Origin of the sequence: Treponema sp. C6A8 (genome assembly GCF_000619925.1) — a bacterium.
Classification (GTDB): domain Bacteria; phylum Spirochaetota; class Spirochaetia; order Treponematales; family Treponemataceae; genus Treponema_D.
The window spans coordinates 1-115,343 of sequence record NZ_JHVB01000008.1 but is presented as its reverse complement, the minus strand read 5'-3'; the positions used below and the strand labels follow the sequence as shown (position 1 = coordinate 115,343).

Sequence of the window (115,343 nt, the reverse complement as noted above, 5' to 3'; positions counted from 1 at the left end):
TTTTCAAGAAATATTCGCGGTTTTCCTGATCAACAAGCTCGATTGCAGCACCTGACAAATCAATTGAAGCACTGATTGCGTCAAGATTTTCAACAGGAGTGTGTTTTACAGCCTGAGCTGGTTCAACCTGACCTGCAAGAAGTTCGTAAACTGTAGGTTTGTCTTTAGAAACTCCTACACCGCTCGACATGTTACCCTGAGAGTCAAAGTCAACAAGAAGAACTTTTTTTCCGGCAAGAGCAATATAAGCCCCGATGTTTATGGCAGAAGTTGTTTTTCCAACTCCACCTTTCTGATTTACAAAAACAATAGTCTTAGCCATAGAATTATTATATCATTTTTAATAAACTTGTGAAATGCTAATATCAGCCACTTTATCAAAACCGTCAAAAAATATAGAAGAAACTTTAGGAAAGCCTTACAACAAGGTAAAAATTACTGCCCAGTCGGGGGCAGAAGGAACAACCTATTTCTGCGAATTCTTTACGGAAAAACAGGTTTTTCATAAACATTTTAGTGAGACAGAAGCTGAAGAATTTATAGCTGAGCACGCGGGAAAAACTTTTAAATCCTGTGTAAAGAGAACTGAATCTCAGGAAATTACGATTCTTGCAAACAAAAAAGGAAAGATTACAACCCTTACAAAAAATACTGCAATAAAAATGACGCCTGCTAAGAGTGCGGAAAATTCCGGCAGCGCAAAAAAGAAAAATTATCTTTTGCCTGAAGGCAGGCCTGTTCCCTTCCTTGAACTTTTGGGAATTATGAATGCCCAGGGAAAGGTCATTGCTGCTAAATACGACAAGTTCCGCCAGATAAACCGCTTTCTGGAATTCGTTGATGATGTTTTAGACGAAGTGATGGCTCAGAAAAAGGACGGTTCGCCAGTTCGCATTGCAGATTTTGGCTGCGGAAAATCATACCTCACTTTTGCAGTGCATTACCTTTTGACTCAGGTTCGCCATATTCCCTGCGATATTGAAGGTCTGGACTTAAAAAAGGATGTAATTGATTACTGTAATCAGATTACAAAAAAGCTTGGACTTGAAAATCTGATTTTCCATACAGGAAATATTTCTGATTATTCGGGTAAAAACGCCCCGGACATTGTAATTACTCTCCACGCCTGCGATACTGCAACAGATTTTGCCCTTGGGTACGCCTGCCAGCGTGGCGCCAAAGCAATTTTAAGCGTGCCCTGCTGTCAGCATCAGATAAATACCCAGTTGCAGAATCTTTCTGCGGACAAAAAGACTGCCCTTAAAGAAAGTGATTTTGCGCCTTTGCTGAAATACGGCCTTGTTCGTGAACGTTTTTCTGCCTTGTTGACTGATGCACTCCGCGGCGAGTGGCTGGAGGTACAAGGATACTGTGTTCAGCTTATGGAATTTATTGATATTGAGCACACGCCAAAGAATATTTTGATTAGGGCGGTGAAGAAAGGAGCTGCCCGCGAACAAAGCGCCCCTAAGATTGTAGAATCGCTTGGTATCGCGCCGGAGATTTTTAGGTTCTAGGTGTTAGGTACTAGAGTTTTTTCCGCACCTATAACCTATAACCTATAACCTAACACCTGTCTATGATACCACGGAATGTGTTGCCACTGAGTTCGGTGATTTTTACGTCAACAAACTTACCGATAAGGCTCTTTTCAGCCTTAAATGCCACCTTTTCGTGCTGTTCGGTCTGGCCAAGAAGTTCTGTCTTGTCGTCGCGGCTGATGCTTTCTACGAGGACCTTCATTACACTGCCAACTCGTTTGATCATCTGCTCGTGGGTGTGTTCAAGTTGCAAATCGATTACCCTTTGCAGGCGGTCTTTGCGAACCTGTTCCGGAAGCTGTTCCATTTTTGCAGCTGGAGTTCCTTCGCGGGGATTGTAGTAGTACATCATGGCGCTTTCGTATTTTACCTGACGCATTAAGTCCAGAGTATCTTCTACGTCCTGCTCGGTTTCGCCCGGGAAGCCCATCATAATGTCTGTGGTGAGGGAAACATCCGGGATGCGGGCCTTAATTCTGCTTACCAGGTCCAGATACTGCTCGCGGGTGTAGCGGCGGTTCATTGCCTTAAGAACGGCAGTAGAGCCGTGCTGAACAGGCAGGTGAATGTGGCGGCAGATAACGTCTTCCTTTGCGATAACGTCGATTACATCGTCGGTAAAATCCTTTGGATGTGATGACATAAAGCGAACCCACTGAATGCCCGATTTTGTTTCGCGCAGGTGGTCTGCAATAAGCTGAAGGAGCCCGGCGAAGTTGGTGTCATTATCCTGATATGAATTTACATTCTGACCGATAAGCGTAATTTCCTTTACGCCATAGCCGTTCAAAATGTCCAGCTCGCGCAAAATCTCGCAGACCGGACGGCTGATTTCCCGACCGCGAACGTAAGGGACGATGCAGTAAGTACAGAAATTGTTGCAGCCGTGCATAATCGGTACAAAAGTGCTGAAGGCGCCGGGCTCTGCGGAAACGCTTGCAAATTTGTAAAGCTCGCTGTCGTCAACTTCAAAAGGCTTGCGGCCTTCTTCCACAGCTGTAATAATTTCTGAAAAATGATGCTTTGCGTAAGTTCCAACGACGTAATCAATAAAAGGGTAATCTTTCTGGAAGGTTTTCAAAAGGCGCTCTGCCATGCAGCCCATTACGACGATTGTAAGAGGTTTTGCGCCGTCCCTAACGTATTCTACGGCTTCGTCCAGCATTTTTGTTTTTGCGCCAAGCTTTTTGGCACGAACAGCCTTAAGTCCGTTGAACCAGCCAAGGCGGCCCATAATGCGGTTTTCGGCGGTTTCGCGTACTGAACAGGTGTTGATGATTGCCATGTCTGCAACCTGCGCTGATTTTGCCACTGTCCAGCCACGGGCGATTAAAAGCTGTTCTACGGCTGCCGATTCTGCAATGTTCATTTCGCAGCCGTATGTTTCAAAAAAATATGTCTTCATGTAAGGGGCATTTTACATCATATTCTGATTATTTGATAGCACATATAAAAATTTATGTAATTTTGAAAATTTTAGTTTACCGCTTAACTAAACCGTGATAGAATACTATAAGCTAAAAAAGCATTGTTTTTGAGTAAAATAAAAATTGACACGTGTTGATTAACATTGTATGATATTTTTAGAACTAAAAAAAAATGCTAATTTTGGGCAAATGCCCGACTTGTTCTAAAATAGGAGGATTTTTATGAACAAAAAGATTTGGGGAGCAGCTGCTTGCCTTGCAGTTGCTGGATTGGCTTTCACATCTTGTGGCGCAAAGAAAGCTTCTGGTAAAAAAGTAGAACTTACTGTTTGGGAATCTACAAACGGTCCTGACGAGTTCATCAGACAGGCTGGAGAAGCTTTCAATAAGAAGAACCCTAACGTTACAGTAAAATTTGTAAACGTTGAACTTGGTGATGCAGTTACTCAGATTGCACTTGACGGACCTGCTGGAGTAGGACCTGATTTGTTTGCAGCTCCACACGACAGACTTGGTACTTTGGTAACTGGTGGTCACGTACTTCCAACAAAAAATCCAGATGCAGTTAAAAAGCAGGTTTTGGGTGCTTGTTCTACAGCCCTTACATACGGCGGAAAAATGTACGGTTACCCTGTTTCTGCTGAAACATATGCTCTCTTCTATAACAAGGACCTTGTTGCAGAAAAAGATGTTCCTACAACTTGGGAAGGAATTGCAGCTTTTGCAAAAGACTTCAATGCTAAGAATCCTGGAAAACAGGGCTTTGTAATGGATGTAGGAAACGCTTACTACTCAATCGTATTTACAACAGCTGAAGGAAACCGCCTCTTTGGACCTACAGGTACAGATACAACTTCTACAAACATCAACTCTGATGCTTCTGTAAAGGGTATGACTTTCTTCCAGTCTCTCAGAAAATCAATCAACATTCCTGCTGCTGACTTGAATACTTCTACTTGTGACTCTAACTTTGCTGCCGGAAATGCTGCTATGCATATTACAGGTCTCTGGAACATCAGACCATTTGAAGATGCTGGTGTAAACTTTGGTGTTAAGGCTCTTCCATCACTTCCTGGTGAAACAAAACCTTGTTCATCATTCTCTGGAACACGCGCTATGTTCGTTTCTGCTTATACAGAACATCCTGAAGAAGCAGAAGCTTTTGCTGAATTCCTTCTTACTCCAGAAATGCAGAAACTCCGCTTTGAACTTACAGGAACAGTTCCTTCTGTAAGCGTTGAAGTTTCAAGTCCTTACCTCAGCGGATTTATGGAGCAGTTGAACTACGCATTCCCAATGCCATCTATTCCTGAAATGGGATTGTACTGGGAAGCTATGAATGCCGCTTCTGTAAACATCTGGGAAGGCGCTGACATTAAAGCTGAACTTGATGCTTGTAACAAAACAATCTTGGGCAAATAATTTAGCCTGAAAATATGTGATTTCCGGGGCTGGTTTTTCCGGCTCCGGATTTTTTAGGATTTTACACAAATCCTGCTTTTAATTCTTTTTGGGGGACGCTGATGTCAAAAGAATTACCGAAAGATGGCAGTTCCGGACTTAAAATCAAAGTAACTGCATCCTTGTTTATGGGACTTTCCCATCTTATTTTTCTGCATGATTTTGTAAAAGGCATTTTTTTTGCTTTATGTGAGTTAGCTTTTATTGCATATCTGCCTAATACAATCAAAAAACTTATTAACCTTGTAACTTTAGGTACACCGCAGCATGATTTACCTATTAAACTTCGCGACAATTCTGTCTTCATGCTGATTGACGGTATTTTGATGCTGGCTATTGTTGCTATTTTTGTCATTGTTTACATTCTTTCCGTAAAAAGCGCATCAAAAGATTACAAAGAATATTGCCGAAAAGGCTATTTTGGTAATCAAAAAGAACACTTGAATACAACATTTGGAAAGTCATTCCCGATTTTTGGTCTGGCTCCAAGTTTCATTATAGTTGTAGTTTTTGTAATTGTTCCGCTCCTTTTCTCTGTCTGCGTTGCATTTACAAACTATTCCGCTCCTAATAATATTCCGCCTTCAAATACTGTGGACTGGGTTGGTTTCCAGAATTTCCACGACCTTATGGGTGGTAACGCAACCTGGTCAAAGGGTTTTGCCCGTGTTGCAGCATGGACTTTCATCTGGGCTGTGCTTTCAACCTTTACCTGCTACTTTGGCGGTTTGATTGTTGCCGTTCAGCTTAGAGAAATTAATGTAAAGATTGCTCCATATTTCCGTTTTATTTTTATTCTTCCTTATGCTGTTCCTGGCGTAGTAAGTCTTCTTGTATGGAAGAATCTTTTGAACGGAACTTTTGGTACTATTAACCGAACCCTTCAGGCTATCGGCCTTCTGGCTCCTGATAAGACAATTCCCTGGCTTGGAACTGCTACAATGGCTCAGTTTACCTGTGTACTTGTAAACCTCTGGGCTGGTTTTGGTTACTTTATGCTTCTTTCTATGGGAACCATGACTGCCATTTCTGAAGATATGTATGAAGCTGCCCGCATTGACGGCGCAAACAAGACTCAGCTTTTCAGAAAGATTACTTTGCCTCTGGTTTTGTATCAGACAATGCCTCTTATCATTATGAGTTTTGCCCACAACATCAACAACTTTGGCGCCATCTTCTTCCTTACTGGCGGTGCTCCAACAGTTTCTGATTCAACAACAACTCTTGCCGGTGGTACTGATATTTTGGTTTCATGGATTTATAAGTTGACTATAACCTTGATGAAGTACAATTATGCTTCGGTAATTGCAGTAATGATCTTTATTGTTCTTGCTCCATTTGCAATTTTCAACTTCAGAAATACAAAAGCCTATAAGGAAGGAGAAGTCTAATGAAAGAAGTTGGTAATCAGTTAACAGATAAAATTAACAAAGGTGTAATTTATTTTATTTTTGCGATTATTTCATTCCTTGTTATTTATCCGCTTGTTTATGTTGTCAGCGGTTCATTTGCACCTGGAAATAATATTGCCCAGATGAGTATCGTTCCTTTTGCAAATGGCTTTACCCTCAAGCATTTTAAGCATCTGCTCTTTAAGACAGATTACATTCACTGGTTCTTTAATACTTTGTTTATTGCTTTCTGGACTGCGGTTCTGACTGTAATTACTGCCTCTTTAAGTGCTTATGTTTTCAGCCGCTTTAAGTTTGCTTTCAAAAAATCAATGATGATGGCCCTTCTGATTCTTCAGATTTTCCCTTCTTTCGTTGGTATGATTGCAATTTACGTAATTCTTTTGCGAATTGGTGGAATGGATACTTTGTGGGGACTTGTTCTGGTTTATACTGCCGGAAATATTCCTTACAATACCTGGCTTGTAAAGAACTATATGGATACTGTTTCAAAGAACCTGGATGAAGCTGCCAGAATTGACGGCGCTTCAAACTTCAGAACTTTTGTACAGATTATCCTTCCTATTACACGCCCTATTATTACCTTCCTTGCTCTTACAAGTTTTATCGGCCCCTGGATGGACTTTATCTTCCCTAAGATGGTTCTCCGTTCGCCGGAAAAACAGACTCTTGCTCTTGGACTCTTCAGCTTTGTAACAGATAAGAAGAACGAGTTCACAACTTTTGCTTCCGGTTCGCTGATTGTCGTAATTCCGTTTGTAATCTTCTTCCTTTTTACTCAGAAAACAATGATTACAAGCTTTGGCGGCGCAGCAGTAAAAGAATAAAAATGTCATTTCCGGGCCTGGCCCGGAAATCTTAACACAGGATTAATTTATGAACGCATTCTCATTTGATGAAAGGTCGCTTTTCCGTAATGGAAAACGCTGGTTCCCGGTTATGGGAGAAATTCACTATTCGCGCTATCCGCACGAGTACTGGCGCGAGTCTCTGAACAAGATGAAAGCCGGCGGAGTTGATATTGTTTCGGCTTATACAATCTGGATTCATCACGAAGAAATTGAAGGTCAGTATGATTTTACCGGCGACCGCAATTTGAAGGGCTTTTTACAGGCCTGCCGCGACTGTGACGTAAAGCTGTTGCTTAGAATTGGTCCCTGGAGCCATGCAGAGGCCCGCAACGGCGGCTTCCCAGACTGGCTTTTGAAAAAAGATTTTCCTTTGCGTGAAAACGACGAGCGTTATTTTGAAATTGTCCGCAAATGGTATGAAAGACTTTACCAGGAAAGCAAGGATTTTCTCTGCAAGCCTGAAAAGGACGACAATATAATTATTGGCGTGCAGATTGAAAATGAGTACGGGCACTGCGGCGGTCTCAGCGACGAAAGCGGTGACGAACATATGAAACGCCTTCAGCTGATTGCAAAAGAAGTCGGCTTTAACGTGCCTTTGTATACTGCAACCGGCTGGGGTGGGGCAAGAACAGGTGGTATGCTTCCTGTAATGGGCGGCTACTGCGATGCGCCATGGGATCAGCGGGTTACAAAAATTGAGCCTAGCGGAAACTTTGTATTTACTTACGAGCGTAATGATCACAATATCGGAAGTGACCACGGCTTAGGCTATGGAATTACTTTTGATGCTTCTAAGTTCCCTTATCTTACTGCAGAACTTGGCGGCGGACTTCAGGTAACTGCCCACAGACGTACAATTGCCCGTTCAGAAGATGTAGGTGCAATGACTCTTTCTAAAATGGGAAGCGGCTGTAATCTTCTGGGATATTATATGTACCACGGCGGTACAAACCCTGACGGAAAGCTTACAACCCTGCAGGAAAGCAAGGCTACCGGCTATCTCAATGACTTACCGGAAAAGAACTATGACTTCCGCGCTCCTATCCGTGAATATGGTCAGATGAGCGACACTTTGCGTGAAATAAAACTTTATGCAAGTTTTGTTCACGATTTTGGCGAAGAATTCTGTGCTCTTGCTGCTGATATTCCTTCTGATAATCCTATTCAGCCGGATAACACAAAAGATTTGCGCTATTCCTTCCGTACAGACGGTAAAAAGGGCTATCTTTTTGTAAATAATTATGTCCGCCTTTATGATATGACTGAACACAAGGCTTGCAAGATTAAGGCTCCAGACGGAAGTGAATTCCCTGCATTTGATGTTGCAAATAAGGATTACTTCTTCCTTCCATTTAATATGGAATTTGGCGGAGTGAAGGTTCGAACTGCAATGGTAAGTCCTCTTTGCAAGCTTGCAGACGGCCTAACAGTTTTCTATGTCCGCAAAAATCAGAAGGCTGGCAAGAATTTCTTCCAGTTTGAAAATGCCGCAGACAGCTCTAAGGCAAAATATCTTGTTTTGAGCCGAGAAGATGCCTTGAACTCATGGAAACTTGCAGACGGCAGCCTGCTTATTACTGAAGGCGGAGTTTTCACTGATGAAAAGGGAAAAGTTCATGTAGTCAGCGAGGGCAAAGTAAAAGTTTACGCTTACCCTGAACTTAAGAAGATTCCTGAAGGCTTTAAGAAAACTGGCATCGTCAACAAGAACCTTGCAGAAGATTTGCCTGCTGTAGAATTTGCCTGCTACGAACGCGAGGCAGAAAAGTTCAGTGCAAATATTATCGTAAAGGAAAAGGAAAGTTCTTCTGACAAAACTCTTTACAGCATTGATGCTTTGGCTGCTGTAAATCAGCTTAAGAAAAATGGCTCCGGCGACTGCTTTGTAAAACTTAACTATCTTGGTGACAAAGCCCGTCTTTACGGTCTTGTTGACGGCAAGAAAATGCTGCTTGATGATCACTTCTTTATGGATGCTAAACTCAGCTGGGATATCGGTCTCAAGCGTTATGCAAAACGCAACATTGATTTTGCAAATCTTGAGCTTGAAATCTATCCTATGCAGGATTTGAAAAAGGTTTACCTTGAAGAAAGCCCGGATCTTTCCGGTGGAGACTGTAAACTTTTGTCTTATTCTCTTTCATGGGAAGAAGATTCAGTTTTAATTTGTTAAATCGCGGAGTCTGCCTTATAATTTTCTTATGAAGTTTACAAAACGCACTCTTCCTAAGAATCTGCCCTTGCTTTTAAAAACAAGGGTGGCAGAATGTCCTGATGTTTACCTTCAGGCAGCTAAAGATAAAGACGGAGCATATCAGTATTATACCTATGCTCAGTTTTATGATTTTGTAATTGCCTTTGCCCATGCCCTGCGTTCAATCGGAGTAAAACGCGGCGATAACATTGCCCTTATGTCCGATAACCGCCGCGAATGGTTTATAACCGATTACGCGATTCTGTGTCTGGGCGCTGCTGATGTTCCCCGTGGCTGTGATTCCATGGGAACTGAAATGCGTTTTATCACTTCCTTTGCCGACTGTGCTTATGGCGTTTTTGAAAATGAAAAACAGCTGGGAAAAATCCTTGAAAAAATAGAAGAAGTGCCTCTCTTAAAAACTGTAATTTTGTTTGACCCTATGAGTCAGGAAGGAGAGGCTCGTGCCGCTCAGGCAGGTCTTAAGGTATTTTACTTTGAAGACTTGATGAAAAAAGGTCTTGAGATTGTTGCAGAAAATCCGGATGCAAAAAAAGCTGAAATTGAAGCTGAAATGGAAGCAACTTCCCCTGATGATGTGGCTACGATGATTTTTACTTCTGGAACAACCGGAACTCCAAAGGGCGTTATGCTGACTCACAATAACTATATCAGTCAGCTTTCTGTAATCCATGATTTTATTACCTGTAAGCAGGGTGACTGGTGGATGACAATTCTTCCTGTATGGCATGTTTTTGAACGCCTTATTCAGTATGTTGCAGTTCATATGAAGTGCGGTCTTGCCTATTCAAAGCCGGCTGCCCCTGTTCTTCTTCCTGATATGGCAGTTATCCGCCCTCAGTGGATTTGCGGCGTTCCCCGCCTTTGGGAGGCCCTTGCATCCGGTGTTATCCGCACAATGAAAAAGACCGGCGGCGTTACCTACAAGCTCTTTAAGTTTTTTATTGCAGTCGGTTCGCTTTACGCAAAAATGCGCGACTACGTTTTTGGAAATATTCCTCAGTTTAAAAAGCGCTGCCGCTTCTTTGACGGCTTAATCGGCTTTATTCCATGGCTTGTATTATGGCCTTTCCATAAGCTTGGGGACATTCTGGTTTTCAGAAAAATCCGGGCAAAAATGGGCGGAAGAATTAATATTGCAATTTCGGGTGGCGGCGCCCTTCAAAAAGATATTGATGATTTTTACAGAGCAATCGGTTTGAATCTTCTGGAAGGCTACGGTATGAGTGAGACTGCCCCTGTAGTTTCCTTCCGTGATTACCGCCATCCTCGCCCTGGTGTTGTCGGTGTTATTTTCCCTACAATGGAGGTCCGCATTGTTGCAGAAGAAGGCGGCAATATTGTAAGCATGGAGCATCTGGGACCAGGAAGACAGGGCTTGATAGTGCTGCGTTCGCCTCAGGTTATGAAGGGTTATTACAAGCGCCCTGACCTTACAGAAAAGGTGCTCGATCAGGCTGGCTGGCTTAATACCGGCGACCTTGGAATGATGACTCTTGATAATGAAATTAAAATTACAGGCCGCGCAAAAGATACAATCGTTCTTTTGGACGGAGAAAACGTTGAGCCTGGAATTATCGAAGCTGCAATTCTTGAAAGCAGTTATATAGAAAGCGTTATGGTTACCGGTCAGGATAAAAAATATCTTGGCGCCCTGATTGTTCCTGTAAGGGATGCTCTTATTGCCTTTGCGACAGAGAACAATCTTGCCTATACCAGCTATGAAAATCTTCTTACTCTGCCTGAAATTATTGAGCTTATTCAGGGCGTTATCAATGAAAAGATTACAGCTGCTAACGGTTTCCGTTTGTGCGAAAAAATCTACAAATTCAAGCTGCTTCCAAAATCATTTGAAGCGGGCGTAGAACTGAGTGCCAAGCTGGAAATGATGCGCTTCAGGATTGCTGAAATCTACAAGGCTGAAATTGCCGCCCTGTTTGAATAAAATTTGCCCGCTGCGAATTTGAGCATTATAATAGAATAAACTGCATCAAAGGAGGTTCTTTATGACTATTAAATCTTTTTCACTTGGAGCAGCAGAAGAAGTTACCGGCTCTAAACATATACTTCAGCTTGATGACCGTTACATTATGATTGACTGCGGAGCTTTTCAGGGTAAACGTAAGGAATCTGATGAAAAGAACCGTAATTTTGATTTTGATGTAGATGATCTTGATGCCGTTATTTTAACTCACGGACATTTTGACCACTGTGGTCTTCTTCCGGTTCTTGCAAAAAGAGGTTATGAGGGAAATATTTATGCAACCCCTGCCACCCGCGATATTGCAAATCTTGTATTGATGGATTCTGCCCGTATTCAGGCCCGCGATGCTGAGTTCCTTGCAAAGCAGGCAGCTAAAAAAGGCGAAAAATTCAAATGGAAGCCTCTTTATAGTGAAGAGGATTGTGTTGCAGTTGCCAACCAGATTGTTGGTATTTCCTACAATCGAAAAATGCCGGTTGCCCCTGGTGTTCAGCTGGAATTCTTTGATGCAGGACACATTCTTGGTTCTGCCTTTGCAAGTGTCACCGTAAATCCTGACCGTAAAAATCCGGAAAAGGAAACCCGTATTCTTTACACAGGTGATATAGGACGCAAGTGCAAGCCGATTATCAGAAATCCTGCCCTTGACATGCCAGCTCCTGATTATATTTTTATGGAAACTACCTACGGAAATAAGCTTCATCAGGATCATGATATTGCCATGAAGGAGCTTATCCGCGTGGTACGCGAATCCTGCCAGCGTAAGGGAAAGATCATAATTCCTTCTTTTGCAATTGAGCGTGCTCAGGAGCTTGTTTACTATTTGCACCGCCTTATTGAACAGAAAAAGATTCCTCATGTGCCTATTTATGTGGATTCTCCTATGGCAGTTAATGCAACAAGCGTTTTCCGCGTTCACCCTGAATGTTATGATGAAAGCGTAAACGAAGCCTTCCTCAAGCATCATAAAAATCCTTTTGGATTTGGAGATTTGACTTATACTACCAGCATTGAAGAGTCAAAGGCCCTGAATAAAAAAGAAGGCCCTATGATTATCATAACTGCCGACGGAATGTGCGAAGCAGGACGTGTCCTTTACCACCTTGCCAACGATATTTCAAATCCGCGAAATACAGTAATGATTGTCGGCTACATGGCAGAAAATACTCTCGGCCGCAAAATCCGTGACGGCGCAGAAGAAGTTATGATTCTTGGTGATAAGTATCAGGTAAAAGCTAAGGTTGAACTTATGAATGCCTTCTCAGCCCATGCCGACTACGGTGAAATGACTGAGTGGCTGAAAGGTATAGATACCAGCCGTCTCAAAAAGATTTTCCTGGTACACGGAGAAAAAGATGCACAGGAGTTTTTCCAGAATCACCTGCACGAAAACGGCTTCCCGAACGTGGAAATAGTAAAGGCGGAAGAGAGATATACACTGTAAAAACGGGGCGTTGCGGGGTGTCCCCGCAGAGAGGGGAGACCGCAACGAAGTGCGGCCGCAGGGAGAGACTTCTCCCTCCTTTAATCGCTTGATATATAGTGTTAAAAGTATTAATATGTACATGAATGACGCTAGGGAAAGTTTTTCCGCGTATTTTGTATTTTCACGGGAAAGTATAAAATTGGGCGCCAGTTTGTAAATATATCTTCCGGTAAAGTTACCGGTGAAAAGAGGTTTATATGACTTTAAGACCAGAATGGGAAGGATTCAAGGGACGTCTTTGGACAGAAGAAGTAAACGTTCGTGACTTTATTCAGAATAACTACACACCTTATGATGGTGATGAAAAATTCCTGGCAGGCCCTACAAAGGCTACAGAAAAACTTTTTGATGAACTTCAGAAACTTCAGAAAGAAGAACACAACAAGGTTTCTATCGGTAAAGATGGAAAGAAGAGAACTGGTGTTCTTGACCTTGAAACAAAAGTTGTAACAGGTCTTACAGCTTACGGTGCTGCATATATTTGTCCGGAAGGAAAAGAACTTGAAAAGGTAGTAGGTCTTCAGACTGATAAACCTTTGAAGAGAGCTTTCATGCCTTACGGTGGAATTAACATGGCTGTACAGTCTTGTGAGATGTACGGTTATGAAGTAGATCCAGAACTTAAGAAGATCTTCACAGAATATCACAAAACACATAACCAGGGTGTATTTGATATCTACACTCCAGAGCACCGCGCAGTTCGCTCTGCTCACATTTTGACAGGTTTGCCTGATACATACGGTCGTGGACGTATCGTTGGTGACTACCGCCGTGTAGCTCTTTACGGTATTGACCAGCTTATCAAATACAAGCAGGAAGACTTTGCTAACATCGGTGATGGCACAATGAGCGAAGACGTTTGCCGTCTCCGTGAAGAAGTAACAGACCAGATTAATGCTCTTAAAGGCATGAAAGAAATGGCTGCTGCTTACGGTTATGATATTTCTAAACCTGCTTCTAACGCACGCGAAGCTGTACAGTGGCTTTACTTTGGTTACCTTGCAGCAATCAAGACTCAGAACGGTGCTGCTATGTCTGTTGGTCGTGTATCAACATTCCTCGACATCTACATCAGCCGCGATATGGCTGCCGGAAAACTTACAGAAGAAGAAGCACAGGAACTCATTGACCACCTGGTAATGAAGCTCCGCATGGTACGCTTTGCTCGTATCGAATCTTACAACCAGCTCTTCTCTGGTGACCCAATCTGGGCTACTCTTGAAGTTGGTGGACTTGGACAGGATGGACGCTCACAGGTTACAAAGAACGACTTCCGCTTCCTCCACACACTGGAAAACATGGGACCTTCTCCAGAGCCTAACCTGACAATCCTTTACTCTAAGAGACTGCCAGAATCATTCCGCAAATACTGTGCTAAGATTTCTATTGATACATCTTCAGTTCAGTACGAAAACGATGATGTTATGCGCCCAATCTGGGGTGATGACTACTCAATCTGCTGCTGTGTATCAGCAACACAGACTGGTAAGGAAATGCAGTTCTTCGGTGCCCGCGCTAACCTTGCAAAAGCTTTGCTTTACGCTTTCAACGGTGGTAAAGATGAAGGTCTTAAGAAGGGTATGCAGATTGGTCCAGAATATGCTCCAATCACAGCAGACGTTATTGATGCTTCTAACTACAAAGAAGTTGAAAAGAAATACCTTGCAATGCTCGAATGGCTTGCTGACGTTTATGTAAACGTATTGAACGCAATCCACTACATGCACGACAAATACTACTACGAAGCAGCTGAACTTGCTTTGGAAGATACAGATATCAAACGTACATTCGCTACTGGTATCGCAGGCTTCTCTCACGTAGTTGACTCACTTTCTGCTATGAAATATGCAAAAGTTAAGGTTAACCGTGAACAGGTAGAAGTTAAAGACAAGGCTGGAAACGTAATTGATCACGTAACACTTGTAAAAGACTTCACAGTTGAAGGTGACTTCCCACGCTATGGTCAGGATGATGACCGCGCTGACGAAATCGCTGTATGGCTTTTGAAGACATTTGTTGGAATGATTAAACGTCACCCAACATACCGCAACTCTGAGCCTACAACATCTATCCTTACAATTACTTCTAACGTTGTATACGGTAAGGCTACAGGTGCTCTTCCTAACGGACGCCCAGCTGGTGCTCCATTCTCACCAGGTGCTAACCCATCTTACGGTGCAGAAACAAAGGGTCTTATCAAGTCTTTGAACTCTGTTGCAAAGCTTCCATACCACTACGCTTTGGACGGTATTTCAAATACACAGACTATCAACCCATCTGCTTTGGGACACGATAAGGCTGAACAGGTTGAAAACCTTGTAAACGTTCTTGACGGTTACTTTGATATGGGACCAGATTCTGGTCACACAGGTGCTCACCACTTGAACGTAAACGTATTCGGTGTTGAAAAACTTAAGGACTGCCAGGCACACCCAGAAAAACCTGAGTATGCTAACTTCACAGTTCGTGTATCTGGATACGCTGTACGCTTCATCAACCTTACAAAAGAGCAGCAGGACGACGTTATCGCTCGTACTTGCCATGCATCACTTTAGTGATGCATGGGTAAGCTAAGTTTGCGTAAGCAAACTTAGCGACTCACGCTAAGCCTCTAGTAAGTGATAATCCGGCGGTTTCCGCCGGAAACAAAAAAAGGCTGATTTACAAAAGTAAATCAGCCTTTTTTATTGCTTTAATAGCTTTTTATTTCAACAAGCTTTCAACTTTAGCAGCGGCGTCCGAAAGTTCCGGACTAACCAGGCTTTCAATATCGCCTGCATCTACTGCCTGCGAAACTTTTTCTTCCATTGGAAGGCGGGCAAGAACAGGAAGATTGAATTCCTGAGCGATCTTATCAATATTTGATTTTCCAAATACTGTAATTTCTTTTCCGCAGTCAGGGCATTTTACATAGCTCATGTTTTCTACAAGTCCCAGAATAGGGACCTTCATCATGTTTGCCATGTTTACAGCTTTTTCTACGATTACGCGAACCAGCTGCTGTGGAGAAGAAACTACGATAATGCCGTCTACAGGAAGAGACTGGAAAACTGTAAGAGGAACATCGCCAGTTCCCGGCGGCATATCTACGAACATAAAATCTACGTCCTTCCAGATAACGTCTGTCCAGAACTGCTTTACGGCGCCTGCAATTACAGGACCGCGCCAGATAACAGGATCAGTTTCATTTGCAAGAAGGAAGTTCATGCTCATAAGCTGAATTCCAGAGTCTGTAACAACCGGGTGGAGTGCGTCTTCACCTTCTACGGCTTCTGCGCGCTTGTCACCAAGACCAAAGCTTTCAGGAATAGAAGGACCTGTGATATCAGCATCAAGAATTGCTGTCTTAAATCCGTCTTTATTTACGCGGCTTGCAAGAAGGCTTGTTACCAGAGATTTTCCAACTCCGCCTTTACCGCTTACAATACCAATTACTTTTTTGACGCTGCTTCCCTTATGAAGATTTACGTGAAAGTCACGTTTTTCGCATTTTTCACTGCAGGAATTGCAGTCGTGGCTACATTCGCTCATTATAAAAACCTCGAATATAAAAATCTTCTATTAATATAATAAGAAATGCAGATAAATGGAAGAAAAAAAATGAGAAAGCATTTTATTGCATTTTTATACGTTAATTTTGTATAATCATACAAATTATATTAATAAAAGGTGTGATTATGACTCCTCAATTTATTGCAAAAAATCTTGCATTTATCATTTACCTGGGTTTGATGATTTACATCGGTTTGCGCTATGCAAACAGAAACTCAAGTTCTTCTGACTTCTTTTTGGGCGGAAGAAAGGTTGGACCTTGGGTAACAGCTTTGAGTGCAGAGGCATCTGACTCTTCTGCATGGCTTTTGATGGGTTTGCCAGGACTCTGCTATCTTGGTGGTGTTAAAGAAACATTCTGGACTGCGCTTGGTCTGATTGTCGGTACTTATCTGAACTGGCTTTTTGTTGCAAAACCTTTGCGCAAGTGTTCTATTTCATTTGGTGATTCAATTACAATTCCGGAATTCCTTTCTAACCGTTTTAAGGATAGAACTCACATTCTTTCTATTGTATCAGTTTTCTTCATTGTTCTTTTCTTTACTATTTATACAGCTTCTGGTTTTGTTGCATGCGCAAAACTCTTTAATTCTGTATTTGGTATTCCTTATCACGCAGGTCTTGCAATCGGTCTTGTAGTAATTCTTTGTTACACAATTACAGGTGGTTATACAGCCGTTTGTACAACTGACTTTATTCAGGGAACTTTGATTTTTGTTGCTTTTGTTGTTTCTTCAGTTATTGCTGTAATTGCTTTGGGTGGCCCGGCTTCTGCTTATCAGGCTGTTCAGAACTTTGACGCTGCAGCTCTTGCAGGAACTTTTGGCGATAAATTACGCACTGCGTTTGCAGCAAATGCTTCTTTCTCTTTGAAATCAATTATTTCTGCTCTTGCATGGGGCCTGGGATACTTTGGTATGCCACATATCATCGTTCGTTTTATGGGAATCCGTTCAAATGCAGAAGTAAAAAAAGCCCGCCGCATTGGTACTGTATGGATGATTATTTCTTATGTGGGAACTTTCCTTATCGGTACTTTGGGAACTGCATATCTTTTGAACCACGGAACAATCCTTGGCGCTGAATCCTGGGCTACAATTGAAGGTGTTTCAACTTTTGGTGATGCAGAAACTGTATTCAGTATGACAATGCAGAATATGTATCCTGCATTCATTGCCGGAATCTTCCTCTGCGCAATTCTTGCAGCTTCTATGTCTACTGCTGACTCTCAGCTTCTTGCAGCTTCAAGTGCCGTTAGCCAGGATATTTACAAGGGTCTTGTAAAGAAGGATGCTGATGAAAAAGACGTTTTGAATATCAGCCGCTTTACTGTATTCATTATTGCTTTGATAGCTCTTTTCCTTTCAATGAATCCTAATTCTTCTATTTTTGGTCTTGTATCTTTTGCCTGGTCAGGATTTGGTGGAACCTTTGGACCTCTGGTTCTGCTGGCTCTCTACTGGAAGGGAACTACAGCCCGCGGTGCAATCTGCGGTCTTATTCTTGGCGGTGTAACTGACGTATTCTGGCATTATATGAGAGGCGGAATCTTTGATTTGTATGAAATCGTTCCTGCTTTTGTTGTATGTCTGGTAGCAACAGTTGTAGTAAGTCTTTTTGATACTAAAAAAGATCCTGAAATGCTTGCAGACTTTGCTAAATACAAGGCTATGGAAGACTAGGTCTTAATACAAATATATGCAGTTTCGTGCGGTAAAATTGACTTCCGGTCGTGGAGCATGAGCCAAAACCGCGCGATATCGCGCTACACGCTGATTGTTGCAAAGAAACCATATACTTGACCGCTCTCGCGGTCACAACAATCAGAGTGTTTTTGCCCCACGCTCCACTCCCTCGCGTCAATTTTACTTACAAATCTGTTTTAAGTTTTTATTGAACCCTTACATCTTCCATAGTATAATGTACTTGTGAATAGTAACGAAGTTGAGAAAGAAAATACTGATGAAGTAATTGATCAGACAGTAAAAGAGCTCTGCCACATTCTTAAACAGGCAGAGGACGAGCAGTTTATTTATGAATTTTTTAAATGCCTTTTTACTCCGCCGGAGCTGAAGGATTTTGCTAACCGCTGGCTTTTGGTAAAGGAACTGGATAAGGGAACTACCCAGCGCGAAATTGCAAAGAAATTCGGAATGTCTTTGTGTAAAATTACGCGCGGGTCTAAAGAACTTGCCAAAGAGGGCAGTGCCTTCCGAAAAATCTTAGATTTTCAGCAGGCACATAAATAAGATTAATTATTTTCCTTCGGGAGAAAGCTTACCGCTGAAGTAAGCCATACAGGCTCCCAAAATTACGCAGAGTACGCATGCTACAGCCTGTCCTGCATTTTCAATTCCACCAAAGCCGGGGAAAAGGTTTACAGCTGATCCCAAAAGAAGTCCAAAGATTACACCGTAAGTGTGGTTTGGAGCCTTTTTCAAAAGCCATGCTACAAGTTTAGCGCCACAGATAAGTCCGAGTAAAACTCCGATTCCGTTTGGCAACAGCAGGAAGAGGGCGTGGAAGAATTCGCTTGGAACAAAGAGGGCCGGGATGCTCTTCATAACGATTGTGTAAACTCCCAAAATCAGCATCAAAAGAGAACCTGAAATGCCAGGAATTACCATTGCAATTGCCCCGATATATCCTGCAATAAAGATTCTCATTGCAAGCTTGAAGGTAAGTTCCGGGAGGGCAGAAGACATGTCAGGAGTAACTCCGTCTACAGTTCCTTCCAGATAAGAGAAGTACAAAAGCGCTGCAAGGCCGGCGGCGGCACAGATGATAATTCCGATTGTTTTTCCAAGTGAAAGCTTGTTTTCTTCGCTCTGTTTGAAGGTGCTTGAAAAAATCATTGGAAGGCTTCCGATAATCAATCCTGTAAAGAAGAAGTTTGTCTGAACAGGGAAGTTTTCGTATAAAACAGTAATCAGTTTACTGAAAAGAAGAACTCCCAGAGCCATTCCGCTCAAAAGCGGGCCAACAAAACGCTTATTTGCCCAAAGTTTTTTTACGTTGTAAGTAATTGCGTTGATAAAACGGTCGTAAATATTGAAAACTACGGCTAAAGTTCCGCCAGAAACACCTGGAATTACGTTTGCCATACCAATACAGATACCGGTTAAGAAAAGAATAATCATGTCCATTGCTTTATAATATAGAAGAAAGTGTCTTTTGACAATTAAAAACTAAACTCCTCTTCTGAAAATCCGATAAAGAAGATATAGAAGGGGAAAAATCTATGACTAAAAAGATTTTATTTGCAGTATCAATTTTGTGTTTTGGCTTTGCGGCTTGTACAACAAGTCAGGTGGCCCCAAAGCAGGAAAAGGATTCAATTTTTAATCTTCTCAAACAAAATAAATACGATGAAGTAAAATCACGCTTTCAGTTTGCTGATGATATTAATGGAGTAGATGAGGAAGGAAATACAGTTCTTCATCTTGCTGCTGCTGCCAACGAAGCAGATTTGACTTTGTATCTTTTGATAAAGGGCGCTGATCCTGAACTTAAAAATTACAATGGTGATACACCGCTCAGCCTTGCAATTAAAAGCGGCAGTGTAGAAAGCGCTGAAATAATTGTAAATCAGAATCAGGATTGTATTTTTGCCCGTGACGGTAACTCTGAAACAGCACTCAATCTTGGTCTTAAAACCAGTCCTTCATATTACGGAATTATGATTAATGAAAAGACTGGCGCTGCAAAAGACGGTGAAGATAATACTATTGTTCATCATTTTGTACTTGCTAAAAACGTTAAGGCAATTGAGGTGGCAACTGCCCTTAATCTTCCTATTGACCAGAAAAATGCCAACGGAAAAACTCCTCTTGAACTTGCTTATATGAATCTTACAGATGATGATTCTGTAACCTGTGCCGCTGACCTTATTTTGGGCGGAGCTGAAACAAACAATGAGGAATACGCTTATTTTGAAAGTGCTGTTTCTGACCGCAACTTGAACGAACGTTTTGATGACGGACAGACTCCTCTTCATATTGCGGCTATTCAAAATCATATTGCAATTGAAAAATACCTTCTTGTAAATGACGCTGACAATACTGCTCAGGACAGTTCCGGTTCTACTGCCCTTCATGAAGCTGTTCGCTATGGAAATATTGAAATTATCAAGGCCCTTCTGGATTCGGGCGCAAATGTAAATTCAAAAGACAACCTGGGAAAAACTCCTATTATGATGATTACTCCAAAGGAGAAAACTCAGGAAATCTATAATCTTTTAATCAGCTATCGCGCAGATTTGAATGAAAAGGATATGTATGGCGATACAGTTCTGCACAATGCAATTATGGTTAATTCTGATGTAGAAACTGACGCCATCCTTACTAATAACGGCGCTGACGTAAATGTCCGCAATAAGGAAGGTGTAACTCCTCTTCATATTGCAGTTCAGAAAGATCAGGTTGGAACAGCACGCCTTCTTACTGAAAACGGAGCAAATATCCACACAATGGATGCAAAAGGAAAAACTCCGCTGGTACTTGCTCTTGCAGGTTCTCAGGAAATGCTTGAAGCTGTTGTGTCTGAAAAAAATGCAATGACTCAGGATTCTGACGGAAATACACCGCTTCATATTGCCTTGATTAATGACGCGCCTCTTTCAAAAGTTCAGTATATCATCAGTCTTACAGATAATGTAAATCTTCGTAACCGCGACGGTAATTCAGCCCTCTTCCTTGCTGTAATTAAAAACCGCCAGAAGGTAGGAGAACTTCTTCTTGCAAAGAATGCTGATATTTTCTCTACAAATACAAACAATAACTCTCCGCTCAGACTTGCCTTGCGCTATCCTGCAATTCAAACCTGGCTGATTACTTCTAAAACAATTAAGGCAACTGACGGAAGCGGAAACACTGTCCTTCACTATGCTGCAGAATGGCAGTTTACAGATGCAATCAAATCTTTGACTGGAAAGGGCGCTGATATTTCTGCTAAAAACAGTAACGGAGAACCTTGTCTCTTTAATGCTGCCAGAACAAATAATCCTGCTGTAGTTCAGACTGTCTTTGACTGCGGCGGCGATATTTTTGACCGCGACAATCTTGGAAGCACAGCTGTTCACGTTGCAGTCCGCTGGGATGCGCCGGATTCAATTGATAAGCTTGTCCTTCTTGGCGCTAACGTAAATGCCCAGAACTCTTCTGGAAAAACTCCACTTTCTGAAGCAGTTGTTTCTGGAAAATATGCAATTGCCCGCAAGCTTCTTGAAGCCGGAGCAAATGCGAACGTAGGTGATTCAAACGGTGTAACTCCGCTTATTGATGCAATCAGAATTAACAATAAGGATATGGTAAAGCTTCTTCTTATTCACAATGCAAATCCTAACCTTCAGCAGGTTAATGGACAGAATGCATTCCATGAAGCAGCAATCCTTGGAGATAAGGAAATTATCACTTTAATCCGTAATGTAGGCGGAAATCCTCTTGCCCGCGATAAAAAGGATAATACTCCATTCTCTATCGTGATGAATACAAATCCGGCTTTAATCCGTGATGTGCTTGGAAACAGCTACACAATTACAGACAGTGACGGAAATTCTCCTATTCACATTGTTGTAAAGTCTAAAAAATCTGTAGCCCTTCTGCAGACTTTGATTGATTACGGTTATCCAATTGATACAAAGGATTCTGACGGTTATACAGCTTTGAACTATGCAATCGAGCATAAATATTACAATACTGCAACTCTTCTTCTTCAGAACGGCGCAGATCCTTTCCTTATGATTGATAAGAAGGGAAGAAACGGTGTGACAATTGCCCTTGAAACAAAAGATACAAAACTCTTGAATACCATCGCAAAATATGCAGGAACCTTGTGTGATATTCAGGGCAATACAATCCTTCACTATGCGGCAAAAACAAGTGATGAAGAAACTGTTAAGCTTTTGATTTCATACGGACTTGATAAAAAGATTACAAATATTTCCGGCGATACAGCTTATGATCTGGCTGTAAGATGGAAGCGTCCTGAGGTTGCGGCTGTTCTTGAAATTGAGTAAAGTGTATGTATGAACATCCTTACTCATAAAAAAAATTATTCATCATCTGTTTTATTTGCATCGGTTTTAGTTCTTGCATTTGCTTTTGCTTCCTGTAAGGGAAAATCTTCGGAAGCAGTAGTAAATGAAGCGGCATCTTCGGCAAAATCTGAGGAAGAGATTAAGATTGACGAAGAAAAAGCCGCGGCGGAAGCTGAAGCTGCCAAAGCAAAAGAAATGGGGCTTCTTGGCGAAAAACTCAAGCCTAACAAAGTCGGAGATATTGTATTTCTGGATGGTTCTGCAATTGCTTGGCGCAAGGATCTTGAACTTGATGTATTACAGAGACTGAATGTCGTTGCTGTTATTTTTTATGTTGGAAATGAATGTTCTGATGACGAAAGTCAGCGTATTTTAGGCGTAGGGCTTAAGCACAGTAAAGAAGAGATTGTTACTGAGCTCGTATCAGACGCAAATACTGCAATGCTTGACAGTGTAATGGGAAGGGATGGCAGCAATCAGCTTGAAAAAATCTCAAATTATATGATAAATCATATCGGCATGGATGATACAGCTTCCAGGGAATACTACGCTCCATTTTATTTTGCAAAAGAATATCCAAAACTGCTTGGCGGAAGATTTGATGGAACAATCTATGAACAGGGCTGGTATCTTCCGTCTGTTACAGAACTTAAAAAGCTGAATGAATGGTATGATGATTACACAAACGAAACATATAAAGCTTATTTATTATGTAACGGCGACTCTTTTGTAGGTAGTGAAAAATCGGTTTTCTGGTCATCAAGCTACTGGTTCAGAGGTCATGGAGATACTCCAATGGCGTCATATCAATATGCGCGTGATTTTTCTGATCAGATGACTTTGAGTACGGAAAGTCGTGCCTATGTCTGTGCAATCCGTGATTTTACAAACGATAAAAACTCTGCTCTTCAAAAAAGGGTTGAAGAAGCTCCTTTCTTTCCTGAATATGATGAAACATTTTATATAGGTGAGCATAACGACTGGACATGGAATGATCCTTATCAGACCTGGTACAATGCTGCTTTGCCTGATTACTTACACCTGAACCCTTATCCTGATGAAAATAATGAACAGGAAGCCCTTGCAATTATTGACTGCCAGGTTTTGCATAAGTCGGATTCTGATGAAGTAAAATCTGAAATGGTAGAAATTCCTGCCGGAAAAAAGCTTCTTCTTAAGGAAATTGGCGGATATGGAATTTCACAATGTATTTTATATCCTGTTTATAAGGCCGAGTATAATGATGAAGAGTCCGGCGAAAGCATTTCCTGTCTTGTCCGCGGAATTGATATTACTGATATGGATGATGTAGTTTCTGTCAGCGACGGTAATGGCGGAACTTTGACTCTTTTTTATCAGAGGGCACTCAATACCCGCTATAAAGACGGAGATTATGGTCCTTCTATGGATTCAATTAATGAATATCTTAATAACTGGGCGACCTATGAAGAAGCCGGTTTACATGGCGGCTATCATATGAACTATGCCGGTATTATTGATTCTAAAAATAATTTTTATAAGCTGGATATAGAAACTGACGGTGTCTTAAAGATTGAATATCCTTTGAATATGGATAATCCTGTTCCATTTATTATTGAAACTCGTTTTAACGGCGGAATGGGTGGCGGTTTTTCTTCAACAAAAATCTCCAGTCTTGAAGTGTCTGGCGATAAAGCAAAGCTTAATTTCTGGTGTGATTTTGAGGTTCTGGATACGGACGGTGGCCCGACCGGTACTAAATATTGGTTTTTTACAAAAGACAGCCTTTGGGCCTATGTTTTACAGTCCGATGAAAATAAGGTTATTTGTAATGAAAGTGATGTTTATACTCAGGACCCGGATAATCCTTATGTCTATTCAAAGCATTCTGTCGTTGAGGGTGAACCTGGCGGAAACGATGTTATAAAGAAGTTTGGTCAGTATTTGAATCCTGTTTGCCCTTTAAAAATGCGGGAAAAACCTGACACATCTTCTGAAAAGCTTTATACTCTGGCTCCAGGAACTCTTGTAAAAGTTCTTGAAGAAGGAAAATCAGTCTGGATTGACGGTCATTACTGTAACTGGGTACGCGTTCAGATGGTAAATGACGGTGCCTTTCTCGAAGGCTACAGATCAGAGAATAAAACAACAGGCTGGGTATTCGGCGGCTACCTGGAATAGGTTAACTACTTAGCAACTTGACACTTCTTGCAAATTTGTCTATTCTTCTCATAATGACAAAAAGATAAAAAATGTCATTTTACCTTGTACATTATGGGGGATATATATGAAGAAATATGCATTTTTGTTTCCAGGTCAGGGCGCTCAGGTTCCTGGTATGATTAAGGATCTTTGCGATGCTTACCCTGAGGCTCGTAAAGTTGTAGATGAAGTTACAAAAATTACAGGCGTAGATATGCCAAAACTCCTCTGGGAATCTGATCAGGCTGAACTCAGCCGCAGCGATAACTCTCAGCTTGCAATTACAACAGCTTCCCTTGCTGTTATGGAAGTTCTTAAATCAAAAGGAATTGAAGCATCTGCCGCTATGGGTTTCAGCCTTGGCGAATTCCCGGCTTTGTATGCCGCAGGCGTACTCAGCTTTGAAGACGTAATTAAAGTTGTCCGCCAGCGCGGTCTTATCATGCAGGCTACTTGTGAAAATATTGCAAAGGCAAACGAAGGCCACGCACCTGGAATGACAGCCGTTATCGGACTTTCTCAGGAACAGGTTGCTGAAATTGCTAAAAAAATCCCAGATGCATATGCAGCAAACCTCAACTCTTCAGTTCAGACTGTAGTAAGCGGTACATTTGATGCCCTTACAGCTGTTGAAGCTGCTGCAAAAGAAGCTGGTGCACGCCGTGCCCTCCGCCTTCAGGTTGCAGGACCTTTCCACAGCCCTCTTATGCAGGAAGCTGCTGATAATTTTGAAAAGGCAATTGCAGACGTTACATTCAACTCTCCATCTAAAAAACTTTTCAGCAATGTTACAGGTAAAGAAGCTACAGACGGTGCAGAAATCAAAAAGAATGCTGTTCTTCACCTTACAAACCCTGTTCGCTGGACAGACGAAGAAAAAGTTCTTTTTGACATGATGGAAGCAGACAAAGATAACGAATGGACTTTGATTGAACCTGGGGTTGGTAAAGTTCTTGCCGGCCTCTGGGCAAAAACAGACTACGCAGAAAAATACAGCTGCGCACCGGTAAACTCAGTAGAAACATTGGACGCATTGAACGCTTAATTAGAAGGAAGAAAATATGTCTTTATTAAACGGAAAAAAAGCACTGGTTACCGGCTCTAGCCGCGGAATCGGACGCAAGATTGTAGAAGTTTTCCTTGAAAACGGTGCAGAAGTTTGGGGCCTTTGCTCTAAGCCAAGTGCTGCTAAAGAAGAACTTGAAGCACTTGCTCAGTCTAAGGGAACTAAGTTCCACGAAATCTGTGCAAATGTAGGGGACGCTACTCAGCTTACAGAAGTTGTAACAGCCGCTGTGACAGAAGCCGGCAGCTTTGACGTACTTGTAAACAACGCCGGAATTACCCGTGACGGACTTTCTTTCCGCATGAAGATGGAAGACTGGACAAACGTTTTGAACGTAAACCTTACAGGTGCCTTTGTAATCACACAGATTGTTTCTAACGCAATGCTCAAGGCAAAACGCGGCGGTTCAATCATCAATATGAGCTCTATTGTAGGCGTTCACGGTCAGGGCGGTCAGGTAAACTACGCTGCTTCTAAAGGCGGACTTATTGCTTACAGTAAGTCTCTTGCAAAAGAAGTCGGCAGCCGCGGAATCCGTGTAAACTGCATTGCACCGGGCTTTATTGAAACAGACATGACTGCCGTTCTAAAAGAAGATTTGAAAAAATCAATGATAGACGCTGTTCCTCTCAAACGTGCCGGCCAGACAGAAGACATCGCAAATGCGGCCCTCTTCCTGGCAAGCGATATGAGTACATATATTACAGGACAAGTCCTCGGTGTTGACGGCGGGCTTGGAGCATAAATAATAGATAAGGATACTAATATGGAAAAAAGACGTGTTGTAATTACAGGAATGGGAGCGATTACTCCGCTCGGAAACTCAGTAGACGAAACTTGGGCTGGAATTAAAGCCGGAAAAAGCGGAATCGGCCCGATCACACTTTTTGATGCATCGGTAAACAAGGTTCACTATGCGGCAGAAGTAAAAAACTTTGACCCTGCTCAGTATATGGATTCAAAGGATGCCCGCAAAATGGCCCGCTTTACACAGCTTGGCGTTGCTGCTGCTAAAATGGCCCTTGAAGATTCTGGTCTTATGGGAAATGAAGCTGTTCTTGACGAAACAGGAATTATTCTTGGTGTTGGAATCGGCGGTCTTGAAGAAACAGAAGCTGACGTTCTTGGTATGTCAAGAATGGGCGGCGTAAAGACAAATCCTATGGCTATTCCAAAGCTTATTCCAAACGAAGTTGGTGGAAACATTGCTATTCAGTTTGGCTGCCATGGTCCTGTTGAATCAATTGCAACTGCATGTTCTTCTGGAACTGACGCTCTTGGTGCCGCTTTTGATATGGTTCGCTCTGGCCGCCTTGACTGCTGTTTGAGCGGTGGTGCAGAAAGCACAATCTGTCAGTTCGGTGTTGTAGGCTTTGAAGTTTTGCACGCTCTTTCTACTGGTTTTGATGATGATCCTACAAAAGCAAGCCGTCCTTTTGATAAAGACCGCAACGGATTTGTAATGGGTGAAGGTTCAGCTATTCTGGTTCTTGAAGAGTATGAGCACGCTAAGGCCCGCGGTGCTAAGATTTATGCAGAAATCGCCGGTTACGGTGCAAGCTGCGACGGTTACCACCTTACAGCTCCAAATCCTGATGGAATCTGCGGTTCAAAATGTATGACCCGCGCCCTCAAGGATGCCGGAATGGATCCAAGCGAGATTCAGTACTACAACGCTCACGGAACTTCTACAATGAAGAACGATTCAAGCGAAACAAATATGATTAAGATTGCCTTTGGCGAAGAAAATGCCCGCAAGCTTAAGATTTCTTCTACAAAATCTATGCACGGTCACTGTCTTGGTGCAACTGGTGCCATCGAAGCTATGGTTTGCGTTAAGGCAATCCAGGACAGCTTTGTTCCTTGTACAAAGAACCTTGACAACGTTGACGTAGAAGGCGGCTGCGACCTCGATTACGTTCCAAACAAGGGAATTGAAATGAACATCGACGCTGCTATGTCTGCCACATTTGGTTTTGGCGGCCACAACGGTGCTATTATCGTTCGTAAGGTAAAATAATCGTTAACTGCGATAACTTATCTCACAGAGCGCACAGAGTTCACAGAGAATATATTTATAGAAAGAACTCTGTGTTCTCCGTGGTCTCTGTGAGATTTTTTTTTAAGCCTTATTGCAAAGCCCTTTCCTTTCTTAATATTTCGGGAGTTTTTCCAAATGTCTTCTTAAATTCCCTGATAAAAACCTTGTAATTTGTGATTCCGCATTCTTCCAGAATTACAGAAATCTTCTGGTTCGTATTCTGCAGCATCTGATAAAAGGCAGATATCCTCAGCGACATTAAATATTCGTTGAAGGTCATGTCGGTATATTTTTTGAAAAGGCGGCACATGTGCTCCGGCGAAACATTGAGAATTTGGGAAACTTCCTTCAGCGAGATTTTCTTTCGGAATTCCTTTTCAACATAGGCCATCACCGGTGAAATCCTGTTTATGCCGTAATATGAAATCGAAGCCGTCTTATTGCTTTCGATTTGATAGGAAGTCAGCAGTTGATAGAAAAAATCATAGAAAAGCGAAATGAATTTAACCCGGTTTTCCTGTTTTCTGTCATCAACATATTTAAGCATTTTTTCAAGCCAGGCAGAAAGTTCCTGGGCTTCAGAAGAAGAAAGCTTTTCCTTGAAGACGGCATTGTTGATTTCTTCGTAGACGCCGTCAAAAGCGCTTAAGGGAACCTGCAGAAGAATGTATTTTGCATGGCCGCAGAGTTTTGATGAATGAATCATTTCGGAATTTACGATTATCATATCTCCTTCAGACAGAAGATATTTTCTCTCTTCGATTTTGAAATCAATCTTTCCTTCAAGGATATAAAGCAGCTCAATGTGATTATGCCAGTGGAAAGGTGAATAAAAATTTACGTCATCTACGACTTCAAAGCGGATTGAAAACTGCAGGGCAAAATGGCGCTTGTGAAGGATATTCTCATGCTTGTATTCATTCATATCAATAATATACTCTGCTTTTTCTAAATTAGCCACTTTTATTAGCTGAAATATCAAAATCGACATAAACAAAGGCATATTCATCCGTTGAAGAATAGATAGTTCGTGGTAAATTTTAAATATAAAAAAATCACTGGAGGAAAAATTATGAAATTGGTTGGATTTGTAAAAGCCGCACTTATGGTGGTGGGAATTATGGGTACTTTAATCTCCTGTTCGGGAAAAGGTCAGACTATCAGGCTTGAAAGCGGGGTAGAACTTGGCGCTGTTTCAGTTCCTGACAATAATTTCTGCATTGCAAAAACTGAAGTTACCCAGGAATTTTACCAGGCTGTTACCGGGGAAAATCCTTCGCAGGCAAAGGGCGCAAAGCTTCCTGTTGAATCTGTCAGCTGGTACGACAGCCTTGTTTTCTGCAATAAACTGAGCGCGCTTTTGGGAAAGACTCCCTGCTACAAGGTTAATGGCTGCACAAATCCGGCAGACTGGGGCTATCTTCCTCATCAGGGAACGATAATTGAAGCAGAAATTGAATTTGACGCCAATGCAGACGGATTTAGAATTCCTACAATGGAAGAGTGGGACATTGCAATCAAGGGTGGAGAAAATTATACCTATTCTGGAAGTGAAGATCTTGATTCAGTTGCCTGGACAGACTGCAACAGCGGCGGCAAAGTTCACGAAGTTGCCCAGTTAAAGCCAAACGGATACGGAATTTATGATATGTCGGGCAATGTTTTTGAATGGGTATGGAGCGTTCGCCCGGATACAAGCCGATACCTTCGCGGAGGAAGCTTCTTTGATGCGGCCCGCGCAGGAAAGTGTACCAACAAGGAATTGAATTTTGCTTCAAGACAGATGAAGAGCGCCGGTTTTAGAATCACCTGGAACAAGCCTGCTGAAAAAGTATAGTTATATTTTGCCTGAGAGGTTATTTTTCCTATTGTTTTTCAAATTTATCTGCTATTATTGTGGCGAGAATTTATGCAGACAAAGCAGATAAATTTGAATAAACGAGGCTTATGATGAATATCAAAATCCGTATGGCAAGTGAAAAGGATGCTCAGGCAGTTCACGATATTTACGGGGCTTATGTTCCCCTTGATTATGTAACCTTTACGGTTGAAAATCCTGATGTTGAAGCCTATAGGCAGAAAATCATTCATACTCTTGAAAAATATCCCTTTTTGATTGCTGAAGACTCTGACGGAAAAATCCTTGGCTATACCTGCGGTTCTCCTCTGCGGCCTCACGACGCTTACCAGTGGAACGTTGAATGGACAATTATGGTTGCGCCGGATGCCCCAAAACGTGCCGGAATCGCTACTGCCCTTTATAATGAATTTTCCCGAATTCTTGCTGAGCAGGGCTATCGCTATATTTATGGTGTCCTGGTTGATTCAAATGAAGCAAGCATTGCCCTTCATAAAAGGCTTGGATTTAAGGAAGTGGGGCACTTTGAAAATGCCGGTTTCAAACTGGGAGCATGGCGTGGCATTTTCTGGTATGTAAAAGAGATTGGTAATATGGAAGAAGAGCCTCATAAGCCTTTTCCGCTTTCAGAAATAAAATCTGCAGTCAAATAAAGTGGAGTTTAAAATGAATATTTATGTTGATTTTGATGACTGCCTTTGTGAAACTGCCAGATATTTTTCTAAACTTGCTGACGAACTTTTTGGTCTGAATATTCCCTATGAGCAGATAAAGTATTTTAATTTGCAAAAATCATTTTCTTTGACCGACGAGCAGTACGATGAAATGATGATGAAAGGTCACACTCCTCAAGTTCTTTTGTCTTATGATGAAACTCCGGGCGCAATTGAAACGATTAACAGCTGGCTTGATAAGGGGCACGATGTAAAAATCATAACGGGCCGGCCTTTCAGCGCCTTTGATGCGTCCCGCCAGTGGCTTAATCAGCATGGACTTGAACGAGTTGAATTATTCTGCCTCAATAAATACGGTCGGGATACTTTTTTGAAGGGAAGTACCTTTACTCTTGAACTTGAAGATTATTATAAAATGCATTTTGATTACGCCGTGGAAGATTCTCCCAGCGCCTTCAAGTTCTTTAATCATCTGCCGGAATTAAAGGTGCTGGTTTTTGACCGTCCCTGGAATCAGGATTGCGAATTTCCAAATCAGAATTACAAAAGATGCCTGGACTGGAAGAAAATCAGGGAGATTGCAGGTTAAAGCTTAAGGCAGTCCCAGACTAAATCCAAAGATGCCACTTCAAAATAAGCAGGCTTTTCCTGATGGCGGATAATTCTGCCGCCTTCCAGCTTTCGGTTCAGGTAGATAACGTTTAAGCCCAGCTTCAAAGCCGGCTCAATGTCGTGAACGGGGCTGTCCCCGATATACCAGGAAGATTCCTTTTGTGCGCTGGCTTTGTTCAAGGCAATCTCAAAAATCCGCAGCTCAGGCTTGCTTACTCCGACTTCGCCTGAAATGATAATCGGGTCAAAATACTGTGTCAGGTTTTCCTTGTCGAGCTTCCAGCGCTGGTTGGAAGTATCTCCGTTGGAAATAAGCCCGATTGGAATTTTATTTTCCTTTAGTTTTTCAAGAAGGTCTAGGGCATCGGGGAAGAGGCAGACTCCTTTTTCGTAGTTTGACCAGTAAAGATGGAAGCGTTCTTCAATTTCCGCGTCAGTAAGAAGCCTGCCGTTCAGCTCGAATATCACTTTTACCCTGAGGCGGCGCTGTTCGTCAAAAGTGTGAAGCCCTGCTGAATATTCGTCAAAAATCTTTTGGGCAACCTCTTTCCATGTGGAACGGAATTCCTGATAGTCCATTTTGATTTCGTTTTTGTAAGTTTCGAAGACGGTTTTAATTCCCAAGTCCTCGCCAATTTCAAAATTCATCAAAGTTCTGTCCAAATCAAAGAAAACCGTCATTTTCTGCTCCTGCCTTATAGTAGCACAAAAAGTGGAAAATGTTGCGCGAATATTTCATGTTGTTTTTAAACAGTCTTTAGGATAAGATAAAACAAATTGAAATACGCTGGCAGTGACCAGCGTTTAAAACAGGAGAAAAACTATGTCTTTAACAAATGATATCAAATCTTTGCTTCCACACCGCGAACCTTTCCTTTTCGTTGATGAAATTGTAAGCGCTGATGAAAAAGGTTGTGTTTGCGAACATACATTTACAGAAAACGAATTCTTTTTTAAGGGCCACTTCCCCGAATATCCTGTAGTTCCAGGTGTAATCTTGTGTGAAACTATGGCTCAGGCTGGTGGAGCAGCTCTCCGCTATCTGAACATTGTTCCTGCAGACGGACTTTTCTTCTTTGCTACTTTGGATAAAGTAAAGTTCCGCAATCAGGTTCGTCCTGGAGATAAGGCAAGAATGGAAATTACCTTCCTCCGCAACAGTCCAAAAATGATTAAACAGGCCGGTAAACTCTACGTAGGGGAAAATCTCTGCGCCGAAGCCGAATGGATGTGCTTAGTCGGATCTGCGCAATAGCGCAGTCCGACGGACGTTAATATTTTCCTTGTAACACCAGACGCGCTTGCGCGGCTGATGTGTCTTGTTGGAAGTAAATAATATTTTCAAAGACAACTTGAGCTTTTGCATCATGCTTTGCGCCCGTGAATCAGTTGTTGCATTTTGTAGACATTGAATATAGAATAAAAATATAAAAAAATCTTAGGGGGATTTTAAATGTCTTTAAAGAAAACTTTTTCCAGCGATGGAAAAACTTGTACGGTTGTTTTTACTGTAAATCCTACTGCTGCAGCAGGTTCAGAAAAAGTATACCTTGTTGGCGAATTCAACAGCTGGAACCCAACTGCAAAACCAATGAAGAAGAGTCCTGACGGATCTTTCTCTGTAAAACTTCAGCTCGATACAAATAAAGAGTATCAGTTCCGTTATTGTCTTGACGGCAGTACATGGATTAATGACTGGAAAGCAGATAAATACGTTCGCTCAGAAATGGCAAATGATGATAACTCTGTAGTTGATACTACAGTTCCAAAAGCTCCAAAAGCTGCTAAAAAGCCTACTTCAAAAGCTGTAACACCTAAAAAAACAGCAAAGAAGGCTTCTAAATAGAAACTATAAAACCGGTCACACTTCTGACCGGGTCTTTTTTTTTAATAAAAATTTTCACTTTTTTCTAAAATTCAACGCTTCTTCTATTGACCTTTTTCTTCAACTTCTATATATTATAAACACTTATTCCCCGATTGTGTAATGGTAGCACTTCAGATTCTGGTTCTGACTGTGGGGGTTCGAATCCTCCTTGGGGAACTAAGGCTGGCTTGTGAAAGTCAGCCTTTTTTTTTCAAATCGAAATTTGGCCGCTTCGAATATCGGTTTAGTTCGCCGCCCTCTCAAGGCGGAGAGACGGGTTCGACTCCCGTAGTGGCTATAAAAAAATTATGCCTTCAGAAAATAATCGAACAGCTTTTGACAGACTTGTAACAGGTCTCAGCGCTCAAGATAGAAATGAAATGCTCCGCCGTATCAATGGTGAAGGGCTGGCAAGTGTTCAGCTTGTCGAAACTGAAGACGAAACAACTGAAAAAAACATGACCCTGCATCTGAAATTTCAGACGCTCCCGCTCATCCATAAAATCCTGATAAAAATTAAAGCAATCTTTACTGGAAAGACTTCAGAACGTGTTTATAACGACTCTGTCCTTATGACAATGGCAAAAAATGTTAATAGGGAACATCCTGGCCTTATAAACAGCCGTCTTTATTATCTTGACAATATTTTTTATGAACGACTTAAGGATCTTAAGCTGGCCGCAGACTTTTTCAAGCCTTTTTTTGCGCCAATTGATAATGATCCCGGTGAATTTTACGTTTTTTTAAGTTCATTCGTTGCTCCAGAAATTTCTGATAAAATTAACAGTGAAGCCGATCCTTTTACTCTTCCTTATGATATTGAACCGTCACCTATGGAAAAAGACCGGCTCTTAAAGAATCTGGATAATATTTTTTCAAATCTCGACGCTACTTCAAAGGCAAATCTTTATTCTGCCGTTCAGGCTCTTTCCTGGCTCAAGCAGTTTTCTGTTCTTCCTTTTCTTCATTTTACTGCTCAGTTTACAAATATTGTAGGTTTTTCTTACAGCTGTCCATATCGAAATGCGGCTGTTGATTATGATATTTTTGCTGCAATATTTTCAAACATTTATCCTGTTACAAGTGAGATTCTTGAAGCGCTTTTTATGTATATGCATAAAAATGAATTTTCAGCTAATCCTCATAGTCAGGAATTGGAGCGTTCTGTAAAGGAATTTATGGCCGGCGCCAACTCAAAACTTGCTGCAATTCAGATGTTTATCAGCAGTGTTCCTGTCCTTAAGATTGGAAAAATCATTAATCAGGATTATGACTGGCAGCCCGGTAATATCGCAGGCGCTGAAGCCTGGTTCCCTAAATTCCGCGCACAGTGGCGTGAAATTATCGAAATCCGCTGGAAAGACTGGATTAAGGAACGTAAAAAGAGTTTAATCGCGGCAACATTGCATGATGATTTCCAGCTTATAAAATTCCCGGAATTGAAATATCAGCCTTGGACAGCCTTGTGGTCAAAAGTTCAGTTTAACTGTGAACTTACAGGCGGTTTTATGTCCTGGTTTAATCATGAAATGTACCACAATATGCTTGGTTATCTGAATGATATTGTACTGGAAGGAATTTTTAACGGTACTCAGAGCAGAACAGAATATACTTCAGGATTTAATCTCTTCCAGCAGGCTAATCAGAAGATGGCTGATCTTTTGGCTTCTCTTTCCCCTAATGGTGATTACGGACTCAAATTTACTGAATGGGCAAGATTCCCGGTTAGCAGCGTTCAGATGCAGAATCAGATTAAGACTGCAATCGGTAAAATTGAAACTGAAATCCGTTCTGTTGTAAAAGATTTTACGGCTGGAACGGCAATTCTTGTGAAATTCCTTTCAAAACTTTTTTCTCCGGATTCAAAGCGGGCTCTTGAAGTTTTGCAGAACTACACCCAGATTAAGGGCCGCGGTAACCGCGAATGGCGTGATAAGCTTGAAAAAGTTTATGTTGACCTTACAAAATGCGTTTACTATATTTCCGAAGTTGAGCCTATTGAGCTTGGTCTTTAGATAAGTGTATGACAAGATTTCCTCTTGAAATTACAGAAAAAAACTACGTCACCTTTCCTTTTTTTAAGAATGATAAACTTCTTTCTGATTCTCCCTTGTGCGGAATGAGCATCAAAGCTGCCGGCAGTATGCGGTTCAGATGGAATGAAACTAATGAAAATCGCGATAAATTTCTGAAAGCTCTTTGTGAGCAGAATGGACTTAAGGCTCTGCCCGTAGAATTAATTCATTCCAAAATTGTTTATGATATAAAGGAAGGAAATGAAGCAGACGGCAGGCAGGGAGACGGAATGATTACCTGCCTTAAGGAATATCTTCCTGTGGTTACTGTAGCTGACTGCATGCCTGTATATCTTTACGAGTCTGAAAGCGGTCTTTTTGGAGTCGTTCATTCGGGCTGGAAGGGAACCGGAATTATTGGTGAAGCAATTAACCTTGCAGAAAAAAATTATGGCGTCCGGGCAGAAAATTTTTCGGTCGTGCTTGGGCCTCATATCAGAAAGTGCTGCTATATCGTAAATCAGGAACGCGCTGATTATTTTGCAGAAAATTTTTCTCCTGATTGTGTAGAAAAGCTGGAAGAGGGCGGAAGCTGTTCTGCAGGCGGCCGTGGTCTTGCTGTCAACTGGAATAGCGGAAGCGGAAAACTTTATCGTCTGTCTCTTGAAAAGGCTAATCTTGCTGTATTGAAGAAAGCCGGCGTCCCTGATGAAAATATCGCAGTTTGCAGTGACTGTACCTGCTGTAACGAAAAACTCGGCTCAAACCGCCGTGAAACTGCTGAATTTTCAGCCAGATTTCCGAATGCTTCTTCGGACCAGCTTTCAAAATCCTTTACCGTTCAGGCTGCTTTCTGCGGCTGGATAAAATAACTTGACATTTTCATAAAGCGCCAATAAATTTTGTTATATGAATATAACATTTTGGGGACTTTTAATTCCATTTTTAGGAACGACTTTTGGTTCTGCCTGTGTTTTCTTTATGAAACGCGGTATGAATGATACAGTTCAGCGCCTGCTTCTGGGATTTGCCGCCGGTGTTATGATTGCTGCCGGGGTATGGTCGCTTTTGATTCCTGCAATGGATATGAGTCAGGAGCTTGAAAAACTTGCCTTTTTACCGGCCCTTATCGGATTCATTCTTGGAATTGCCTTTTTATTCCTTCTTGATAAAATTACGCCTCACTTACATGCGATGGCAGAAAATCCTGAAGGTCCGAAATCAACTGTAAATAAAATCAGCCGTACCATGATGCTTGTATTTGCCGTTACTCTTCATAATATTCCGGAAGGAATGGCTGTCGGCGTTGTATTTGCAAGCTTCTTAAATGGGGGCGCCCTTTCCGGAGCTGACGCGCTTGCCCTTGCAATCGGTATTGCAATCCAGAACTTTCCTGAAGGCGCGATTATCTCTATGCCTCTTCGTTCTGAAGGAAACGGTAAATTAAAATCCTTTTTATATGGAAGCCTTTCCGGGGCTGTGGAACCGATTGCTGCAATAATCACAATCTTGCTTACATCTCTTGTTCTTCCTTTCCTGCCTTATCTTCTATCTTTTGCGGCGGGCGCCATGGTTTACGTTGTAATAGAAGAATTGATTCCGGAAGCTACCCGTGAAGAAAAAACTGATGTCTGTACAATTGGATTTGCTTTTGGTTTTGCCCTGATGATGGTGCTTGATGTGGCGCTGGGCTGATTTTATTATTGATAAATCCTCTATTTAATGATATTTTTAATTGCATATTTTTATTTTTTATAGGAGCTAATATGACATACACTGCAGAAGTGGAGCATATGTGTCCTTTGGCAAAAGGCGCATATCATGGTCCTGCACCAATCCCAGAAGAGGGCGAGTGGGTACAGGTAAAGAAAATTGAAGATATTTCCGGATTCACACACGGTATCGGTTGGTGTGCACCACAGCAGGGTGCCTGCAAACTTTCTTTGAACGTAAAGAACGGAATTATCGAAGAAGCTTTGGTTGAGACTATCGGTTGTTCAGGTATGACTCACTCAGCTGCTATGGCTTCTGAAATCCTTATCGGAAAAACTGTTCTTGAAGCTTTGAATACTGACTTGGTTTGCGATGCTATCAACACAGCTATGCGCGAACTCTTTATGCAGATTGTTTACGGTCGTTCACAGTCAGCTTACTCAAAAGACGGTCTTAAAGTTGGTGCTTCTTTGGAAGACCTCGGAAAGAACCTCCGCTCTCAGGTTGGTACTATGTTTGCTACCCGCAAAACTGGTCCTCGCTACCTCGAAATGACAGAAGGTTACGTTGAAACTTGTGCTATCGATAAAGACAACCAGATTATCGGTTACAACTGTATCAACTTTGGTAAACTTATGGACGCTCTCAAGGCTGGAAAACCAGCTGAAGAAGCTATCGCTGGTGCACGCACACACTATGGTCGTGTAACAGCTGATCAGGGTATGGTAAAACTTATCGACCCACGCAAAGAGTAGTATTTAGGAGGAATAGTTATTATGGCATTGTTTGAAGATTTTGAAGGCCGCATTCCTCAGGTGAATAAGGCTCTTAAAGAATATGGTTTTAAAGAAGGTGAGGCTGGTTTGAACGAAGCCCGCGATCTTTGTAAAGCTCGTGGTTTCGATCCATACGAAATCTGTCAGTCTACACAGCAGATTTGTTTCGAGGATGCTAAATGGGCATATGTTCTCGGATCTGCAATCGCAATCAAAGAAGCTGAAAAAACTGGTGACAAAACTGGTTCTACAGCTGCTGCTAACATCGGTAAAGGACTCCAGGCATTCTGTCTTCCAGGTTCTGTAGCTGATGACCGTAAAGTTGGTCTTGGACACGGAAACCTCGGTGCTCGTCTTTTGAGCGAGGAGACACAGTGTTTCGCATTCCTCGCAGGTCACGAATCTTTCGCTGCTGCTGAAGGTGCTATTAAAATCGCTGCTAACGCAAACAAAGTTCGCAAGAACAAGCTCCGCGTTATCTTGAACGGTCTTGGAAAAGACGCTGCTCAGATCATTTCCCGCATCAACGGCTTTACATACGTTCAGACAAAATTCGACTACTTCAACGGTGAAGGTACAGACAAGGCTCTTACTGTTGTAAAAGAAGTTCCTTATGGTTCAAACCCTGACCGCCTTATCGTAAAGTGCTACGGTGCTGACGATGTTCGCGAAGGTGTTGCAATCATGTGGCACGAGGATGTTGATGTTTCTATTACTGGAAACTCTACAAACCCAACTCGCTTCCAGCACCCAGTTGCTGGTACTTACAAGAAAGAGCGCTTGCTCGCTGGTAAGAAATACTTCTCTGTAGCTTCTGGTGGTGGTACAGGTCGTACACTTCACCCAGATAACATGGCTGCAGGTCCAGCTTCTTACGGATTTACTGATACTCTTGGTCGTATGCACTCAGACGCTCAGTTCGCAGGATCTTCATCAGTTCCAGCTCACGTTGAGATGATGGGATTCATGGGAATGGGTAACAATCCTATGGTAGGTTGTACAGTAGCATGTGCAGTTGCCGTAGCAGGTTCTTTCTAATATAAATTCCTAATTTGAAAAATGCACTGTCACTTGGCAGTGCATTTTTTTTTGCACATGCTACTGCAAGCAGTTGCCGCCGCTCGCTAGTCTCGCGGCGAGCCGTTCTTTCGATGAACCTAAAAAATTGCGCTGTCGCACAATTTTTTTTAACGGTTCTTCGATTTTCGGCATGCGCTGTAGCCGTAGCTGGCTTTTTAGTTTTTTTTTGCACAAGCTACGGTTAACGGCGGCCGTCGAGGGCTTCGGAGAGTTCGCTTTTGTTTTTGTAGAAGTTGGATTTGGCCTGGTACATTTCGGTATCGGCGGCTTTCTGGAGTTCGGAAATTGACGAACCAGGGTATTTTTCGCGGTTTGCAATTCCGTATGAAATTGAAATTGATTTAATTGTTTCGCCATTCCAGTTTGCGGCATAGTGGGTAAAGCGTTTCATTCGGCGGTCAAGAATATTCTGGTCTTCTTTTATGATGATAAAGAATTCATCACCACCAAGGCGGCAGATAAGTTCTGCATCAGGGAAGGCTTCTGTCATACATATTGCAGTCCCCCTTAAAAGTTCATCACCTGCATCATGACCGAATGTGTCGTTTATAACTTTCAGGCCGTTTACGTCAATCATTATAAAGTTAGTATCGTTATCAAAGCCCATTGCTTCAAGTTTTGCAATCTTTCTGTAAAGAAGGCGGCGGTTACCAAGGCTTGTAAGCTGGTCTCTGTATGAATTTCTTTCAGATTCAAGAAGCTTTGAATGCTCTGTTAAAGATGTTGAAAGCTTCAAAAGGCTTGTAAGAATGTGCATTCCAAAAAGAATGAAAAATCCTATTGTAATGAGGAACATATAGTTCATGTCTCTTCCAAAGAGGAAAAGAATCATGCTTAAAACTGCAAAAATACCAAAAATTGCGCTTCCAATGCAAAGAACCTTTTGTTCCCTGGTGATTTTCTTTACATAGGCAAAATCAAATGCAACATAAATTGTCATGACAATGCCAAGAAAATCAGTTACATGGGTCAAGAAGAGCATTTGAGTAAAATCGCGGGTTCCGGTTACGAACATGGCAACCTGGAAAATCATATTTCCTTCGGCGATAATCTGTAATGCCCTGAGCATGAATCTGTGCTTTTTATTAATGGCGCAAAGGAAGGCCGCAAAGAAAATCGGCATGGATGTGAAAGCAAGGTAATTGATAATTCCAACAAATGCCATATTTCCTAAAAGCACGCCAAGAACATCAAAATTTGTAATAATCCAGACTACGATTGAAACTGATATTAAAAAGGTTTCTACAGAAATATCCAGATCTTCAATTGTTCTTTTGCTCTGGTAGAGATAACTGAAAATAAAAGCATTAAGGGAAAAAAGGGCGCATACAAAAAGCAGGGCGGCAAGAATACAGGTAGGAAGGCAGCGCTTAAGGTTTTCGTTGATGTAGGTTGCAAGTGTACTTACCTTTACCTTGGAAATGTTTGCGCCGTAGGGATTATCCTGCAAAGATATGGAAAGTTTGATTACTTCCCCGCTGCATACGTTGCTCAAAGGAATAAAACAGGTGTTTCTGCCGGCATAAGTTTTAATTCCCAAAAAACTTGGCAGTTCAGAAACATAAAAAATGTTTCCCCTAAGTCTGGCTGTTAAAGTTTTGTACTTTCCGTGAATTTCAATGACGTTTGAATCGCGGACATTCGGCAGTTTTGTATAAACAGAAAAAGTATCTTCTGATTTATTGTTATTGAAGGGCAGCTTAACAGGCTGTGTTAATTCTTCATCAAAGAAAAGCTGAAGCGTTTTTGCCGGTGTTACATATTTGATTTTTTTTGTATCCGAATCCTTAAAGGAAAATGCGAAAACAATATAAAAACACATCACTCCCAGAGTGATAAAATAGGTAAGTTTATCAAACTTGCTTTTAAAAAATTCTTTTTTCATTTTGTGTTCCCCTCTGCCCACCAAAACACAAAGGTATCTATTTATTATATCACAACTTATGAGATATTCAAATTTAAAACTTAACTTTTCAATTTTTTGTATTACATTTATAATGATAATGTTAGCATTATTATAGAATATGGCTCGTTTTGACCGGCGAGTCTCCACAGGAGCAATTATGGAAGGATATATTCACCAGCTTGAGAGTTTTGGCTGCGCAGACGGACCTGGAAGCCGTTTTATCATCTTTTTTTCAGGCTGCGCTTACCGCTGCAAATACTGCCACAATCCCGACACCTGGAAAATGACTGACGGCAAAAAATACACCACAGACCAGCTGATTACTGAGGCCTTGAGCTGCCGGGCTTACTGGGGAAAGAAGGGCGGAATCACTGTCAGCGGTGGAGAGCCTTTGCTTCAGATTGATTTTTTGACTGAACTTTTTGAAAAGGCAAAAGAAAAGGGAATTAATACCTGTATTGATACTGCAGGTGGTCCTTTTACAAAAGAAGGTGAATGGTTTAAGAAGTTTGAAAAGCTGATGGCTGTTACAGATATCCTTCTTGTTGATATTAAGCACATTGATGAAAAAGAACACGTAGAACTAACAGGCCAGACCCGAGAAAACGTTCGCGAAATGTTTGAGTATCTTGATAAAATCAATAAGCCTATCTGGATCCGTCACGTCCTTGTGCCTGGCATTACAGATAATGATGAATATTTGACAAAGACCCGTGATTTTATCCGCACTTTGCACAATGTTCAGCGTGTAGAAATACTTCCGTATCACGGACTTGGCGCTGCAAAATACAAGGAAATGGGAATTGATTATGTTCTTAAAGATACCGAAAGTCCTACAAAAGAACGCGTAGAAAATGCCCGCGCCATCCTTGAGTGCGAAAAATACGACGGGTGGAAAAAGTAGACGCAAATCTGTATAATAGAGGTCTATTTTTATTGGAGTTCTTAAAATGATTGATAAGTGGGAAATCGTAATCGGTTGTGAGATTCATACTCAGCTTTTGACTAAAACTAAGGCTTTTTGTGCCTGCGAAAATAGATACGGCGGAATGCCAGATACACGCGTTTGCCCGGTTTGTCTTGGACTTCCTGGCGCTATGCCTCGTATTTCTAAAGGTTATGTAGAACTTGGCGCTGTTGCAGGACAGGCTTTGAACTGCCAGATTGCACGCTTTACCAAATTTGACCGCAAGCACTATTTTTATCCTGACCTTGCAAAAGGCTATCAGATTACTCAGTACGATATTCCTCTTTGTACAAACGGTTATGTTGACTTGCCTTTCAGAAGCTTCCCAAAAGATGAGCAGCCGGGCGGAGCAAAATGCCGCGACAAGAACTTTATCGGTGAAAACTGCATTGTTGAAACAGAAGGAAATAAATATCGCCGCGTACGCGTAGAGCGCATCCACCTTGAAGAGGACGTAGGTAAGTCTTTGCACTTGCAGGGCGCTCACTCATACATCGACTATAACCGCTGTGGTACTCCGCTTATCGAAATTGTAACAAAGCCAGATATGACTTCTCCGGAAGAAGCCGCTTTGTTCATGCAGACAGTTCAGGAAATCCTCCGCTATGTAAAAGTTACAAACGGTAACCTTGAAGAAGGTAACATGCGCTGCGACGCAAACATCAACCTGAACGTATGGGAAGACGGAAAACTCTACCACACACCAATTTCAGAAATCAAGAACCTGAACTCTTTCAAGGCTATCCGCGAGGCATGTACATACGAAGCTCAGCGCCAGCTTAAGGAATTCCAGGAAGACCGCCAGGAATTCAACCCGGGCTTTAAAGTAACAATGGGCTGGGACGAAGAAAAAGGTCAGACTGTAGTTCAGCGAACTAAAAACAGCTTTGTTGACTACCGCTTTGTTGTTGAACCAGATATCAAGCCTTTTAGCGTAAGCGAAGAATTGATTTCTACAGCACTTGCAAAAGTAGGTGAACTTCCTGAAGCTAAACGCCAGCGCTACAAGAAAGAATACGGCATGACAGACTTTGACGTAGAAACAATGACTTCTACAAAAGACCTTGCAATGTGGTTTGAAGAGGCTGCAACAAAGTCTAAGAGCCCTAAAAAGGTTGCAAACCTTATTCTTGCAGAGCTTCTTGCTGTAGTAAATGAAAATAAACAGACTATCAACGATGTAAAAATTACACCGGCTCACATTGCTCAGCTTGCTGATGCTCTGGAAGACGGAAAAATTACTTCAAAACAGGGTAAGGAAGTATTTGCCGAAATGCTTTCTTCAAACAAAATGCCTTTGGACATCATCAAAGAAAAGGGCATGGAAGTTGTAAGCGACGCCGGCGAAATTGAAAAGATTGTTCAGGACGTAATTGCCGCAAATCCTAAGGCTGTAGAAGACTATAAGGGCGGTAAAACTAACGTTGTAGGCTGGCTCATGGGACAGGTAATGAAAATGTCACATGGTAAGGCTAACCCTAAACAGGCAACAGAGCTTCTTAACAAACACCTGGCAGCTCTCTAGTCTTATTTGTGAACCTTAATAAATTCTACAAAATCTTCTGCGGTGAGGGGCTTGGAATAGAAATAGCCCTGCGCCTCATCGCAGTTAATTGAACGCAAGAAATCCCGCTGAACTTCAGTTTCAACACCTTCAAAAATAGTTGATTTATTCAAAACCTTACTCATTTCAATCAGAATTTCAATAAAGTCTGCTGACTGTTTATCCAGTTCTCCGTTTTCTTTTGTAGAAGCGGTAAGGAAAGAGCGGTCAAACTTAAGGACATCAATCGGAATTTTAGTAAGCATGTTCAAAGAACTTTCGCCGCTTCCAAAATCGTCCATTGCGACCGTAAAGCCTTCCTTGTGAAGTTTATCGGTGATTTCCTTAAGGGTTTTGTCATCCATTACAGAGCGTTCAATGATTTCGACCTGAATAAGATTAGAAGGAATTGAATAACGCTTGAATACATCAAGAAAATCGTGCATAAACTTTTCAGGCTTGCTGTGGTTTCGGCTCATGTTTACGGAAATCGGAACTATAGGCTTATTATTGTGAATCTGATTTTCCAGGAACTTAAATACCTGTTCATAAACATAAAAGTCCAGTTTAGTGATAAAACCGTTGCGTTCAAAAAGCGGAATAAAGGTGTCTGGCATCAGTTTGCCAAGTTTTGGACTCTGCCAGCGGACCAGGGCTTCGGCGCCAACAATCTTATCATCTGAAAGAGAAATTTTTGGCTGGTACATTACATAGAATTCACCGTTTTTAAGGGCATCTTCCATATGGCTTTCTATGAATTTTTCTTCCCGGATTCTGTTCAGAAGCTTTGAGTTGTAAATGGCATATTGGGTAAGAAGATTTTCCTGAATTGTGGTTTTTGCAAAGGAAGCCTGTCCTATCAATTGCTGGATTGTATCTGCTCTGTCACTGTTTTCCGGCATTAAGAAAGAAATTCCGTATTTTGACATAAAGGGAATTTCATAATCTTTTGTCTTTAAGTTCAGTTCTGTTAATTCATGCTTAAAAATTGCCATTGCATTTCTGACAGAAGGAATTTTAAGCAAAATGTAAAAATGATCTGCAAAACCGCGGCCTATAATAGCATTGTATTTCATTGCAAGCTTGTTCAGGCGGCGGGAAAAGTAAAAAATCATGGCATCTGAGGCATCTTCGCCGTAATTCTGATAGGTATAACGGAACTGCCTGATATCACATTCCAGGAACATGAATTTATTGTTTGGATTATGCTTAAGAAGTTTTGCAGCTTCAATTTCAAAGTGTTTTCTGGTCCAAAGCGTAGTTAAAGAATCATAAATTGTTTCAATATGCTGGTGGCGGTGTAAAAGACTGATTACATAAAACTCAAGGAAGGTTAGAACAAGCATAGTCGCAAGACCAACCAGAATTATGATTACACGGTAGCGGTTCTCCTTCTGTTTAAAGGCATAAAAGAAGGTGTCTGGAACCGAAAGTCCCAGAGTCCAGTTTGTTGGAGGAATTCTCTGTAAAAAGATTGTTACCGGACTTCCCCTTGTGCTTATGGTCTTATAGTGTCCCTGTCCGATTTTTGTAATTTCCCGCGAAGAAAGCAGGTTACTGTCATGGATTTCCGGGCTATAGGTTTTTAAAATCATGTCCGGGTCTGGATGGCATATAAATTTTCCGTGTTCACCCAGAATGAAAATCCATTCATCCTTATTCAGGAGGAAATTTTCAACAGTATTATTCAAAGTTGTAAGTTTAATTGAGGCTGAATAAAAACCGCGCAGGCTGCCGTCTTCTCTTTTTACTGTCGACGCAAGGATGATTACAGGCTCATCATTCATATGCGAGCGGATAGGAGAGCTTACAAAATAATCAAGTTTTTCATCAACTATTTTATGAAAGTATTCGCGGTCTGTAACATCAGAAAGGGTCATATTCTGCCTGAAGCCTATGCCTTCCGGGTTTACAAAAGAAACATTCATAAAATCAGGATGATTCAGAACTTTTGACTTGTTCAGATTTCTTTGAACTTCACTATCTGTATGATTAAGTGCATAGCCTGTCTTTATAAAGGTATCAAGAACAGAAAAATAACTTTCGATTTTAAGGGTTACGGACTGGGCATAGCCGGAAGACATATCTTCGCAGTAATCATCAAATTCAGCCCGCGATTGATTTACAAGCTTTGTAGTTATGTGTGAACTTGCAAGAACTACGATTAAAGTAAAAATCAGTGAAACAATAAGTGAAAAAATCAGATTTACTTTATTTGGATTATACTGTTTGTTGTCTTTAATTAATCTCATTATAATTCCATCTACATTTTCATATTCCTTCCACCTTATAATAATTATAACACGTATTTAGAAAAGTGCATTTAATTTATAAGAATTTTTTAATCTTTAAGTTATGAAATATATTGAAGATTTTTTTCTATTTTGACATAATTTTTCCCATAATAAATCTAAAAAGAGGGTAGTATGAGTTCTAATTTTCCGCTTACACAGTCACAGCTTGATAATCTGATTCAGGATTTTCCGACACCGTTTTATCTTTATGATGAGCAGGCAATCCGCGACAACATGAAACGCTTTACAAAAGCATTCAGCATTTTCCCTAAATTCCGCGAACACTTTGCCGTAAAAGCATGTCCAAATCCTTATATCCTGAAAATTCTTGCTGATGAAGGCTGCGGTGCAGACTGTTCTTCATTGCCGGAACTTATGCTTTCTCATCTTGCAGGCATTACAAATGAAAAAGTAATTTTTACTTCAAACGAAACTCCTGCTTCTGAATATAAATTCGCCTACGAGCACGGAAACATCATCAATCTTGATGATATTACTCATATTGATTTTTTGAAAAAAGCTCTCGGCGGCGAGTTTCCTGAGACAATCTGCTTCCGTTATAACCCGGGAAGCGAAAAACAGGGCTGTAACTCAATCATCGGAAAGCCGGAAGAAGCAAAATACGGTCTTACCCGCGCTCAGATTATCGAAGCTTATGCAAAATGCCGCGACCTTGGTGTAAAGCATTTCGGCCTTCATACAATGGTTGCTTCAAACGAACTTAATCCAAACTTCTTTGTTGATACTGCAAAGCTTGTTTTTGAACTTGCCGCAGAAATCAAGGAAAAGACTGGTGTTCAAATTGAATTTGTTGATTTGGGCGGAGGTCTTGGTATTCCTTACAAACCTGATCAGAAGGCTGTTGATTATGACGAAGTTGCAAAGGGAATCCGCTCAGAATATGACCGCGTTGTAGTTCCTGCAGGCCTTGATCCTCTTGCAATTTACTGGGAGTGCGGCCGTCCTATCACAGGACCTTACGGCTGGCTTGTTACAACTGCCATTCACCAGAAGCATATTTACCGCGAATACATTGCAGTGGATTCATGTATGGCAGATTTGATGCGCCCAGGTATGTACGGTTCATACCACGAAGTTACAGTTAGCGGCAAGGAAAATGCCCCAAAAACAGAAGTATATGATGTAGTTGGTTCTCTCTGCGAAAACTGCGATAAGTTTGCAGTTCAGAGAAGCCTTCCAAAAATTGATATTGGCGACCACGTGATTATTCACGACGCTGGTGCACACGGCCGCGCAATGGGTTTCAACTACAACGGAAAGCTCCGCTGCGGTGAAATCCTTATGCGTCCTAACGGTTCCTTCAAGGAAATCCGTCGCCGCGAAACAGTAGATGATTTGTTTGCTACCCTCGACCTTGGCGGTGTAAAAGACTTTAAATAAAAGCTGACTAAAATAAAAAAGGGCTGCGGTTTCTGAAGATTACTTCAAATCCCGCAGCCCTTTTTTTATGTAATAAAATTATACCTTAAACTGGTCTACCTGTTCTCCAATCTGACTGATTGATCCTCCAATCTGTTCAGATACCTCTTTCAGGGTAACTCCAGTTTCATTAATCTTCTTTGCACCAATGCTCATTTCTTCCATGCTGGAAGTCATATGCATTGCTGCATCCTGCAGGGACTGAACTTCTGCAAGAATCATCTTATTTCCTTCTTCCATTTCGGCAGAAGCATTCTTTACTTCAAGAGTGCTGTCCTGCATGTTATGAAGGGCCTCTGTAATCTGTTTAGAACCTTCATTCTGCTCTTCCATGGCAGATTTAATCTGCATTACAAGGGCATCTGTATCTTCAAGTTTCTTTGAAACAGCTTCAAAGGCAATGCTGGCTTCCGAACTTGCAGCTACAACTTCACCAATAGATTCCTTGATGTTTGTAAGCTGATTTCCGATTGTCTTAGACTGGGCCGTAGATGTTTCAGAAAGTTTACGGATTTCATCAGCAACTACGGCAAAACCCTTTCCTGCTTCACCAGCGTGTGCAGCCTCAATTGCAGCGTTCATAGCCAGAAGGTTTGTCTGACTTGCAATGTTTGCGATTGCCACGTTAGCTTCCTGCAGCATCTGAGACTGAGTTTCAATCTGCTCAATTCTTTCGTTTACGGCTCTCTGTTTGTCAATTCCGACCTGAGAGTTTGAACGCAAATCTGAGAATGAGTAAGCCATCTTATCCATAGAAGTATTAACAGAAGAAATATTTCCAATCATCTCTTCTACGGCAGCGGAAGCCTGTGTTACGCCGCTTGACTGATTTTGTACCATGCGGCCAAGACTTTCGATATTCGAAGCAATCTCGGTAACAGCACCTGCTGTCTGGTTAACGCTCTGGTTCTGTCCTTCAATCTGGCGCTTCATACTGTCGATGTTAGCAATAATTTGTGTAATAGAACTTGCAGTATCCTGAGTAGAAGAATTGAGGTTTTCTCCTGCAACCATAAGCTCGTCTTTTGAGTTCTTTACATCACCGATAATTGCCTGAAGTTTTTCACTGAACTTATTGAAGCCCTGAACAACTTCACCGATTTCATCATTAGCGGTAGCGTTCAATCGTTTTGTAAGGTCGGCATCTCCAGAAGCAATTCCGGAAATGGCACTACTTACATCCTTAAGAGGCTTAATAGAAAGTTTTACAACGAACATTCCGACTATAACTGCAAAAATAAGTGAGCCGACCGAAATGAGAATCATTGTGAAAAGAAGCTCTGAAATTCCGTTGTAGAAATCCTTGTAAGGAGCTACACAAACAGCACTCCATTCGCAGCCATCAATCGGCTGGTAAGAAACGGCATATTTTTTCTTTTCTATTTCATCATAATAAACTTCTGCAGCAGTTTCTCCGTTCATAATACGGTCAAGAATTGGCTTGAAGCCTTCGCATGCAACATCACTTGCAACTGTGTTTTCTTCTACAAGTTTCTGATTTTCATGGGCAACGTAGCGGCCGCTTCTTCTGCTGATAACAAATGGATGAGAAGCTTTTCCAACTGTAAGTGTTGTCATAGTCTGGCAGAGGTCTGAGGCATTTACAATTACTGCAAGAATACCAATCTGTTTGCCGCTTTCGTTATAAAATGGAGCTCCATAATAGGTACAAAGATGTCCGTTTGTCTTAGACCAGTCAGGATCCATAAGGGAGTTCTTGCCTTTCATTGCTTCAGCAATATATTCACGATTGGACATATCATGGTATACGCCTGTTGTTGAGTATCCGACACCTTTTTCGTCGTAACATCCCATACCCATATACTTGCTTTTTCCTTTAGTTACGCTGTTTGCAAGTCTCCATTTTTCCTGTAAATCAACAGATGGATCTCTGAAAATAGAAAGGTTTGCAACGGTTTCTATAGTCTTAAATTCACGTTCATTAATGGTTTGAATCTTTGCCGCTACGGTGTGAGCAAGATTCAAGTTTCCTGTTTCAACGGCAGCAGTCAGTTCCTGCTGTGACTTTCTGTAGCTGAATCCGGCAATCAGGGCTGCCGTAATAAAAATTAAGCTGAACATTGCGAAAGTGATTTTAGTTTTTATACCCATGTAAAACTCCTTGTGTATTGTTTAAAATTATAACATGGGTTTATAAAATTTAGCAAAAAAAATTAAAATGCCCCGGCTTTCTCGACCGGGGCATATGCATTTTGAAGAAAAACTTCCTTCTTTTCTAATATTTGCCTGTACTATCTGTCCAGATTTTTGTTGATGAAGTCCAGTTTCAAATCCTTGAGCTGCTCTGTAATAGAAACCTTATAGATATGAGGGTTCAGAATGCGTTTGTAAGAAGCGTCCAGAGTTTCAAGCTGGCTCTGCATTGTTGTACGGCTTATCTGAAGCTGTTCGCTGTCTGGCAGACGAGGTGAAAGACGTTTTCCGTTTTCAATTCTCTTTTTCAAGAGAGGCTCAACCTTAGAAGCCTTGAATGTGAACTGGCGGTAATCAACCATAGGGTGATAGAAGCGGTATTCTTTTCCTGCTTCAAGACTTTCGTCTTCCAGAGCCAGAATATCAGCCGCAGCCATACCGTTTTCATCATAAAGACGGAAAATATTCTTAACGCCAGGGTTGGTAGTCTTTGCAGGGTTATCGCTGAACTTCATTGCAGGAGTCATGCTGTCAGTTTCCTTGTCATGGCGGGCACTGAGCTTGTAAACGCCTGTAAATGAGGATTCGTTTCCGCCTGTAACCATGTGAGTACCAACACCCCAGCTGTTGATTGGAGCGCCGCGGGCAACGAGAGTTGAAATAATCTCTTCTGTAAGTTCGTTAGAAACGCTGATTTTTGCCTGAGGATAGCCTGCGCGGTCAAGTTCCTTGCGAACTTCGCGTGTAAGGTAATCAATATCACCGGAATCAAGACGAACACCAAAGTTATAGCCCTTTTCTACAAGTTCACCACCGGCGATGATAGCGTTTTTAATACCGCTCTTAAGAGTATCGTAAGTATCAATCAAAAATACTGAGTTCTGAGGGTAAATCTTTGCATATTCGCGGAAAGCTTCAAGTTCAGAAGAGTGGCTCATAATCCATGAGTGAGCCATAGTTCCCATTACAGGAATACCGTAAAGTTTGCCTGCAAGAGTGTTGGAAGTTCCTGCAGCGCCACCAATGTAAGAGGCACGTGTAGCGCTCATAGCTCCGTCCGGACCCTGTGCGCGGCGAAGACCAAATTCCATAATAGGCGCCTTTTTAGAAGCAAGCCAGATGCGGGCAGTTTTAGTTGCTATAAGGCTCTGGAAGTTTACGTGGTTCAAAACAAGACCTTCAATAATCTGAGCCTCAATAAGGTTAGCGTGAATACGTACAAGCGGTTCCTGAGGGAAGATTACAGTTCCTTCATCCATTGTATAAAGGTCGCCTGTAAAGCTGAAGTCCTTAAGATAATCAAGGAAGCCTTCTTCAAAAATCTTCTGGCTTCTGAGGTATTCAATATCAGCCTCGCTGAAGCGGAAAGAAGTAAGGGCATCCATCAAAGTTTCATTTCCTGCAAGAACAGAAAAACCACCGTTGAAAGGGTTCTTTCTAAAGAACATGTCAAATACAACCTTCTGGTTCATATTTGCCTTCCAGTAGCCCTGTGCCATAGTAAGTTCATAGAAGTCAGTAAAAAGAGCGCTGTTGATTGTGCTGTTCTCAATCGGTTCGTTCATAAAAAATCTCCAAAAATCTTTATTTATAAAAATGATAAAGGGATTTTTTTCGAGTCAGCGTCCAGCATCTGTCCGCAGTCTGCAGGTCCCATTTCTTCTATATTAGCAAATTTTTGCATTTTAGGGAATGAGGGGAATTTTGCGCCAGTATAAAACTCCCAGTCGCATTTCGGTGCTTGCTTCGCGCGGTTTCACTTCGTTCAACTGCCTTCGGCACACCTCAATTCTCGGGCGTGGTGTCGTCTTAATGTGGACGTTTGTTGTACTTAAATGTCAGTTCTGCCACCAGGTATCTTCCAACAAAGCGGCTGAGAAAGGCTGTTATGCGCCATTTTGCAAAAGCAAGGGCTGTGTGGCGGCGGGCCAGGGCGCGTTTAATGCAGTGGGCCACCGTTTTTTCGCAGGAACGGCCGCCTTTTACTTCCTTGCGCACTCCGTTTGAGGCAACATTCGCAAATTCTGTACTGACGCTGCCCGGGCATAGGGCTGTCACGCTTATCCCGCGAGGTTTGAGCTCTGCCGCAAGTGCAAGACTGAAGTTGAGGACATAAGCTTTTGTTGCGGCGTAAACTGCAAAGTTTCCAAGAGGCATAAAGGCCGCAAGGCTTGCCGTATTTATGATAAGACCCTCTTTTTTCATGTAGGGCAGGGCGTAACCGCAGATTCCTGTAAGTGATGTACAGTTTAAGTCTATCATCTGCATTTCGCGTTCAACAGGTGTTTCTTCAAAAGGACCGTATGTGCCGAATCCTGCATTGTTTACAAGGATTTTTAATTCTGCATCGGAAGGAAAATTTTCTTTTAGATACGTGCTGAATGCCTGTGCACCCTGTGAACCTGTCAAATCGAGTGCTACGGGAATAATACTTATTTTATTATCATTTTCTATTTCCGCCTTCAGTTCTTCAAGTCTGTCACTTCTGCGGGCTACAATCCAAAGTTCGTCACAAAGATTTTTTTGTGCAAGCTGGCGGGCAAACTCTGCTCCCATTCCTGAACTTGCGCCTGTTATAATTCCGATTTTCTTCATATCCACGATTATATTATTTTTACAAAAAATGCGGTATAATCATAATATGAAAAAAATTATTTTTACCGCTTTAGCCGCGCTTTTTTTTATTTCCTGCACATCAAAAACAGAAAAACTTCAGAGTAAAAAAGAAAAACTCAATCATCAGAATGCCAGCACTTTTTATCAGAATTACGTTTATTCCAAGGTAAAGACAAATCAGACAGAACTTGAAAACTATATAAAAAATCTTCCCCTGGAAAAGAAAATTGCCCAGCTTTTTATCGAAAATCTTGAAGGGAATGTCACTTTCCGCAGTTATGAAACTTTCGGCGATATGACCGGAAACGGAGATAAAACTCCTATGGTTGCCGGCGGCTATCTATTCTTCTCTTATAATTTAAGTGATACCGTTGAAGAAACTCAGAATTACATAGCTTCAATCCGTTCTTACACGAATACCCACGGTCAGATTCAGCCTTTCCTTGCAATCGATCAGGAAGGCGGCTGGGTAAACCGTCTTAAAAAACTTACGGGTAAGCTGCCTTCTCAGGAAAACGTAGGTCAGATGGCAAATATCAGCGATGTTTATGAGCTTTATTCTCTTCAGGCAAAAAAAATGGCTGACATTGGTTTTGACATGAACCTGGCCCCTGTAATTGAAGTCTGCACTGACGATAACCGCGAATTTCTTGACGGCCGCAGCTTTGGAGATGCCCAGAAAGTAAGGGATTACGGAATTGCCTGTGTAAACGCCTATGAAAATAACGGAATTGCAACTGTAATCAAGCACTTTCCGGGCAATACAAATACCGACCCTCATACAGGCTTGCCGGAAATTAAACTCCCTCTTGAAGAACTTAATGAACTTTTGCTGCCATTTAAAAATATCTGTGACCATGCCCCTGCAGGAGTTCTTATGAGTCATGCCAGAACTTCTGCCCTTGATGGAAAAACTCCTGCCTGTCTTTCAAAAGTCTGGGTGAGCGAAATTCTCCGCAATGAATACGGCTATCAGGGTATTATTTTTTCTGATGATATTTTTATGGGCGCCCTTGCCGATAACGGTTTTCCGCCGGAAAAAGCTGCAGTTCTTGCTATAGAAGCTGGGGTTGACTGCATCATGACTTCTGAAAAGCGTTTTGCAAAACAGGCAAGGCTTCTGTATAAAAAAGCTTCGGAAGATTCTGCTTTTGCTTCCCGAATTGATGAAGCTGTAAAACGTATTCTGGAATATAAAATAAAAGCCGGACTTTTTAAGCTGGAGCAGTAAATGGGAAAAAAATCATCTGAAAAAGCAAAAAAACTTTCCGGGGCTGAAGGCTTTAATCAATATTATGGGGAACTTTACGGCCAGCGTTGGGAAGCTTTGAAAACCTCTTTTGAAAAGGAAAATCAGCCTGTCGAATATAAAGTTACGGGGGCTGAAAAATCATATTTTTTGGACAGCGCCAGCGTTCTTGCAGCTTTATGTCTTCCTCTTAAAGGAGCAGAAAATATCCTTGATTTATGCGCAGCTCCCGGCGGTAAAACTTTAGTTCTTGCCAGCCGCATGGATGAAGATGCCAAACTTTCTTCAAATGAACGTTCTCCTGAGCGCAAGCACCGTCTTTCTGTCGTTGTAGAAACTTGTCTGCCCCTGCAAATCAGTGAACGGGTTCAGACTTCCTGCTCTGACGGTTCTACCTGGTGTACCCGTCAGACTGAATGTTTTGACCGCATCCTTCTGGATGCGCCCTGTTCTTCAGAACGCCACGTTTACAACGACCCAAAATATCTTAAAGACTGGTCTCTTTCCCGCATAAAAACCGTCACAACCGAACAGTGGGCTTTGCTGTCCTCTGCCTATCGTCTTTTAGAGCCAGATGGAATATTGCTTTATTCAACCTGCGCCCTCTGCCCTGATGAAAATGATGAGATGATTGAACGTCTTTTCAAAAAGTTTAATAAAGACGGAACTGTCTTTGAACTTCTATCTCCATCACCAGAGTTGTCAGAAATTGAAGGCTTTACAAAAATCACTCTTCCTCAATATGAAAAAACGAAGTATGGCTATCAGATTTTGCCGGATGTTTCTGGCGGCGCCGGACCTATTTATTTTTCGATAATAAAAAAACTTAAATCGCTTTAAAAGTTTAATTATAACCTATATAATTGCTGTATTAAAAAAAGATAAATGTATTATAAGAGGATTTGAAGTGGCCGCTTACAATAAAGAGACAAAGAATCGCCTGGAACAGATTGTAGAAATCGCAAGAAGTCTTTCTGAAATTCAGGATATTGATATTCTTCTTGAACGTATTCTCACAGAGACCCGTCATATTGTAAATGCGGATGCAGGTTCTATTTACGTTGTTGAAGGCAACAATCTGAAAATTAAATACGGCCAGAATGATACTCAGCTCAAACTCCTTGAGCCTGGTGAAAAGCTTCCTTATACATATTTTTCTTTCCCTATTGATGAAACATCAATTTCGGGCTATGTTGCAAAAACTCAGCGTCCTTTGAATATTGAAGATGCCTATAATATCCCGGAAGATACACCGTATCAGTTTAATAAAGAATCAGACATCACAACTGATTATCATACAAGTTCAATTTATACCTTCCCTCTTAAGATAAAGGGTGGAGCCCTGCTGGGCGTAATTCAGATTATCAATGCAATGGATGATGAAGGAAATATTGTTCCTTTTTCAAAAGAGGCTGAACTTTTAATTTCTCACTTTGCTTCAAGTGCGGTTCAGGCTTTGCAGCGCGCATATGTTACAAGCAGCATGGTAAAGCGAATGCTTAAAATGGCAGAGTTCCGCGATCCAAAAGAAACTTATCCTCATGTTGAGCGTGTTTCTTCATTCTCTCTGGAAATTTACGACCGCTATGCTTTTAATCACGGCATTCCTTATGATGAACAGGAAAAATACCGCGATCTTTTGAAAATCGGCGCCAAATTCCATGATGTAGGTAAAGTTGGAATTTCTGATGTTATTCTGAAAAAGGCTTTCCCTCGCTTTACAGAGGAAGAACGCAATATTATGAAAGGTCATACCTGTATCGGAGCTCAGCTTTTTGATCCTTCTGAAAGTGATCTTGATATTATCTGCCGTGATATTGCCCTGCATCACCATGACCGCTGGGATGGAGGAGAATCAGGATATCCTGGAAAGATAGATTTGTGCTCTTTCTCAATTAAGGACGGAAGATTACCTGAAGGTGAAGTTCTTAAAGGAAATGATATTCCTCTGGCAGCGCGTATCGTTGCCGTTGCCGATGTTTTTGATGCTTTGAGTCATAAACGCTGTTACAAAGAGTCCTGGTCTATAGAAGAATCATTTAATGAAATTTACAACAGTGCGGGTTCACACTTTGATCCTGAAGTAGTTGATGCTTTTTCTCAGATTAAAGACCGTATATGTTCTATTCTTAATGCTATCCCTGATACAGAATAGATTATCGGATCTGGCCCGATAATGACAGGAGTTTTTGCAATATGCGGTCAAAGCAGTTGGCAAATTTTTCAAAATCTTTTTTGCTGTAACCGTCTTTAGTCCGCTTTACAACGCCTGCTTCGAAAAGGGCAAAGTCAAAATCCCGGTCAGAAAGTAAATCCTTGATATTATCTTTTGTAAAGGAAGTCCCTCGGTCGTTGATGGCTGCAATTCCCTTTTCAACAAGTCTGTCTGCAAAGATTATATCCCGCGTAATTACAAGGTCACTTTCCCCTGCGTGTTCAAAAATGTAATTATCTGCAGCGTCCTTTTCCGCCTGGCAGATTATCATTTCAAAAGGTTTTTCATCGCAGGGAATGTTTTTATTTGCAACGAAAAAAACTTTAATTCCGTTTTTTGCGGCAATTTTTACTGTGTGATTTCTTACAAGAGTAGGGCAGGAATCTGCATCAATCCATATTTGAATCAAATTAAAGTACCTTGTTGATTTTTTCTATCATATCCAGAGTGTGACGTTCAATGTCATTGCTCTGAAGAATTACGTCCGGGTCAAGTTTTTCTGTTTCCAGGGCGATTTTGTTCTGTTTTTCTTTATAAACTTCGTCGCAGAGCATAATGCCTGCAAGGATTGCTGTCTGGAGAGGTGTTTTTAATGCAGTGATTTTCTGAGCGTCTTCGGCAACGCGGTTATAATATGTAAGAAGCTTCTGTAAATATTCGTCGTCGCCGTTTGCCTGAATTGTAAATGAGGTTCCTAATGTATTTATGTGAAGTTTACCCATTAGAAAATATCGAATCCCAAGTTATCTGGATTTTCTTCTTCAATTTCCTCTTCAGCTGCTTCTGAAACAGGAGCTGGAGCTTCGTTCATTGTAAAAAAGTTGTCCTGAACTGGCTGTGCTGGCTGATAAGGCTTTTCCTGACTTACAGGTGCCTGAGGAATTGTGTTTACCGGCTGAACCGGTTCTGTCTGCTGAAATACTGGCTGTGACTGAAGAGGAGCCTGAGGCTGCGAAGTCTGCTGAACTGATGTTGAAGCTGGTTTTTGAACAGGCTGCTGAACCTGTGCTGTTGGCTGAACTTTTGCCTGAATGGTAGAAGGAGCCTGGCCGTTTGCTACTTTCAGAACTGAGTTTTCAATCTGATTCAAACGGTCAAGTGCTTTTAAGATTCCACTTTCGATCTGGCTCTGATCTGTCTCAAAAGAAGAAAGCTGCTCCGACTTGCTTGAAAGCGCATTTGTGAGCTCTGAACATTTACTGCGCAGAGCATCGTTTTCAGCCTGTAACTGTTGTATTTTAGCAACAGCACTTTCTACCTTTTGTTCAAGAAGCATTACCTGATCAAGTGAAATCATATGGTTTCCTTAAAACGTCGTTTTTAACTTAAGCTTTAAGAGCTTTTTTAGCAGCTTCTACAACTGCTTTGAAAGCTGCTGGATCTTCAATAGCCATATTAGAAAGAGCCTTGCGGTTCAATTTAATACCTGCTTTGTTACATCCATCAATAAAACGTGAGTATGAAAGACCTTCTTCACGAACTGCTGCGTTGATACGTGCAATCCACAAAGCGCGGAATTCATGTTTCTTATCACGGCGGTCTACATAAGCGTGGTTCAATGCTTTTGTTACAGCATCTTTAGCAGCTTTGTAGTTTGATTTTCTGTCGCCGATGAAACCTTTAGCGAGTTTCAAAATCTTTACACGGCGATTCTTTCTTTTTGTTCCGTCTATTGCTCTTGACATGTTCTACCTCTATTAAGCGTATGGAAGCATCTGCTTTCTGATTTTCTTTGCATCTGCTTCAGCAACATAACCTGCTGCTCTAAGATTTCTCTTTCTCTTCTGAGATCTCTTTGTCAAGATATGACGAAGATTCTGCTTCTTGTGCTTTACTTTGCCAGTGCCTGTTAAAGAATAACGTTTTGCAGCTGACTTCTTTGTCTTCATTTTAGGCATTTTGTAACCCCTTATTTTGCGGCTTTTGCTGAAATTGTCATTGACATGTTTCTGCCGTCCATTGCAGCAGGCTTTTCAATGTTATACGCCGAGGTAAGTCGCTTTAGCACCTCATTCATTACTTCAAAGCCGAGTTCGGTATGCGCAAGTTCACGTCCGCGGAAACGGATTGTAACTTTTACCTTATCGCCCTCGTCAAGGAATTCCTGAATATGTTTGGCCTTAGTATCAAGATCTCCTGAGCCAATTTTTGGCTGCATTCGGATTTCCTTCAACTTTAATACCTTCTGATTTTTCTTGGAATCTCGGAGCTTTTTTTCCTGTTCAAATCGGTATTTGCCATAATCAAGTATTTTACATACCGGTGGATTAGCATTTGGTGAAACTTCAACAAGGTCAAGGTCTTTGTCCCTAGCCATATTGAGAGCCTGGTTAGTCGGAACGATTCCGAGCTGGTTGCCCTCATCATCGATAAGTCGAACCTCACGAACACGAATCATTTCATTGATTCTCTGTCCTTTGTTGCTGTTGTTTGCATTTACGTATGCCAATTATCCTCCTAGGTGTTAATGCAAAAGAATGGTAATGGAAGCCCTCTTTTACAAAGTAAAACACTTTCTACATATAACGTATTCTAATAATATATAGGAAATTGGCCTTGTGTGTCTAGATTCAAAAGGCGGTTTTTAGTACATTTGATGCATGGCAGAATTTGTTTCAAGCTTCGCGACAGGTTTTGAAGATGTGGTCGCCGCTGATTTTCCGCACGCTGTAAAGGGTGCTAAAATAATAAAGGTTTACGACGGTTTTGTACATTACCGTTTTGACGGAAATTCCCGTGATTTAGAAAAAGTTATTTATTTTAACAACACTTTTTTTGTAATAAAGACTTTTAAAAATGCAAATTTTAAGCTGATGGTAAATGCCGTCGCCCAGCAAAAACATTATTATCTGATAAATAAGGGCACCTTCCGCGTTCGCTTTATTCAGGAAAATCAGTTTGCAAAGGTTGATAAGACTGTTGCCCGCAAGGCAGAAGAAACGGTTCTTGCAAATTCCAAGCTTTCTCTTGACCGCCTCAGTCCTTCTACCGAAGTCTGGTATTCTATTCGCCGAGACGGTTTTTCTTTTTGCGGAGAACTGATTGCTAAACGTGAATTTACAGAAAAAAATCTCAATAAGGGTGAACTGCGTCCTGAAGTTGCCTATTTGATGGGTGTTTTTGCAGAACTCAAGCCGGATATGGTTCTTGCTGACGTCTTCGCAGGTTACGGCTCAATTCCTGTGCAGCTTATCAAGAAGTTTAAGCCTTCTAAGCTTTACGTCAGCGACATCAGTCCGGAACAGGTGGAACTTATAGGTGCCAAAAAGCAGATGGCAGATGAAAGGGTGGACCTGCGCGTGGCAGATGCCTTTGATTTAAATCATATTTCCGATGCCGAAGTTGACTGCGTAATTACTGATCCGCCATGGGGCTTTTACGAAGATATCGGTGATATAAAAATCTTCTATAATAAGACCTTTGATTCTCTTTTGCGCATTGTAAAGCCGGAAGGTAAGATTGTGATTTTGTCTGCCAGAAAAGAAGAATTAGAAGCAAGTCTTGCAGAAAAAGGGCTTAAAATAGAAAAAAGCCTTCATACTCTTATTAACGGTAAGAAGGCTTCGCTTTATCTGATAAAAAGAATTTAGCCACAGATGGGATACAGATTTTCGCAGATTTTTTTATCTGCCTTCATCTGTGTATATCTGCGGCTATTTATTATTGAATGTACATGTACATAGGGCCGTCGCTAAGCTGGTTGATTTCCTTCATTGCCTTTACAGGAATTCCAAGCTGAGCGGCAGTCTGATTCATGAACAAATCTGAAATCTGGCCGGTAAGGTAATCACGGATATTCTGTTTCTTTTCTTTCTTGTAAGTTTCAATTTTAATGCCAGGTTTTTCCAGCACCTTTTCTGTGAAAGTTGAAAGGCAGTTTTCCCATGAATCAACGTGGTCAATCAGTTTGTTTTCCAGAGCCTGGCGGGCTGTGTAAATGCGGCCGTCAGCAAGTGTTCGGACTTCGGCAAGCGGCATCTGGCGGCTGGTAGAAACAATTGAAGTAAACTGGTCGTAGCATTCATCACAGATTGACTGCATGATATCAAGCTGCTCCTGAGTGTAGGCTTCTGTCATGTGACCCATAGCCTTGTTTTTTCCAGAATGAATTATTGTCGTGCGGATTCCCTTTTCTTTTAAGAGGCTTGAAATATCAACAAACTGGGCAGAAATTACGCCGATTGAACCTGTAAGGGTGTTGCGGTTTGCCCAGATTTCGTTAGCAGCGCAGGCAATGTAATATCCGCCCGAAGCTGCCATACTTCCCATATAGGCATAAACTTTTTTGCCCGAAGTTTTGTAATCCTGCAGGGCAAGGTAAACTTCATCAGCCTGATAAACTGCTCCGCCCGGAGTTTCAAGGAAGAGAACGATACCCTGATTTTTGCTGTCATTTTTCAGCTTCTTTATAGTAGAAAGCAGCCATTTCTGATTGTAATTCTGATTTTCTTCCTGAATTACGCCTTCAATATAAAGAGCGGCAACATATTCGCCTTTATAAGTTTTAGATTCCTCTTTATCAAAGTTTTTATCCAGTACAATCTGATTATCCTTGTCAGAAGAAGAAATTTTAATTGAAGTTTCTTTTCCGCCTTTCAAACTGAGGATGGTTACTGCGATAATCACCGCAATAAGAAGAGAAAAAACTATAATTCCTGATTTAGTATCTTTATTCATTGTAATTAATCTCCGCTTTCTGTAAATCTTCCGGTCTTAATTTACCGGTTTCCAAAGCTTCTTTCATCATTGCGTGGTAGGCATTTATAAAACTCAGCTTCATGTATGGCTTAAGGAAGATAAATCCAAGCCCTGCCGGAATTGAAGCAAGAATTGCCCAGCCCAAAAAGCTCAGGATCATGATAAACAAATCCATTTTATGGCCGTTTGTAATGATATTTGAAATTCTCAGGGCTTTTGGAACTGAGACAGACTTGTATTCTGCTGTGATAAACATTGTCTGCGAGTAAGCAAAAAGTTTTATAATTCCCGGAATTACAAAAAGAAGAGACCAGAGGAAAATCCAGATGGAAGTCCAGAGGGCGGCAAAGATTGCACGAAGCCACTTGTTCAGGCCTTCAAAAAAATCTGAAAGATGAACTGGTTCCGGCGAACGGCTCATTTTTAAGTAAACACAGATTCCTGCCATTTCAAAAATAGCGCTTACTGCAATCTGAATGTAAGAAAGCAGAGTTGAAGTATTGCTTCCACTGGCTGCATTTATTGCGATTGAAAATGAATTTGGTTCTGAAAAATCAATATCCCATAATTCAGGAAGAGCACGGAAAGTTTCAACTGCTTCTGGAATTGCAAAAATAATCATGACAAGCCCTGTGATTATCGTAATGATTACAGGGATGCTCCATCGGCCGCTTAACTGTTGTCGCGCAAAGTATTTGTATTTTTTTCTGTCAAACATGCGGATACCTCTTTTATAAAGTATAAAGCATAATTTTTATTCCCACAACTTCGACCGTGGAAGTCTACAGGCTTTTCAGCATGTCGCGGTAGTAGCGGGGCTCAATCATTTCCTTTGAAATACCGCAGTCTGCAAAAATTTCTTCTATAAATTTTTTACATTTTTTGACAGTTTCTTCGTCATTCTGATTTTTGATGATTTCGATTTCCAGAAAATCTCCGAGAGGAGGAACTTCGCAGAGTTCTACGTGAGCTTTTTCTCCATTTTTGCAAAGGCTCCACTGTTCAACTGATTTTGATTTGTGAAGGTCGATTTTTCCGCCCAGGTCAGAAAATAAAATTTCCAGAGGCGCGGCATTTTCAAATGTGATTTCGTTTTCTTCGTTTACTTCGATTTCCGTGCCGTCTTCATTTTTTTTAATTTCCTTCCTTTTATAAGTCATGTAGCAGGTAGAAGATTTTTCCCCATTCAGGGTGAGTGTTTCCTTTCTGATGCGGGCAGAAATAAAATCACGGCCGTCAGGAGCAACTTTTCCCTGAAGCAGTTCAAAATGATAGTAATCGTCCTCTTTTTCTGTGTGGCCAAGGTATGCTGCTGCTTTATTGAGCTTTTCTATTACTTCTTCGCGATTTTTTACGTGAGCCTTTAATTCAATTTCATAATTCATAAAAAAAATATACACTAGAAGCATGAAATTGATAAGCGGTCCAATGGCGACTATTTCTCATCCGGCATTTAGAATTTTAATAGAAAAGTTTGGCGGCTGTGATGAATACTTTACTGAGATGATTAACGCAGGCACCCTTCTTACCGGCGGCCAGTTTGAAAAATACTATATTGATCCCGCACCCGTACCGGAAAAAGTTGTCTGGCAGCTTACGGGGCACGATGCAGAACATATGGAAAAGGCTGCTCAGGTTTTATGCAAGCTTCCTGGACTTGGTCTTGATATTAATATGGGCTGTTCTGCCCCTGATATTTACCGCTACGGGGCAGGAATCGCCTGGATGCTCAAGCCTCTTTCTGAAACTGAAGAAATGGTAAAAAGGGTTGGCAGGGTAGTGGAAGAATGGAATAAGAGTGCCGGCCTTGAAATGAAAAAACGCTTTTCTGTAAAGCTTCGCCTTGGCGATGACAATTTTACTGATGACGGATTTTTTTCTTTCTGTGATATGCTCCTTGCAAACGGAGTTGAACTTTTGACTCTTCATCCTCGTACAAAAAAGGAAAAGCTTACCCGACCAGCCCGATATTTTTACTGTCAGAAGCTTTGCGAGCGTTATCCTGATATGCCGGTTTATTTGAACGGCAACGTAAAGGATGAAAACAGTCTGAAAAATGCACTTGCAACGGCACCCGGCGTAAAAGGAGTGATGATTTCCCGCGCCTGCGTTCAGAAGCCCTGGATTTTCCGCCAGCTGAAAAATGAAAGAGGGCCGTTTTCTGTTAATATGAAGCAGCTGGCTTTTGACTACATTTCTGACATAGAAAAGTACCAGCCGCCTGAGTTCTGGAAGACAAGACTTCAGCGCTTTTTTACCTACTTCTGCGATAATTTTAAGTTTGCCCACTACGCCCAGACCCAGTTTTTGAACGCAAAAGACAATGATGACCTGCGGACCCGCATAGAAGAGTTCTTTTCTAAGTGCCCCGAAGAGGAAGAAAAAACTTTTTGTAAAATATAACAAGCTGTGGTATTATATAATATGGCTATGAGTGAAGACAACGTTGCATCACCTTCGCGGGAAAACCCTAAGTTTGGCCGCAAGATATTTTTTCTAAATCCGCCTCTCTCTTTTGATAAAGGTATAATTGAGCCTCTTAGAGATGAGGAGTACGAAATTTACGTACTCCCGGATATTCCTTCGACCAAGCCTATCATGCTGGAAAATAAGGATGCAATGCTCTTTATTAACATAGACCACACAATGACCTTCAAGCAGTGGTTTAATTACATCCTTTCCTATAAAGATGACCCTGTTTTGCGTACGATTTTTATCGGAGTTGTTTCTGAACGTGCAACAACAAGCGATCAGCAGCTTTTTCTGGAACATCTAACCCTTCAGTGCGGTTTTCATATTATAAGTACGTCTACCTCTATTCTGCTTAATAATTTTGAAAAGATTCTGGAACTGAATGGTGCCAAGGGTAACCGAAAGTATATCCGTCTTGACTGTAAGGATATTAAGGTTATTTCTGCCTGCTTTGTTAATGACAACAAGCTTTATGAAATTCAGATTAACAACATAAGTTCTGTAGGTTTTGCCTGTACTTTCAGTGAAAATTCTGCCCATCTTTTTAAGGAAAATGCTGTTTTTAATAATATTTCCTTTACCTTCGGGCGAACGACTATTGTATGTCCTTCTGTTGTCTTCCGTATTATGGATAACACAGCTGTATTTCTCTTTACAAATTCCATGCCTTTAAGATACAAGGAGGCAATCAGAACTTTTATTCATACGGTTTTGATTAAGAAATTTGACCTTCACGCTAAAAATACGATGATGAAGGATATGACAAACTATCCTAATGTTATTGATATGTCTGCCATTATTATGGCTAAGGAAGCTGAAAAGAAAAAAGAGATTTTTGACGGTGATACGGACTTCGGAAATCTTGAAAACGTTGACGAGCCTTAACTATTTTCCTTTTTTATGGTATGTTTTCTCCATTAAATTAATTCACGCGGCGCAAACCGGCGTCGCAAAAGGAATAAAAAATGGCAGACACAAAAGACACACATGCATGTACGTTGGACAAAATCATCAGTCTTTGTAAGAGACGTGGTTTTGTATATCAGGCTTCAGAAATTTACGGCGGTCAGGCCGGCGCATGGGATTACGGTCCTCTTGGCGTAGAATTCAAAAGAAACATTCAGAACGAATGGTGGCATTACATGACTCAGCTTCATGATGATGTTGTTGGACTTGATTCAGCAATTTTCCAGCACCACACAACATGGAAGGCTTCTGGTCACGTAGATCACTTTTCTGACCCTATGATTGACTGTCTGGAGTGTCAGGCACGCCACCGTGCAGATAAACTTATCGAAGACTTTGTTGCAGCTAATCCTGACAAAGATCCTGGAAAACCTGTTGATACAATGACTCATGAAGAAATGAAAGAGTACATTGACGCAAACATCAACTGTCCTACCTGCGGAAGCAAGGAACGCAAATACACTGCAGTCCGCGAATTCAACCTTATGTTCAAAACATATCAGGGACCAATTGCTGATGAATCTCACCTTATTTACCTTCGTCCTGAAACATGTCAGGGTATTTTTACAGACTTCAAGAACATCGTTCAGTCAAACCGCATGAAAGTACCATTTGGTGTTGCTCAGGTTGGTAAATCTTTCCGTAACGAAATCATTTTCAAGAACTTCATTTTCCGTACCTGCGAATTCGAGCAGATGGAAATGGAATATTTCTGTAAACCTGGAACTGAAGACGAAACCTTTGAGCGCTGGAGAAAAGACCGCTGGGCATTCTACCTCAAGTACGGTATCCCTGAAAAACAGCTTAAGTGGCACCACCACGACAAGCTTGCTCACTATGCTAAAGACGCTTACGATATTACATACAATTTCCCGATCGGATTTGAAGAGATTGAAGGTATTCACAGCCGTACTGACTTTGACCTTAGCCAGCACATGGAATACTCAAAGAAGGATATGTCTTATATCGACCAGGAAGATGGAAACAAACGCTATGTTCCATACGTAATTGAAACTTCTGCTGGTCTTAACCGCAACTTCCTCATGTTCCTCTGCGAAGCTTACGAAGAGCAGAACGTTGGTACAGACGGAAAAGATGACTACAGAACTGTACTTCATCTTGACCCACGCCTTGCACCAATCACTGTTGCAGTATTGCCATTGATGAAGAAAGACGGTCTTGCAGAAAAGGCAAAGGAAATCCAGCACCTGCTTAAGGAAGACTTTGTAACTGACTACGATACTTCTGGAACTGTAGGTAAACGCTACCGCCGCCAGGACGAAGTTGGTACTCCATTCTGTGTAACTGTAGACTACGATACAATTCAGGAAACAAAAGAAGACGGTTCAAAGAACGAGCTCTTCAACACTGTTACAGTCCGCTTCCGCGACAGCATGGAACAGGAACGCGTTTCTCTGGATGATTTGGTATTCTTCATTCAGAAGGCTATAAAGAATTATAAGCCGGTAGAAAGGTAAGAGGTTATAGGTGTCAGGTTATAGGGATGGGGGAGGTCTCCCCCTCGCTCCAGTTGCTGCTGGCGCAGCATCTTACGCTACCCCCTCTGCGGGGCACATCCCCGCAACGCCCCTGGAACCTAGAACCTGGAACCTGTCACCTAAAGAAATATGGATTATATAAGACTTGGTAAAACAAACGCTTTAATTTCACGCGTGGCTTTTGGCGCAATGCGTCTTTTGGACAGCGAGGGCGAAAACAATGCCGCAAACATTGTCCGCAAGGCCTACGATGAAGGAATAAACTTTTTTGATACATCGCGAAAGACTCCGGAATGCGAAAAACTTTTAGGAGACGCGCTTTACGACATCAGAAAAAATGTATTTCTTTCTACAACTACAGCTTCTACCAGCTCAGAAGAAATTAAGGCTGACCTTGAAACAAGTCTGATGACCCTTCACTGTGATACCGTCGATTTGTATCAGTTTGAAACAGAGGATTTTCTTCCTTTGCCGGACGGCGACGACGGTATCTATAACTTTTTTATTCAGGCAAAGGAAAGCGGTAAAATCAATCATATCGGAATTGTTACCACAAACTTTGACCTTGCTAAGCAGGCTGTTGAATCTGGCTTTTACGACACAATTCAGTTCCCTTTCAGCATGGTAAGTCCTGACGAATCCGTAGAAATCGTAAAACTCTGCGAAGAAAACGATGTGGGATTTATTGCTATGCAGCCTCTTGGTGGCGGCATCGTTCAGAACATTCCACTGGCATTTGGATTTTTGCACCAGTACGAAAGCGTAATTCCTATCTGGGGTGTTCAGACTCAGGAAGAACTGGAACAGATTTTATACTTTTATGAGCATCCGCCGGTAATCGATGAAAAATTCAAGGCAGATGTAGAATTGATTAGAAATTTCTTTAACTGATTTTCACTTATTATTCAAATTCGCTTATATCAACTTCTTCAGTGCCGTCTCCCGACTTTTTAGCGCCGCCCTGTGAAGAAGTTTCGCCAGCGCTTACAGGCACTTTTTGAAACCCTCCAATGCTGCGGGCTTTTTGAACTGCAGGCTTTGTCTCCGCATCTTCAAGTTCCGGCACAGCATTGTTTTCTGCAATCTTTTTTGCCTGGTCCATTGCGTTTTCTTTTGTTTCAACAACCTTAAGGATGTCTTCTTTTTCCTGCTTGGAAAGAATGCGAAGAATTGAAAGGCCTGGAGAAGTCTGAACCGTTTTTGGAGTGCCGTCAGCCTCTTTTTCCGTAATCATCTGAACAATAGGCCACTTTGGATTTATCTGATTTGAATCAATAACTACACCAATCTTGCGGTTTGAAAGATAAACATAAGTTCCAATCGGATAAAGTGAAACAGAGTAGAGCAGGGCTTTTAAAACAACATCATCGTAAGCCTTTTCGCGGTTCTGAATCATTTCCAGAAGGGCGTCAAAAGTTGTTCTTTCATCCTTGTAGGTGCGGGGTGAAGAAATTGCCTCGTATGAGCAGGCAACCGAAATAATTTTTGCAATCGGCTCAATTTTTTCGCCAGGAAGGCGGCGGGGATAACCTAATCCGTTTTCTTTTTCGTGATGTTCAAGAACTCCCAGCTGAACCGGAATAGGGAAGTTCAAATCCTTGATGATAGTGTAGCCGAATACTGTGTGGCGTGAAATCTGAGCCCTCTGGCCTGCTGTCAGTTTTTTTGAGGTGTTGTAAAGCTGAGGAGGAAGACGCAGCATTCCTATTTCGTGCAGAATGCAGGTTACGCCAAGGTCTACCATTTTGGAAAGCGGCATTTTAAGCTGTTGGGCAATAGCAATTGCAATTACTGTTGTTCGTATTGCATGAATTACGATAAAGTTTCTGTCCGATTCTTTTGGATTTGATGCAATGCGGAGAATATAGCGTCTGTTTTCCTTGATGAAAATACAAAGCTGCTGAACTGCGTCCGATAAATCTGCCTGATCGATTACCTTGTGGGTAGAATAATGTGTAAAAACGCGTTCGATGTAGTTCATGTATTCTTCATAAACATCGTGGACTGCATTAAGGCGGGCTTTTTCGCTGTTATCAAAAACAGACTGTTTTGAGTTTTCAATTACTTTTTTTATGTTTACGCTGATTTTTTCGTCTTTTTTCTGAACGATTGCAGATGGCTCAAGTTCAGGCCCATTTTCTTCTAATTCGCCGCCAATACTTAAATTGCCGTCGCAAAGAATATTTTCAACATTCCAGAGTTTAAGCGCTTTTATAAGGCTTTCTGTGACGTCAGCTCCTTTTGGCAGCAATAAAAAAGAACTATCCAGCAGAAGGTCGCCGGTATAAGAGGAATTAGGTTTTAATGATTCTGTAGAAAGCGTTTCCATGCTTTTTTATTTATCAGTATATTATCGGCAATTATACCATAAAAGTTTAAAAGGAATAAAAAAAAGGCTGAAAAACCTCACACGTTTTTCAGCCCCTATAAGTAAACAAAAAAGGATTTTTTTAATCAGGTGTCTGGATGTCTTACCCACCCGAAGTTCATCCCCATTAATTTTATTATCGGGGATTAGGCTTTTGACTTTAGCAATTTTTTCAAAAAAAATATAAAATTTTGAAATATTTTCAGCTTCAGCTTTAGGAAACGGAGTTGACTAATAACGTGTTTTTAGAGATTATTAACTACAATATGGACGAAAAACAGATTAGCCGTGCTTACTTAGAAACACTTTCGTTTTCTGATCTTAGTGTTTTAGCAGATAGATTTGGAGTTGATGTTCCTGTTGATTTGGACAGGCGCTTTTTAATAGCCGAACTTCTGGAAATCAATGAAGAATTGAATCAGAGTCAGGAAGATATGGTTGTAGCCCAGAATTCTGATGATGATGCTCAGGAGTTCAAGCTTCCCCACAATTATAACGAAACTCAGGTTTCCTGCGTGCTCGCAAATCCTGCATGGCTTTTTGTTTTCTGGAATATCGGTGATTCTGATTTTCATGCCCTTAAAAAGCTTGGAAATTACACCTTAAAGCTTAGAATCTGCACTCTGGAATCTTCTAAAGATGCTCTTCCTGTTGAAGCTTTTGAAATTCAGACTGTAAATGAAAGTCAGGAGCAGTTTGTTCTTCTTCCTACCGGAAAAAAATACATCAAAGTTGAATTAGTATATACGACAGCTACTTCTGGAAAGGTGCTTGCCTTTTCACCTGTCATTTCGATTCCTCAGGGAGCCCCAATCCTTACAGATTTACAGCTGGGCCGTGATGACGACAACTTCCCTGAAATCATTAAGCTTTCGGGCATGAGCAAAATATTAAAAAATCAATATAAAAATTACAGACATTCTTTTTCATAATGCTGCAATAAGTGGATACTAAAATGAATAAAAATATAGCCTTTATCATCAAAGCAAATCAGGATTTTGTAAGACATACAGAAAGTGATGTAAAGAAGAATAAACCGATTTTGAACAGTTTGTTTGAATCAATTTCCAATGTTTATCTTCCGCTTCTGGATATGCTGGACAATTTTGAAAAAGAAGGCCTTTTTGTAAAAATAGGGCTGGTTCTTCCTCCTGTTTTGTGCAGCCTGCTTTCTGATGATGCAATTCAGACCCTTTATTCCTTGTGGCTTGATGAAAGAAACGAGGTTGGAAAGAATGAACTTTCCCGCAATGAAAAAGATGCTAACCTTGTAAAGACAATCGAAAGTCAGATTGAACGCAATATCTATCTTAAAAAACTTTTTGAAGAAACATATAAAAAAGATTTGATTAAGGCTTTTGCTGATGGCGCTAAAAAAGGCTATATCGAACTTTTGGGAACCTGCGGAACTGATATTTTCTTCCCTCATTATACAGACATGAAGGAAATTATTTCGGCTCAGGTAGAAAGCGGACTTCATTCATACCGCCAGATTTTCGGCTTTATTCCGGAAGGTTTCTGGCTTCCAGATTTTGGTTATACTCCGGGCGCTGAAAAACTTATTAAAGCTTACGGATATTCTTACACAATCGTTGATGCCCGCTCCCTTCTTCTTGCTCAGAAAATGCCTTCAAAGGGAATTTTCTATCCTGTTCGTACAGAAAACTCTCTTGCACTTTTTGCAAACGACCCTGACTGCTATGATGACGTATTCGGCGAGGAAACTGGTTTTGTAAATGCTCCTGTTTACCGCAACGAAAAACGTGACATCGGTTTTGAACTTGAACTTGATGATTTGCAGCCTCTTATGGATAAAAATACAGCCCGCTTTGCAACAGGCTTTAAATACTGGAACAAGGATTTTTCTAAGGACGGAAACGAAGGCGCTTACTCACAGGATGAGGCTTTTGCTCAGGCAGAAAAAGATGCTGCTTCCTTTGTAGAAAAAAGACTTGAGCTTTTGACAAAGGCTTCTGAAGCTGCCGGCGATTCTGATTTTGTAAATCTTGTATGCACTTTTAATTCTGATGATTTGAAAGCATGGAACGAAAGCTACAAGTGGCTTGAGCTTGTTTTGAGAAAGGTTTTGCAGTCTGATCTGACTCTTGTTTTCTGTAAAAATCTTCTTGAAAAACAGTATGAGCTTGAAAAGATTTCACCTTATTTTTCTGCTGGAAACGGAACAGGCTACGGTGAAAACCTGCTTTCTAACCGCAACAGCTGGATGATGCGCTATGTCCGCAAAGCCTGCGAAAGAATTGTAGACCTTTCTGACCGCTTCCCTAACGACACAGGTCTTAAGACCCGTCTTTTGAACCTTGGTGCAAAGGAACTGATGCTGGCACAGAGCCTTAATCTTGCAAAGATGATTGAAAACGAAGATTACGCTGATTACGCAATCACCCGTTTTAAGGACTCAATTGAAGCCTTTACGATTGTTTTTGATTCTCTTGGTTCGAATACTGTCAGCACAGAATGGCTTACAACTATTGAAATGAAAGATTCTTTCTTCCCTTGGATGAACTACAGAATCTTCAGTAAAAAGAAATAAAGTTACAGGAAAATTAACTTCCGGTCGCAAAGCATGGTGCAAAACCGCGCGATATCGCGCTACACGCTGCTTGCGGCAAAGAAACTATTAGATTGGCCGCTTTTGCGGCCTCCACAAGCAGAGTGTTTTTGCCCCACGCTTTACTCCCTCACGTCAATTTTCTTGAAAAATATTTTTCTATTACTCAAATTTCAAGCTCTCTTTAATCTTTCTAAACATTTCAATTTCACTCTGGGCGCTTTCTATGCCCAGAATTGCGGGGTCGTATCGTTTGTTGATTTTTAAGACTTCATTCCAGACATCAATGGCTTCCTGCCATTTTCCCTGAGAGTAGAGTGCAAGACCTTCCCGGTATAGGGCATCTATCTGATCCTGAACCTTGCTTCTTCCGTTATCGCCGAAGAGGATTTTTGCCCCGATGCTCACGCGGTTGAATGGGTTAAAGGAAGATGTGAAATCAAGCGTATAATTAAAATTCAGGCGCAGTTTAAGAACTTCAAATTCAAAACCTGTGCTGAAGGCCGGGTTAGCACCCTTAAGCTGAAAGCCCATCAGGAATGAAAGGAATTTTGTAAACTGAAGTTCCAGTCCAAGACTTTGATTAAGCTTATAAAGAGTTCCTGTCTGAATGTTTACAGGAAGTTTTACATCAAGGCTTAGGGTAAGAGGCTTTATGAATTTCAAAGAAAGTCCCGTTGCGATGATTGTTGGAAGGGCATCGTCAAGAATAAGGCCTTTATTTCCGCCAAAGCCAGTAAATGCCGCTCCCAGATTCATCACTGAAAGTCCCACTCTTACGTTTGCATCGCGGGAAGAATAAAATTTCAGGAAGTTGAACTGCATCATAAGGCCCAGGTCTGCCATCAGGGCAAGGGCGCTTTGTTCCAGGCCGGAACCTTGAATCAGGCTGTTGGTGTCGTTGTCGGTGTAGTCAGGCATTCCGCGCCAGCCGCCTTTTACTGTCACGCCAAGGGCAAGTCCCTTAAAGTTATAGCCGGCTAAAAAGTTGTAGGAGGCGTTAATTCCGCCCACGGTCTCTGTGTAATAACTTCCCGCAACTCGGTCGCCGAAAAGATTGTACTCGGTGAAGGGCACGTAAAAGCAGCTTAAGAATGAACCCAAAGAAAAGTTTGTTTTTCGCGTGGTAAAGGCAATTGTTTCCATTTTTGAATCAGCAATCCACTGGTTATGGTAAAGGGCTAGCTGAGTCTGATTTTGAATTGAACCTGCGGCAGGGTTGAATTGAAGGTAGCTGACGTCATCACAGAAGCCTGTGAAGGCGGAACCGAGGCTTTCTGTGCGGCCGCCAAAAGGAATCAGAAGGGAACGGAAACTTGTAGTACCTTCATTTTTGTCTACCTGGGAATAAAAAACGTCAGAAAGGGCAGAGGTAACGGAAGAGTAATCCAGCGCATAAATCGAAAGCCGGAGCGTTAAGAGAAATCCTGTAATTAAAAAGCGTCGTGCCATCTTCATGGTTTTTCTGACTGTATGGTATTCTAACTTTTTAAAGATTTTCCCTTTTTTCTCGGGCTTTTTGCTACAATATATAAGTATAAATTCCGAAAATTATACATATAATATATACTATAAATGCCAAAAAAACTAGCGTTTCTGACATTAATATTTTTACTCTTTTTTCAGCCTTTTTCGCTTTTTTGCGGGCCAAAATCAGGGGCTAAAAAATATGATTTAACGCTTTCAAAAATAGATTCCCTCATCAAGCGTACCGAATATGATGAGGCACTGAAACTTTTAAACGACTACATTGCCGCTAATCCTGACAATTTTGATAATGCCCAGCTCAGAATAAAAACCATCATAAAGGCCAGAAAGGAATACTCAAAACTGGCAGACCGCCTTATTGATATGATTTTGAATCAGCCTGAAAACAACAAGGAAATCTACGAAATTATTGCCCAGCTTGAAAAATACGAGCGTCATCCTTCTGACGCAAACCTGCAGTTTATTGCCGACGTAAAAAAATCTGCCCAGTTCAACTATTTCCGCGCGGTTTTTACAGACATTCAGACTTCGGCCGCAAGCCTTACCATGACAGCTTCCTATGTGCCGGCCGTAGAAAAAATCAGGGAAGGCTTCTGGGTTTACAAGGACGATTTTTATGAGCAGTGGGAATCAAGGACAGAATTTACGAAAAAGGCAGATTCAATTCTTGCAGACCTTGAAAGAAATCTGACGGTCTTTGAAAGCCGCGAATATATCCAGAAAATTACAGACAGTGTTCAGAAATTTATTCAGTACGTAAATGCTGATGCCTATAAAGAGGCGCTTTCAACTTTCAGTGAAGTTCAGAAACATTTTGGCGAGATAAATCTTCTGCATCAGAAAATCAAAATGAACTGTAACGAGTTTGAAGAGCTTTTTGCTCAGGTTAAGGCTGTTGATAATGATGCCACCGATGCCTCCTACCTCCCTTTTATGATCCGCTATATCAAGGGGCTTGATTCAATTTCTCTCAGCGGAATAAACGGGGTTTTTAACGGCCTTTGGGATAATCTTTGCAAGAATATGAATAATGCGGTTTTTGTCCGCCTCAATTCAAAATACGATGCCTACTGCGCCGCCCTCAATCTTCAGACTCAGGAAAAAAGGCAGAATTATTCTGAACTTAATCTTTTTGAACTTTCCGATCAGGTACTTAATTATTCCATTCTTGAAAACCGCATAGTTGCCCTTTATGACATGAAATCAGGCTATGAAGCAGAAAATAATCCGCTCTGGAATTTCAGGATTTTAAACAGCTATCTTGCAAATCTTATTAATGAAACTCAGAATTTAAAAACTTCGCAAAATCAGATAAATCACATTCAGTCTGAGCAGGAAAAATTAATTGGAAGACTGTCTGATGAAAACCAGAATAAGGCCGAAGTCATAAATCAGCTTTTTGGAATCACAAAGCAGATTAGCAGCCTTATGGGCGTTCAGCAGGAAAGGACTCTGGAAAATGCCGCCTGGGCAAAAGATTATAATCAGCAGGGCTTTGAAAACTGGAAAAGTCTTTCGGATTATTATTCTTCTCTTCTGGCAGAAGTTTTTGCCCACGTTCAGAAAATTGATTTGCTTTCCTGGACTCAGATTTCGCGTTTTTACCGTTCTCTTTCAGACTTTTATGTGGCTGATGCGCGGGAACTTAATTCTTCCGGCTCTTATTTTGCAGCCGGCATAGCAGACAAGCTTACGGCAAAGCTTTCTTCAGATTTTAAGAAAAATGCAGCTCAGGCACAGAAATTTGTAAATCAACTTCAGATGGCAGAAAATACTTCAGAAATCTCTGATTTAGATCTTCTTTATAATTATCCTGATGTTGCAAAGTCTGTTTTTGAGCATTGTAATTCTCAGATAGACAAATACATTCAGAATATTGCCGACAGTGACAAGCTTCTTTCAGATTTTTATGATAACAACGCCCAGTGGACTTCTGATGAAGAGATTTCTGGAATTGAGACAGACAATAAACGTTATTTTTCTACAAATATCAGCATGCTTTTAGACTTAAAGAATAAAAATGCTGAGCAGATTGCCCTTTGTGACTCAAAAATCCTTGCAGCACGACTTTCCCGCAACGAGGGTGATATTCGTTTTGATGAGGCGGAGGCTGCCTATAAAAAGCAGAACTTTGCTCTTGCCAGAAAGAAACTTCAGGATTCACTTACAAAATATGATGAGTCGCTTTCAAATCAGGATGACCAGGATTTCCGTCTGGCCTGCGATAAAAAGCTTTCTGAACTGGCCGCAAAAATTACCCGCGCTGAAAATGAAGTAGTTGTAGTTGAAGTTCGTAACCTTAAAACTCTTGCAAAGGATGCTTATTTTAACGGCCGCTTTGATGATGCAGAAAAATATCTGACTCAGGCAAGAAACCGCTGGGCAGATACAAACTCAACTGAAGATGAAGAAATTACAAACCTTATGACCTTTGTAAATACTGCAGTTTCAATGAACACCGGCCGCGAGATTTTACCAAGCTACCCGCAGTATCCTGAAATGTCGCAGCTTCTGGACATTGCTCATGAATACTACAATTCTGGAAGTGAAAAATATACTTCGGGAAATAAAAAAGAGGGTGAGGCAGATTTGAATAAAGCCCTGCAGAGTGTTCAGAAGGTTCAGTATGTATATCCTTTGAATCAGGAATCTTCGATTTTGACTCTTAAAATCAATAAACTTAAGGATCCTGATAAATTCCGCGAAGAATTCAGCCAGAAAATTGAAGCCGCAAAATTCATGTGCATGGGAAACGAAACCCGCCGCGAAGGCTATGCAAATCTTCTGGACTATTATCAGCTGGAACCTGATTATCCGGGCCTTAAAAATCTTATTTACCAGACAGAAATTGATATCGGAATCAGAAAAAAGCCTGTGGACAATTCAGACCAGAAAAAGGCAAAGAATTTTTATAATGAAGCCCGCCAGATTTTTTCCGGGGCTGGAAGTGACCGTATCAAGCTGAATAATGCCCTTGCAAAAATCAATCAGAGCCTTTCCCTCAACTCAGATGATAAGGATGCGATGAAGCTTAAAGACCAGATTACAACCCGCATTGGAGGAAGCGCTTCAACAGTTCTTTCTACAGAAGATGAGCGTCTTTATCAGCTTGCAATTCAGAGACTTCAGAATAATAATATTTCAGGGGCTAATGCCATTGTTTCAAGACTTTTGCAAAAGCCGGAAAACGCATATTCTCAAAAAATAAAGGAACTTAAGGTAAAAATAGACGCAAGATCATGATTTCTTTGGCCCGTGTAAAAAAACATCTGATTAGCTTCTCAACTGCGCTTATTCTGCTTTTTGCGGGCGGAAATCCTGTCTTTGCAAAGGATTTTTACTGGGAAAATCCTTTTTCATTTACGACTGGCGATGCCCGCTTCCCAAGCACCTTAAGCACTGAAGAGGGCGGCCTTGTTTTCTGGCAGAATGTTGATACTGCAAAAAAGGAAATCTATATTTCCTGCCGGAATTATTCTTCTCCGGGGGAGTTTTTTAACAGCGAAAATTTTGCAGGGCCTTTCTCCTATTCCGGCGATGAAGTCCCTTATATTTACACGACGGCTTCCCTTAAATCCGGGCTCACTGCTGTTGCAGTTTTAAGTGAAAAAAATCAGATTTCGGTTTACACGACTTCAGATTATGGTCGAAGCTGGAAATCCTGCAATATAAAAACTTCCGGCCTTATGGTTGCGCCCCGCATTTTTACAGGCGGCGGCGAAAAGAAAGACCGCTTTAAAATGTTTATTTCGGCTGGCGAGGAAAACTCCTTCATGCTTTACGAAAGCGTGTCTTCAGACGGACTTTCCTGGTCGAATTTCGAGCAGTTTAAGCCCGCTTCAAAGCTGAGAAACCCATTCCTTCCATATCTTTCAAGTCTTGACGGCAGCGACGCTGTAGTTTTCCAGGCCCAGTATGTGAATCCTGTAACAAGCCGAATTTCTTATCAGCTTTATCTTACCGTGCAGAATTCAGACAACAGGTCATGGAGTGAGGCGGTTTTAATTTCAGACAGGCAGTCTCTTTCCTTGCGTGATACCGGAGATTTTTACGATTATCAGAATCAGAGGCCTGTAATTTATAATTTTGACGGCAAGGCCAATCTCTGCTGGGAGCGAACTTCAAGAAATAATACTAGCATCTGGTTTGCAATCCTTAATAAAAATGGAATTGAGCCTTTAACAAGTGAGTCTGTAACAACTTCCGGAAACGCTTCCCGCGCCGTTCTTTTTGAATATGATGATAAACTCTGTCTTTCCTGGTTTGATAACCGGCGGGGTAGGGAAGGCGCTTACATGGCTTTGCGTCAGGGCAGCTATTGGGAAGAAGCGGCTCTTTGCGAAAATGAAAATTCAAATCAGTTTGTTTCTCCTCTTATTCTTTCTGATAATAACAGTGACTCTGGAAAGGTTCTGACTTTTGTCTGGCAGCAGACTTCTAAATCAAAAAGAAATTCGATAGCCTTTCTTGCTCCGGACCGCAGTGTTGCAACTCCTGTAATTGTTCCCGGCAACTTCCAGAAAAATAAAAAATCTGGCAAAACAATTCCGGAATTTCAGGTTCAGCTTCCAAAGGATTCTTCGAATATTGCAGGCTATTCTTATATCTGGACCCGAAATTCTGAAGAGCTGCCTGCAAAAACTGTCGCTCACTTCCCTAAGGAAACAAAAATACGTACAAAGGCGCTTGAAGGTGACGGTTCCTACTATCTTATTCTTATTGCCCAGGATTATGCCGGTAACTGGTCTGCTCCTGCCGTAATGGAATATAAGCTTGATACTACGCCGCCTCTTCCTCCTCAGCTGCCTGAGTCTCAGGCCTGCGATAAATTCGGCTTTTTGACTTCGAATTCCTTCCGCCTTGAATGGGGGCCTTCTCCAAGTGACGATGTAGTTTCCTATATTTACCGCCTGGACTATGCGGGAGAGATTTCGGAAAAACTTTATCAGTCGCCGGGACATAAATTCACCCTTTCACAAGAGAGGGCTGAAAAAGAACTTGCAGCACTTCGTCAGAAATATCAGAACCAGCTTTCAAAAAAACGCCGTATGACAGGTAACGGGGCCTATACAGTTTCAGGCCTGAAATCCCGCCTCTTCCAGAATCTTTCAAATGGCGTTTATGTCATGTCTGTTTCTTCGGTGGATGAAGTTGGAAACGTAAGCGAGCCTTCGCAGACCTTTGTTTTCCTCAATAAGTACAAGCCTTCTACTGTGATTAAGCAGGCAGAACTTAAAAAAGATGAATATGGCGAAGACCAGCTTTCGATTTATGGAAGCGGCTTTACCTACGATGGAACTGTCACCCGTCTTATCATTGACCGTGATGGAAAGGCCCCTTATGACCTGGAACTTTCAGTAAAAAACAATCAGTTCAAAGTTCTTAATGACAGCCTTATCAGTAAAATTGTTATTGGCAGCGTCGGCTCAGAACTTGATGAAGGCCAGTATAAAATCGGTCTTTATCATACAGACCGCGGATTATATTTTTCCGGCGCCCTGTTGAATATACAGCAGAGCGGAACCTTGAAAATTGAAGGCGAATATCAAAAGCCTGTCCGCTTCAGAAACTTTAAAGACGTAAAACATGCTGTCGGTATTGCCTTTATTCTTGCCTCTCTTTTGATAATTTTTATCTGCCTTGTCTTTGCATCTTTCTTAACAAGGTACACGCTTTCAATTTATGAAGAAGTTTCAAATAAGAAAATAGTAAAAAATCTTTTTGTTGGGGGAAAAGTTCGCATGTCAAAACGATTTTCATTATTCAGACCTTCACTCAGGAAAAAACTTGTCGTCTTTACTTTCAGCCTGATTATCATTGTTGTAATGGGCGTTTCTGTATTGAGCGGACGCAACAATATAAGCCTGCATGAACTTACTTTGGCAGAAGGCCTTGAAAACCGCACCAGCGTTCTGCTTGAAAGCCTTTGTACCGGTGTTAAAAACTTCTTCCCAGCCAACAATATTCTTGAACTGACTTCACTTCCACGCCAGAAAGACGCCATGAGCGAAGTTGAATACGTAACGATTGTCGGTCAGCCTATGAATTCGACTTCAAGTGAAAATCTTCGTTATGTCTGGGCTTCAAACGATCCGAACATCCTTACAAAAATTGATACCGTTGAACTGTCTTACGGCCGCTCTCAGATAACAGATGAAGCTGTCCTGCAGATTCTTAATGATTTAGCCCCAATTGATATGTGGGTCAGCCAGAATGAGCAGGAACTGTCAGATAAAATAGAAGGACTTTCTCATCAGGCTGATATTCTTTATGCCCGCGGTTCTGATGATGATTTTGCCCAGGCTGAATATACTTCGGAAGGTGTTGTAACACTGCGTAATAAAATCGATTCAGATTTGCTGGCGATTGCGCAGAATTCAACAGGTTCTTATCCTCATTTTGATTCATCAAATCTTGATTACGAAAATACAGATTATATTTTCTATCGTCCGGTTTTATACCGCCGCGGTACTACCAACAATTATGTTCACGCGGTTGTTCTGGTAAAGCTTTCAACTCAGACTCTTGTCGATTCTATAATTTCTGAGACAAAAGGGATTGTCGTTTTTGGCGTCATCATCACAGTTATTGCCCTCTTAATCGGAATGTTCGGTGCCTCTCTCTTTGCAATGATTATTGTTCACCCGGTAAGACAGCTTGAAAGACACGTTCAGTTAATCGGCCGCACAAAAAATAAGCTCAATCTTAAGGGAAAGGATATTCACATCCGCTCGAAGGATGAAATCGGCCGCCTGGGTGATGCGGTAAATTACATGACCCATGAACTTGTTGCTGTTGCAGAGGAGGAGGCGCTTACAATGGACGGTAAGGCTGTCCAGAATGCCTTCCTCCCCCTTACCAGCGACGACTTTAATAATAAAAAGACAACGGCGCAGTATAAAGATGACCAGGTTGAATGCTTCGGTTACTACGAGGGTGAATCCGGGGTTTCGGGCGACTACTTTGATTACCGCCGCCTTGATAAGGAATGGTTTGTTGCAATCAAGTGCGATGCTTCCGGTCACGGAATCCCGGCGGCCATTATCATGACAGTCGTTGCTACAATCTTCCGCCGCTATTTTGACCACTGGACTTTTAAGCACGACGGTTCAAATATCAACCGTGTTGTTGACCAGATTAATGATTTTATCGAAAAGCTTGGACTCAAGGGAAAGTTTGCAACCCTCATCATCTGTCTTATCAATCTTAAGACTGGAGAGCTTTACACCTGTAATGCCGGCGACCGAATTTTCCATATTTTCGAAGCCGCTTCAAGAAAAATTAAAACCGTTACCCTGGCTTCAGCCCCGACAGCAGGCGTTTTCTCAAATGACCTGCTTCAGATGAGGGGTGGTTTTGCCGTAGAAAAGCATCATCTGAATAAGGGTGATGTTCTCTACCTCTACACTGACGGTATTGAAGAATCTACCCGTCGTGTCCGCGAAGCAGACTTCACTGTAAAACGAGCCGAGATAAACGGAAAAATCGATGACGTTAAAGAAGAGTTTGGAACTGAACGGATTACTTCTATTATTGAATCAGTTTTAAATCGAAAGGATTATGAATTAACCAAGCTTGAAAATCCTCGGGCAGATGAAAAACTTCACTTTAATTTTACAAAGTCTCAGGGAACAATCGAAGATTCAATTATTGCCCTGGCTTCCTGTGAAAAGGTTTTCAGATTGTATAAAACTCCTGTAGTTCCTCAGACAGAATATGTCCGCGTTGACAAAAAAATTGACGCTTTCTTAAAGAAATATTTTTCCCGCTATGATTTTTATGCCGCCGCCAGCGAAGCAGGGGCCGGTGAGCCTAACTATGTCGACTACAACCAGGTACTGGAAGATGAACAGTCTGACGATTTGACGCTTTTAGCAATAAAAAGACTTTGAAAAATCTGAAAAGGGTATTATATTAATTTATATACTTATAGAGAGGTGTACTTATGGATACTGAAGATATTGTAAACAAAGTAAAGCTGGCGCTTTCAAAGGGAGCTGCCGGCGCAATGTCAGCTTTTGAAAAGGCAGGCGACAAAGTTCAGAAATTCTCTGATGCAAGTGTTGTTAAAATAGAAAAAAAACAGCTTGAAATGAAGCGTGATGCAAAATATCAGGCTTTGGGAGAAAAACTTTCTGCCCTTATTGCAGAAAAGAAGATTGAACTTCCGGAAGGCGTAGTTATTGAAGTTGAACCTATTCAGGAAGAAATCCAGACCCTTACAAATCAGATTAAAGAAAAGAACGATTTGCTTGAAAAAGGCAAGGAAGAAGATAAATAAGAAAAGGGGGCTTTCAAGCCCCCTTTGGTTTTTTATCTATATTATTTGTTTTATCGCTGTAAAGTTCCGTCGTGAATCTTTTTTGCGACTTCGTCACCGCACAAAAGCCTTATCAATTCCATTGCAAATTCTTCAGCGGCACCGGCTCCGCGTGCTGTAATCAATTTTCCGTCAGTAATAAAAACCTTGTCTTCATATTTCAACTGATAATCAGGATGACTTTCTTTTTGCATTCCAGGATAGCAGGTCCAGCGTTTTCCTTCCGGCACCTTGGTTTTTCCAAGCACAACTGCAGGACTGGCACAGATTGCGCTTACATATCTGCCGTCGTCATAGCATTTATCAAGATGTTCAAGGAGCTCTGCGCACTCAGAAAGATTGTCAGCTCCCACTGAACCACCCGGACAGAAAACTAAATCCGGTTCATTGTCTGCGTACTTTGCAAGGTATTCCTTTAATGTTGTATCTGCAATTACAGGAATCTTGTGCGAGCCTGTAACAGTTTTTCCTTCTTTCATAGTTGGTGAAGGAATTGCAACTGTAATAAGCTCAACTCCAGCCCTTCTCAAATAATCTACCGGCGTAAGCGCCTCAACTTCTTCAAATCCATCTGCCAGAAAAACTGCTGCTTTTTTCATATTCAAAAACCTCTTGTTTCAATTTTATAGTGATTTTATAAAAAAGACAAATCTGAAATTTTAGAAAGAAAAAATGGCGTTAGGGAGTGGAGCGTGTGGTAAAAACATTCTATTTTTGTCTGCCGCGCTAGCGGCGCATGCAATAGTTTCCTTACAAAAATAGCATGTAGCGAGGTACCGAGCGGTTTTGACACATGCTCCACGACCGGAAGCCATTTTTTTTATTAAAAAATATTTAAGAACTGTACTTTTACTAAACCTTGTAAATCACTATAATCTCACCTATGATAGTAATGAAATTCGGCGGCTCCAGCGTCGCCAATGCAGAAAGAATCAAACATGTTGCTTCAATTATAAAAGCATATCAGCAGAATCGTCCGGCAGTAGTTTTGTCAGCCATGGGCGATACAACCGATCATCTTCTGGCAGCTGCCGACGATGCAGTAAACGGAAAAGTTGACATTGCACAGGTTGCAAAACTTCACCGCGAAACAATTACCGCACTTGAACTTGACGGCACAGAAACAGAAGCCCTTTTGTCAGAGCTCAACCAGCTTCTTACTGGCATTTCAATGCTCAAAGAGCTTACAAAACGTACCCGCGACTATCTTGTTTCTTTTGGTGAAAGACTTTCAGTCCGCATTATGGCAGCCTATCTTAAAAAACAGGGAATTCCAGCCCGCTTCTACGATGCCTGGGACATCGGAATTGTCAGCGACTCTGCATTTATGTCCGCTGAGCTTCTTGATGAAGTCTGGGAAAATATTCCCCGTTATCTTACAGCCTATAAAAACGGCGATGACAATCAGATTCCAATCGTAACTGGCTTTATCGCAAAAGATAAAAAAGGAAACATCACAACTCTTGGCCGCGGCGGTTCAGACCTTACTGCAACTATCATCGGTTCTGCAATGGGAGCCGAAGAAATCCAGACCTGGAAGGATGTTGACGGTATTCTTACAACTGATCCACGCATCTGCAAGGACGCAAAAACTGTTCCTGAAGTTACTTACGAAGAAGCTCAGGAACTTGCAATGTTCGGTGCCCAGGTTCTTCATCCCCGCTCGATGGTTCCTTGCCGCAAAACAGGCACTCCGGTTCGCGTAAAGAACTCTTACAATATTCAGAGCCCGGGTTCTATCATCGTAGAAAAGCACACTGGAAAAGTTCCTCCGGTTTGCGCAATTACAACTGTAAAACACATCACCCTTATTGATATTGTTTCTTCCCGTATGCTGGGCGCCGCAGGCTTCCTTGCCCACGTTTTCAACAACTTCCTCAAGTGGAATGTAAGCATCGACGTAATTGCAACTTCAGAAGTTTCAGTTTCCCTTACAGTAAACACAAAGTCAGATCTTTCTGGTCTTGTAAAAGATCTTGAAGAGGCCAGCGAAGTTTCAGTTCACACAGGAAAGTCAATCGTTACAATCGTTTGTGACGCGGCTCATTCTTCTGCAATTCTTGCCAGCGGATTTGCCGTTCTTGCCGACGAAGGAATCAACGTCCAGATGATCAGCCAGGGCGCAAGCAAGGTAAACATCAGCATGATTGTTGACGACGACGAAGCCGATAAGACTGTTCAGATTTTGCACGGAGCATTCTTTAACTAGGTTATAGGTGCTGGGTTTTAGGTTATAGGCAGGGATGGGGGAGGTCTCCCCCTCGCTTCAAACGTACGCAGCTTTGCTGCTACCGTTTTCCGCTACCCCCTCTGCGGGCTCAAACGCCGCCCGCAACGCCTGCTGCTAAAATCCTAACACCTGATACCTTGAACCTGATACCTGAAAACCGGAGGTTTTTAATGAAAATAGCTTTAGTTGGATATGGAAAAATGGGGCACATGATAGAAGTGTGTGCTAAAAAAGCCGGTCACGAGGTTGTAGCAACAATCGACGTAATGGCAGAAGACGCTACAAATAAAATCCCTGCCGGAGATGAGCAGGCTCTTACCCGCGCTGTAAAATCAAGCGGGGCAGAGGGAGTTATCGAATTCTCTCATCCTACAGCCGTTATGGGAAACATCAAGGCTTTACTCCCTCTTGGACTTCCAATCGTAGTTGGAACAACAGGCTGGAACGACAAGCACGATGAAGTAAACAAAATGGCAGCTGATTGCGGCGGAGTTATCATGACTTCTGCAAACTTTTCAATCGGCGTAAATATGTTCTATAAAATTGTAGAAGAAGCTGCAAAACTCATGGCTGAATATTCAGATTACGATGTTGCAACCTGGGAAGCTCACCACAATCAGAAGGCAGACAGCCCTTCAGGAACTGCTTTGGAAATTGCCCGCCGCGTAATGCTTGGCAATAAAAACAAAACAGAAATCGTAACAGATGCCTTCCACGAACGTCCAAAGGCTAATCAGCTTCACGTAAGCTCAACCCGCTGCGGAAACATTCCTGGAACTCATAAAGTATTCTTTGACGGAACTGCCGACACAATCGAGCTTACTCACACAGCCCGCAGCCGCGAAGGCTTTGCCGTAGGTTCAGTAAAAGCTCTGGAAAAACTTTCATCAGCCGTAAAGACAGGAAAATTGTCAAAAGGTAAGCTTTACGGCTGGGATGATTTGTTTAATTAATTAGAAACGCTAAAAAAGGATTTAAAACTATGATTACACGTAACGAAGGATTTGCAAACTTAACTGCCGGTTACCTCTTTCCTGAGGTTGCTCGCCGCCGCCGCGAATATGCTGCTTCTCACCCGGAAGCAAAAATTATCAGTCTTGGAATTGGTAACACAACAGAACCTCTTCCAAAGTTTATTGCAAAGGCAATGGCTGATTATTCTATCGGACTTTCTACACCAGAAGGATACTCTGGTTACGGAGACGAGCAGGGTAATACAGAACTCCGCAAGAAAATTGCAGAAGTATGGTACAAGGGCCTGGCAGATGAATCAGAAGTATTTATTTCTGATGGCGCTAAATGTGATATTGCCCGCATTCAGACTCTCTTCGGACGCAATGTAAAGATTGCCGTCCAGGACCCGGCTTATCCTGTTTATGTAGACGGTTCTGTAATCGTTGGCGCTGCAGGTAAAAATAATGGAACTGGTTACGAAGGCGTTACTTACATGCCTTGTACACCGGAAAACGACTTCTTCCCTGATTTGTCTGTAGTAGAACCTGATTCTTTGATTTATTTCTGTTCTCCAAATAACCCTACAGGCGCTGTTGCAACAAAAGAACAGCTTAAAAAACTTGTAGATTTTGCAAACAAAAACGGTTGTATCATCATTTTTGACGGCGCTTACCGCGAGTTTATCCGCGATCCTGAGTTGCCAAAAACAATTTTTGAAATTGAAGGCGCCCGCACCTGTGCAATCGAAATCAACTCATTTTCAAAGCCTGCCGGATTTACAGGTGTACGTCTTGGCTGGTCAATTGTTCCAAATGATTTGAAATTTGCAGACGGCACAAGCGTAAACCGCGACTGGAACCGCGTAATGACAACCTTGTTCAATGGTGCTTCAAACGTAGTTCAGGCTGGCGGTCTTGCATGTCTTGAGCCGGAAGGTCTTAAGGCAATGAAAGAAGTAATCGACTACTATCTTGAAAACGCCGCTCTTATAAAGAAGACTTTTGAAGGCGAAAACTTCAAGAAAGCCGGTGCAGAAGTTTACTTTACCGGAAACTCTCCATATATCTGGGTAAAATTCCCTGGAAAGAAGAGCTGGGGTGTATTCGACACTCTCCTGGACAAGTGCAATGTTGTAACAACTCCGGGAAGTGGCTTCGGTCCTGCCGGTGAATCTTTCATCCGAATCAGTGCCTTCGGTCACCACGCCGACGTACAGGAAGCCTGCTCAAGACTTTCTAAACTGGCACTCTAGTTAAATTAAAAAGCCCGGAAATCCGGGCTTTTTTATTGTCATCCGTAGGCTTACAAGCCTTTTAAGTCTCATGTCATTCTCAGACTTATTATTTATATGTCATTCTCGGGTTTGACCCGAGAATCCCTCCTACAACTTACACTTATAACCTAAGTCAATCACAAAAGCCTTTCCCGGCTTCTTGTTTACAAACTCGTGGAATTTGATTTTAAGGGCAGTATTTAAGCTTCCTGCCAGGATGTTTGTAGAAAAATACGGAATTACATAGGCGTGAAGGTCAGAAATATTAAAGCTGTCTGGCGGCAATAAATCATCTATATATTTATCATCAAAACCAGCGCCAAAGTGCATACCGATTGTAAAGAGATTGTTTCTTGTATTTACATTCTGGAAGATATTCAAATTGATTCCCATTGTATCATCCAGAATCATAAGTTCTGATACAGTATTTTTTGGAAGAATATATAACGAAACATGGGTATGTCCTACGCCGTTATAAAAACGTGGCTCAATCAAGAAATAGCAGGTTTCAGGGCTTACTGCCATTGTATTTGCTTTCGGTTCAATTGAAGCATTATTAATTCCCAGCTGAGAGAAAAGTGATGCGGCAGTATAATTATTTCCTATTAATAATGTACTTCCCATATGCCAGTACAATTTGTTAATGGCAACAATTACATCTTTTCCCTGGCTCTTATCAGCCAAAGGTGCTCCCAATCCAGCTGCAAGGTCCATAGTAAAATAATGGAATGAAAGCGCTCCACGCAAATCTATGTTAAATACCTTGTACTCTGGGTCCTCGCTGTTTACATACGCGTATAATCCTATAAGAGTCGGAAGGGTATAAGATTTTAAAACATCGGCTACTCCAATACCCCACTGAGGATAGAGAATTGAATTTCCTGTTCCCAGCCAGCTGTCTGTTACTTTTGATGCAATTCCTTCAATTCCAAAATAGCGCTGAAGCAGAATGTCGGAACCAATCGGATCGTACATACCAATAAAGGCACTCAGATAATTTACAATGCTTGTAAAAGTCATTTTTCCGGTAATAGAAAGTTCATCAATGCGGAACTGGGCAGGAGTTTTTTTGAAAATCTCATCTGTTAAAAGATTGTCTGTATCTATAGAAAATTCCAGATGAGACCAGACATTCTGATTAAAATTAAACTGTCCTGCAAAGAAGGCCTGAAGTTTTAATTCTCCTTCATAGTCATCAGCCTGTTCGTTAGCTCCCTGATTAAGTTTTCCTCCTGCATATCCTGTAAAAGCAGTAACTCCAAAAACTCTGGAAGCGGCAGAAACCAGTAATAATATAGAAACAAGAAACTCCTTTTTCATATTAACCTCTGTGAAAGCTGTAAAAAGTTTAAAACACTCCTTTCTTATTATCGGCATAAATTAAAATCTTCTTTAAGAATTTCTTCCTCCTCTTCAAAAATAAATATTTATTATCATTTTTATCTTTTTTGCTTGAAATATAGTTTTTTTAGAATATAATTTATTCTATGAGCGATTATCTTGATCCAAATAATGAAGAACTCTTGAAAGACTTCTTTGCTGAAGCTGAGCAGCAGGTAGAACAGCTCGAAAGTAACATCCTTGTTATTGAAGGCGATCCTACTAATCATGATGCTATTGATGAAATTTTCCGCGCTGCCCATACTCTTAAAGGTGGTTCTGCAACTGTTGAAATGACTGAAATTACTCATTTTACCCACACAGTTGAAGATGTTCTTGACGAAGTGCGTTCAGACAGAGTTAAGGTTGATGAAAATATCGTTGATATACTCCTTTCCTCTATCGATGTAATAAAAGCGATGCTCGAAGCTCGGCAGAATGGTTCTGTTTATGAAGAAGATACCAGTGCCATTGTGTCTAAACTCCAGGCTTATATTCCTGCAAAGGATGCAAAAGGAAAACCAATTGCACAGTCTGTAGCCGCTCCAGCACCTGCGCCAGAGCCAACTCCGGCTCCAGCTCCAGAATCTGCCCAGGCTGCTCCTGCTGCCAGTGGCATAGTACTTCCTGAACTTAGTGAAGATGAATATCAGGAACTTAAGCAGACTTGCGAAGGCAATCAGAAGCTCTGGTGTATCGCAGTTAGATTTGATGAAAGCAACCCTATGAACTCGGTTGGTGGTATTCAGGTATTTGCAGCCTTAAAGGCAATAGGTAATGTCCTTAAAACAAATCCTGATTTTGATGCCCTTTATGAAGATCAGTTCTATGAATGGGTTTATTACTATGTTGCAACTGATGCTGAAGGCTCTGCAATTGAAGATACTGCCTTCTTGAGTGATGTAACTTTAGTAACAGATGCTCAGCTTATAACTGATGCAAATTATAAGGGGGGTGCCGCTGCAGCTCCTGCAGCTCCAGCTCCACAGGCCGCGCCAGTTCCTCAGCCGGCTCCTGCACAGGCAGCTCCTGCAGCAAGTGCTCCGGTTTCTCCTTCTCCAGATATGCCTGCAGGCGAAATCAGCGCCGCTCAAAATGACCTCTTGAACGATATTCTTAATGATAATGTTCTTAAGCCTGAGCCAAAACCAGCTGCCCCTGCGGCTCCAGCTCCTGCTGCCGCTCCTAAGGCAGAAGAAAAGAAAGCTGAGGCAAAACCAGCGGCAGGTGCTGCTCATGCGGCTCAGCAGGGCTCAATTCTGCGTGTAGATTCACGCCGAATCGACTATCTTTTGAATCTTGTTTCAGAAGCCGTAATTACAAAGGCTTCATTCAATCAGCTTGCCGCCCAGACTTCAAGTGAACTCAACCACTTCCAGGCTTTGCAGGCTGAATACAAGGAAAAACTCCGCAGTCTATTTGACCATCTTACAGATTATATGGAAAAGGTTAAGGACGGAGAAAATCCTGCTGAAGTTAAAAAAGCAATCGTTCAGGAATACGGCGATTTGGGTTCTGTTTTCGAAGCATACGAGGCAGAATCAAAAGGAATTACAGGCCGCTTCCGTTCTACAACTCAGAACCTTGGAACTATTGCCAGTGAACTTCAGGAAGGTGTAATGAAAATCCGAATGGTTCCTATCAATCAGATTTTCAGCCGCTTCCCTCGCGTTGTACGAGACTTGCAGCGTGATTTGAACAAGAAAATCGACTTGGTAATTGAAGGTGAGGATACAGAACTTGATAAATCGGTAGTAGAAGATTTGCTTGACCCGATTATGCACTGTGTTCGAAACTCAGTTGACCATGGTATTGAAATGCCGGATGTACGAAAAGCTGCCGGAAAACCGGAAACTGGTACAGTTCTTCTTAAAGCGTCTAACGAAGGTAACCAGATTGTTATCGAAATTAAAGATGACGGTGCCGGCGTTGACGTAGAAAAGGTTAAGGCAAAGGCTATAGAAAAAGGCCTTATCCATCCTGACAAGCAGATCACTGAGCAGGATGCCTTCCAGCTTATTATGATGCCAGGCTTCTCTACAGCGGCTACAATTTCTAATATTTCTGGTCGTGGTGTAGGTCTGGACGTTGTAAAGACTATGATTAATAACCTTAAGGGTACAATCACAGTTAATTCAGCAAAAGGAAAGGGAACAAGCTTTATAATTAAGCTTCCGCTTACACTTGCAATTATTCAGGGACTTTTGGTTCGCGTTGGAACAGAAGTTTACTCAATCCCGATTGCAAACGTTATTGAAAGCCAGTGTGTAAAGATTACAGATATTAATCACATTGATAACTACGAAGTAATGAATGTTCGTAACGAAGTTATCACTGTGCTTCGTCTTGCGCGTCTTTTTGGTATGCCGGAAGCAGAGCAGAAGGACGAGTGTTATATCGTAATTGTAGGTAACCAGGATAAGAAGATTGGTGTAATGGTTGATGCCCTTGTCGGCGAAGAGGACGTTGTAATTAAACCTCTGAAAGACCAGTTTACTAATTCTCCGGGAATTGCCGGAGCTTCAATCCTGGGTGATGGTTCTGTTTCATTGATTATTGATGTTGGTGCTTTGCTTGATCTTGGAGTTAAGCAGGAACAGCTGGATCAGGAACAGAGTGCATAAAAGGAGTCGGAAATGGAAGCAGAAAATCAGGTAGTTGTTCAGACTCAAGTTGCAGAAAAAGAGAAGGAAGAAGATAAAAATACCGTCATTGACTTTAAGATGGTTACTTTTTCTCTCGCAGATAAAGATTACTCTCTTGATATTATGCATGTAAAGGAAATCGTTAAGGCAGACAGATTTACTTTTGTTCCTAATACGATGGCTTTTGTGCGCGGTGTTTACAATCTTCGTGGTGAAATTATTCCGATTCTGGATTTACGCTTGTTCTTTGGTGTTGAAGTTCAGCCAAAAACCGGTAAAAAACTTGAAAACATCATTATTCTTGCTGTAGATGATCAGAAATTCGGTGTAATTGTAGATAAAATTGATAAGGTTGTCGGCATTCAGAAGAGTTCGATTCAGCCTCCTCACCCTCTTTTTGGTGATATCAATATCAAATATATTGATGGTGTAGTTGAAGCTAATAACAGACTCTACGTTCTTCTGGACATTACACGTATCTTCTCAGGAAAGGATGCCCTGGAAAATGTTCCACGTCCTCATCCGACCTATACACCACCGGAGAGAACTCCGGTAAAGCCTGCTGCAGAAGCTGCCGCTCCGGAAGGTAAAAAAGCTCCTTCAGGACTTGCTGCCAAAGCTGAAAATCTGAAGGCTGCAGAAGCTCCTAAAAGTGATATTGATGATCAGGCTTATAAGTTTGCCGTTGAATCGCTTGCAAATTATAAAAAATTCTACGTTACTTCAGTTAATGAATCCTGGGTTCGTCACCGCTTTACAGAATGGACTAAAGCCGGCAAATCTCAGATTCAGAACGAAGCTGATGCAGAGGAATTCCTTTCTACTTTCTGGTCTACTTGCACCGGCAAGTGGTGGACAAAGGAATTTGCAGATTCTGTAGAAAAAATTCTTCCTGATAATTCTGCCAAGCAGATTATTGTATGGAACCCGGGCTGCGGAAAGGGAACAGAATCATATTCTCTGGCCTGCGTACTTGCCCGCCGTTATCCAAAGAGCAAAATCAGGGTATATGCTCAGGACGTTGACCTTCTTACGGTGTCAAATGCGGCTATGATGAGCATTCCAGCGGAATTAGCTGATGATTGGTATAGTTCTTATTTGACAAAAAAGGCAAATGGGGAATATACTTTTAATCAGGACATAAAAGATAGCATCATGTTTGAATACCATGACTGCAAGAATACGAATGCTCTGCCAATGGTAGATATTGTTTTTGCAAGAGATGTTGTTTCAATGCTTGATGAGGCTTCTCAGAATACTGTTGTTGCAGATTTCCAGGAGAAGATGAAGGGAAACGGTATTGCAATTATTGGAGAAAATGAAGCAATGCCGGCTTCGTTTAATTTTGGTGAAAATACAGTTGGTGCGCTTGTAGCATACAATAAAGATTAAGGAGATAAAAATGCGAGTTGAGTATATTAATCCGTTTGTTGAAACTTCTTTTCGTATTTTGCAGGAAGTTCTTGGTGGTGCAGAAGTAAAGCGGGGCGATTTATATTTGAAATCAACCGCAATGCCTGTTATGGGTGTTGCAGCTTTAGTCGGTCTTGCAGGTGATGTTGAAGGACGTGTTCTTTTCGATATGACAATGGAGACTGCTCTTAATATTGCTTCGGCAATGAACGGAGAAACTCTGGCACAGTTTGACGACCTGGCAAAGGCTACAATCAGTGAGCTTGCAAACCTTATCACTGCACAGGCTGTAACTAAGCTGCATGAGCTGGGATTTAAGTTTGACTTGACTCCACCGGCATTGTTTATCGGACAGAAAATGGAAATTGCAGCTTTGGGTGGAACAACAGACAGTGTTGAAGCTTTAATTGTTCCATTAATTTCTAATTGCGGTAAAATAGAAGTAAACGTTTCTATCAGGGAACGCGCATAAAAAATCAAGAGGAGTTGAATTATGAAAACTACACAAGACTATCCTACAATTAATGAGCGTCCTCCTGAGGGTCGTAAAGATGATGGAACTTCATTCAGAGTCTTGATTGTTGACGACTCTATGTTCGTTGCAAAGCAGCTTGGCCAGATTCTTACAAGTGAAGGCTATGAAGTTGTTGCTACTGCTGGAGACGGTCAGGATGGAGTTAATAAATACAAGGAACTTTGTCCGAATGTTGATTTGGTAACAATGGATATTACTATGCCAAAGATGGATGGTATTACAGCTTTGGAGCAGATTGTTGCTTTTGACAAGAATGCAAAAGTTGTAATGGTAAGTGCTCTTGGTAAAGAGGAACTTGTAAAGAAATCCCTGATGGTTGGCGCTAAGAGCTATATCATCAAACCTTTGGACAGAAAGAAGGTTCTTGAAAGAATCTCTAAAGTATTGTCTTAGTCTTTATTAACTGTATGAAAGCCGGTAGATTTACCGGCTTTTTCTTTTAACAGGTAAGATTCTCACACAATAGAAAATTTATAGCCTTTTGCATTGTGTTCAAGCCTGTAATTAAATTCCGGGTATCTTTTGAAATATGAACGTAGGTTTGAAAGCATTACTTTCAGCGATGCCTGGGTAATGCGATTTTTCTTTTCTGTATAGAGTTCAATCAAATCTACAATTGAAAGCAGGTCGTCTTTGTGGTCAAAGAAAATCTGAAGAAGAATGAAAAGGTTTTCCGGCAAGTTTGTTTCTTTTTGAAATCCATCAATGGTCTTATAATGATTTTTATTATAGGTAAATTTTTCGTATAAAAAATCTGTCGTAAAACTTTCAGGAAAGGGAAGAGGTTTTTGCATCAGATAAATGTAGGGTGAAAACTGTTCTGATTCAACAAAATCTGCGACAAGTTCCAGAACTTCGTTCATTGCCTTTTCTGTGGGAATGTATTTTCCTTCCGGTAAATAATCTTTATTGCAGCAGTTTTTGACTATGTCCGCCCAGACAGAAGCGCGGGCTCCTTTTGCAATACAAGGATCGTTGTAAAAAATTAGGGGCAGATAAAGTTTATCCTTATCAATTTTTTCGTAGGGATTTGTTGTAAGCAGATGATTTTCTGTCATATAATCAATCAGAACAAGGTCAGGCAGGTAGTTTGATTTTAACAGGGTGTTCTGCATGTTCGTATAGTCAGTGAATAAAAGACAGAAATGACCCAGCTTTTCAATTTTATTTGCGAGAAATCTGAAAATATCCGGCTGTGTTGAACATAAATAAACTGTCATAATTTTTAGTATGTGCCAATCTTATAAATAAATCCAGTAAAAAATCTGCCTTTTGAAACTTGCCTTAATCTGCTAAAATAAAGCCATGAAAAAATCACTTTTTCTGGAACTGATTGATTTATATCTGGCCTTTGCAAAAATCGGGACTTTTACGATTGGCGGCGGCCTTGCCATGATGCCTATGCTGCGCCGGGAACTTATTGAAAACCGAGGCTGGATAAGCGAAGAAGAATTAATTGATTATTATGCCGTGGGCCAGAGTACGCCTGGAATTATAGCCGTAAATGTTTCTACTTTTGTAGGTTTTAAGCGGGCAGGAATTATCGGGGGAATTGCGGGAACCCTTGGAATGGTGACTCCTTCCTTTGTGATTATCATGCTTCTAGCAGGATTTATTAATTCTGTGTCAGATTATCCTGCGGCTCAGAAGGCATTAAAAGGAATAAATGTTGCTGTCGCTGCCCTTTTGACCCATGTAGTTTACAGCTTTGCAAAAAAGACAATCAAAACGCCTGTAAATTTTATTTTTATGATGGTGGCCTTCCTTTGCGTTGGAATACTTAAGCTGCCTTCTTACATAATCATCCTGGGAGCGATAGCTATTGCCTGTAGCCTGGTCTTTGTCCGTGCAAGGCAGCTTAAGAAGCATCCTTCAAAAGAAAAAGGGGGAGAAAAATGAGCCTTCTTATGCTTTTCTGCACTTTTTTTTATATCGGGCTCTTTACGATTGGCGGCGGGGTGGTTGCCCTTACTCTTATGCAGCAGACGATTGTTGATAAGGGGCTGATTGATTCTGCGACTTTTTACAATATGGTGGCGATTTCGGAGTCTACGCCGGGCCCCCTTGGAATTAATATGGCAACTTACATCGGCTACAAGCTTTACGGGGTGCCGGGCGGCCTTATTGCGACTGCGGGTGAAGTGCTTCCTTCTTTAATCTGCATTATGATTATTGCGGGTTTTTTGAAAAAGTTCAGTGATAACGTCTATGTAAAGGGAACCCTTGCATTTTTGCGGCCTGTGTCTACCGGTCTTGTGCTTCTGCCATTTTTGCAGATTTTTGTTTTTGCCCTGCTTAATCTGCCGGAAGCCGGGGCTGGCGGCTGGAAAACGGCATTTTCTTCCTTGGAAAGTTTTCTTTCACTTTTTCAGCTGGTAAATCTTGCTGCTTACGCTCTTTTTACCTTTATGTTTTTTAAGTTCAAACTGCATCCGATTTTTATTATTGCGGCGGGCGCAGTATTTGGAATTATATTTTTGTAATTTTTTGCAATATATGATAAAATAAACTTTATGAGTACACATATTAACGCACCAGAAGGTGCAATCGCAGACAGAGTATTATTACCTGGAGATCCTTTAAGAGCTAAATTTATTGCTGAAAACTTTTTAGAGGATGCAAAATGTTATAACGAAGTTCGCGGAATGTATGGATTTACCGGAACTTACAAGGGAAAGAAAGTTTCTGTTCAGGGTACTGGAATGGGACAGCCGTCTCTTTCTATTTATGTAACAGAATTGTTTAAGTTTTATAATGTGCAGAAAGCAATCCGTGTAGGAACTTGCGGTTCAATTCATGAAGATTTGAAACTTCGTGATGTTCTTCTTGCTAACGGTGCCTGCACTGATTCCAGCCTTCAGTCTCAGCGCTTTGGACTTTTGCATTTTGCGCCTGTGCCAAGCTTTAATCTTTTGTACACTGCTTATAATCGTGCAAAGGAAATCGGACTTAAGGCAAAAGTTGCTCCTTGTGTTTCAAGCGACTTCTTCTATGATATCAATGAAAACTGGAAGTTGTGGAAGAAATACGGAGCTGCCGGTATCGAAATGGAATCAGCTGAACTTTATACACTTGCAGCTCAGTATGGCCGTGAGGCTCTTTCTATTCTTACAGTAAGCGACAGTATTCTTGAGGGAACTGCAACTACTGCAGAAGAGCGTCAGACAACCTTTAAGGAAATGATGCTTCTTGCCCTTGATACAATTATTGCAGAATAAATAATCTAAAAAAGAGAAAAAACTATGAAACCAACATTATTAGTATTAGCCGCTGGAATGGGAAGCCGTTACGGCGGAGTAAAACAGATTGACGGTGTAGGTCTCCACGACGAGTGCCTCCTTGACTTTGCAACCTTTGACGCAAAAAAATGCGGATTTGGTAAGGTTGTTTTTATCATCCGTAAGGATATTGAAGCTGACTTCAGAAGCCGTCTTTTTGACCGCATTGCCCGCAATTTTGATGCTGAATATGTTTTCCAGCAGCACGAAAGCCTTTTGACTGAGCAGCAGATTAAGGATTCTACTGGCCGTGAAAAGCCATGGGGAACTGCTCATGCTGTTTTGTGCGCAGAAAAGGCTGTAAAAACTCCTTTTGCTGTTATCAACTCGGACGACTATTATGGTCGCCAGGCATTTGAAGTTTTGGGAAAATATCTGACTGACCTTCCTGCTGATTCAACTGAGCATGCAATTGTAGGTTACATTCTTGGAAATACAATGAGCCGCAATGGTTCTGTTTCACGCGGTGTCTGCACTGTAAAAGACAATAAGCTTGAATCAATCGTAGAAAATCTTAAGATTTACTACGAAGGTGATAAAATCATTAGCGAAATTGACGGCGGAAAGAAGATTATGACTGGAAAAGAATGGGTTAGTATGAACCTCTTCGGCTTCAGTCCTAAGGCTTTTGAAGAATTCCATGTTTACTGGGATGACTTCATGAGCAAGAACTCTAAGGAGCCTAAAAAAGAAGCTCTTCTTCCTGTTGCAACAAGCGATATTATTGCTCACGGAAAGGGAATCGTAAAATTCTTCAGTTCTGAAGAAAACTGGTTTGGTATGACTTATCCGGAAGACCGCCAGCTTGTAAAGGATGAAATCGCTGCTAAGATTAAGAGCGGATATTATCCTGAAAACTTGTGGTGCCAATAATCAAAAATCCGTTAAAAACCGAGCTGCGACAGCGGGTCGGTTTAGGATTATCGAAAGAATGACTCGGGCCAGACTTGTGAGCCCGAGCTTATAATTTTAAAGTGAATTATCTATGTTAAAACTTAATCCAATCAAATCTGATAAAATCTGGGGCTATGAGCTTTGGATTGCTTCTACTCATCCGAACGGATGCCAGGAAGATTTTAAGAAGGCTTGTGGCGGTGACTATCCTCTGCTTGTGAAAGTAATTCAGGCGGATGATACTCTTTCTGTTCAGATTCACCCGGATGACAAATTTGCGGTTGAACTTGAAGGTCAGGGTAACCGGGGAAAAACAGAATGCTGGTATGTTCTTGACGCAGCTCCTGAAGCAAAGCTTGTTTACGGCTTGAAAGAGGGCGTTACAAAAGAAGAACTTCGCGCAGGAATTGAAAACAAGGCTCTTGAACCATATCTGAACTTTGTAAATGTAAAAAAGGGTGATTTTATTTTCATTCCGTCTGGAACTGTTCATGCAATTGGCGGCGGACTCAGACTTATGGAAGTTCAGCAGTCCTGCGATTTGACCTACCGTTTTTATGACTGGGGACGCGGACGTGAAGTTCACGTTGATAAGGCTCTTAAAGTAATCAAGGAAAACAAGGGGGGGGCGGTAGGCGCCTTCCCTGGAACTTTTGAATGCGAATATTTTTCTATTGATGAAATTGATGTAAAAGGCGGCTGGAGCATGTTCTGTTCCCGCGAGCATGAGGAAGCAGTACCTTCCGACTGGCAGCTTTTGTATGTGCTTTCTTCAGAAAAGGCTGTAATACGTAATGGCGGCGATAAAGTTTCAAAGACAATTTCCGCTGAAGAAATTTACGCCATTCAGCCTGGTGAAAAGATTACGATTGAAGGAAAGGCAAAAATCCTTAGAATTAAGGCAAAATAGCCGTGTATTGCAAGAATAATAAATAAACAGTAAATTTTGGATATGCTTTTATTTTTATTGCTTTTGATGCCGCTTTGTCTTACGGCTTATTGTTACAACAAATCAATTAAAGACGTTCTCCCTTGTCTGCTTCTGGGATTTTTTATTTCCCTGCTTTTCTGCGGATTTAAAAGTTTTTTCATGTTTTCCCATACTGTTGTTTATTATTCTGCTTTTAGGACTTTTGCATCAATTTTTGTTTTTCAGATTTTCCTTCCGGTATTAATATTGTATGGTGTTTTCTTTTTTATTTCGCATGATACACTTCTATATAAATCTGGTGCTTTTGTTCCGCTTGTAATGTCATTTTATGCAATTTTCCTGCCATATATGGTAATTAGCGGAACAGAATCGATTTATTCTGGATTTCAGATTTTGATTAAGCCTGTTTTATATGCTGCAATGATTATGCAGGCAGGAGCTTTGCTTTCAAGCCTTTTTAATGCCATGCAGCAGCAGTCAAGAAAACTTTTCATCTTGAATATTGTCCTTGAACTTGCATATCTTGTTTGTCCCGCCATTATCGAAACAATATATCTTTTGAGCTGCAATAACATTATTGTTCTTGTAACGTCTGGCGCTTATGTAATCTTTGTATTCTTCTATCTTATTATTAAAAGAGTTGTTGCAAGAAATAAACAATAAGCGCTCTTTTCTAGCTGATTCTTAATGCTCTGATTGCATTAAGAACGGCAAGAATCATTACTCCTACGTCTGCAAAAATCGCAATCCACATGTTTGCAATTCCCACTGCGCCTAAAATCAGGCAGGCAGCTTTAATTCCGATTGAAAATGTAATGTTCTGACGCACGATTCTAAGGCTGTGCTTGGATATTTTGATTGCCCTGGCAATTTTAAGCGGGTCATCATCCATAATTACAATATCTGCAGCTTCTATGGCGGCGTCGCTTCCGATTGCGCCCATGGCAATTCCTATGTCTGCGCGGGTAATTACAGGAGCGTCGTTTATGCCGTCTCCGGTAAAGGCAAGGCAGCCATTTGGATTTTTGCGTTTTGTTGAATCAATCAGCTCTTCTACTTTAGAAACCTTGTCGCCCGGTAAAAGTTCTGCATAGACTTCATCAATTCCAAGATTTTCTGCTACAAAAGTGGCTGTAGTTTGTTCGTCGCCAGTGAGCATTACAGTTTTATCTATTCCAAGCTCCTTAAGCATAGAAATGGCTGGCTTGGAATTTTTTTTGATTACATCAGAAATTACAATATGACCTGAATAAACACCGTCCAGCGCAATGTGAATAATTGTTCCTGGCTTATGGCATTCTTTGTATTCAATTCCAAATTCTGTCATCAGTTTTTTGTTTCCAACTGCAACTTTTACGCCGTCTACTGTTGCAATAATGCCTTTTCCGCTGATTTCCTGAATGTCTTTTACGCGGTTTCTGTCAATTTCCTTGTTATGGGCATTTTTTAAGCTTGTGCTGATCGGGTGGCTTGAAGCGCATTCTGCAAGGGCTGCATATTCAAGAAGTTTTTCGTCTTCTATTTTTGAGTGATGAATTCCGCTTACTTCAAAAGTGCCGTGAGTCAAAGTTCCGGTTTTGTCAAAAACGACAGTTTTTACCCTTGAAAGTGTCTCCAGATAATTTGAGCCTTTTACTAAGATTCCCTTGCGGCTTGCACCACCGATTCCTGCAAAGAAAGTGAGCGGAATGCTGATTACAAGTGCGCACGGGCAGCTGATTACAAGGAAGGTGAGGGCGCGGTAAAGCCAGAGTGACCAGAGGGCTGGCTGTCCTAAAATAAAGCTTCTGATTAGCGGCGGTAAAAGTGCAAGGGCAAGTGCACTGTAGCATACGAGCGGTGTGTAAACTCTTGCGAACTTTGAAATAAAGGCTTCCGATTTTGATTTTCTTGATGTTGAATTTTCAACAAGTTCAAGGATTTTTGAAACTGTTGATTCTGAAAATTCTTTTGTAGTGCGGATTTTCAGCAGGCCTGTAAGGTTGATGCAGCCGCTGATAACTTCATCATCTTTTGAAACATCTCTAGGAAGACTTTCGCCTGTGAGGGCTGTGGTGTTAAGTGACGATTTGCCTTCTACTACGATTCCGTCCAGCGGAATCTTTTCACCCGGCTGAACAAAAATTTCTGAGCCTGTTTTTACCTGATCCGGCGAAACTCTGATAAGTTTTCCGTCTTCTTCAATATTTGCGTAGTCAGGGCGGATGTCCATCAGATTGGAAATGTTTTTGCGGCTTTTTCCAACGGCGATGTTTTCAAAAAGTTCTCCAACCTGATAAAAAAGCATAACGGCAACGGCTTCTACGTAGTCGCCGCTCTTTGAATAAATTGCGAGCGCAAAAGCACCAAGCGATGCAATTGCCATCAGAAAGTTTTCGTCGAACACCTGACGGTTGAGAATGCCCCGCCCGGCCTTTCTGAGAATGTCACCGCTGATTAAGATATATAAGGCAAAATAAAGGGCAAATTTTACATTAGAAGCAATTTTAAATTCAAAAGGAATAAAATGTAAAATCACAAGTGAAGTAAAGGTTGTGATAATCCGCAAGGTCATTTTCTTCTGTTTCTTTGTCATAATTGCCTCCTTGTGAGAGCCCGCCGGTCAGAGCCAGTCATATTTTTTAGAATTCGATTTCGCAGTCCGGTTCAACCTTGCGGCAAGCCTTAAAAACTGCCTTCATAACTGATTTTTCATCAACGCCGTCTGCAAACTCAACTTCCATTTTCTGAGTCATAAAGTTTACAACGGCATTTTTTACGCCTTCTACCTTTTTTGTAGTTTCTTCCATAAGGTTTGCGCAGTTAGCGCAGTCAACTTCGATTGAATATTTTTTTGTCATATTTCTATCTCCTAATTTAAACATTTGTTTAATCTTTATAAAAAGAATATAATTCAAAGTGTAATTCCGCAAGTTTTTGGCTTACGAAATTTCTTTTTGGAATATTATTATTTCTGTTTGGGAAGGCCATTATGGAAAATCTTATTCACAATCACGACGAATATTTTAAGCTTGATTTTTTGACCTCCGAGCTTTCAAAGGATAAGGAATTTTCTGCGGTTTCTGATATTTTTTCCCTTCTTGCCGATTCACCCCGCCTGAAAATCTTCTGGCTTTTGTGCCACTCAAAAGAATGTGTGCAGAATATTGCCAGCGTAATGAAAATGACCATGCCTGCGGTCAGCCATCACCTGAGGCTTTTAAAAGACAGCGGCCTTATTGAATGTTACCGCGACGGAAAGGAAGTTTTTTATACTGCGGTGGAAAATGAGCGGGGAAAAATCCTTCATGGGATTATCGAAAAACTGATGGTAATAACCTGTCCGGATTTTAAGATTGAGCACGAAGAGATTAATGAAAACTCCGAATATCTTGAAAATCAGGTGGAAACGATAAAGCAGGTGCACGACTTTCTTCTCAGAAATATTTCACGCCGTATTACTATAGAAGATCTTGCCCGCCAGTTTGCCATGAACACCACAACGCTGAAAACCGTTTTTAAGGACGTTTACGGAACTTCAATTGCGGCCCACATCAAAATGCACAGAATGGAAGAAGCGGCCAGACTTTTGCAGAGTTCGGAAATGAGCATTAATGAAGTAGCCCTCCGGGTGGGCTATGAAAGTCAGAGCAAGTTCAGCGCCGTTTTTAAGGAGTTTTATGATATGACACCGGCGGAATACAGACGAAGCCAGGCGTTGCGGGGCGGCGATTGAGCCCCGCAGAAGGGGTAGCGTAAGACAGCTTGCTGGCTGGAGCGTGGGGAAGGCTTTCCCCTCCCTGTGTAGTTGAAAAAATCCACGTTTTTTTTTAGTATGCTGAGTGATGAAAAAAATTGAGATTCTTGATTCGACTTTGCGTGACGGTGCGCAGGGCGAGGGTATTAGTTATTCGGTACAGGATAAAATCCATATCTGTCAGACTTTAGACGAGCTGGGAATCGGCTATATTGAGGCCGGAAATCCTGGAAGTAACCCTAAGGACATGGAATTCTTTCAGGAGATGAAGAAGGTCCAGCTAAAGACTGCAAAACTTTGCGCCTTTGGTTCGACCCGCCGCAAGGATATTAAGTGTGCGGAAGATTCTAACTTGCAGAGCCTGCTTGCTGCGGGAACTGATTACGTTGTAATTTTTGGAAAGACCTGGGATTTTCAGGTTACCGACATTATTAAAACTACGCTCGAAGAAAATCTTAATATGATTCGCGAAACCTGCGAGTTCCTGCGCGAAAATGGACGCACTGTTTTTTACGATGCCGAGCATTTCTTTACGGCTTACCAGCAGTGTCACGACTACGCCTTTAAGACTTTGCAGGCGGCCGTTGACGGTGGTGCGGAAGTTCTCTGCCTTTGCGAAACCAAGGGCGGCTTTATGATTGACGAACTTCGCGAGGCTGTAAAAGACGTTGTAAAAACTTTTGGAAACAAGGTAAAAATCGGTATTCACACTCATAATGATTCGGGACTTGCCGTTGCAAACAGCCTTGTTGCCGTAACTGAAGGCGCTGTCCATGTTCAGGGCGTTCTGCTTGGTTTTGGTGAACGTACCGGTAACGCAAACCTTTCTACTATTATTCCGGATTTGCAGCTTAAGATGGGATATGAATGTATCCCGGAAGAAAATATCAAAAATCTTACTTCGATTTGTAAGCGGGTAAGTGAAATTACAAACGTCAGCCTGAATTCCCAGCTTCCTTATGTTGGAGCAAGCGCTTTTGCCCACAAAGCCGGTATGCACATCGACGCAGTCCTTAAAAATCCGTCTGCCTACGAGCATATTTCACCGGATACTGTTGGTAACAGCCGCGTATTCCTTATGAGCGAGGTTGCGGGTCGCAGTACAATTATCGAAAAGATTCAGAAATTTGCGCCTCACGTGCAGAAATCTGACCCTATTGTAAAAGACATTATCGCAAAAATGAAAGATCTGGAAATGAACGGCTACCAGTTTGAAGGCGCTGACGGCAGCTTTGAACTTATGGTTCGTAAAATGCTGGCTCAGTATCAGCCATTCTTTAAGCTGCACTATTACCAGACAAACGGTTCAAACCCAAGACCGGAAGAAGGCGTTGCATCCTGCGCTCAGATTAAGGTTGAAGTTGACGGACAGATTGAAATTACCGCCGGCGAGGGCGACGGTCCTGTAAACGCTCTGGATATTGCCCTGCGAAAGGCTCTGGAACGCTTCTATCCTGCAGTTAGTCGCATTCGCCTTGTGGACTTTAAGGTTCGCGTTCTGGACGGAAAATCTGCAACCGCTTCTAAGGTTCGCGTAATCATCGAAAGTACCGACGGAGAGGCCAGCTGGACTACCGTTGGTGTTAGCGGCGACTTGATTGAAGCCTGCTGGATTGCCCTGAGTGATTCATTCGAGTTTAAGCTGATCCGCGATATTGAAAAGAGATACAAGAGATTGAATTAGAAATAATTAAGGCGGGATTTATTCCCGCTTTTTTATTTAACCTGTAAGGATTGACTTAATTTAATTTCTTAAGTATAACTAAAGAGAATTAAATATTATTAAACTTTGACGTGCCCGGAGCATGCGAAGTTTGGGAGTGTACTTAATGGAAAAGACTATTGCCCTTATTCCTGGTGACGGAATCGGTCCTGATGTTGTTGCTGAGGCTGTAAACGTTCTTAACGCTATTGCAAAAAAATATAATCATACCTGGATTTATAAGGATGTAATTGCCGGCGGCCGCGCTATTGATATGTTCAAGAATCCGCTTCCAAAGGATCAGCTGGATATCTGTCTGCGCGCTGACTCAGTTCTGCTTGGTGCTGTTGGCGGTCCAAAATGGGATAACGTTGATCCTTCTATCCGCCCTGAAAAGGCCCTGCTTGGACTTCGCGGCGGCATGAAAGTTTATGCAAACCTCCGTCCTGCTGTTATGTTCCCTCAGCTCAAGGCTGCCTGCCCTCTTAAAGACGAAATCGTTGGCGATGGCCTTGATATCCTGATTGTTCGTGAACTTACTGGTGGTATTTACTTTGGTGACCGCGGATTTGCTTCTGACGGTCGTTCTGCTTACGATACAGAAAAATATTCATGGGAAGAAATTGAGCGCATTGTCCGCATCGGTTTTGAAGCTGCAAAAGGCCGCCGCAAGATTTTGACAGTTGTTGATAAGGCTAACATTTTGAACACAAGCCGCCTCTGGAGAACTGTTGCAGAAAGCGTAAAACCTGAATACCCTGATGTTGAACTCAACTACCTTTACATCGACAATGCCGCTATGCAGCTTGTTCGCAATCCTAAACAGTTTGACGTCATTGCAACTTCAAATATGTTCGGTGATATTCTTTCTGATGAAGCTTCTCAGATTACTGGTTCTATTGGTATGCTGGCTTCTGCTTCTTTGGGTAACGGAAAGGGACCTGGACTTTACGAGCCAATTCACGGTTCCGCTCCTGATATTGCAGGCAAGAACCTGGCTAACCCTCTTGCAACAATCCTTTCTGCAGCTATGATGCTGCGCTACGACTTCAAGCTTGAAGACGAAGCAAAATCAATTGAAAACGCTGTTCAGGAAGTTTTGAACGAAGGTTACCGAACTGGCGACATTGCCGGTGCTGACCGCGACGCAGTTAAAGCTGCCGGAAAGCTTGTCGGCACAAAAGAAATGGGCAAACTTGTTGTTGAGCATTTGAAATAATGAGGGAAAGCGACCGGTCAAATAGTTTCTTTGCCACAACCAGCGTGTAGCGCGATATCGCGCGGTTTTGAACTATGCTTCGCGACCGAAAGCTTTTTCACATGTAGACTCCATTTCACTTATGATATCTGCCACCTGCTTAGCCATTTCCGGGTTGAGCATGGCAAGTTCTTCAAAATACAATTCCTGCTCCAGTTCCATCTGTTCGGACTGGGGCATTATTTTTGATAGCGCCGCTAGAATCTTTTCGCTTTCTTCACCATAAGCCCATTCAATTTCTGCAATATGCTCTGTGTATTCGTTTTTCTCGTAGGTAGAAAAATCCGGGTTGTAGAGACTTTCCTCCGGCTGACGGACTTTTACCGGCTTTATATTTTCTGTGTCTTCCTGTGTGTAGGGCGGGGTAAAGCCTGCGTCGCGGAGGGCGTATAAAATGCGGGGACGGACAGCCATTTCTTCTATTAATTTTCGGGCGCCGAATTCCCGCAGCTGGTCGTTTACGCTGTTTACGTGGCCTGCGAGGACGAATTTTATTCCATGCTCCAGAAGTTCTGTGTAAAGTGCCAGAAGTCGTTCGGCGGCTGTTGCATCCACGCTGCTTATGCCGCTGGAATCTGCAATTACAAGGCGGATTGGCTGGGTGCGGGTGCAGGTATCACCTTCCACCGTTGATGCCTCCTGCCCGGCGGAAGGTGACACTTTTCCAGTTGTAAGTGCCGTTTGCCCGGCGGGCAGCGCCCCTTCCACCCCGCAGACCTTCCGAATATCGCTGCAAAAGCCTTCTATGTTTGCGTAAAAAAGCGGGGCTGAAAATCTGTAAATTACAACTCCTTTGAGCGGCAACGCCTGAGTGTTCCGTCTTGTGAGCGAGTAATAGCCCTTAATTCCCGGCACGATTCCCAGAAAATCGCTTGCGGGCTTTGAAAGGCGGATAATAAAAGTAACTGTCGCAAGAATTACGCCCACCACAACACCGTAAATCGTTCCGAATATCAAAACTGCAAAAAATGCTGCGTAAAAAATAAAGAATTCTGCCCGGTCAAGGTGCTTAAGCTTGTGTGCCAGACGGAATTCCAGGGTACCGATCAGGGCGGCAATTACAATTCCTGTAAGAACAGGCACCGGAAGATAGCTTATAAAGCCGGTTCCCAAAAGCAAAATCAGAGCCATACTTACGCTTGCGGTCACGCTCATAATCTGACTTTTTACGCCAAGCTGGTCCGCAATTCCCGAACGTGAAATGCTTCCGTTAATCGGGCAGGTGCCCGTAAGGGCGGCAGAAAGATTTCCCAGGGCGTAGGCAGCCACTTCCCGTCGCGGAATAATTTTTTCTTTATGCTTGCGTGAAAGATTTTCTGTTGCTAGAAGGGTCTCCGAAAGAATTACAATCGCAATTCCTGCGGTGTCGATTATCAGCTGGCGGGGGTGGGCAAGCACAAGGCTCAAATCCGGGATGATAAAGTGGGGAAGGCCTTTTGTAACTGCCGGTAAAGTCGCAATTCCAAGCCCGTTTAGCCTTTCTCCAAAAAGTCGGAAAATGCCCGCTCCAAGGAACATCAAAATCGGCTGCATGGGCAGTTTTGGGCAAAGCTTTCGCGTCACTAGTAAAATCACGATTGTACCCAGCCCCAGTGCCGCCGAGGGGGCATTAAAAACTTCCGCCTGCCTTACAATATGCAGCAAAAGCCCCAGAGCTTCCCCGTGAGTGGCAGTGCCTCCAAAAAGCTTTGGCAGCTGCATCAGAATAATCGTGGTACTGATTCCGCTTATAAAACCGCCCATCACAGGCTCAGAAATAAAAGTGATAATCCTGTCTGCCCGCAGCAAAAAGAATATACCAAGCCAGAGGGCAACAAAAAGCGTAATAACAGGTATGATGCGGGTTGCCGCGGCAGATTCGGAATTTATCCCCCAGGCTGCAATCATCCCTCCGACGATGGCAGCGGGCGCCGCGTCAACCCCGAATACAAAGCGGGGGCTCGAACTTACCAGGCCAAAAATCAAAATCGGGAGTAAAGAGCCGTAAAGGCCATAGACCACTGGCAGTCCAGCCACCGAAGCATAGCCCATGCTGATTGGAATAGAAACAAAGGCAATGATTACGCCCACAAATACATCATGAAAAAAATCCTTTTTAGATGGTATATTCATAGAAGAATTATAGCATGCTTTTTAAAAATCCAGTATTCTATGTTTTATGAACCACAAGCAATTTGTTTTTTTTGACTGCGAATGTGCAAATACTTATGAGGGAGTTGGAAAAATCTGCTCCCTGGGCTATGTAATTACTGATGATGAACTCAATGTTATAGAAAGTGAAGATGTTGTAATCAATCCTGAATGCGATTTTGACTGGTATCTGCTTTCTGCAAAAAATGAATGTCATCTTGCCTACTCAAAAGATTATTTCCGCGCCAAACCAAATTATGAATCCTATTACAAGGATATAAAAAAGCTTTTTACAACCGGAAACCGTTTTATTGCCGGCTTCGCTGTCGGTAATGACGTCAGCTTTGTAAACTCTGCAAACGAGCGCTATGAACTTCCTGACATCAACTTCCGTGCCTTTGACCTGGAAAAGCTTTTGAACAAACACTACGATAGCAAACGCAAGCTTAAGGAATGGGCAGAGTTTTTTGGGGTAAATCTTGCAAAGTTTCAGAGCCATAAATCTGTTGATGATGCAATGATGACAATGCTCTGCATGAAAAAGTTCTGCATGGAACAGGGAAAATCCTGTGAGCAGGTAATGCAGGAAAACAAGGATTTTTTCATTTCCAGCGAACAGATGCTGCAGGCTGCAGAAGAACGCGCTTACCGCAAGGAAATGCAGGAAAAAATTAAGCGTCTTTACAATAAGAAAAATCCTATGCCCCGCCATAAGGGAGTTCTTGGAGTTCACATTGAACTGGACGGTCACGTACTCAAGGATGTGGACTACGCTTTTGAGCTTGTAAAACGCATTTATGATAACGGCGGAATCGTTCACGAGCACTGTACCGGAAACGGCCTTTGCGTTTTTGATGTAGAAAATAAATCAGCTTTGAATGAAAATCTTGTCGCAAAAGTTGAAAAACGCGGACTTCAGGTAATAACTCTTGCTGAGCTGGAAGAAAAACTTGGTTAGAATAATCAGGAATAAAACGAAAATTTTAGACAAACAGGGATTTCAGGTTTATCATTAAAGTATGCATTTTTTGGAATTTGACATTGCAGCTTTTTTCTTAGGAATTCTTGTCATGTGGTTTTTCCATAAAAACCGCCCGATTCCAAATTTGCAGAATAAAATTTTCTATATTTTAATTATTACATCCTTTTCTGTTACAGTTCTTGATTTTGTGACAGTTGTTTTTACAACTTATGCGCTTTACCTTCCCCGCTGGCTTTTGTGGCTTGTAAACTGTCTTTATTTTACAGGCTCTGATTCCCTGGCAATGATCTGGGCAGCCTATTCCTATTCAATCGTAGAAAGAAGCACCCCGCCAACTAAAAAACAAAAGGCTTTTTTATGGTTTGCCATATATATTCCCTGGATTGCTGCCATTTGCCTTGTCTGGCTGACTCCGCTTCTTTCATCAAATTACGTAATTTTATTTTATTTTGATGAATTTAATCTTTATCACCGGTCAAATAATTTCTGGTTCTTTCTGATTCACGTGATTGTTGCCTACTATCTGATTTATTCCGTAGTAAATCTTTTTGTAAACTGGAAACGCGTAGAAAGACAGAAAATCGTGATGTTTTTGATTTACGCTGGAATTGTCGTTCTTTCCGTTGCCCTTCAGCTTACATTTGAAAGTCTTTTGATTGAATCCTTTGGAATTGCCGTGGCAACAATGGCCTTTTTGTTTTACATACAAAAGCCGGAAGACTTTATTGACTATCTTACGGGGCTTTACAATCAGAATGCTTTCATAAAGCTGATGCAGTATAAGTTTTCTACGGAAACACCTTATGTCTGCCTTGCCATTATCATTGATGATGTACCTTTTCTATCCCATACCTTCGGCTTTGCCCAGGTAAACAGACTTTATACTGATATTGCAGATTTCCTTAAGAGCAATTTTTCAGGCGGAATGATTTATAATCTTGACCGCGGACTTTTTGCAATTGTCTACAAAAGCCTTGGAGAAAGTGAACGACAGGAAATTATAAGTAAAATCCAGAACCGCTTCCGCCAGCCCTGGATAAAAGATACTGTTGAAATTAAGCTTTATTCCCGTCTTTGTATCATCGACTGTCCTAAAGACGCCCAGTCTGCCGAAGATACCCTTGATATAATCAATTTTGTTACAAACGATGACCGCTATAAGCTTGGCGTTGTTTTTGCCCATGAAATTGATATTGAAGAAAAAAAACGTACTGCTTATATTGAGCGTGTTTTGCGCGGCGGAATGAGTGAAGGTCGTTTTGAAGTTTATTATCAGCCGCTTTATTCAACTCAGAAAAAGCGTTTGATTGGCGCAGAAGCCTTAATCCGACTCCGGGATGCCAACGGCGAGTTTATTTCGCCGGAAGATTTTATCCCTATTTCTGAAAAAAATGGAACAATTCTCCGCATCGGCGAGTTTGTTTTTGAATCGGTTTGTAAGACACTTTCTTCAATTAATACCCGTGAACTTGGAATTGAAAAGGTTGATATTAATCTTTCTGTTGCCCAGTGCATGCAGGAAATTCTTGCCGACCAGATTTTGACTATAAAGAGCCTCTATAAGCTGCCTTCTTCTATAATTAATCTTGAAATTACAGAAACTGCGGTTGCCCATACTCCTGCAATTCTCTTAAAAAATATGGAACGCCTTTCTAAGGCTGGAATAGAACTTTCTCTTGATGATTACGGCTCTGGCTATTCAAACATGAATTATCTTTTGAGTCTGCCTTTCAAAATGGTAAAAATCGACAAATATATTGTCTGGGCAGCCCACAAGGATAAACGTGCTGCAACGGCTCTTGCTTATACAATCAAAATGATTAAGGCGCTTGAAATGGATGTGCTTGCGGAAGGAGTTGAAACAAAAGAGCAGGCGGAATGGCTTACTGAGCTTGGCTGCGACTATCTTCAGGGCTTTTATTTTTCAAAGCCAATTCCAAAAAATGATTTTATTGCCGTAATGAAGAAGAATTCAGAAAATTTGACTGAAGAAGAAAAACTTCCTCTTTCAGAAAATGAATTCTTAAAGGACATAGAATCTATAGATGATGTCGAAGAACTGGAAGAAATCTAACTTCCAGCTTACAGGCAGTGACAGTCTTCTACGTGCTTTTTGATGCAGTTGAAGGTTTCTTCGCTGATTACGTGCTCCATTTTGCAGGCATCATTTTCAGCTACATCTTCCGGCACGCCGATGTTTGTAAGGACTGCTGTAAGAACACGGTGGCGCTCATAAATGCGCTCTGCAATTTCGCGGCCTTTTTCTTCAAGGATAATGTTACCTTTTTCTGTGATGCTGATGTAATGCTCATCTTCCAGATTGTGAACGGTTACGCTTACGGAAGGACGTGAAAAATTCATCTCCCTTGCAATGTCAATTGAGCGTACATCACCTTTTTTTGAGAGTACTAAAATTGTTTCAAGATACATTTCTGCTGATTCGCGTATTTGCATATGTTACCTCTCTTTTACTTTTAGTTTGTTTCAGGTTTTAAGCCGTCTACCATAAACTCATCCGGCAGCTTTGTCGGGTGACCGTCTTCTTTTCTTACGATGCACCATTCTACATCTGCTTCAATGCAGACTGTTCCGTCGGCCTTTCTGATTGTCTGGTGGAAGGCTCCGTGAACGGTTTTGAGCAGGGTAGGGTAGCTGTCAACATAAAGGGTGTCGCCTAAAACTGCCATTGCCTTGTAGCGGATGTCGATATGGGTGATTGGAATTATGTAGCCGGCATTGAAAAAATCATTGTAGCGGAAGCCGATTTTATTAAGAAAATCCATGCGCGCGTGCTCAAGATAATTCTGATATACGGCGTTGTTTACGTGGTTGTAGGAATCAAGCTCATAAGAGCGCACTTCAATTTGTGTTGTAACTTTCATATAGAGCAATTCTAGCAAATTGCAGAAAAACTGTCATTGATTTTGGGGCCTTTCGGGCTTATTATAAAATAAGAAATGCTTCATCTTGATGTAAAAGTAAAGCTGCCCTTCCTCTGGGGAAAGGCGGTTTTTAAAAAATCAGAATGGCCTCAGATCAACCTGATTGTTGGTCCAAATGGAAGCGGAAAAACCCTTCTTGCCCAGGAAATTTCTTCAACCTTTTCTGCTGCCGGTTATAAGGTGCTTTTTTTGCAGCCTGGAACAAAAAATCATCAGAAAGCGGTTGAAGTTCTCCGCAAGGACGAAAGAATCCGGGGTAAAGTTGAAACAGTTCTTTCCGGCATGTTCAGAAAGACCATTCAGTTTGTAGACGACATTGACGGAACCTTTATTCCCGTTGTTACGAACCGGGCCTGGAATGTCGAATATGATTTGAATTCGGTGGAATGTCACGGCCTTAAGGAAATTATCATCCTGCTGGTCAATCTTTACAACAACGCAAATGACGTAATTATTTTTGATGAGCCTGAGCTGCACCTACATCCCCAGTTCCAGCAGTTTTTTATGAATGAACTTCGCAAGGTTGCCGGCCGCCACCGCAAGCGCCTCTTCTTTTTGATTTCTCATTCGCCATATTTTATTGATTTAAGGGTTTCTGAAGATCTTTTTGGCGTAATTGCCTGCCACACAAACAGCGAGCCCACCCATATCGACAGTCTTTCAGAATCTGATGATGATCTCTTCCGCCGCTTTTTGCCGCGATTTAATACCTACCACAAGCAGTTTTTCTTTTCGGACAACCAGATTTTTGTGGAGGGCTACACAGACCAGCAGATGTTTACAAATCTCCTTCCATTTATAGAAGATGAATATTCTTCTGCCGGAACTGGAATTATCGATGTTGGCGGAAAGGATGAGCTTGGCGTTTTCTGTAAGGTCTGCTCCCTTTTGGGAACAAACGGCCGCATCATAACGGATTTGGATTCTCTTTTCAGCGGAAAGCTTAGGGATGTTTTCTGTAAGGATGAAAGAGTCGAGCAGTGGCTTTCAAAGCAGGAAGAGCGCCAGTGGTCTTTTTATGAAACGATTTTCAGCCAGAAAGAGCTTAATCATTCAATAAATCTTGAAAGGCTGATTTTCAGGCTGGAACGCTATCTTACTGCCATCGGAAAGGAAATGCTTTCTAAGGAAGAGCAGGCTCCGAAAAAGCTGTCACTTTATATAGAAAAGCTTGAAGCGCTTAAAATAAAGCATGTGAATGTAGAAAGCGTTGATACTTTTAAGACAGTCCTTCTGCAGGGAATTTTACTTTTTACGCCGGAGCTTGAAAAATATCTTTCAAAGGAAAATGCCCGAAATCTCCCCCTTATCAAAAATCTTTATTCGATTATTCTTGCCGCTGCCGAGGCTGCCCGGGTTTATATTCTTCCCCGCGGCTGCATAGAACACTATTACGTCCGCAACGATATTTTCTTTATGCCCGTTCCCGGTAAAGACCGGCTTTTTCATGCTGAGCTTGAGCACATCACAAGTGCCAGCCCCAAGGTTATCCGCCGCGACTATTCCGAGCTGATTGGAATTTTAGAAAAGGCTTTGCAAAGAATTTAGATACAAGGTAAGTAAAATTGGCGCGAAGGAGCAAAGCATGGAACAAAAACATTCTATTTTTGTCTGCCGCGCTAGCGGCGCATTCAATAGTTTCCTTACAAAAATAGCATGTAGCGCCTTATGGCGCGGTTTTGGGCCATGCTTTGCGACTGGGAGCCAATTTTAGGAAAGCTTAATTATATGGGTAAAAGGTTTCTATACATAAAAACAAATTTTGTGGTAAAATAATAAGAAGTAAAGCTAAAAAATTGCTGCATCGCAATTTTTTTTAACGCTTTGCTATTGAACACCGGCGGCTCTGACCGGCCGCCTTACACAGAGGTAATCTATGGAAAAAGTTGAAATTTCTAATGAAAAAGCTTTGAAAGCCCTTGAGCAGATGAAAACTTACTGCTCGGCTACGAATCTTGATGAATTAAATTACGTCATCAAAGTAATGAAAAAACTTCGTGATGCAGGTGTTACAAAACCTCTGGAAGCTGATTTTTCTTCCCTGAAAAATTAATTTTATACATATATCATAAAAAAAAGGAAAAATTATGACAAATTCGTTCTGGTCTTTAGTGCCCGCAATTGTTGCGATTGTTCTGGCCCTTTGTACAAAGGAAGTTTATTCTTCCCTCTTTATTGGAATTGTGATTGGCGGTATTTTCTATGCCATTGATGCTGCAAGTGGTTTTGCAGGATTTTTTAATCATGTCTTTAAAGACGGCATGATTTCCCAGCTTTCTGACAGCTGGAACGTTGGTATCCTTGTTTTCCTGGTTGTGCTTGGAACTATGGTTGCCCTTATGAACAGAGCCGGAGGTTCTGCTGCCTTTGGTAACTGGGCAAAAAAACACATCAAGACTAAGGTTGGCGCCCAGGTTGCTACAATCTGCCTTGGTATTCTGATTTTTATTGATGACTACTTCAACTGTCTGACCGTAGGTTCGGTTATGAAGCCTGTTACAGACAAGTACGGCGTTTCAAAATCAAAGCTTGCTTATTTGATTGATGCAACTGCCGCTCCTGTTTGTATCATCGCTCCAATCTCTTCCTGGGCCGCAGCCGTTAGCGGTTTTGTAAGCGAGGGTGAAAACGGAATCGCCCTTTTCTGTAAGGCAATTCCTTTCAACTTTTATGCTTTCTTCACTCTGATTATGATGTTTGCCATGGTTTTCATGCGCTTTGAGTATGGAACTATGTCGGCTTATGAAAAGGCCCTCGATTCAATGGCAAATGATGATTCAGAACCTGAATCGTCTGAAGAAGATAACGCAAAAAATGGAAAGGTAATCGACCTTGTTCTTCCAATCGTTCTTCTGATTGTATTCTGCGTACTTGGAATGATTTATACAGGCGGCTTCTTCAGCGCTCAGGTTGCTGGCGAAAACGAAGGCGAGATGGTTGCAAACGGCAGCTATCTGAACTTTATCGAGGCTTTTGCCGGAAGTGATGCTTCTGTCGGTCTTGTTCTCGGTTCTTTTGCCGCCTTCATCCTGACTTTGCTTTTCTATATTCCACGCAGGGTTCTTTCATTTAAGGCTTCTATGCTTTGTATCCCAGACGGATTTAAGGCAATGGTTCCAGCTATTTTGATTTTGACTCTTGCATGGACTCTTAAAGCTATGACAGACAGCCTTGGTGCCGCATCTTATGTTGCAGGCCTTGTAGAAGGCTCTGCAAAGGGCTTCCAGAACTTCCTCCCTGCAATCATCTTTGTTATTGCCCTCTTCCTTGCCTTTGCAACTGGAACTTCATGGGGAACCTTCGGAATCCTTATTCCAATCTGTATTGCGGCCTTCCCTGAAGGCGGACTCCGCATAATTTCGATTTCTGCATGTATGGCAGGTGCTGTCTGCGGTGACCACATTTCACCAATCTCTGATACAACAATTATGGCCAGTGCCGGTGCCCAGTGTGATCACGTAAATCACGTTGCAACCCAGATGCCTTATGCCTTCTCTGTAGCAGCCGTTTCTTTCGTAACCTACATCGTTGCAGGCTTTACACAGAGCATGGGAATTGTAGCCAGCGCCCTTATTTCATGGGTAGTTGGTCTTGCAGGCCTCTTCTGCTTCCTCTTCTTTATGAAAAAGAAGGTAACTAAGTAGAAAAAAATCGAAACTTGTAAGGTAAGTAAAAATGGCGTGAAGGAGTGAAGTATGCTTCGCGACTGGTAGCCATTTTTACGAATTAGCACTTTTTAGAATTTTTACTATATTTATGAATAAGGCTTATGGCATTTAAGCCTTATTTTTTTATAATTTTTTTTCAAAACATATTTATCATTCTTTCTTTTTCTTTTACTATCACCTTTACCATTGAAAAAATCAGGGTTCCTGCAGAGCAATGTGGGCGGAAAAGGAGCTTTTCAGCTTGGTGAGTGTTTTCCGCTATTTTTTACGAACAGGTAAAAGCCATGTTTAATCGTAAAGACTATGTCAGTGACAAGGACTGGCAGAATTTTCTGGAGTTTTCAAAAGATTTAGAAACACCAAACATTGTTATCAACGTCAACACAGTGAAGCAGAATTACATCAAGCTTCGCGACTCTTTCCCTTACGCCCGTATTTATTACGCCGTAAAGTCAAATCCCGGTGAGCCGGTTCTTAAAATGCTTGTAGATATGGGCTCGAATTTCGACATTGCTTCCCGCTATGAGCTTGATTTAATCAATAAATTTGATGTAAGCCCGGACCGCCTTTCTTACGGAAACACAATCAAAAAAGCAAAGGATATTAAATATTTTTATGATAAGGGTGTACGCATGTTTGCTACAGACAGCAAGGATGACCTTAAAAACATTGCAGAGCAGGCACCTGGAAGCCGCATTTATGTGCGTATCCTTATTGAATCTACAACGACTGCCGACTGGCCTTTGAGCCGGAAATTCGGCTGTCATCCTGATATGGCTTATGACCTTTTAGTTCAGGCCCGCGAGCTTGGCCTTACTCCCTACGGAATCAGCTTCCATGTTGGAAGTCAGCAGCGCGATATTGGTCAGTGGAACGATGCCATTGCCAAGGCAAAATACCTCTTTACTTCCCTTGAAGAAGAGGAGGGTATCCGTCTTTCTATGATTAATATGGGCGGCGGTTTCCCTGCAAGCTATGTGGATCCTACAAATGATTTGAGCACTTATGCTTCGGAAATTACCCGCTACATTCAGGAAGACTTTGGAGATGATATTCCGGAGATTATTCTTGAGCCTGGTCGCTCGCTGGTTGGTGACAGCGGCATTCTTACAAGTGAGGTTGTTCTTACTTCCCGCAAAAACAACACTGCCCTCAACCGCTGGGTTTATATTGATGCCGGAAAATTCAACGGCCTTATTGAAACTCTTGATGAAGCCATTAAATATCCGCTTATTACAAGCAAAGACGGCCCTAATGAAAAGGAAGGGGAGGTTATAATTGCCGGCCCGACCTGCGACAGTATGGATATCATGTACGAAAATGCCAAATACAAGCTGCCGGTTTCCCTTAAAGCCGGCGACAAAATCTACTGGCTTTCAACTGGCGCCTACACAAGCACTTACGCCAGCGTAGCCTTCAACGGTTTCCCGCCGATTAAGACTTACTTTATGTGAGTGAAGCAGCTATGCTGCTTCTTGATTAATAGCAAAGCGTTAAAGAAAATTGCGAACAGCAATTTTCTAGCTTTACATATCTAAAAAAAAGCCACAGATTCACACGGATGAACACAGATAAAACTTCTTATCTGTGAAAATCTGTGTCCCATCTGTGGCTATTTTTACAGGAGGGGGGGGGCTCGTTAGCCCCGGATTATCATCTAATCCATCACATCCTTGCTCAATTCCATAATCATGCTGTAAATCGCACTTCCTCCCGGAACCATAGGCAATACCATTTCGTCTTTGTCTACGCGGGCATCAATAATTGCAGCTTTTCCGCTCTTGAATGCCTCCTCAAAGACTTTGGCAAATTCCTTAGCGTTAGTGGCACGGTAACCTTTAATTCCGTAAGCTTCGGCAAGCTTTACCCAGTCAGGACCAAAATCAAGAGTAGTCTGGCTGAAGCGCTTTCCGTAGAAGAGACGCTGCCACATACGAACGTTTCCAAGCGCATTATTGTTTTCTACAACAACCACCAGCGGCAGGTTGTAGTGAGCAACAGTTGCAAGTTCGTTGCAGTTCATGCGGAAGGAACCGTCACCTGCAATGTGAACTACGCGGTTTTTCTTGTCTGCGCACAAAATACCGATTGCGGCACCTGTTCCATATCCCATAGTTCCCAAGCCGCCGCTTGTAATAAACTTGCGTGATTTTGTAAAAGGGTAGAACTGTGCTGTCCACATCTGATGCTGACCAACTTCTGTTGTGATGAAGGTATCAGGACCTGCAACGCGGGCAATTTCTTCACAGATGAATTTCGGATTAATCGATTTTTCAGGATTTTTGTCATAGCAGCTAGGATATTCTTTCTTCCATGCGTCAATCTGCTTAAGCCATTCTTTGTGCTCAGCCTTTTTAATCATAGGAGTAAGCTTTGAAAGAACAGTTTTTGCATCGCCGATTACGCTTGAATAAGTTGCAATATTCTTGCTGATTTCAGCCGGGTCAATATCAATGTGAAGAATCTTAGCTTTATTTGCAAATTTATCAGCATTTCCGTAAACTCGGTCACTGAAGCGTGCGCCAATAGCAATAACAAGGTCACTTTCTGTAACACCCATGTTACTTGCCTTTGTTCCGTGCATTCCCACCATCCATGTACAAAGAGGATTATCAGCAGGGAAGCAGTCGCGGGCCATCAAACTTTCGCTTACAGGAATCTGAGCCTTTTCTGCAAATTCAAGAAGCTCCTTTTCAGCGCCAGAGATTTTTACACCACCACCGGCATAAATAATAGGGCGTTCAGAAGCATTAATCAGCTCTGCCGCAGCCTTAAGCTGGCCTTCATCAGGATCGCTTACAGTAATTACACGGCGGATATTTTCGTGACCGTTAGCCAGAATCTCCGCATCATTAATATTTTTCAAAGGTTCGTATTCAGTTTCAGCCGCAGTAATATCCTTCGGGATATCAATCAAAACAGGTCCTGGACGTCCGGTCTTAGCAATCGCAAATGCCTCACGGATAGTCTGAGCCAGCTCCTTAATATCCATAACGATAAAATTGTGCTTGGTGATAGGCATTGTAACGCCGGTAATGTCGATTTCCTGGAAAGAATCCTTACCCAAAAGCGAACGTCCAACGTTACATGTAATTGCAACCATCGGAATAGAGTCCATATAGGCAGTTGCAATACCAGTTACCAGGTTAGTTGCGCCAGGACCCGAAGTTGCCATACAAACACCCACGCGTCCAGTTGCGCGCGCATAACCGTCAGCCGCATGAGCCGCCCCCTGTTCGTGCGCTGTCAAAATATGAGTCAAGCGTTTTTCATTCTTATAAAGCTCATCGTAAATATTAAGGATTGCTCCTCCCGGATACCCGAACACAGTATCCACTCCCTGTTCAATAAGACATTCAATTACAATCTGCGAACCGTTCAGTTTCAAAATCAACCTCGCTTAAAAATATTTCTCTTGATTTTATCTATTTTACACCTTTTGTACAATATTAACCAATATTTCAGACCTTAAGTATTTATAAAGATTTTCTATTATAAAATCCCAAAGCAGTCCCCCTCGTAACCGTCCTTCCGCGGTTCGGTACCCCTCAGTAGCGTCCGTCTGCTCCCGCAGCCGCCCGCCACCGCTCCGCGCCGCTCCAGCCCGGGCTATGCTGCTTTTTTCATTTGGAATAATTGTATTTCTTCGTAAAAGAATTCTTTTATCTGTAGATTAATAGGAAATTTGTTTTATCTAACATTGTAGAAAAAAAATGCGCAGCGGGCTTTTGTATTTGCGGAGTATAGAAACGCTATCAGAACGCTCCCCTTAAATATCTTGTGGTAACGAATTCCGATATCTCATACGAAAAGCTTACCTGCATTTCTCGTCGGAGCAAATACGGTAGCCTGCGAAAGCATTTTTCTGCAAATTTATGTAAAAAAACTGCAAATTTGTATTTTTTTTCAAAAAAAATTAAAAATTTCCACACCCTATTTTCTTATAATATAATCACTTATAAATATTTTTATAAAAAAGTTAAAAATTTTTCAAAAATTTTAACTTTTGCTGTTGACACTTTTTTCTAAAACATATATATTCATATTCACCGTCGCACAGCACTGCTGAGCGACAAAATAAAAACCGAAAACAAGAAAAATATAGGTTTTAAGTGTTTGACAGTTTAAGGAAGGAAAGAAAAGTAGAACAAGTAAGGTTCTAAATTGCGATTTAATCGCTAGTTTAGTTCTAAAAGTTGACTTCATGTTTTTATCAGTTTTATTCAAAACTGATTCTTAATCAATTCAACTATAATTGGTTAGGTTCTTACAATTTATGAGATCAATACCCTTCGGGGTTTTGAAATAATCATGGAGAGTTTGATCCTGGCTCAGAACGAACGCTGGCGGCGCGTCTTAAGCATGCAAGTCGAGCGTGATTGATTAGCTTGCTAATCATGAAAGCGGCGGACTGGTGAGTAACGCGTGGGTGACGTACCCTTTTGATGGGGATAGCTCCTAGAAATAGGAGATAATACCGAATACGCTTGATGTTGTCAGAGGACACCAAGGAAAGGTTCTTTTGAACCGCAGAAGGAGCGGCCCGCGTACTATTAGCTGGTTGGTGAGGTAACGGCCCACCAAGGCGACGATAGTTACCCGGCCTGAGAGGGTGAACGGGCACATTGGGACTGAGATACGGCCCAGACTCCTACGGGAGGCAGCAGCTAAGAATATTCCGCAATGCACGAAAGTGTGACGGAGCGACGCCGCGTGGACGATGAAGGCCGGAAGGTTGTAAAGTCCTTTTTAATATGAGGAATAAGTAAGGTGAGA

94 protein-coding genes, 2 tRNA genes and 1 rRNA gene (1 of these 97 running past the window's edge) are annotated in these 115,343 nt (G+C 41.7%); 66 read left to right on the top strand and 31 right to left on the bottom strand.

The annotated features are described in order from the left end of the window. Positions 1 to 322 carry the start of a ParA family protein gene (locus T530_RS0108240; RefSeq protein ID WP_027728600.1) on the bottom strand. 434 nt of this gene lie to the left of the window's left edge, so only the first 322 of its 756 coding nucleotides appear in the window; its start codon is at positions 320 to 322; its stop codon lies off the left edge, out of view. 34 nt (positions 323 to 356) lie between these two features. On the opposite strand from T530_RS0108240, the gene T530_RS0108235 reads away from it, so the two are divergent. Next, positions 357 to 1,517 carry an SAM-dependent methyltransferase gene (locus T530_RS0108235; RefSeq protein ID WP_027728599.1) on the top strand — a complete coding sequence of 387 codons (1,161 nt, stop codon included), beginning with the start codon at positions 357 to 359 and terminating at the stop codon, positions 1,515 to 1,517. Positions 1,518 to 1,566: 49 nt separating this feature from the next. Here T530_RS0108235 and miaB read toward each other — a convergent pair whose 3' ends face one another. After that, entirely contained in the window at positions 1,567 to 2,946 is a 1,380-nt protein-coding gene (gene miaB, locus T530_RS0108230; protein WP_027728598.1) for a tRNA (N6-isopentenyl adenosine(37)-C2)-methylthiotransferase MiaB, read from the bottom strand. Between the two features lie 244 nt (positions 2,947 to 3,190). On the opposite strand from miaB, the gene T530_RS0108225 reads away from it, so the two are divergent. From T530_RS0108225 to pflB, 7 genes are all read left to right on the top strand, one after another. Then, entirely contained in the window at positions 3,191 to 4,390 is a 1,200-nt protein-coding gene (locus T530_RS0108225; RefSeq protein ID WP_027728597.1) for a maltose ABC transporter substrate-binding protein, read from the top strand. Positions 4,391 to 4,491: 101 nt separating this feature from the next. After that, positions 4,492 to 5,820, top strand: a complete 1,329-nt coding sequence (locus T530_RS0108220) for a carbohydrate ABC transporter permease (RefSeq protein ID WP_027728596.1) — start codon at positions 4,492 to 4,494, stop codon at positions 5,818 to 5,820. Further along, entirely contained in the window at positions 5,820 to 6,668 is an 849-nt protein-coding gene (locus tag T530_RS0108215) for a sugar ABC transporter permease (RefSeq protein ID WP_027728595.1), read from the top strand. The genes T530_RS0108220 and T530_RS0108215 overlap by 1 nt, the downstream gene beginning before the upstream one ends. 49 nt (positions 6,669 to 6,717) lie before the next feature. Continuing rightward, positions 6,718 to 8,868 carry a beta-galactosidase gene (locus T530_RS0108210; RefSeq protein WP_027728594.1) on the top strand — a complete coding sequence of 717 codons (2,151 nt, stop codon included), beginning with the start codon at positions 6,718 to 6,720 and terminating at the stop codon, positions 8,866 to 8,868. A gap of 28 nt (positions 8,869 to 8,896) precedes the next feature. Beyond that, on the top strand, positions 8,897 to 10,855 hold the full coding sequence (locus T530_RS0108205; protein WP_027728593.1) for a long-chain fatty acid--CoA ligase: 1,959 nt from the start codon (positions 8,897 to 8,899) through the stop codon (positions 10,853 to 10,855). 61 nt (positions 10,856 to 10,916) lie between these two features. Then, entirely contained in the window at positions 10,917 to 12,338 is a 1,422-nt protein-coding gene (locus T530_RS0108200; RefSeq protein WP_027728592.1) for an MBL fold metallo-hydrolase RNA specificity domain-containing protein, read from the top strand. A 239-nt stretch (positions 12,339 to 12,577) separates the two neighbouring features. After that, positions 12,578 to 14,935, top strand: a complete 2,358-nt coding sequence (pflB, locus tag T530_RS0108195; RefSeq protein WP_027728591.1) for a formate C-acetyltransferase — start codon at positions 12,578 to 12,580, stop codon at positions 14,933 to 14,935. Between the two features lie 148 nt (positions 14,936 to 15,083). Here the strand turns inward: pflB and T530_RS0108190 are convergent, their stop codons facing one another. Beyond that, positions 15,084 to 15,911: an Mrp/NBP35 family ATP-binding protein gene (locus tag T530_RS0108190; protein WP_027728590.1), complete on the bottom strand. Its 828-nt coding sequence runs from the start codon at positions 15,909 to 15,911 to the stop codon at positions 15,084 to 15,086. 146 nt (positions 15,912 to 16,057) lie between these two features. Here T530_RS0108190 and putP point away from each other — a divergent pair, with 146 nt between their 5' ends. Then, on the top strand, positions 16,058 to 17,614 hold the full coding sequence (gene putP, locus T530_RS0108185) for a sodium/proline symporter PutP (protein WP_027728589.1): 1,557 nt from the start codon (positions 16,058 to 16,060) through the stop codon (positions 17,612 to 17,614). Between the two features lie 246 nt (positions 17,615 to 17,860). Continuing rightward, positions 17,861 to 18,181, top strand: a complete 321-nt coding sequence (locus T530_RS0108180; RefSeq protein WP_027728588.1) for a Trp family transcriptional regulator — start codon at positions 17,861 to 17,863, stop codon at positions 18,179 to 18,181. Positions 18,182 to 18,187: 6 nt separating this feature from the next. Here T530_RS0108180 and T530_RS13945 read toward each other — a convergent pair whose 3' ends face one another. Further along, entirely contained in the window at positions 18,188 to 19,078 is an 891-nt protein-coding gene (locus T530_RS13945) for a DUF368 domain-containing protein (RefSeq protein WP_038074161.1), read from the bottom strand. 95 nt (positions 19,079 to 19,173) lie between these two features. Here T530_RS13945 and T530_RS0108170 point away from each other — a divergent pair, with 95 nt between their 5' ends. The 5 genes from T530_RS0108170 to fabF all read left to right on the top strand — a co-directional run bounded on the left by T530_RS0108170 (position 19,174) and on the right by fabF (position 27,236). Continuing rightward, on the top strand, positions 19,174 to 21,948 hold the full coding sequence (locus T530_RS0108170) for an ankyrin repeat domain-containing protein (RefSeq protein ID WP_027728587.1): 2,775 nt from the start codon (positions 19,174 to 19,176) through the stop codon (positions 21,946 to 21,948). Between the two features lie 9 nt (positions 21,949 to 21,957). Beyond that, positions 21,958 to 24,129 carry an SH3 domain-containing protein gene (locus T530_RS0108165; RefSeq protein ID WP_027728586.1) on the top strand — a complete coding sequence of 724 codons (2,172 nt, stop codon included), beginning with the start codon at positions 21,958 to 21,960 and terminating at the stop codon, positions 24,127 to 24,129. Positions 24,130 to 24,235: 106 nt separating this feature from the next. Beyond that, on the top strand, positions 24,236 to 25,195 hold the full coding sequence (locus T530_RS0108160; protein WP_027728585.1) for an ACP S-malonyltransferase: 960 nt from the start codon (positions 24,236 to 24,238) through the stop codon (positions 25,193 to 25,195). 16 nt (positions 25,196 to 25,211) lie between these two features. Next, on the top strand, positions 25,212 to 25,961 hold the full coding sequence (gene fabG, locus T530_RS0108155; protein WP_027728584.1) for a 3-oxoacyl-[acyl-carrier-protein] reductase: 750 nt from the start codon (positions 25,212 to 25,214) through the stop codon (positions 25,959 to 25,961). A 21-nt stretch (positions 25,962 to 25,982) separates the two neighbouring features. Continuing rightward, the gene (gene fabF / locus T530_RS0108150; RefSeq protein ID WP_027728583.1) at positions 25,983 to 27,236 is read left to right on the top strand and encodes a beta-ketoacyl-ACP synthase II; all 1,254 of its coding nucleotides are present in this window, start codon (positions 25,983 to 25,985) and stop codon (positions 27,234 to 27,236) included. 109 nt (positions 27,237 to 27,345) lie between these two features. On the opposite strand, the gene T530_RS0108145 is transcribed toward fabF, so the two are convergent. Next, the gene (locus T530_RS0108145) at positions 27,346 to 28,182 is read right to left on the bottom strand and encodes an AraC family transcriptional regulator (RefSeq protein WP_027728582.1); all 837 of its coding nucleotides are present in this window, start codon (positions 28,180 to 28,182) and stop codon (positions 27,346 to 27,348) included. Between the two features lie 147 nt (positions 28,183 to 28,329). Between T530_RS0108145 and T530_RS14790 the strand changes: the two genes are divergently transcribed. The 3 genes from T530_RS14790 (at position 28,330) to T530_RS0108130 (ending at position 30,378) form a co-directional block, all read left to right on the top strand. Continuing rightward, positions 28,330 to 29,094 (top strand): SUMF1/EgtB/PvdO family nonheme iron enzyme, encoded by a 765-nt coding sequence (locus T530_RS14790; protein WP_051537901.1) that lies wholly within the window; start codon positions 28,330 to 28,332, stop codon positions 29,092 to 29,094. A gap of 110 nt (positions 29,095 to 29,204) precedes the next feature. Beyond that, complete coding sequence (locus T530_RS0108135) at positions 29,205 to 29,768, top strand: GNAT family N-acetyltransferase (protein WP_027728581.1); 564 nt, start codon at positions 29,205 to 29,207, stop codon at positions 29,766 to 29,768. Positions 29,769 to 29,781: 13 nt separating this feature from the next. Beyond that, positions 29,782 to 30,378 carry a 2-dehydropantoate 2-reductase gene (locus T530_RS0108130; protein WP_027728580.1) on the top strand — a complete coding sequence of 199 codons (597 nt, stop codon included), beginning with the start codon at positions 29,782 to 29,784 and terminating at the stop codon, positions 30,376 to 30,378. Here T530_RS0108130 and T530_RS0108125 read toward each other — a convergent pair. After that, the gene (locus T530_RS0108125; protein ID WP_027728579.1) at positions 30,375 to 31,082 is read right to left on the bottom strand and encodes an HAD family hydrolase; all 708 of its coding nucleotides are present in this window, start codon (positions 31,080 to 31,082) and stop codon (positions 30,375 to 30,377) included. The genes T530_RS0108130 and T530_RS0108125 overlap by 4 nt on opposite strands. A gap of 142 nt (positions 31,083 to 31,224) precedes the next feature. Here T530_RS0108125 and fabZ point away from each other — a divergent pair, with 142 nt between their 5' ends. From fabZ to T530_RS0108080, 9 genes are all read left to right on the top strand, one after another. Then, on the top strand, positions 31,225 to 31,656 hold the full coding sequence (fabZ, locus tag T530_RS0108120) for a 3-hydroxyacyl-ACP dehydratase FabZ (protein WP_027728578.1): 432 nt from the start codon (positions 31,225 to 31,227) through the stop codon (positions 31,654 to 31,656). 198 nt (positions 31,657 to 31,854) lie between these two features. Continuing rightward, positions 31,855 to 32,247 (top strand): isoamylase early set domain-containing protein, encoded by a 393-nt coding sequence (locus tag T530_RS0108115; protein ID WP_027728577.1) that lies wholly within the window; start codon positions 31,855 to 31,857, stop codon positions 32,245 to 32,247. Between the two features lie 127 nt (positions 32,248 to 32,374). Next, positions 32,375 to 32,445 (top strand) — tRNA-Gln (locus T530_RS0108110). A gap of 48 nt (positions 32,446 to 32,493) precedes the next feature. Then, a tRNA-Glu gene (locus T530_RS0108105) sits at positions 32,494 to 32,566 on the top strand. 10 nt (positions 32,567 to 32,576) lie between these two features. Further along, entirely contained in the window at positions 32,577 to 34,283 is a 1,707-nt protein-coding gene (locus tag T530_RS14990; RefSeq protein WP_027728576.1) for a DUF5312 domain-containing protein, read from the top strand. Positions 34,284 to 34,291: 8 nt separating this feature from the next. Continuing rightward, positions 34,292 to 35,155, top strand: a complete 864-nt coding sequence (locus T530_RS13935) for a polyphenol oxidase family protein (RefSeq protein WP_038074151.1) — start codon at positions 34,292 to 34,294, stop codon at positions 35,153 to 35,155. 37 nt (positions 35,156 to 35,192) lie between these two features. Further along, entirely contained in the window at positions 35,193 to 35,978 is a 786-nt protein-coding gene (locus T530_RS0108090; RefSeq protein WP_027728575.1) for a ZIP family metal transporter, read from the top strand. Between the two features lie 71 nt (positions 35,979 to 36,049). Next, entirely contained in the window at positions 36,050 to 36,751 is a 702-nt protein-coding gene (locus T530_RS0108085) for an iron-sulfur cluster assembly scaffold protein (protein WP_009103019.1), read from the top strand. A gap of 21 nt (positions 36,752 to 36,772) precedes the next feature. Then, complete coding sequence (locus tag T530_RS0108080) at positions 36,773 to 37,810, top strand: GGGtGRT protein (protein ID WP_009103017.1); 1,038 nt, start codon at positions 36,773 to 36,775, stop codon at positions 37,808 to 37,810. Between the two features lie 223 nt (positions 37,811 to 38,033). On the opposite strand, the gene T530_RS0108075 is transcribed toward T530_RS0108080, so the two are convergent. Further along, positions 38,034 to 39,737 (bottom strand): GGDEF domain-containing protein, encoded by a 1,704-nt coding sequence (locus T530_RS0108075; RefSeq protein WP_027728574.1) that lies wholly within the window; start codon positions 39,735 to 39,737, stop codon positions 38,034 to 38,036. Between the two features lie 178 nt (positions 39,738 to 39,915). On the opposite strand from T530_RS0108075, the gene pflA reads away from it, so the two are divergent. Continuing rightward, positions 39,916 to 40,662, top strand: coding sequence for a pyruvate formate-lyase-activating protein (pflA, locus tag T530_RS0108070; protein WP_027728573.1), 747 nt, complete (start codon positions 39,916 to 39,918; stop codon positions 40,660 to 40,662). 46 nt (positions 40,663 to 40,708) lie between these two features. Then, positions 40,709 to 42,250, top strand: coding sequence for an Asp-tRNA(Asn)/Glu-tRNA(Gln) amidotransferase subunit GatB (gene gatB, locus T530_RS0108065; protein WP_027728572.1), 1,542 nt, complete (start codon positions 40,709 to 40,711; stop codon positions 42,248 to 42,250). A 2-nt stretch (positions 42,251 to 42,252) separates the two neighbouring features. On the opposite strand, the gene T530_RS14785 is transcribed toward gatB, so the two are convergent. Then, a complete protein-coding gene (locus tag T530_RS14785) occupies positions 42,253 to 44,520 on the bottom strand; it encodes a GGDEF domain-containing protein (protein ID WP_027728571.1) in 2,268 nt (755 codons plus the stop codon). Positions 44,521 to 44,694: 174 nt separating this feature from the next. Between T530_RS14785 and lysA the strand changes: the two genes are divergently transcribed. Continuing rightward, complete coding sequence (gene lysA, locus T530_RS0108055; RefSeq protein WP_027728570.1) at positions 44,695 to 45,963, top strand: diaminopimelate decarboxylase; 1,269 nt, start codon at positions 44,695 to 44,697, stop codon at positions 45,961 to 45,963. A 78-nt stretch (positions 45,964 to 46,041) separates the two neighbouring features. Here lysA and T530_RS0108050 read toward each other — a convergent pair whose 3' ends face one another. The 3 genes from T530_RS0108050 to T530_RS13925 form a co-directional block, all read right to left on the bottom strand. Next, positions 46,042 to 48,114, bottom strand: a complete 2,073-nt coding sequence (locus tag T530_RS0108050) for a methyl-accepting chemotaxis protein (RefSeq protein WP_027728569.1) — start codon at positions 48,112 to 48,114, stop codon at positions 46,042 to 46,044. Between the two features lie 140 nt (positions 48,115 to 48,254). Then, positions 48,255 to 49,721: a nicotinate phosphoribosyltransferase gene (locus T530_RS0108045; protein ID WP_027728568.1), complete on the bottom strand. Its 1,467-nt coding sequence runs from the start codon at positions 49,719 to 49,721 to the stop codon at positions 48,255 to 48,257. A 244-nt stretch (positions 49,722 to 49,965) separates the two neighbouring features. Continuing rightward, entirely contained in the window at positions 49,966 to 50,751 is a 786-nt protein-coding gene (locus tag T530_RS13925) for an SDR family oxidoreductase (protein ID WP_038074147.1), read from the bottom strand. 46 nt (positions 50,752 to 50,797) lie between these two features. Between T530_RS13925 and T530_RS0108035 the strand changes: the two genes are divergently transcribed. The 3 genes from T530_RS0108035 (at position 50,798) to T530_RS0108025 (ending at position 54,176) form a co-directional block, all read left to right on the top strand. Continuing rightward, positions 50,798 to 52,003, top strand: coding sequence for a glycoside hydrolase family 3 N-terminal domain-containing protein (locus T530_RS0108035; RefSeq protein ID WP_027728567.1), 1,206 nt, complete (start codon positions 50,798 to 50,800; stop codon positions 52,001 to 52,003). After that, the gene (locus T530_RS0108030; protein ID WP_027728566.1) at positions 52,004 to 52,861 is read left to right on the top strand and encodes an RNA methyltransferase; all 858 of its coding nucleotides are present in this window, start codon (positions 52,004 to 52,006) and stop codon (positions 52,859 to 52,861) included. A gap of 67 nt (positions 52,862 to 52,928) precedes the next feature. Then, positions 52,929 to 54,176, top strand: coding sequence for an HD domain-containing phosphohydrolase (locus T530_RS0108025; protein ID WP_027728565.1), 1,248 nt, complete (start codon positions 52,929 to 52,931; stop codon positions 54,174 to 54,176). A 1-nt stretch (position 54,177) separates the two neighbouring features. On the opposite strand, the gene T530_RS0108020 is transcribed toward T530_RS0108025, so the two are convergent. From T530_RS0108020 to infC, 6 genes are read right to left on the bottom strand one after another with little or no spacing between them, the layout of a single operon-like run. Then, complete coding sequence (locus tag T530_RS0108020) at positions 54,178 to 54,645, bottom strand: DUF188 domain-containing protein (RefSeq protein ID WP_051537900.1); 468 nt, start codon at positions 54,643 to 54,645, stop codon at positions 54,178 to 54,180. Position 54,646: 1 nt separating this feature from the next. After that, complete coding sequence (locus tag T530_RS0108015) at positions 54,647 to 54,958, bottom strand: cell division protein ZapA (RefSeq protein WP_027728563.1); 312 nt, start codon at positions 54,956 to 54,958, stop codon at positions 54,647 to 54,649. Next, positions 54,958 to 55,533, bottom strand: coding sequence for a cell division protein ZapB (gene zapB, locus T530_RS0108010; RefSeq protein ID WP_027728562.1), 576 nt, complete (start codon positions 55,531 to 55,533; stop codon positions 54,958 to 54,960). Before zapB ends, T530_RS0108015 begins: the two co-directional genes overlap by 1 nt. Before the next feature lie 28 nt (positions 55,534 to 55,561). Beyond that, entirely contained in the window at positions 55,562 to 55,921 is a 360-nt protein-coding gene (rplT, locus tag T530_RS0108005) for a 50S ribosomal protein L20 (RefSeq protein WP_009104689.1), read from the bottom strand. A 12-nt stretch (positions 55,922 to 55,933) separates the two neighbouring features. Beyond that, positions 55,934 to 56,134: a 50S ribosomal protein L35 gene (gene rpmI / locus T530_RS0108000; protein ID WP_009104687.1), complete on the bottom strand. Its 201-nt coding sequence runs from the start codon at positions 56,132 to 56,134 to the stop codon at positions 55,934 to 55,936. 11 nt (positions 56,135 to 56,145) lie between these two features. Beyond that, a complete protein-coding gene (infC, locus tag T530_RS0107995) occupies positions 56,146 to 56,685 on the bottom strand; it encodes a translation initiation factor IF-3 (RefSeq protein ID WP_027728561.1) in 540 nt (179 codons plus the stop codon). Positions 56,686 to 56,836: 151 nt separating this feature from the next. Between infC and T530_RS0107990 the strand changes: the two genes are divergently transcribed. Beyond that, positions 56,837 to 57,826, top strand: coding sequence for a TRM11 family methyltransferase (locus T530_RS0107990; RefSeq protein ID WP_027728560.1), 990 nt, complete (start codon positions 56,837 to 56,839; stop codon positions 57,824 to 57,826). Between the two features lie 70 nt (positions 57,827 to 57,896). On the opposite strand, the gene sppA is transcribed toward T530_RS0107990, so the two are convergent. The 3 genes from sppA to T530_RS0107975 form a co-directional block, all read right to left on the bottom strand. Then, positions 57,897 to 58,913: a signal peptide peptidase SppA gene (sppA, locus tag T530_RS13920; protein ID WP_051537899.1), complete on the bottom strand. Its 1,017-nt coding sequence runs from the start codon at positions 58,911 to 58,913 to the stop codon at positions 57,897 to 57,899. Next, positions 58,906 to 59,652 (bottom strand): DUF975 family protein, encoded by a 747-nt coding sequence (locus T530_RS0107980; protein WP_027728559.1) that lies wholly within the window; start codon positions 59,650 to 59,652, stop codon positions 58,906 to 58,908. The genes sppA and T530_RS0107980 overlap by 8 nt, the downstream gene beginning before the upstream one ends. A 64-nt stretch (positions 59,653 to 59,716) precedes the next feature. Beyond that, positions 59,717 to 60,319 carry a CYTH domain-containing protein gene (locus tag T530_RS0107975; RefSeq protein ID WP_156011590.1) on the bottom strand — a complete coding sequence of 201 codons (603 nt, stop codon included), beginning with the start codon at positions 60,317 to 60,319 and terminating at the stop codon, positions 59,717 to 59,719. A gap of 22 nt (positions 60,320 to 60,341) precedes the next feature. Here T530_RS0107975 and T530_RS0107970 point away from each other — a divergent pair, with 22 nt between their 5' ends. From T530_RS0107970 to T530_RS0107950, 4 genes are all read left to right on the top strand, one after another. Further along, positions 60,342 to 61,337: a tRNA-dihydrouridine synthase family protein gene (locus T530_RS0107970; protein ID WP_027728557.1), complete on the top strand. Its 996-nt coding sequence runs from the start codon at positions 60,342 to 60,344 to the stop codon at positions 61,335 to 61,337. A 27-nt stretch (positions 61,338 to 61,364) separates the two neighbouring features. After that, on the top strand, positions 61,365 to 62,291 hold the full coding sequence (locus T530_RS0107965) for a hypothetical protein (RefSeq protein ID WP_156011588.1): 927 nt from the start codon (positions 61,365 to 61,367) through the stop codon (positions 62,289 to 62,291). 80 nt (positions 62,292 to 62,371) lie between these two features. Further along, a complete protein-coding gene (locus tag T530_RS0107960; protein WP_027728555.1) occupies positions 62,372 to 63,850 on the top strand; it encodes a glycine--tRNA ligase in 1,479 nt (492 codons plus the stop codon). A gap of 150 nt (positions 63,851 to 64,000) precedes the next feature. Next, a complete protein-coding gene (locus T530_RS0107950) occupies positions 64,001 to 64,762 on the top strand; it encodes an aldo/keto reductase (RefSeq protein WP_027728554.1) in 762 nt (253 codons plus the stop codon). A 10-nt stretch (positions 64,763 to 64,772) separates the two neighbouring features. Here T530_RS0107950 and T530_RS0107945 read toward each other — a convergent pair whose 3' ends face one another. Then, a complete protein-coding gene (locus tag T530_RS0107945; protein ID WP_027728553.1) occupies positions 64,773 to 66,200 on the bottom strand; it encodes an HD-GYP domain-containing protein in 1,428 nt (475 codons plus the stop codon). Between the two features lie 305 nt (positions 66,201 to 66,505). Here T530_RS0107945 and T530_RS0107940 point away from each other — a divergent pair, with 305 nt between their 5' ends. Together T530_RS0107940 and T530_RS0107935 are read left to right on the top strand one after the other, a co-directional pair. Next, positions 66,506 to 67,171, top strand: coding sequence for a DUF4912 domain-containing protein (locus T530_RS0107940; protein ID WP_027728552.1), 666 nt, complete (start codon positions 66,506 to 66,508; stop codon positions 67,169 to 67,171). Between the two features lie 23 nt (positions 67,172 to 67,194). After that, positions 67,195 to 68,790: a 1,4-alpha-glucan branching protein domain-containing protein gene (locus tag T530_RS0107935; protein ID WP_027728551.1), complete on the top strand. Its 1,596-nt coding sequence runs from the start codon at positions 67,195 to 67,197 to the stop codon at positions 68,788 to 68,790. Between the two features lie 180 nt (positions 68,791 to 68,970). On the opposite strand, the gene T530_RS0107930 is transcribed toward T530_RS0107935, so the two are convergent. Beyond that, positions 68,971 to 70,266 carry a UPF0164 family protein gene (locus tag T530_RS0107930; protein WP_027728550.1) on the bottom strand — a complete coding sequence of 432 codons (1,296 nt, stop codon included), beginning with the start codon at positions 70,264 to 70,266 and terminating at the stop codon, positions 68,971 to 68,973. A gap of 117 nt (positions 70,267 to 70,383) precedes the next feature. Between T530_RS0107930 and T530_RS0107925 the strand changes: the two genes are divergently transcribed. From T530_RS0107925 to T530_RS0107915, 3 genes are read left to right on the top strand one after another with little or no spacing between them, the layout of a single operon-like run. After that, complete coding sequence (locus T530_RS0107925) at positions 70,384 to 73,539, top strand: hypothetical protein (RefSeq protein WP_027728549.1); 3,156 nt, start codon at positions 70,384 to 70,386, stop codon at positions 73,537 to 73,539. After that, positions 73,536 to 78,188, top strand: a complete 4,653-nt coding sequence (locus tag T530_RS0107920) for a SpoIIE family protein phosphatase (RefSeq protein ID WP_027728548.1) — start codon at positions 73,536 to 73,538, stop codon at positions 78,186 to 78,188. Before T530_RS0107925 ends, T530_RS0107920 begins: the two co-directional genes overlap by 4 nt. A gap of 53 nt (positions 78,189 to 78,241) precedes the next feature. After that, positions 78,242 to 78,577 (top strand): hypothetical protein, encoded by a 336-nt coding sequence (locus T530_RS0107915; RefSeq protein ID WP_027728547.1) that lies wholly within the window; start codon positions 78,242 to 78,244, stop codon positions 78,575 to 78,577. Between the two features lie 50 nt (positions 78,578 to 78,627). Here the strand turns inward: T530_RS0107915 and T530_RS0107910 are convergent, their stop codons facing one another. Then, positions 78,628 to 79,215: a DJ-1 family glyoxalase III gene (locus T530_RS0107910; RefSeq protein WP_038074144.1), complete on the bottom strand. Its 588-nt coding sequence runs from the start codon at positions 79,213 to 79,215 to the stop codon at positions 78,628 to 78,630. 284 nt (positions 79,216 to 79,499) lie between these two features. Here T530_RS0107910 and T530_RS0107905 point away from each other — a divergent pair, with 284 nt between their 5' ends. From T530_RS0107905 to T530_RS0107895, 3 genes are all read left to right on the top strand, one after another. Continuing rightward, complete coding sequence (locus T530_RS0107905; RefSeq protein ID WP_027728545.1) at positions 79,500 to 80,825, top strand: aspartate kinase; 1,326 nt, start codon at positions 79,500 to 79,502, stop codon at positions 80,823 to 80,825. A 191-nt stretch (positions 80,826 to 81,016) separates the two neighbouring features. Then, on the top strand, positions 81,017 to 81,799 hold the full coding sequence (gene dapB / locus T530_RS0107900; RefSeq protein ID WP_027728544.1) for a 4-hydroxy-tetrahydrodipicolinate reductase: 783 nt from the start codon (positions 81,017 to 81,019) through the stop codon (positions 81,797 to 81,799). Positions 81,800 to 81,828: 29 nt separating this feature from the next. After that, positions 81,829 to 83,052, top strand: a complete 1,224-nt coding sequence (locus T530_RS0107895; protein ID WP_027728543.1) for an LL-diaminopimelate aminotransferase — start codon at positions 81,829 to 81,831, stop codon at positions 83,050 to 83,052. Positions 83,053 to 83,181: 129 nt separating this feature from the next. Here the strand turns inward: T530_RS0107895 and T530_RS0107890 are convergent, their stop codons facing one another. After that, positions 83,182 to 84,393: a hypothetical protein gene (locus T530_RS0107890; protein WP_156011586.1), complete on the bottom strand. Its 1,212-nt coding sequence runs from the start codon at positions 84,391 to 84,393 to the stop codon at positions 83,182 to 83,184. A 167-nt stretch (positions 84,394 to 84,560) separates the two neighbouring features. On the opposite strand from T530_RS0107890, the gene T530_RS0107885 reads away from it, so the two are divergent. The 4 genes from T530_RS0107885 to T530_RS0107870 are packed head-to-tail and all read left to right on the top strand — an operon-like array spanning position 84,561 to position 89,439. After that, a complete protein-coding gene (locus tag T530_RS0107885; RefSeq protein WP_027728541.1) occupies positions 84,561 to 87,077 on the top strand; it encodes a chemotaxis protein CheW in 2,517 nt (838 codons plus the stop codon). Between the two features lie 12 nt (positions 87,078 to 87,089). Beyond that, positions 87,090 to 88,490 (top strand): CheR family methyltransferase, encoded by a 1,401-nt coding sequence (locus T530_RS0107880; protein ID WP_027728540.1) that lies wholly within the window; start codon positions 87,090 to 87,092, stop codon positions 88,488 to 88,490. Between the two features lie 10 nt (positions 88,491 to 88,500). Continuing rightward, positions 88,501 to 88,983 carry a chemotaxis protein CheX gene (locus T530_RS0107875; protein WP_009104626.1) on the top strand — a complete coding sequence of 161 codons (483 nt, stop codon included), beginning with the start codon at positions 88,501 to 88,503 and terminating at the stop codon, positions 88,981 to 88,983. Between the two features lie 21 nt (positions 88,984 to 89,004). Further along, positions 89,005 to 89,439: a response regulator gene (locus T530_RS0107870; protein WP_009104625.1), complete on the top strand. Its 435-nt coding sequence runs from the start codon at positions 89,005 to 89,007 to the stop codon at positions 89,437 to 89,439. A 62-nt stretch (positions 89,440 to 89,501) separates the two neighbouring features. On the opposite strand, the gene T530_RS0107865 is transcribed toward T530_RS0107870, so the two are convergent. Next, positions 89,502 to 90,266: a hypothetical protein gene (locus tag T530_RS0107865; protein ID WP_027728539.1), complete on the bottom strand. Its 765-nt coding sequence runs from the start codon at positions 90,264 to 90,266 to the stop codon at positions 89,502 to 89,504. 85 nt (positions 90,267 to 90,351) lie between these two features. Here T530_RS0107865 and T530_RS0107860 point away from each other — a divergent pair, with 85 nt between their 5' ends. From T530_RS0107860 to T530_RS0107835, 6 genes are all read left to right on the top strand, one after another. Next, positions 90,352 to 90,945: a chromate transporter gene (locus T530_RS0107860; protein ID WP_027728538.1), complete on the top strand. Its 594-nt coding sequence runs from the start codon at positions 90,352 to 90,354 to the stop codon at positions 90,943 to 90,945. Further along, the gene (locus T530_RS0107855) at positions 90,942 to 91,529 is read left to right on the top strand and encodes a chromate transporter (protein WP_027728537.1); all 588 of its coding nucleotides are present in this window, start codon (positions 90,942 to 90,944) and stop codon (positions 91,527 to 91,529) included. Before T530_RS0107860 ends, T530_RS0107855 begins: the two co-directional genes overlap by 4 nt. Before the next feature lie 30 nt (positions 91,530 to 91,559). Further along, positions 91,560 to 92,264 (top strand): purine-nucleoside phosphorylase, encoded by a 705-nt coding sequence (gene deoD, locus T530_RS0107850; protein ID WP_027728536.1) that lies wholly within the window; start codon positions 91,560 to 91,562, stop codon positions 92,262 to 92,264. Between the two features lie 24 nt (positions 92,265 to 92,288). Beyond that, the gene (locus T530_RS0107845; protein ID WP_027728535.1) at positions 92,289 to 93,197 is read left to right on the top strand and encodes a hypothetical protein; all 909 of its coding nucleotides are present in this window, start codon (positions 92,289 to 92,291) and stop codon (positions 93,195 to 93,197) included. Positions 93,198 to 93,309: 112 nt separating this feature from the next. Continuing rightward, entirely contained in the window at positions 93,310 to 94,128 is an 819-nt protein-coding gene (locus tag T530_RS0107840) for a type I phosphomannose isomerase catalytic subunit (RefSeq protein WP_027728534.1), read from the top strand. Between the two features lie 42 nt (positions 94,129 to 94,170). Next, entirely contained in the window at positions 94,171 to 94,812 is a 642-nt protein-coding gene (locus T530_RS0107835; protein ID WP_027728533.1) for a hypothetical protein, read from the top strand. 10 nt (positions 94,813 to 94,822) lie between these two features. Here T530_RS0107835 and T530_RS0107830 read toward each other — a convergent pair whose 3' ends face one another. Both T530_RS0107830 and T530_RS0107825 read right to left on the bottom strand, forming a co-directional pair. Then, the gene (locus T530_RS0107830) at positions 94,823 to 96,724 is read right to left on the bottom strand and encodes a heavy metal translocating P-type ATPase (RefSeq protein WP_027728532.1); all 1,902 of its coding nucleotides are present in this window, start codon (positions 96,722 to 96,724) and stop codon (positions 94,823 to 94,825) included. Between the two features lie 46 nt (positions 96,725 to 96,770). Further along, complete coding sequence (locus T530_RS0107825) at positions 96,771 to 96,989, bottom strand: cation transporter (protein WP_027728531.1); 219 nt, start codon at positions 96,987 to 96,989, stop codon at positions 96,771 to 96,773. Positions 96,990 to 97,120: 131 nt separating this feature from the next. Here T530_RS0107825 and T530_RS0107820 point away from each other — a divergent pair, with 131 nt between their 5' ends. The 3 genes from T530_RS0107820 to leuB all read left to right on the top strand — a co-directional run bounded on the left by T530_RS0107820 (position 97,121) and on the right by leuB (position 100,806). Then, a complete protein-coding gene (locus T530_RS0107820; RefSeq protein ID WP_027728530.1) occupies positions 97,121 to 97,864 on the top strand; it encodes a metalloregulator ArsR/SmtB family transcription factor in 744 nt (247 codons plus the stop codon). Between the two features lie 109 nt (positions 97,865 to 97,973). Further along, positions 97,974 to 99,569 carry a citramalate synthase gene (gene cimA / locus T530_RS0107815; protein WP_027728529.1) on the top strand — a complete coding sequence of 532 codons (1,596 nt, stop codon included), beginning with the start codon at positions 97,974 to 97,976 and terminating at the stop codon, positions 99,567 to 99,569. 145 nt (positions 99,570 to 99,714) lie between these two features. Further along, positions 99,715 to 100,806, top strand: a complete 1,092-nt coding sequence (gene leuB, locus T530_RS0107810; RefSeq protein ID WP_027728528.1) for a 3-isopropylmalate dehydrogenase — start codon at positions 99,715 to 99,717, stop codon at positions 100,804 to 100,806. A 72-nt stretch (positions 100,807 to 100,878) separates the two neighbouring features. Here the strand turns inward: leuB and T530_RS13915 are convergent, their stop codons facing one another. After that, on the bottom strand, positions 100,879 to 102,957 hold the full coding sequence (locus T530_RS13915) for a SulP family inorganic anion transporter (protein WP_081773702.1): 2,079 nt from the start codon (positions 102,955 to 102,957) through the stop codon (positions 100,879 to 100,881). A gap of 46 nt (positions 102,958 to 103,003) precedes the next feature. Between T530_RS13915 and T530_RS0107800 the strand changes: the two genes are divergently transcribed. Then, positions 103,004 to 103,933, top strand: coding sequence for an exonuclease domain-containing protein (locus T530_RS0107800; protein ID WP_027728527.1), 930 nt, complete (start codon positions 103,004 to 103,006; stop codon positions 103,931 to 103,933). A gap of 61 nt (positions 103,934 to 103,994) precedes the next feature. After that, positions 103,995 to 106,031: an EAL domain-containing protein gene (locus T530_RS0107795; protein WP_027728526.1), complete on the top strand. Its 2,037-nt coding sequence runs from the start codon at positions 103,995 to 103,997 to the stop codon at positions 106,029 to 106,031. A gap of 8 nt (positions 106,032 to 106,039) precedes the next feature. Here T530_RS0107795 and T530_RS0107790 read toward each other — a convergent pair whose 3' ends face one another. Beyond that, positions 106,040 to 106,411, bottom strand: coding sequence for a metal-dependent transcriptional regulator (locus tag T530_RS0107790; RefSeq protein WP_027728525.1), 372 nt, complete (start codon positions 106,409 to 106,411; stop codon positions 106,040 to 106,042). Positions 106,412 to 106,431: 20 nt separating this feature from the next. Next, positions 106,432 to 106,839 (bottom strand): thioesterase family protein, encoded by a 408-nt coding sequence (locus T530_RS0107785; protein WP_027728524.1) that lies wholly within the window; start codon positions 106,837 to 106,839, stop codon positions 106,432 to 106,434. A gap of 75 nt (positions 106,840 to 106,914) precedes the next feature. On the opposite strand from T530_RS0107785, the gene T530_RS0107780 reads away from it, so the two are divergent. The 4 genes from T530_RS0107780 (at position 106,915) to T530_RS0107765 (ending at position 112,021) form a co-directional block, all read left to right on the top strand. Beyond that, entirely contained in the window at positions 106,915 to 108,447 is a 1,533-nt protein-coding gene (locus tag T530_RS0107780) for an ATP-dependent endonuclease (protein WP_027728523.1), read from the top strand. Positions 108,448 to 108,775: 328 nt separating this feature from the next. After that, positions 108,776 to 108,952 carry a hypothetical protein gene (locus T530_RS15200; protein ID WP_197018260.1) on the top strand — a complete coding sequence of 59 codons (177 nt, stop codon included), beginning with the start codon at positions 108,776 to 108,778 and terminating at the stop codon, positions 108,950 to 108,952. Positions 108,953 to 108,986: 34 nt separating this feature from the next. Continuing rightward, positions 108,987 to 110,543, top strand: a complete 1,557-nt coding sequence (locus tag T530_RS0107770; RefSeq protein ID WP_027728522.1) for a Na+/H+ antiporter NhaC family protein — start codon at positions 108,987 to 108,989, stop codon at positions 110,541 to 110,543. Positions 110,544 to 110,851: 308 nt separating this feature from the next. After that, entirely contained in the window at positions 110,852 to 112,021 is a 1,170-nt protein-coding gene (locus T530_RS0107765; RefSeq protein WP_027728521.1) for a type III PLP-dependent enzyme, read from the top strand. Between the two features lie 203 nt (positions 112,022 to 112,224). On the opposite strand, the gene ilvB is transcribed toward T530_RS0107765, so the two are convergent. Beyond that, a complete protein-coding gene (gene ilvB / locus T530_RS0107760; protein WP_027728520.1) occupies positions 112,225 to 113,955 on the bottom strand; it encodes a biosynthetic-type acetolactate synthase large subunit in 1,731 nt (576 codons plus the stop codon). A gap of 920 nt (positions 113,956 to 114,875) precedes the next feature. On the opposite strand from ilvB, the gene T530_RS13910 reads away from it, so the two are divergent. Further along, positions 114,876 to 115,343, top strand: a 16S ribosomal RNA gene (locus T530_RS13910); the annotation flags it as partial.

Bases quoted from the DNA above. Each gene is read 5' to 3' on its own strand.
- T530_RS0108235 (WP_027728599.1), top strand. From the start codon at position 357: ATGCTAATATCAGCCACTTTATCAAAACCGTCAAAAAATATAGAAGAA.
- miaB (WP_027728598.1), bottom strand. From the start codon at position 2,946: ATGAAGACATATTTTTTTGAAACATACGGCTGCGAAATGAACATTGCA.
- T530_RS0108225 (WP_027728597.1), top strand. From the start codon at position 3,191: ATGAACAAAAAGATTTGGGGAGCAGCTGCTTGCCTTGCAGTTGCTGGA.
- T530_RS0108220 (WP_027728596.1), top strand. From the start codon at position 4,492: ATGTCAAAAGAATTACCGAAAGATGGCAGTTCCGGACTTAAAATCAAA.
- T530_RS0108215 (WP_027728595.1), top strand. From the start codon at position 5,820: ATGAAAGAAGTTGGTAATCAGTTAACAGATAAAATTAACAAAGGTGTA.
- T530_RS0108210 (WP_027728594.1), top strand. From the start codon at position 6,718: ATGAACGCATTCTCATTTGATGAAAGGTCGCTTTTCCGTAATGGAAAA.
- T530_RS0108205 (WP_027728593.1), top strand. From the start codon at position 8,897: ATGAAGTTTACAAAACGCACTCTTCCTAAGAATCTGCCCTTGCTTTTA.
- T530_RS0108200 (WP_027728592.1), top strand. From the start codon at position 10,917: ATGACTATTAAATCTTTTTCACTTGGAGCAGCAGAAGAAGTTACCGGC.
- pflB (WP_027728591.1), top strand. From the start codon at position 12,578: ATGACTTTAAGACCAGAATGGGAAGGATTCAAGGGACGTCTTTGGACA.
- T530_RS0108190 (WP_027728590.1), bottom strand. From the start codon at position 15,911: ATGAGCGAATGTAGCCACGACTGCAATTCCTGCAGTGAAAAATGCGAA.
- putP (WP_027728589.1), top strand. From the start codon at position 16,058: ATGACTCCTCAATTTATTGCAAAAAATCTTGCATTTATCATTTACCTG.
- T530_RS13945 (WP_038074161.1), bottom strand. From the start codon at position 19,078: ATGGACATGATTATTCTTTTCTTAACCGGTATCTGTATTGGTATGGCA.
- T530_RS0108170 (WP_027728587.1), top strand. From the start codon at position 19,174: ATGACTAAAAAGATTTTATTTGCAGTATCAATTTTGTGTTTTGGCTTT.
- T530_RS0108165 (WP_027728586.1), top strand. From the start codon at position 21,958: ATGAACATCCTTACTCATAAAAAAAATTATTCATCATCTGTTTTATTT.
- T530_RS0108160 (WP_027728585.1), top strand. From the start codon at position 24,236: ATGAAGAAATATGCATTTTTGTTTCCAGGTCAGGGCGCTCAGGTTCCT.
- fabG (WP_027728584.1), top strand. From the start codon at position 25,212: ATGTCTTTATTAAACGGAAAAAAAGCACTGGTTACCGGCTCTAGCCGC.
- fabF (WP_027728583.1), top strand. From the start codon at position 25,983: ATGGAAAAAAGACGTGTTGTAATTACAGGAATGGGAGCGATTACTCCG.
- T530_RS0108145 (WP_027728582.1), bottom strand. From the start codon at position 28,182: ATGAATGAATACAAGCATGAGAATATCCTTCACAAGCGCCATTTTGCC.
- T530_RS14790 (WP_051537901.1), top strand. From the start codon at position 28,330: ATGAAATTGGTTGGATTTGTAAAAGCCGCACTTATGGTGGTGGGAATT.
- T530_RS0108135 (WP_027728581.1), top strand. From the start codon at position 29,205: ATGATGAATATCAAAATCCGTATGGCAAGTGAAAAGGATGCTCAGGCA.
- T530_RS0108130 (WP_027728580.1), top strand. From the start codon at position 29,782: ATGAATATTTATGTTGATTTTGATGACTGCCTTTGTGAAACTGCCAGA.
- T530_RS0108125 (WP_027728579.1), bottom strand. From the start codon at position 31,082: ATGACGGTTTTCTTTGATTTGGACAGAACTTTGATGAATTTTGAAATT.
- fabZ (WP_027728578.1), top strand. From the start codon at position 31,225: ATGTCTTTAACAAATGATATCAAATCTTTGCTTCCACACCGCGAACCT.
- T530_RS0108115 (WP_027728577.1), top strand. From the start codon at position 31,855: ATGTCTTTAAAGAAAACTTTTTCCAGCGATGGAAAAACTTGTACGGTT.
- T530_RS14990 (WP_027728576.1), top strand. From the start codon at position 32,577: ATGCCTTCAGAAAATAATCGAACAGCTTTTGACAGACTTGTAACAGGT.
- T530_RS13935 (WP_038074151.1), top strand. From the start codon at position 34,292: ATGACAAGATTTCCTCTTGAAATTACAGAAAAAAACTACGTCACCTTT.
- T530_RS0108090 (WP_027728575.1), top strand. From the start codon at position 35,193: ATGAATATAACATTTTGGGGACTTTTAATTCCATTTTTAGGAACGACT.
- T530_RS0108085 (WP_009103019.1), top strand. From the start codon at position 36,050: ATGACATACACTGCAGAAGTGGAGCATATGTGTCCTTTGGCAAAAGGC.
- T530_RS0108080 (WP_009103017.1), top strand. From the start codon at position 36,773: ATGGCATTGTTTGAAGATTTTGAAGGCCGCATTCCTCAGGTGAATAAG.
- T530_RS0108075 (WP_027728574.1), bottom strand. From the start codon at position 39,737: ATGAAAAAAGAATTTTTTAAAAGCAAGTTTGATAAACTTACCTATTTT.
- pflA (WP_027728573.1), top strand. From the start codon at position 39,916: ATGGAAGGATATATTCACCAGCTTGAGAGTTTTGGCTGCGCAGACGGA.
- gatB (WP_027728572.1), top strand. From the start codon at position 40,709: ATGATTGATAAGTGGGAAATCGTAATCGGTTGTGAGATTCATACTCAG.
- T530_RS14785 (WP_027728571.1), bottom strand. From the start codon at position 44,520: ATGAGATTAATTAAAGACAACAAACAGTATAATCCAAATAAAGTAAAT.
- lysA (WP_027728570.1), top strand. From the start codon at position 44,695: ATGAGTTCTAATTTTCCGCTTACACAGTCACAGCTTGATAATCTGATT.
- T530_RS0108050 (WP_027728569.1), bottom strand. From the start codon at position 48,114: ATGGGTATAAAAACTAAAATCACTTTCGCAATGTTCAGCTTAATTTTT.
- T530_RS0108045 (WP_027728568.1), bottom strand. From the start codon at position 49,721: ATGAACGAACCGATTGAGAACAGCACAATCAACAGCGCTCTTTTTACT.
- T530_RS13925 (WP_038074147.1), bottom strand. From the start codon at position 50,751: ATGAAGAAAATCGGAATTATAACAGGCGCAAGTTCAGGAATGGGAGCA.
- T530_RS0108035 (WP_027728567.1), top strand. From the start codon at position 50,798: ATGAAAAAAATTATTTTTACCGCTTTAGCCGCGCTTTTTTTTATTTCC.
- T530_RS0108030 (WP_027728566.1), top strand. From the start codon at position 52,004: ATGGGAAAAAAATCATCTGAAAAAGCAAAAAAACTTTCCGGGGCTGAA.
- T530_RS0108015 (WP_027728563.1), bottom strand. From the start codon at position 54,958: ATGGGTAAACTTCACATAAATACATTAGGAACCTCATTTACAATTCAG.
- zapB (WP_027728562.1), bottom strand. From the start codon at position 55,533: ATGATTTCACTTGATCAGGTAATGCTTCTTGAACAAAAGGTAGAAAGT.
- rplT (WP_009104689.1), bottom strand. From the start codon at position 55,921: ATGTCAAGAGCAATAGACGGAACAAAAAGAAAGAATCGCCGTGTAAAG.
- rpmI (WP_009104687.1), bottom strand. From the start codon at position 56,134: ATGCCTAAAATGAAGACAAAGAAGTCAGCTGCAAAACGTTATTCTTTA.
- T530_RS0107990 (WP_027728560.1), top strand. From the start codon at position 56,837: ATGGCAGAATTTGTTTCAAGCTTCGCGACAGGTTTTGAAGATGTGGTC.
- sppA (WP_051537899.1), bottom strand. From the start codon at position 58,913: ATGAATAAAGATACTAAATCAGGAATTATAGTTTTTTCTCTTCTTATT.
- T530_RS0107980 (WP_027728559.1), bottom strand. From the start codon at position 59,652: ATGTTTGACAGAAAAAAATACAAATACTTTGCGCGACAACAGTTAAGC.
- T530_RS0107975 (WP_156011590.1), bottom strand. From the start codon at position 60,319: ATGAATTATGAAATTGAATTAAAGGCTCACGTAAAAAATCGCGAAGAA.
- T530_RS0107970 (WP_027728557.1), top strand. From the start codon at position 60,342: ATGAAATTGATAAGCGGTCCAATGGCGACTATTTCTCATCCGGCATTT.
- T530_RS0107965 (WP_156011588.1), top strand. From the start codon at position 61,365: ATGAGTGAAGACAACGTTGCATCACCTTCGCGGGAAAACCCTAAGTTT.
- T530_RS0107960 (WP_027728555.1), top strand. From the start codon at position 62,372: ATGGCAGACACAAAAGACACACATGCATGTACGTTGGACAAAATCATC.
- T530_RS0107950 (WP_027728554.1), top strand. From the start codon at position 64,001: ATGGATTATATAAGACTTGGTAAAACAAACGCTTTAATTTCACGCGTG.
- T530_RS0107945 (WP_027728553.1), bottom strand. From the start codon at position 66,200: ATGGAAACGCTTTCTACAGAATCATTAAAACCTAATTCCTCTTATACC.
- T530_RS0107940 (WP_027728552.1), top strand. From the start codon at position 66,506: ATGGACGAAAAACAGATTAGCCGTGCTTACTTAGAAACACTTTCGTTT.
- T530_RS0107935 (WP_027728551.1), top strand. From the start codon at position 67,195: ATGAATAAAAATATAGCCTTTATCATCAAAGCAAATCAGGATTTTGTA.
- T530_RS0107930 (WP_027728550.1), bottom strand. From the start codon at position 70,266: ATGAAGATGGCACGACGCTTTTTAATTACAGGATTTCTCTTAACGCTC.
- T530_RS0107925 (WP_027728549.1), top strand. From the start codon at position 70,384: ATGCCAAAAAAACTAGCGTTTCTGACATTAATATTTTTACTCTTTTTT.
- T530_RS0107920 (WP_027728548.1), top strand. From the start codon at position 73,536: ATGATTTCTTTGGCCCGTGTAAAAAAACATCTGATTAGCTTCTCAACT.
- T530_RS0107915 (WP_027728547.1), top strand. From the start codon at position 78,242: ATGGATACTGAAGATATTGTAAACAAAGTAAAGCTGGCGCTTTCAAAG.
- T530_RS0107910 (WP_038074144.1), bottom strand. From the start codon at position 79,215: ATGAAAAAAGCAGCAGTTTTTCTGGCAGATGGATTTGAAGAAGTTGAG.
- T530_RS0107905 (WP_027728545.1), top strand. From the start codon at position 79,500: ATGATAGTAATGAAATTCGGCGGCTCCAGCGTCGCCAATGCAGAAAGA.
- dapB (WP_027728544.1), top strand. From the start codon at position 81,017: ATGAAAATAGCTTTAGTTGGATATGGAAAAATGGGGCACATGATAGAA.
- T530_RS0107895 (WP_027728543.1), top strand. From the start codon at position 81,829: ATGATTACACGTAACGAAGGATTTGCAAACTTAACTGCCGGTTACCTC.
- T530_RS0107890 (WP_156011586.1), bottom strand. From the start codon at position 84,393: ATGAAAAAGGAGTTTCTTGTTTCTATATTATTACTGGTTTCTGCCGCT.
- T530_RS0107885 (WP_027728541.1), top strand. From the start codon at position 84,561: ATGAGCGATTATCTTGATCCAAATAATGAAGAACTCTTGAAAGACTTC.
- T530_RS0107880 (WP_027728540.1), top strand. From the start codon at position 87,090: ATGGAAGCAGAAAATCAGGTAGTTGTTCAGACTCAAGTTGCAGAAAAA.
- T530_RS0107875 (WP_009104626.1), top strand. From the start codon at position 88,501: ATGCGAGTTGAGTATATTAATCCGTTTGTTGAAACTTCTTTTCGTATT.
- T530_RS0107870 (WP_009104625.1), top strand. From the start codon at position 89,005: ATGAAAACTACACAAGACTATCCTACAATTAATGAGCGTCCTCCTGAG.
- T530_RS0107865 (WP_027728539.1), bottom strand. From the start codon at position 90,266: ATGACAGTTTATTTATGTTCAACACAGCCGGATATTTTCAGATTTCTC.
- T530_RS0107860 (WP_027728538.1), top strand. From the start codon at position 90,352: ATGAAAAAATCACTTTTTCTGGAACTGATTGATTTATATCTGGCCTTT.
- T530_RS0107855 (WP_027728537.1), top strand. From the start codon at position 90,942: ATGAGCCTTCTTATGCTTTTCTGCACTTTTTTTTATATCGGGCTCTTT.
- deoD (WP_027728536.1), top strand. From the start codon at position 91,560: ATGAGTACACATATTAACGCACCAGAAGGTGCAATCGCAGACAGAGTA.
- T530_RS0107845 (WP_027728535.1), top strand. From the start codon at position 92,289: ATGAAACCAACATTATTAGTATTAGCCGCTGGAATGGGAAGCCGTTAC.
- T530_RS0107840 (WP_027728534.1), top strand. From the start codon at position 93,310: ATGTTAAAACTTAATCCAATCAAATCTGATAAAATCTGGGGCTATGAG.
- T530_RS0107835 (WP_027728533.1), top strand. From the start codon at position 94,171: ATGCTTTTATTTTTATTGCTTTTGATGCCGCTTTGTCTTACGGCTTAT.
- T530_RS0107830 (WP_027728532.1), bottom strand. From the start codon at position 96,724: ATGACAAAGAAACAGAAGAAAATGACCTTGCGGATTATCACAACCTTT.
- T530_RS0107825 (WP_027728531.1), bottom strand. From the start codon at position 96,989: ATGACAAAAAAATATTCAATCGAAGTTGACTGCGCTAACTGCGCAAAC.
- T530_RS0107820 (WP_027728530.1), top strand. From the start codon at position 97,121: ATGGAAAATCTTATTCACAATCACGACGAATATTTTAAGCTTGATTTT.
- cimA (WP_027728529.1), top strand. From the start codon at position 97,974: ATGAAAAAAATTGAGATTCTTGATTCGACTTTGCGTGACGGTGCGCAG.
- leuB (WP_027728528.1), top strand. From the start codon at position 99,715: ATGGAAAAGACTATTGCCCTTATTCCTGGTGACGGAATCGGTCCTGAT.
- T530_RS13915 (WP_081773702.1), bottom strand. From the start codon at position 102,957: ATGAATATACCATCTAAAAAGGATTTTTTTCATGATGTATTTGTGGGC.
- T530_RS0107800 (WP_027728527.1), top strand. From the start codon at position 103,004: ATGAACCACAAGCAATTTGTTTTTTTTGACTGCGAATGTGCAAATACT.
- T530_RS0107795 (WP_027728526.1), top strand. From the start codon at position 103,995: ATGCATTTTTTGGAATTTGACATTGCAGCTTTTTTCTTAGGAATTCTT.
- T530_RS0107790 (WP_027728525.1), bottom strand. From the start codon at position 106,411: ATGCAAATACGCGAATCAGCAGAAATGTATCTTGAAACAATTTTAGTA.
- T530_RS0107785 (WP_027728524.1), bottom strand. From the start codon at position 106,839: ATGAAAGTTACAACACAAATTGAAGTGCGCTCTTATGAGCTTGATTCC.
- T530_RS0107780 (WP_027728523.1), top strand. From the start codon at position 106,915: ATGCTTCATCTTGATGTAAAAGTAAAGCTGCCCTTCCTCTGGGGAAAG.
- T530_RS15200 (WP_197018260.1), top strand. From the start codon at position 108,776: ATGGAAAAAGTTGAAATTTCTAATGAAAAAGCTTTGAAAGCCCTTGAG.
- T530_RS0107770 (WP_027728522.1), top strand. From the start codon at position 108,987: ATGACAAATTCGTTCTGGTCTTTAGTGCCCGCAATTGTTGCGATTGTT.
- T530_RS0107765 (WP_027728521.1), top strand. From the start codon at position 110,852: ATGTTTAATCGTAAAGACTATGTCAGTGACAAGGACTGGCAGAATTTT.